Source organism: Rhodocyclus tenuis, from assembly GCF_014197755.1.
GTDB lineage: Bacteria > Pseudomonadota > Gammaproteobacteria > Burkholderiales > Rhodocyclaceae > Rhodocyclus > Rhodocyclus tenuis.
On record NZ_JACIGE010000001.1, the window covers coordinates 230,687 to 345,122 of the forward strand.

The following is a 114,436-nucleotide window of genomic DNA, read 5'->3' on the forward strand; positions in this document are numbered from 1 at the left end:
AACGAGCTCTTCGGCGAGCAGCGCGTGCGTCTCGATCGCCGTCTGCAGCTGCAGTTTTTCCGACTCCTCGATCAGCGGGCACACCCAGTAGGCCTGCCGGCCAAGCGCGACGGCGTCGCGCAGGCGAGCGATCACTTCGTCGCGACGCGAGTCGGAGACGAGCTTGGTGCGCACCGGCGTGCGCCCTGGCGGCAGTTCGTCGAGCGTCGATACGTCGAGGTCGGCGTAGTAGCTCATCGCCAGCGTGCGCGGGATCGGCGTCGCCGACATCATCAGCTGGTGCGGCGAATCGCCCTTGCGCCGCAGTTCGAGGCGCTGCGCGACGCCGAAGCGGTGCTGCTCGTCGACGATGGCCAGCCCGAGGCGGGCGAAGTCGACATCCTGCTGGATCAGCGCGTGCGTGCCGACGACCAGTTGCGCACCAGCGGCAGCCTGCGCCTGCGCCGCGCGCTTCTGCGACTTCTTCTGGCTGCCCGACAGCCAGGCAACGGAGACGCCGAGCGGTTCGAGCCACGCCGACAGCTTCAGATAATGCTGCTCGGCGAGGATTTCGGTCGGCGCCATGAACGCCGCCTGATAACCGGCTTCGATCGCCTGACACGCGGCGAGCGCGGCGACGATCGTCTTGCCGCTGCCGACATCGCCCTGCAGCAGGCGCTGCATCGGATAGGGCCGCGCCAGATCGGCGGCGATCTCCGCACCGACACGGCGTTGCGCGCCGGTGAGCGGAAACGGCAAAGCTGCCAGCAGTGCACGCGCGAGTTCGCCGGGCGCCGCCAGCAGCGGCGCACCGATGCGCCGGCGGGCGAGGCTGGCGCGCTTCAAGGACAGCTGCTGCGCCAGCAGCTCGTCGAACTTGATTCGTCGCCAGGCCGGATGCGTGCGCGCCTGCAGCGACTCTTCCGGCGCGTCGGGCGGCGGCGCGTGCAGGTAAGTGACGGCGCGGGCGAAATCCCACAGCGTTGGCGCGGGCGGCACCAATCTGGCGGTGAATTCGGCAGCTGATTTGGCCTCTGCTGCGGCTACCGACGCGGCCGCTATCTCTGAACCGCCGCCGAACAGCTCGGCCGGCGAACAGGTGTCGTTCAGCGGCACGCTCGCCAGCGCCCGCGCGATCAGCCGGCGCAAGCTCGCCTGGCCGACTCCCGCCGTCGTCGGGTAGACCGGCGTCAGCGCCGACGACAGCGGCGCATCGGCGTCGACCGGGCGCAGCCGTGGATGCACCATCTCGGCGCCGAGAAAGCCGGAACGCACTTCGCCGAAAACGCGCAGGCGGCGGCCGTCGTCGCGCACGCCTTCGAGACTGCGCGTCTGGCTGCCGTAGAAATTGAGGAAGCGCAGCCACAGCTCGCCGCTGGCGTCGCGCGCGCGTACCAGCAGCTGCCGGCGCGGCCGGAACTGCACGGCAACGTCGAGCACCTCGACTTCGAGCTGAACGCTGACGCCCGGCTGCGCCGCGGCGACCGTCGTCAGCTGCGTTTCGTCCTCGTAGCGCAGCGGCAGGTGCAGGACGAGGTCTTCGTTGCGGCGCAGGCCGAGGCGTTCGAGCCGCGAACGCAGGGCTGCCGGTGCGGCAATGGCTTCGCCGCCGGCGGCAGGATCAGTCGCCAAGCACCAGCACGCCGTCGGCCTCGACACGCGCACCGCGCGGCAGCGCGGCAACGCCGATTGCCGCCCGTGCCGGGAAGGGCGCGGCGAAATAGCGCGTCATCGCCTCATTGACCTTGCCGAAATCGTCGAGGTCGACGAGAAAGACGTTGAGCTTGACGATGTCGGCGAGCGAACCGCCAGCGGCTTCGGCCACTGCCTTGAGGTTGGCGAAAACGCGGTCGATCTGCGCATCGATGCCTTCGACCAGCGCCATCGTCTGCGGGTCGAGGCCGATCTGCCCGGACAGATAGACGGTATCGCCGACACGCACCGCCTGCGAATAGGTGCCGATCGCCGCCGGCGCGTCGGGAGTGGAAATGATCGTTTTGCTCATTGCGTTGTCCTTGAATGACGGAAAGGGGCGGACGCGCTGGCCGTAATGCACGCAGCCGCATCCGCAACAAGGTGATATTACCGCTGGAAGCAGGTCGCCGGAATTTCTCGCGGAAGCCCCCCGCCCGGCGCAGTGTCCGTCAGCGGACAGGGCACCCGCCCACCAGCGCGATCAAGGAAAGCCATGGACGAGCAACGCATCCGGCAACTCGAACAACTGCTCGGCGGCGCGCGCGACGGCGCGCTGTTGCGCTATTCGCTCGGCGCGGCGCTGCTCGCCGCGGGTGACGCGGTAGCAGCAGTGCGACGCCTGCGCGAAGCCATTGAGCGCGACGAAACACATTCGGCCAGCTGGAAACTGCTCGGCCGGGCACTGGCGGAAACAGGGCAGAGCGAAGCGGCGCTCAACGCGTTCAGGCGCGGTGTTGATGCGGCCGCAGCGCGCGGCGATGTGCAAGCGGTAAAGGAGATGCGCGTGTTCGCACGCCGGCTGGAGAAAACACTGGCAGCGGCCGCCAGCGCGGCGCAGTAGGCAGAATCGGGGGATCAGCTCCGCCCCGAAGCGCCCCACCTTGCGGCGATTCTCTGGCGAGGATTCACCGAGCGGCGCGCAACGCTGGCGCGATACCGGGCGCGCCAGGCGAGCGAGCACTTACAAGGTCCCTCCTACTGGCGCGCGCTGCGCTTGGGCGGCAAGAGCACCGAGTCGACACCGAGCGACTGCATCTTTTCGCGCGCCGCCACCGCTTCGGCGCGATTGCGGAAGGGACCGGCCTGAACGCGCGTTTCGATCGTCGACGGGATGCCGTTGAGCGTCAGCAAGGCGTGTAGTTCTTCGGCGCGACGCGTATCGGCGAAAACGCCGGCCTGCAGCGCATAGCCGTTAAGCAGACGCGGCACCAGCGGCGCCGGCAGGCTGGGCGGCGCGGCATCGGCGCTGCTGGCTGCCGGCGGGCGCGTAGCGGCGTTGTTTGCGCCTGCCGCCGCTGCCGGAACGGCAGTGGCTGGGGAACTGGCCGCAGCTTTGCCGGCCGGCGCCGGAGCACTGCGCGCCGGCGTGCCGCTGCGCGCGGCGGCCGGTAGCGAGGGCTGTGCGGCAACTTGCGGCCGTTGCGGCGCTTCCGCCGCCGCTGCGGCAGCAGTCGCCGGCGTCACCGGCGCGGCGCTGCCTTCGGGTTCGGCAGGTTTTTCCGGCGTTGTTACGCTGGCAGCGGGCTCGCTGCTGGCCGGGGCAGTCGTTACCGGCTGCGACACTTCCTGCTTCGCAGTCGGTACCGGCGCCGTGTAGGTCGGTGCCGCATCGTCCTCGTCGTCGGGCGCGTTGAGGCGGTCAAAGAGGGCCAGTGCGCCCAGCAGCAGCGCGATCATCAGCCCCGCCACGCCCATCCGCCAGACGAGCTTGCGCCTGATGTCGGGCGCCTCGGGCTTCGCCCCGGCGGCTCCAGTCTTCTCAGCCATGCCTTCCCTCCCTCATTGCTGCCCCCCAAGGCGATCGTTTCTTGCCTGAATCAATGGACGCTTTCGTCGTTGCCCTTGCGCGTCAAGGCGACGACCAGTTCGGCTTCGGCGCGGGCAATCCCGCAACGCTCCGAAATCGCCGAGGCGTCGGCACCCTGCAGCGCCATCTGCATGGCTTCGCCGTAAAGCGGCGAAACGTGCTGCGCGGAGTTGACCTCGTCCACTTCACGGCGCAATTCCTCGCGCAAGGCGGCTAGCTCGCCGCGCACTTCGCTGCGCAGGCTCTTCAAGCTCGTGTCGAGCGTCGCCACACGCTCGCTCAGCGCCGCCGACAGCGCCCGCAGGTGCGCCAGCTCGCGTTCGTGCGCCTCGACATCGCGCTGGTCTGCCAACTGCTGTGGCGGCGGCTCGTTCCAGGCGAACGCGGGTGGCGCAGGCGCAGTGCTTGCCGGCTGATCGGCGGTAGCGCTTACGGCAGCGGCCGCAGCGTTCTCGGCAGCCCAGCCCGCCTTGGCGGCGCCACGCTTGCCGCCGTCTCCGGCATCGTCGACCGCCGCCACCGCACCATAGGCGGCGAGCGCAGCACCCGCCTGCGCCGCCGGCACGACAGACGCCGCCGTCGCCTGCAGGCGACGCATGCGCCAGAAGACGACGAGCACGTAGATCGCGAGCACGGCAACCAGGCCGAGCAGCGCATCGCGCCATGTCAGTGAGGCAAGGAAGTCAGGATCCATCGCAGGTCGGCAGTCAGTATTGCGCCGTATTATCCTTGATCCGTCGCCGAACGGGGATGCTTGACGATGCCGGACGGATGCGCCAGCGCCTTCGGATGCTCGCGGGCGCCTGGCTGCCTGCGCTTTGCTCAGGCGCCACGCCGGCAGCTGTGATACCGGCTGGCGCGCCGGTCAAGGCGAAGCTCAACTGCCCTCGCCGCCATCCTTGCGCTCGCGGGCGCCGATATAGACGGTCTTGTTGATTTCGGCATGTACCAGCCCCTTGGCGTCGCGGAATTCGACGCGGAAGTGACGATCGCAACGCCCGTCACGCCCAACCGCTTCGCGCACAGCAACGATGTCGTCCTCGCTGATGCGAAAGTCGGCGAACAGCTCACTGCGCCCCGGACGGCGATAGCGGATCGACGCCGCCTTGTCCCAGACGATGTAATCACGGCCGAGATTCATCGCCAGCAGCAGCGCGAAGATCGGATCGGTGGCCGAGTAGAGGCTGCCGCCAAAGGTGGTGCCGGCGCCGTTGCGCGTGCGCAGCGTCAAGGGCAGGCGGACGACGATATGGCGCAGGTCAGCCGAAACATGCAGCAACCGGCCACCGGTGGCGCGGTAAGCCGGAAACCAGTTGAGGCCGAGGCGGAATAGCGTGGGTCGCCAGGCGGCAGGGATGCGGTTCCAGAAACTGGGCAGCATGCGGCTCCTCGCGGCAGCCATGCTGGCCGCCGGGTGAATCGGAAAAACGGCGAGCGACGAAAAAACAGTGGCGACGCCCGCCTGCACGCCGCCACCGCCATTCTGCCTGAACGGACATCGCGCCGGAGCCCGTCACCCGGACGGGCCGGCGTGCGTCCTCAGTGAATCGCCTCGAAGATGCCGGCGGCGCCCATGCCGGTGCCGATGCACATCGTCACCATGCCGTAGCGCAGCTTTTCGCGCTGCAGCGCATGCACGACGGTCGCCGTGCGGATGGCGCCGGTGGCGCCGAGCGGGTGGCCGAGCGCGATGGCGCCGCCGAGCGGGTTCACCTTCGCCGGGTCGAGGCCGAGCGTGCGGATCACCGCCAGCGCCTGCGCGGCGAAGGCTTCGTTGAGCTCGATCCAGTCGACGTCGGCCAGGCTGATTCCCGCCTGCCTCAAGGCGCGCGGAATCGCTTCGATCGGGCCGATGCCCATGATTTCGGGCGGCACGCCGGCGACCGAATAGCCGGCAAAGCGCGCCAGCGGCTTCAGATTGAACTGCTTGAGGATCTTTTCGGAAACGACCAGCACGGCGCCCGATCCGTCGGACATCTGCGAGCTGTTGCCGGCGGTGACCGAACCGCGCGCCGAGAACACCGGCTTCAGCTTCGCCAGACGTTCGAGCGAACTGTCGGGACGCGGCCCCTCGTCGGTGTCGGCGACAAATTCGCTGACGCGCACCAGGCCGGTTTTCAGGTCAGGCAGATGGCTGACGACGGTGTAGGGCGAGATTTCGTCGCGGAACTTGCCGGCGGCGATGGCGGCAACGGCCTTCTGGTGCGAGGCGACGGCGAAGGCGTCCTGATCCTCGCGCGACACCTGCCAGCGCTGCGCGACCTTCTCGGCGGTGATGCCCATGCCGAAGGCGATGGCGGTGTTCTCGTCCTTCTCGAAGATGGCCGGATTGATGGCGATCTTGTTGCCCATCATCTGGCTCATCAGGCTCATCGTTTCGGTGCCGGCGGCGATGATCGCGTCGGCTTCGCCGAGGCGGATGCGCGCCGCGGCGTCGGCGACGGCCTGCACGCCCGACGAACAGAAGCGGTTGATGGTGATGCCGGGAACCGTATTCGGCAGCCCGGCAAGCAGCACGCCGATGCGCGCGACGTTCATTCCCTGCTCGGCTTCCGGCATGGCGCAGCCGACGATGACGTCGTCGAGCAAGGCCGGGTCGAAACCCGGCGCCTGCGCGATGACCGACTTCAGCGCGTGCGCCAGCATGTCGTCGGGGCGGACGTTGCCGAACATTCCCTTGCGCTTGCCGACCGGCAGACGCGTCGCGGCAACGATGTAGGCATCCTGAATCTGTTTGCTCATGGTGTCTTTTCTCCTTGGCTATCCGTTCGGGTCAGCCTTAGTTGCGCAGGGGCTTGCCGGTTTCCAGCATGTGCACGATGCGCTGCTGGGTCTTCTCGTTCTTCAGCAGCGCGACGAACTGCTGGCGCTCGACGGTAAGCAACCACTTCTCGTCAACCAGGCTGCCACCCTCGACGTCGCCGCCGCACAGCGCCGTTGCCGCCGCCTTGGCGACGACGTAGTCGTGCGCCGAAACCATGCCGCCTTCCTTCATGTTGGCGAGCATCATTTCGAGCGTGGCAATTCCCGGCCGGCCGGCGACGCGCACCTTGCGCGGCGACAATTTCGGCGCGTAACCGGCCTCGGCCAGCGTACGCGCTTCGCGCAGCGCGACGTAGAGCAGTTCGTCGGCGTTGAACAGCAGCGTGTCGGTGTCGAGAACGAAGCCGAGCTCACGCGCCTGCGCCCCGCTCTTCGACACCTTGGCCATGGCGATGGTCTGGAACACCGGCGCGATGAAGTCGAAGGGATCGGCGTTGGCCGTCTTCGGCGCCGCCGCTGCTGCGCGCAGCGCAAACTCCTTGCTGCCGCCACCGGCCGGAATCAGGCCGACGCCGGCCTCGACCAGACCGATGTACGACTCGAGCGCGACGACGCGGCGCGCGCAGTGCATCAGGAACTCACAACCACCGCCGAGCGCCATGCCCTGCACCGCGGCGACCACCGGCACCTTGGCGTACTTGAGCGACATCGACGCATCCTGGAAGGCGGCAACGTAAGTCTCGAGCAGATCGAACTGGCCGGCAGCGACGCTCTCGGCCACTTCCTTGAGGTTGGCGCCGACGGCAAAGGGCGCGTCGTGCCACAGCACCAGCCCCTTGAGGTTGGCTTCGGCGTAGCCGACCGCCTGCTGCAGGCCTTCGATGACGTCGCGGCCGAGCGCGTGCATCTTGCTGCGGAAGGAGACGATGCCGATGTCGGCGTCGACCGACGGCAGGCGCCACAGGCGCAGGCCGGCGTTCTCGAACAGGGTTTCGCCGGCGTGCGTGAACGGCAGCGCCGGTTCGCCAAAGACGCGCTCGGGGAAGAGCTGGCGCTGGTAAACCGGCAGCGTCGAGCGCGGACGCAGCGTGTTGGCCGAGGCGGAGTACGAACCCTCGGCGGCGTGAACGCCGGGTTTGTCACCATTCCGGCCGGCAACCCAGGCCGGCAGCGGCGCTGCCGTCAAGGCGCGACCAGCAGCGATGTCTTCGGCCACGGCATCGGCGATCGCCTGCCAGCCGGCCGCCTGCCAGGTTTCGAACGGACCCTGCGCCCAGCCGAAGCCCCAGCGCATGGCGAAGTCGACATCCCGTGCGTTGTCGGCGATGTCGGCGAGATGGAAGGCACAGTAGTGGAATACGTCGCGGAAGATCGCCCACAGGAACTGCGCCTGCGGATGTTCGCAGGCGCGCAGCGCGGCAAACTTCTCGGCCGGATTCCTGATCTTGAGGATGGCGAAGACTTCCGGCGCCACCGCCTTGTCGGCGGGCAGCGCGTCGCGGTAATCCTGCGCGGCGAGATCGAGCACCTTGATCGCGCGGCCGTCCTTGCGGAAGATGCCGCAGCGCGTCTTCTGGCCGAGCGCGCCCTTGCCGATCAGCGCCGTCAGCCACTTGGGCTGCGCGTAGTAGGCAGCCCACGGATCGTTCGGCAGCGTGTCCTGCATCGTCTTGATGACGTGCGCCATGGTGTCGAGACCGACCACGTCGGCAGTGCGGTAGGTGGCGCTCTTCGGCCGGCCGATCAGCGGGCCGGTCAGCGCGTCGACCTCGTCGAAGCCGAGGCCGAGACGCTGCGTGTGGTGCATCGCGGCGAGCATGGAGAAGACGCCGACGCGGTTGGCGACGAAGTTCGGCGTATCGAGCGCGCGCACCACGCCCTTGCCGAGACGCGACACCAGCCAGGACTCGAGGTCGTCGAGCAGCGTCGCTGCGGTTTCGCGCGTCGCGATCAGTTCGACCAGCCGCATGTAGCGCGGCGGATTGAAGAAGTGGATGCCGCAGAAGCGCGGGCGTAGCGACTCGGGCAGCGCCTCGGCCAGACGGTTGATCGACAGACCCGAGGTGTTCGAGGCGATGATCGCGTCAGGAGCGATATACGGCGCGATCTTGCGGTAGAGATCGTCCTTCCACTCCATTTTCTCGGCGATGGCCTCGATGATCAGGTCACAGCCACGCAGTTGTTCGAGGTGCTGGTCGTAGTTAGCGGCGTCGATGTAGAGCACGCGGTCGGCCGTGGCCAGCGGCGACGGCTCAAGCTTCTTCAGGCCGTCGATGGCCTTTTTGACGATTCCGTTCGGGTCGCCGTCCTTGGCGGCCAGGTCGAAAAGCACGACCGGCGTTTCGGCATTGGCCAGATGCGCCGCAATCTGCGCGCCCATGACACCGGCGCCCAGCACTGCGGCCTTGCGTACGATGAAATTGCTCAAGCTGTCCTCCTGATGGGTCGGATTGACGCCTTGCACTGCTTCCGCACGAACGCACACCGCCTCATCTGCCAGATCATGGGAGACCAAAGACGGGGAATGCGGACGCCTGGAGGAAAGGCAAGGTCGAAAACAGTTACGCCGGGAACGCCCCGGAGCGGAAATGCAGAAACACGGGGTAAAGCAATTTAAACGAACGTTTGAATTGTAGTACGAACCGAGCGCCGGTCAAGCGCCCGAACCGGACGCAAGACGAAAAAAAACGCCCCGGCAGAGCGGGGCGTTTCGTCCGGCGAAAAACCGGATCAGAAGGACAACGAGTACTGAATACCGACGAGGTCGGCGCTCGCCTCGTAAGTACCGGCGAGGAGGCCGCGCGCCGCAGTATCTTCGTCGTTGGCAACATTGGAATCCTTGACGAACAGGTGGCTGTAGCCAACGTCCAGAACCGAATCCTTGCTCAGCTTGTACTGCGCGCCGAGCGACAGCCAGGTGCGGTTGTTGTCCGGCAGCGAAGCGGTGCGGTACTTCGCACTATCTACCGGCGACTGGTCGTAGGCGACACCGAACTTCAGCTTCCACGCGTCGTTGTACTTGTAGTTGGCGCCAAGCGCGACACGCCACGTGTCACGGAACTTGGTGAGCATTTCGCTGGAACCGGTAGTACTTCCGGTAATCACCAACGACTGAATACTGCTCCAGCCGGTCCAAGATACGTCACCCAGCAACTCCCACCGATCGCTGAGTTGCTGTTGAGCACTCAGGATGAAGGTGTCTGGAAGTTCAACTGTCGCTTTGGCTGAACCATTCAAGGCCGCATTGAAAGGCGAGCCAAAAGTCTGATCGCCATCCGCTTTATGCTTGATCTTCGAGCGATAGGAAGCCCCGACGCGGGTGGACGGCGAAATTTGGAAAATCGCACCAGCATTCCAGCCCCAAGCATCCGAGTTCAACTCGTTAGAAACTCGCGCCGTAGTATACGGGGCGCCCCCTCCTGCACCCAGCCCCACTACAGCAGCCTTGTCGAAGGTGGCATCAATGCGCTGCCAGTTCACACCGAAGCCAAGCGACACGACTTCATTCGCTTTCCAGGCGATCGACGGATTGATGTTGTAGGTCTTGATATCAAACAGCGTCGAGTGGTAACGCCCCTTCCAGTCCTTGTCATAGTCGGTCTTCAGACCGAACGGTGCACCGAAGCCGATACCGGCGAACCAGCGGTCATTCAACTGCCACGACAGGTAGCCATTGGGCAGAAAGCCCCAGCCACCTGCGTCGCCGCCGTTGCCACCGGTCGCCGCACCGCCGCCCAGCGCGGTCGGATTCGTCGTGCCGGCATCCTTGAACTTGAAGCTCACGCCAATCGCCGAGACACCGGCCGAGAAGTTACGGCCAGGCAGGTAGGTCATGCCGGCCGGGTTGTAGTAAATCGTGCTGGCGTTTTCGGCGACGGCCGCCGAACCGGCATACGCATTGCCCATGCCGCTGGCGTTCTGCTCGATCAGCTGGAATCCCGCCGCCGAGGCGTAGCCCGAAAACAGGCCGAGCACCAGAGCGGGGATGAGTTTCATGCTTGTCCCGAATTTCATCGTTTTTCTCTCCTTAGAAGTGGTGGTCGTGGTGTTGTGCGTTCCCACGTGATTCAGGTGTAACAAAACTTCAACGGCGATTCTATCGGCTGACGCCGGCGAATCGCTTCTTATTATGGGTAATCGGGCAAGGCGCGCTTGGCGCCGTGTTGGTCCAGTGCAACATAGGTCAGCGTCGCTTCGGTCACTTTTACCGTTGTCGGGCTCGAGGGATGACGTTCGGCGTACACCTCGACGTTGACCGTGACCGAAGTACGGCCTCTGGCAACGACCTCAGCATAAAAGCTGACGACATCACCGACCGACACCGGCTGCTTGAAGAGGAAAGAATTCACCGCCACCGTCGCCACCCGCCCGCGCGCGCGCTGCATGGCGACGGTGGCGCCAGCGATGTCGACCTGTGCCATGATCCAGCCGCCGAAGACATCGCCGTGGTGATTGACGTCGGCTGGCAGCGGCATCACGCGCAAGGCCGGCTGACGGTCGGGAAGCGCGACGGGGATTTCAGGCATGCTGATCTTTCCGGTAGTTGAGCGGCCCACCGGTGAAGGGCGCGAAGCCGGTGCCGAAGATCACGCCGGCGTCGGCGAGATCGGCGTCGGCGACGATTCCCGCATCAACCAGTTGCTGCGTGCGCAGGAGAAGCGGCTCGACCAGACGCAGTGCCAGACCTTGCGGGACGGCACCCGGCGTTCCCTTGAACGCCTTGCCGTCGCGCCAGGTGTAGAAACCGCTGCCGCTCTTGCGTCCGAGACGGCCTGCGGCCACGCGCTCGGCCAGACAAGCCGGCGGCTCGCTCACGTCGGTAACGAGGCTGCGCCCGGCGGCGAGCGCGATGTCGAGGCCGACGGTGTCTGCCAGTTCGATCGGCCCCATCGGCATGCCGAAGGCGAGCATCGTTTCGTCGATGGTTTCCGGCGACAGCCCCTCGTCGACGCAGCGCATCGCTGCCTGCATATAGGGCGCGAGAACGGCGTTGACGAGAAAGCCCGGCGCGCTTTTCACCGGCAGCGGCAGGCGATCGATCTGGCGGACGAAGGCCGCGGCACGCGCCAGCATCGCCGGGTCGGCGCCCTCGGCGGCGACCACCTCGACCAGCGGCATCTTCGCCACCGGGTTGAAGAAGTGAATGCCGACCAGCCGTTCGGGACGCGCCAATACGTCGCGCAGATCTTCGAGACGCAGGCTGGAAGTGTTGGTGGCAAGCACCGCGTCGGGGCGCATCTGCGCATCGAGGCGGCGGAACAGCTCGCGCTTGACCTCGACATTCTCGACGATCGCCTCGATGACGATATCGGCGCGCGCGGCGCCGTGGCCGTCGACGTCCGGTATCAGCCGGTCGCGCGCAGCGCGCTGCAGCAGCGGGTCGCGCAGCCGGCGCCCGAACAGCGTGTTGGCGCGCTTGATCGCCGGCGCAATGCGTGCGATGTCCTGGTCGGCGAGCGTAACCGTCAGCCCGCGCAGCGCGCACCAGGCGGCGATATCGCCACCCATGACGCCGGCGCCGATCACGTGCACATGCTTCGCCACGGCGATGCCGTCGGCCTTGCCGAAGCTCTTCAGCCGCTCCTGCAGGTGATAGACGCGGACGAGGTTCCGCGCCGTCGGCGAACGCACGATGCCGTCGATCAGTTCCGGCGCGGCGAGCGCGTCGCCGTCGTGACGCGCCCACAGGTCGATGATCGCGTACGGCGCCGGGTAGTGCTCGGGGCGTGCGCGCGCAGCGACCTTCTTCTTCGCCTGCGCCGCGACGATGCCGCGCAACGGCCCGGAGAGCAGGCGCGTGACCAGCGGCAGCGGCTTGCGCGACTGGCCGGAGACGACCAGTTGGCGCGCGGCCTCGGCCATCACGCGCGGCGGCACGCAGGCGTCTGCCAGTCCGATCTTGTAGGCGCGACGCGCATCGACCGTCTTGCCGGCAAGCATCAGGTCGAGTGCCACCGGCCCGCCGACGCGCTGCGGCAGGCGGCGCATGCCGCCCCAGCCGGGGAAGATGCCGAGCATCACCTCGGGCAGGCCGAGGCGCGTGCCGGCTTCGTCGACCACCAGCAGGTAGCGGCAGGCGAGCGCCAGTTCGAGGCCACCACCAAGGCAATGGCCGCGCACCAGCGCCAGCGTCGGGTAGCGCACCGCCGCCAACCGGTTGAACAGCTGCCAGCCGCGCGCAACGAGCGCCTGCGCGTCCTCGGCGCTGGCCAGCACACCGAATTCGTCGATGTCGGCGCCGGCGATGAAGCCGGCGTCCTTGCCCGAGCAGATGATCAAGCCTTTGGGCGGCGACGCGTCGAACTGGTCGAGCAGCTGCGCCAGTTCGCCGAGCACGGCGGCCGACAGCGCGTTGGCCGAAGCACCGGCGCGGTCGAGCGTGGCGGTAGCCAGCCCGTCAGCGCTGCGTTCAAGGCGCCAATGCTGCAAGCTGGCATCGGCAGTTTCTGTCACGGCGCGAAGATCGCTGATCGTGTTCATGCGCAGCTCTCCACCAGCATCGCCCCTCCCTGCCCACCACCGATACAGATCGACGCGATGCCGCGACCGCCACCCGCGGCGCGCAGGGCGTGCGCCAGATGCAGGACGATGCGCGCGCCGGAAGCGCCAACCGGATGGCCGAGCGCGACGGCGCCGCCGTCAACGTTAAGACGTGACTCGTCGATGCAACCGAGCGCGCCTTCGGCAGCGAGCTGCTCGCGGCAGTAGTCGTCGGATTCCCAAGCTGCCAGACAGGCCAGCACCTGGGCGGCGAAGGCCTCGTTGATTTCCCAGCGGTCGATATCGGCAAGCGCCAGACCGTTGCGCTGCAGGATCGGCGTCACCGCGTGCACCGGACCAAGACCCATCTGCGCCGGATCGAGCCCCGCCCACTCGCTGTCGGTGATCTTCGCCAGCGGTTCGAGATTCCAGCGTGTCACCGCTTCGGCGGATGCGAGCAGCAGCCAAGCCGCGCCGTCGGTGATCTGCGAGCTGTTGCCGGCGGTGATACGACCGTACTTGCGATCAAAGAAAGGCTTCAGCGTGCCAAGCTTGTCGGCGTTGGAGTCGGCACGCACGCCGTCGTCGTCGGCATAGACGCGACCTTCGCTGTCGATCAGCGGCACGATCTCCTTGAAGCGGCCGGCCTGCTGCGCGGCGAGCGTGCGCTGGTGACTGCGCACCGAAAACTCGTCCATGGCCCGGCGCGACAGGTCGAACTTCCAGGCCAGGTTTTCGGCGGTCTGACCCATCATCAGGCCGACCACCGGGTCGGTCAGGCCCTTGAGGATGCCGATCACCGGCGCGAACAAGGCCTTCAGCGGCACGCGTGCGAACTGCTGGGCGCGCGCGCCGAGCGTCTTCGCCTGCGCCAGGCCACCGAACCAGCGCACCATCGACGGTGAGTAGAGCAAGGGCGCATGTGACAGGGCGTCGACGCCGCCGGCGAGCACCAGCTGCGAACGGCCGCTGCGGATGTTGGCGATGGCTGAATCGATCGCCTGCATGCCCGAGGCGCAGTTGCGCATCACCGTCCAGCCGGGAACGCGGTTGCCGCAGCCCATGCGCAAGGCGACGACGCGGCCGATATTGACCTCGTCGGGCGATGGGCTGGCGCAGCCGAGGATCACCTCGTCAAGATCGGTCGGCGCAAAAGGCTGGCGCAGCAGCAGGGCACGGCCGGCCTGCACGGCAAGATCGCTGGCGGCAAACGGCCCCGGCGCGTTGCGCGCCTTGAGGAAAGGCGTGCGCGCTCCATCGACGATGTAAATGGGTTCAAAAGCCACTGATCAGAATCCTTGGTTTATTCAGGCCGCTGCGCGCTGCAGTGGCGTGAGCGCGGATTCTGCCTGCTGCGCTTGACCGAAGTCCATCGGGAAGTCGTCGACGTGGACGACAACATCGCGCAGCGCGTCTCGCCGGCGCAGGACGGCGTGTTCGGCGGCGGTGACCAGCCCGGCGGCGAAGGCGGCTTCGGCGAGGTCGCGCACGTTGGCGTCGGGATTGTCGCGCAGCGCGCCGCCCTTCATCGCCGTGCGGATTTTGGCGTCGATCGGCTCGGCATCGATGGTCGCGCTCAGCGCCGCTTCCAGCGTGCCGACCGGTTCGTGCTCGTTCTGCGGCAGGTGCACCAGCGCGGTGAGGCGGTCGCGCGTTGCCGACGGCTCGATCATCGCCTTGGCGATGTCGCGGCCAAGACGGTCCGCCGGCGCCGTGCAGGCAGCGCCGAAGGGGAAGAGCACGCGACGCAGCAGTTTGCGCATCGCCGCACCGGGGAAGTTGGCGATGACGCCATCGAAGGCTTGCTGCGCCTTGAACAGCGAGTCCTGCACCGCCCAGTGCATGAACGGCGCGTCGGCCGCCTGCCGGCCCTCGTCCTCGTAGCGCTTGAGTGCGGCCGAGGCGAGGTAGAGCATGGCGAGGATGTCACCCAAGCGGGCCGACAGTTTCTCGCGCCGCTTCAAGGCACCACCGAGCGTCAGCATCGAGACGTCGGCGAGGAAGGCAAAAGCCGCCGAGAAGCGCGTCATCTGCTGGTAATAGCGGCGCGTTTCGGGAGCGACATTCGACGGTGCCGCAAAGACGCTGGCGCCGGTCAGGCCGCCGACGAAGGCGCGAGCGCCGTTGCCGATGACGAACTTCACATGCGCGAACAGTGCCTGATCGAAATCGACGAAACCTTGCGCGACATTCGGATTCTTTGCCGCGTGCATTTCGCGCAGCACGAAAGGATGGCAGCGGATCGCGCCCTGGCCGAAGAGGATGAGGCTGCGCGTCAGGATGTTGGCGCCTTCGACGGTGATGCCGATCGGGATCTGCTGGTAAGCGCGGCCGAGGAAGTTGGACGGGCCGAGGCAGATGCCCTTGCCACCGATGACGTCCATGCCGTCATTGACGATCTGGCGCGCGCGTTCGGTGACGTGGTACTTGGCAATCGCCGAAACGACCGAAGGCTTTTCGCCGAGGTCGATGGCACCGGCGGTCATGCGCCGGACGGCGTCGTTGAGCCAGGTGTTGCCGCCGATGCGGCCGAGCGCTTCCTCGACACCCTCGAAGCGGCCGATGGCCATCTTGAACTGGCTGCGCACGCGGGCGTAAGCACCGACGGTGCGCGCCGTCACCTGCGACATGCCGGTGTTCGACGACGGCAGCGAAATCGAGCGGCCGGCAGCCAGACACTCCATCAGCATGCGCCAGCCATGGCCGGCCATGGCCTGACCGCCGATGATGAAGTCGAGCGGCATGAAGACATCCTTGCCGCGCGTCGGGCCGTTCATGAACATCGCGTTGAGCGGGAACAGGCGGCGGCGCGTCTCGACGCCGGGTGTGTCCCAAGGCACCAGCGCGCAGGTGATGCCGATGTGCTTCTTGTCGCCGAGCAGGCCGTCCGGATCATAGAGGTGGAAAGCCAGTCCGAGGATGGTGCAGATCGGGCCGAGCGTGATGTAGCGCTTGTCCCAGGTGACGCGCATGCCGACGACTTCCTTGCCCTGCCACATGCCCTTGCAGACGATGCCGACGTCGGGAATCGACGCGGCGTCGGAGCCGGCCCACGGACTGGTCAGCGCGAAGGCCGGGATTTCAAGGCCCTTGGCCAGACGCGGCAGGTAGTGGTTCTTCTGTTCCTCGGTGCCGTAGTGCAGCAGCAATTCGGCAGGGCCGAGCGAGTTCGGCACCATCACCGACACCGCCAGCGCCGAGCTGCGTGTCGACAACCGCGTCACCACCTGCGAGTGGGCGAAGGCCGAAAACTCGAGGCCGCCGTAGCGCTTGGGAATGATCATGCCGAGGAAGCCCTTGTCCTTGATGTACTGCCAGGCTTCCGCAGACATGTCGTAGTCCTCGTGCGAGACCTTCCAGTCGTCGACGAGGCGGCAGGCTTCGTTGCACTCTTGATCGAGGAAGGACTGCTCCTCGGGCGTGAGCTTCGGTGCCGGATAGGCGTGCAGCTTCGCCCAGTCGGGATTGCCGCGGAACAGTTCGCCTTCCCACCAGACGGTACCGGCTTCGAGCGCGTCGCGCTCGGTCTCGGACATGCTCGGCAGCACCTTGCGATAGACACGGAAGATGCGGCCGGTAATCAGCGCCCGGCGTATTGCGGGAACACCGAGAACGAGGCCCAGCGCACAGGCAAGGACGAGGATGAGCGAAAGGATGACGGTCACGGGAATATCTCCGGTGGAGGGGTTCAGGCAGTCAGCACGGTGCGCGCGGGCGCGTCACCGGCAGCTTCGTCGCGCTGCGCGACAGCGTCGACAAATTGGGGAAGCGGCGCGCGCAAGCCGCCAAGCAGGAAAGGCATGACGCGCGCGGCCAAGCGGCGCGCCGCTTCGGCGTTCGTTGCACTGGCTTCATTCGGCTCGCAGCCGGCAACGATCTGCAGCATGTCGGTTCCGGCGAGCGCGTAGGACATCGAGCCGAGCATGAAGTGAAAGCGCCAGATGATTTCCTCCTTCGGCACGTCGGGCAGCGAGCGGAACAGCGCCCGCTTGTAGCGCGCGATGACCTCGGCGTACTCGCCGGCAAAGAAGGTGCGAATGAAATCGGCCGGATCGGTCAGCGTACGGCCGAGCAGGCGCAGGAAAACCATGCCGCCAAGCGCCGGATCCTCGCCCATACGCAGCAAGGTGCCGAAGAAGGCTTCGAGCACCTGCGAGGGTTTCAGCGCGGCGGCGCCCGCCTGCGCTTCGAGTTCGTCGAGGATCACCAGTCGCTCGCTGTTCAGCCAGGCGAGACGGCGGCGAAAGACCTCGCGCAGCAGCGCTTCCTTGGAACCGAAGTGGTAATTGATCGCGGCGAGATTGACCTCGGCTTCGCCGGTGATCATGCGCATCGAAGTCGCTTCGTAGCCGGCGGCCATGAACAGGCGCTCGGCAACGTCGAGGATGCGCTCACGCGTATCGAGGTTGTTTCTGGTATCGGTCATGGCATTCACAGCTCGGCTATTACCTTCCTGCTGCCTCGGTGGAAGCAGAAACCGGGGCAGGCAGGCGGCAAGAAGGCGGATTTACGATCAGGACATCGGCGTCATTACGTCGACGGACAGCGCTCTGATTCAAACGTTCGTTTTAATCCTAAGGATTCAAGACGTTTTCAGCAAGAAGTATTTTCATGTGTCTGCACGACGCGCCTTGAAAGCGCGTTCGTGATCAGTGCCGGCGACGAATTGCCTTGCCGGGAAAAGCACGATTTGAGCTTTCCTGCCTTCGCGCCGCATACTGCGCAGCACTTCGGCACATTTGCCGACGAAGAAAATCCTACGGACCCGCTTTGCCGATGCGTCACTCGTCTTCGCCCCGCCCCGCCAGCGACAAACCGCCGGAAGCCGCCAACCTCTGGCGCACGCTGCACAGCCTCGGCCCATATCTATGGTCCTACAAGGGACGCGTGCTGCTGGCACTGGCCTGCCTGGTCGGCGCCAAGCTGGCCAATGTCGCGGTGCCGCTGGTCTTCAAGGAGATGATCGACGGCCTGTCGCAGACGCAACTGACGCTGGCGCTGCCGGTGGCACTGCTGGCGCTCTACGGCACGCTACGCTTTTCGACCTCGCTGTTCACCGAGCTGCGCGAAATCCTGTTCGCGCGTGTCACGCAACGCGCCGTGCGCCGTATTGCGCTCGAGGTCTTCGGCCACCTGCACGCGCTGTCGCTGCGCTTCCATCTCGAACGACAGACCGGCGGCGTCTCGCGCGACATCGAGCGCGGCACGCGCGCCATCGCCAGCCTGATCAGCTACACGCTGTATTCGATCCTGCCGACGCTGGTCGAGATCGGGCTGGTGCTCGGCATCCTCTACGTCAAGTACGACGTCGGTTTCGTGCTGATCACCCTGCTCTCGCTCGGCGCTTACATCGTATTCACCGTGAACGTCAGCAACTGGCGCATGGACATCCGCCGCCGAGTGAACGACACCGACTCGGAAGCGAACACGCGCGCCGTCGACAGCCTGCTCAATTACGAGACGGTGAAGTACTTCAACAATGAGGACTTCGAAGCGCGCCGCTACGACGCGCAACTATCGCGCTGGGAGGACGCGGCGACGAAGAGCCAGGTGTCGCTGTCCTACCTCAACCTCGGCCAGCAGCTGATCATCGCCGGCGGCGTCACTGCGATCATGTGGCGCGCGGCAGCGGGCGTCGCCGACGGGCACATGTCGATCGGCGATCTGGTGCTGGTTAACGCCTTCCTCATCCAGCTGTACATGCCGCTGAACTTCCTCGGCGTCGTCTATCGCGAGATCCGCCAGGCGCTTGCCGACATCGAACGCATGTTCAAGCTGCTCGCCGTGCATCGCGAAATTGCCGACGCGGCCGACGCCGTCGAGTTGCCGGCGGGACCGGTCGAACTGCGTTTCGACGCGGTCGATTTCGCCTACGAACCGCGGCGGCAGATCCTGCAGGACGTCAGCTTTGTCGTTCCGGCCGGAAAGACGGTCGCCGTCGTCGGTCACTCGGGCGCCGGAAAATCGACGCTGGCGCGCTTGCTGTTCCGCTTCTACGACGTCAGCGGCGGCGGCGTGACGATGAACGGCTTCGACCTGCGCCAGCTGCGGCAAGCCAGCCTGCGCGCCGCGGTCGGCATCGTGCCGCAGGACACGGTACTGTTCAACGACACCATCTTCTACAACATCCAGTACGGTCGCCCCGACGCCACACGCGAGGAAGTGCTCGCTGCCGCCGAGGCGGCGCAGCTGTCGCGCTTCATCGCAGGACTGCCTGACGGTTTCGAGACGCGAGTCGGCGAACGTGGGTTGAAGCTCTCCGGCGGCGAGAAACAGCGCGTGGCAATCGCGCGCGCCCTGCTCAAGAATCCGGCGGTACTGATTTTCGACGAAGCCACCTCGGCGCTCGACTCACAGACCGAAAAGGCGATCCAGCAGAGTCTCGAGGACGCGGCGCGCGGACGCACGACGCTGATCATCGCGCACCGTCTGTCGACGGTGATGAACGCCGACGAGATCCTGGTCATGGACGGCGGCCGCATCATCGAAAGAGGCACGCACGCGGCGCTGCTTGCCGCCGATGGTCGTTACGCACATATGTGGGCACTGCAGCAGGAAGAAGCGGCCAGCACCGCCTCTGCGGACAGCCCGGCAAAAGACAGCCCGTTTCCGGGAAAAGCCTGAGCGCCGGGATGTCGGCCAGCGCCCACATGCAATAATCGAGGCATCGAACGCTGCACGCCAAGTGCGCGCCGCAATGGAAACCCGCCTTCGCTGCAAGGAATGTCCGTGCATCTCATCCTTGTCGACAGCTCCCCTGCGCAACGGGCGTTCATCGCCTCGGCCCTCGCTGATCGCGCGGCCCGGCTCAGCACCCTCGGCTGTGCCGACGCGGCAGCCGGGCTGGTGACGACGAGTGCGGGAAACAACGGCCAAGGCAGCGCTGACGGCATCACGGTCCTGCTCGTCAACTGCGCACAGGAGGAAGCGAGCGGTCTGGCGCTGTTGCGCCGGATCCGGGCGAACGCGCAGTTCGCGACAATGCCGGCAATCCTGCTCACGCCAGCCGTCAGCGATGGCGCGCTGGAGTATCTGATCCCCGCAGCGCTTGAGCTTGGCGCACGCTACGCGCTACCTGATGACGGAGACGCCGAGGCCCTGCGCTTTGTCATCGACGCCCTGCGGGATGACGCCGCACGCAACGCAACAAGAGCAGACGAAACGGCTGGCGGGCGGCGCCAATTACGTGCCGCGAGTTTTGCGGTCCGCAGCTTGGACGACGCGAAGTGTCTTGCTCCCGTGCTCGCCGCGGCAACGTCACGCCACAGCGCCGCAGTTCTTGGCATCTCGGAATTGCTGATCAACAGCATCGAGCACGGAAACCTCGGCATTTCGTACGCGCGGAAGAAGGAGCTCATGCTGCAGGGACGCTGGCGGGAGGAGATTGAACGACGTTCTGCCCTCCCCGAAAATGGCCACAAACGCGTTCGAATCCGCCTGCGCCGCACCGCCGACGGGGCCTATATTCAGATCAGTGATGAAGGACCCGGCTTCGATTGGCGGCAGTATCTTGAATTTGACACAAGACGCGCCAACGACCCGAATGGCCGCGGCATTGCGGTTGCCCGGATGACCAGCTTTGACTCGCTGGATTACCTCGGCGGCGGCAACGTGGTCGTCGCCAGGATCAAGGCGCCGATCTGCAGCAAGGACACAAAATCATGATTACCGGCGAACTCGGCCTGCTCGGCGCGCCCATCAGCTTGCGCATACTGATCATCGCCCCTGCAGGCGACGCGACCGCGATGCTCAAGGACTCCTTCTGCCGTCTCGGCCACTCGGCGGTCTGCGCAGCCACCGCCGACGAAGGGCTGCAGTGCTTTGTCCGCATGCGCCCGGATGTTGTCCTGGTCGACCTTGATCTGGCGCAAATGGGCGCTCTGGCGCTGGTGGGGCAGTTGCGCGCAGGGATTAGCGAAGAGTGGACACGCATCGTGCTGCTCGGCACGACGGATCGCGAGGATGATATCCGCGCCGGTCTGGCCGCAGGCGGCGACGATTTTTTCAGCAAGCCGATCAGCCTTGCCTTGCTTGAAGCGCGCTGTCACTGGCTGCAGCGATCACTGGCGGCACAGCGGCAGGCGATCCTTTCGCTGAAGCGTATCAACGCCATCTCCGACAACGTGCTGGACGCCATCGTCACCATCGACAGCAGAGAGACGATCGTCGCCTGCAACGCTGCCTGCGAAAGGATTTTCGGCTGGAAGCGCAGCGAGATGCTTGGCCAGAATGTGCGCTTGCTGATGCCGGCGCCGTTCAGCCGTGAGCACGCTGATCACGTCGCCACCTACATCCACGGCGGAGCGCCGCACATCATCGGCATCGGTCGCGAGACGCTTGCTCAACGCCGCGACGGCAGCGTCTTTCCCATCGACATCGGCGTCAGCGAAGTACGTATGGACGACGGGCGGCTGTTCGTCGGCATCATCCGCGACATCAGCGCACGCAAGGAGAGCGAACGCCGATTGCGGGAAAGCACCGAGCTGTTGCAGCGCTACCACGATGAAGCCGAGGCCGAAGCCTTGCTCGCGCGCAGGCTGATCGAAAGGCACTTGCAGCGTCCGGGCCTGAACGACCCGCAACTCAGTTACTGGTTTATCCCCGCCAACAATTTCAGCGGTGATGTCCTTGCCGCGACACGTTCTGCCTGTGGACGACGTTACGCCATGCTCGCCGATGCCACAGGCCATGGACTGACGGCGGCGATCAGCGCACTGCCAGTGCTCGCGATCTTTTACGGCATGGCAAAAAACGACGCGCTGCTGACTGACATCGTCGTCGAGATCAATTCGCAGCTCCGGCAATCGATGCCGGTCGGACGCTTCGTCGCCGCAGCACTCGTCTGCATCGACGAGTCGCAGCACGCTGGCGAAATATGGGTGGGCGGCGTACCCGACGCGCTGTTGCTCGATCACACGGGCAGCGTTGTCGTGCGTTTTCCTTCGCAAAGTCTGGCGCTCGGCGTCGTAGACAGCGACCGCTCGATGCGCGCGATGAGGTCCTTCGCCTGGACCGAGGGTTCACAGATGCTCTTCTATTCCGACGGCCTGCTTGAGGCCAGCAATGCCACGGGCGAAGCTTTCGGCTGGGAACGGCTGCTGGCGACGCTCAGCGAAGCCGAAGCGGCAACACGCGCGGAGGCCTTGCGTACGGCCTTCACCCGCCATCTCGGCGCGGCCATCGCGCATGACGATGTCTCGGCCTTGCTACTGCATGCGGCGCCGCCCGCCTGATGCTGCCGCCATCGCGGCGACAAGCGCTTCGCCGCTGACGTTGCTTCGTACCTGTCCACACTCCATAATCGACGCTTGCCGGCTCGGTGGCGTCCTTCGCGCCGCGCTGCAGACGCGTCCGATTTTTCCACTCCAACATCCCCGAACGAGGTAAAGATGAAGATCCTGACCACGGTAGCCGCTTCACTAGTCGCCGCTTCACTATTTTCGCCTGCTGCTTTTGCCGACGAGCTGACGGGGACGTTGAAGAAAATCAAGGACACGGGTTCGATCACGCTCGGCCATCGCGAGTCGTCGATTCCCTTCTCGTATTACGATGACCAGCAGCAGGTGATCGGCTATTCGCAGGAGCTGATGCTCAAGGTAGTCGACGCGGTCAAAGCCGATCTCAAGCTGGCCAGGCTTGACACCAAACTGATGCCGGTGACGTCGGCGAATCGCATCTCGCTGGTGCAGAACGGCACCATCGATCTGGAATGTGGCTCGACGACCAACAACCTTGAACGGCAGAAGCAGGTCGCCTTCTCCAACACCATCTTCGTCATCGGCACGCGCCTGATGACGCGCAAGGATTCGGGCATCAAGGACTTCCCCGATCTTGCCGGCAAGAACGTCGTTACCACCGCCGGTACGACTTCGGAACGTCTGCTGCGCAAGATGAACGAGGAGAAGAAGCTGGGCATGAACATCATCAGCGCCAAGGACCACGGCGAGTCCTTCCTGACGCTGGAAACCGGCCGTGCCGTCGCTTTCATGATGGACGACGCGCTGCTCTACGGCGAGATGGCCAAGGCCAAGCGCGCCAGCGACTGGGCGGTGGTCGGTACGCCGCAATCTTTCGAAGCCTACGGTTGCATGCTGCGCAAGGACGATCCGGCGTTCAAGAAACTGGTCGACGGAGCGCTGGCGAAGGCCATGACTTCGGGCGAAGCCGAGAAGGTCTACAACAAGTGGTTCCAGCAGCCGATCCCGCCGAAAGGCCTGAACCTCGGCTTCCCGCTTTCCGACGCCATGAAGGCGATTTACAAGGCGCCGAGCGACAAGGCTTTCGACTGAACCTGAGCACCCTCTGACAGGGGGCGAGAGTCTCGGCTTTCGCCCCTTTTTGATTCCTCGTAACCGGCATCGCAACATGGCTTACAACTGGAACTGGTCGATCTTTCTCAGCGACACGCCCGCCGGCGATGCGACCTATCTGGGCTGGCTGTTCACCGGCTTGCAGTGGACCGTGACACTGTCGCTGTCGGCCTGGCTGATCGCCCTCTCGGTCGGTTCGCTGTTCGGCGTGCTGCGCACCGTACCCAACCGCGGTCTGGCCTTGCTGGGAACGACTTATGTCGAGATCTTCCGCAATGTTCCGCTGCTGGTGCAGTTGTTCATCTGGTACTTCGTGCTGCCCGAACTGCTGCCGCGAGAACTCGGCGATGCGTTCAAGCAGCTGAATCCGCTGCTGCAGCAGTTTCTCGCGGCGATGGTCTGCCTTGGCCTGTTCACCGGCGCACGCGTCAGCGAACAGGTGCGCTCGGGGATAAACTCCTTGCCGCGCGGCCAGAAGAATGCGGCGCTGGCGCTCGGACTGACGCTGCCGCAGGCCTATCGCTACGTGATGCTGCCGATGGCCTTCCGCATCATCATCCCGCCGCTGACTTCCGAGTTTCTCAATATTTTCAAGAATTCCGCCGTAGCGACGACGATCGGCCTGATCGAGCTTTCAAGACAGGCGCAGCAGCTGGTCGACTACACCGCCCAGCCCTACGAGGCCTTCATCGCGGTGACGGTGATGTATCTGCTGATCAACGTCACGGTGATGTTCCTGATGCGTCGCGTCGAAGTGAATGCGCGCGTACCGGGATACATCGGGGGTAGCCGATGAGCGAGCTTTACGAGTTCGACTGGAGTTCAATTCCGGGGGCGCTGCCGCTGCTCGGCAAGGGCCTGCTGATCACTTTCGAGGTAACGCTGACGGCGATTGTCGTCGGCATTGTCTGGGGAACGCTGCTTGCCATCGCGCGCATCTCAGCGTCGAAGCCGCTGGGCTTCGCAGCCGCCACCTACGTCAATCTGTTCCGCTCGGTGCCGCTGGTGATGGTCATCCTGTGGTTCTATCTGATCGTGCCACAGGTGCTGAAGTCCATTTTCGGCGAAGGCATTGCCGACATCCGGCTAGCGTCGGCGCTATGCGCCTTCGCGCTGTTCGAGGCCGCCTACTACTCCGAGATCATCCGTGCCGGCATCCAGTCGGTGCCGCGCGGGCAGGTTTCGGCGGCCTATGCGCTCGGCCTGACGCACGCGCAGACAATGCGCCTGGTGATCCTGCCGCAAGCCTTCCGCAACATGCTGCCCTTGCTGCTGACGCAGGCGATCATCCTCTTCCAGGACACCTCGCTGGTCTATGTGATCGGCCTCTCCGACTTCTTCGGCACCGCGTACAAGGTTGGCGACCGTGACGGACGACTGGTCGAGTTGCTGCTGTTCGCCGGTCTCATTTATTTCATCTTCTGTTTTAGCGCTTCGCAGATCGTCAGGCGTCTGCAGCGGAGGTATGCACAGTGATCTCGATCCGTCAGGTTTCCAAGTGGTATGGCAGTTTTCAGGTGCTCACCGAGTGCACCACCGAAATCCAGAAAGGCGAAGTCATCGTCGTCTGTGGCCCCTCGGGTTCGGGGAAGTCGACACTGATCAAGTGCGTCAATGGTCTGGAGCCCTTCCAGGCCGGCGAGATCATGCTCGACGGGACCTCGGTCGGCGATGCCAAGACCAATCTCTCTAAACTGCGCGCCCGCGTCGGCATGGTTTTCCAGCACTTCGAATTGTTCCCGCACATGCGCATCATCGACAACCTGACGCTGGCGCAGATCCGGGTGCTCGGGCGGGCCAGCGAAGAGGCGAGAGACAAGGGCCTCAAGCTGCTCGAGCGTGTTGGCCTGAAGGCGCATGCGGAGAAGTTCCCGGGCGAACTTTCGGGCGGCCAGCAGCAGCGCGTTGCCATCGCGCGCGCGCTGTGCATGGATCCGATTGCGATGCTGTTTGATGAGCCGACGTCGGCGCTCGACCCCGAGATGATCAACGAGGTACTTGATGTCATGGTGGAACTGGCGAGCGAAGGCATGACCATGATGTGCGTCACCCACGAGATGGGCTTCGCGCGCAAGGTCGCCCACCGCGTCATCTTCATGGATCAGGGGCGCATCGTTGAAGATGCCGCGAAGGACGACTTCTTTGGCAAGCCGCGCTCGGAACGTGCGCAACTGTTCCTGTCAAAGATCCTGCAGCACTGAGCTGTGCACTCGCCACGCGCATGCCGCCGAGCGTGCTGCGGAGGCTAGCGACGAAAAAAAAGCCAGGCACGCAGCCTGGCTTTTTTCTTGAAACGTACAGCCGCGTTCAGGCAGCTTCGGCTTCTTCAACCTCTTCCGGCTGATCGAGCAGTTGCACGTAGGCCATCGGTGCGTTGTCGCCCAGACGGAAGCCCGCCTTGAGGATGCGCAGATAGCCGCCGTTGCGCGTCGCATAGCGCGGGCCGAGAACGTCGAACAGCTTGACGACGATTTCGCGGTCGCGCAGACGGTCGAACGCCAGACGGCGATTGGCCAGACTCGGCTTCTTGCCCAGCGTGATCAGCGGCTCCACGACACGACGCAATTCCTTCGCCTTCGGCAGCGTGGTCTTGATCGTTTCGTGGCGCAGCAGGGAGACCGACATATTGCGCAGCATCGCCAAGCGGTGCGCGCTGGTGCGGTTGAGTTTACGGAGACCCAGACGGTGACGCATTTGTTCTTCCTCTCTTGTACTAGCCGGCGTGCGGCATTACTTCTCGAGGCCAGCCGGAGGCCAATTCTCCAGCTTCATCCCCAAGGTGAGGCCGCGCGCGGCCAGGACTTCCTTGATTTCGTTGAGCGACTTGCGACCGAGGTTCGGCGTCTTCAGCAACTCGTTTTCGGTACGCTGGATCAGATCACCGATGTAGTAGATGTTCTCGGCCTTGAGGCAGTTGGCCGAGCGCACCGTCAGCTCGAGATCGTCAACCGGGCGCAACAGCACCGGATCAACCTGCACCGCCTTCTGGTACTCGACCGGCGCCGAGGTTCCTTCCAGCGCGGCGAACACTTCCAGCTGACCCATCAGGATGCGGGCACCGGTGCGGATCGCTTCTTCCGGCTCGATGACACCGTTCGTCTCGATATCCATCACCAACTTGTCGAGGTCGGTGCGCTGTTCGACACGCGCGCTTTCCACCGCGTAGCTGACACGGCGAACCGGGCTGAACGACGCGTCGAGGACCAGCTTGCCAATCGCCTTGCCGTCTTCGCCGAGGTTGCGCACGTTGCCGGGGACGTAGCCACGACCCTTTTCAACCTTGACCTCAAGCGCCAGCTTCCCGCCGGCGGAGAGGTGCGCGATCACGTGTTCCGGGTTGATGATCTCGACATCGTGCGAAGTCTCGATATCGCCAGCACGAACGACGCCTTCGCCTTCCTTCTTCAGCTGCAGGACGACGTCTTCACGATTGTGAAGCTTGAAGACGATGCCCTTCAGGTTGAGCAGGATGTCGACAACGTCTTCCTGCACGCCGTCGATCGTCGAGTACTCGTGCAGAACGCCTTCGATCGACACTTCAGTCGGCGCGTAACCCGGCATCGAGGAGAGCAGGATGCGGCGCAGCGCATTGCCCAGTGTGTGACCGTAGCCGCGTTCGAACGGCTCCATCACCACGCGGGCCTGCACCGGCGACACGCTCTGCACATCGATGATGCGCGGTTTCAATAGTCCACTGCTTTGCATGTGTTGTCCTTTGCCTGATTCGGTCAAGCCAGGCCGCAATTACTTCGAATACAGTTCGATCACGAGGCTTTCGTTGATCGTGGGCGGCAATTCGGCGCGTTGCGGACGGGCCTTGTAGGTAGCCTTGCCGGCTTTCACATCGACTTCGACCCACTCCGGGAAGCCACGCGATTCGGCAGCAGCGAGTGCAGCCTTGACACGCAGTTGCCCCTTGGCCTTCTCGGACAGCTCGACGACATCGCCCGGGCTGACCTGGAACGACGGAATATTGACGCGACGGCCGTTGACCAGCACGCCATTGTGACGCACCAGCTGACGCGACTCGGCGCGCGAAGCGGCGAAGCCCATGCGATGGACCACCGTATCGAGACGCGACTCGAGCAGTTGCAGCAGGATTTCACCGGTCACGCCACGACGCCGGTCGGCTTCGTGGTAAACCTTGCGGAACTGCCCTTCGAGAACGCCGTAGATACGACGGATCTTCTGCTTTTCGCGCAGATGCACACCGTAGTCGGACAGACGCTGGCCGGACTTCTGGCCGTGCTGACCCGGCGCGTAGGAGCGACGTTCAATCGCGCACTTGTCGGTGAAGCACTTTTCGCCCTTCAGGAACAGCTTTTCGCCTTCGCGGCGGCACTGACGGCATTTCGGATCGAGATTGCGAGCCACAGTTCTTTCTCCTTAAATGCGGCGCTTCTTGGGCGGCCGGCATCCGTTGTGCGGAATCGGCGTCACGTCGGTGATCGCCGTGATCTTCATGCCGAGAGCGTTCAGTGCGCGCACTGACGACTCACGGCCCGGGCCCGGGCCCTTGATCCGCACTTCGAGGTTCTTCACACCACACTCCTGAGCGGCCTTGCCGGCAGCTTCAGCAGCAACCTGCGCGGCAAAGGGCGTGCTCTTGCGCGAACCCTTGAAGCCGGCGCCACCCGAAGTCGCCCATGAAAGCGCGTTGCCCTGGCGGTCGGTGATGGTGATGATCGTGTTGTTGAACGACGCATGAATGTGGGCAATGCCCTCAGCGATGTTCTTTTTGACTTTCTTGCGGACTTTCGTCGCGGTCTTGGCCATGGTTCGTTCCTCTTACTTCTTGCCGGCGATCGGCTTGCGCGGACCCTTGCGGGTACGGGCGTTGGTACGCGTACGCTGGCCGCGCACTGGCAGACCCTTGCGGTGACGCAGACCACGGTAGCAACCAAGGTCCATCAGACGCTTGATGCTCATCGTCACTTCACGACGCAGGTCGCCCTCGACGGTGAACTTGCCGACGTGGTCGCGCAAGCGCTCCATTTCGGCGTCCGTCAGGTCCTTCATCTTTGTTGAACGGATAACCCCAGCCGCGTCACAGATTTTCTGTGCGCGCGTACGACCGATCCCGTAGATCGCGGTCAGCGCGATTTCGGCGTGCTGGTGGTTGGGAATGTTTACCCCTGCAATGCGGGCCATCGACTCACCCCAAATTAGCCAAACTTACGATTATATGTTTAACCGCTACCGGCTCGACGAATCGAGCCGGAACGATCAGCCTTGGCGCTGCTTGTGACGCGGATCCGAACAGATCACACGCACAACGCCGTGGCGCCTAATGATTTTGCAATTGCGGCAGATCCGCTTTACAGATGCCAGCACTTTCATGTTCAGCTCCTGGTTGCTCGGCGTCGGGCGCAGCCAGCCGTCCGCCGAAATACTTCAACTGCGTAGAGATTCGTTATTTTGCGCGGAAAACAATCCGCGCACGGGAAAGATCGTAAGGCGTCAGTTGCACCGTGACCTTGTCACCGGGGAGGATGCGGATATAGTGCATGCGCATCTTGCCGGAGATGAAGCCGAGTACTACGTGGCCATTTTCCAGCTTGACCCGGAAGGTCGCGTTGGGCAGGTTCTCGATGACCTCGCCCTGCATTTCGATAAGATCTTCCTTGGCCATGCTATTTCGCTGTAAAGCCGGAGCCCTTGAAATTTGCCTTTTTCAGCAGACCCTCATACTGATGCGACATCACGTATGCTTGGACCTGCGACATGAAATCCATTGTTACGACAACGATGATCAGCAGCGAGGTACCGCCAAAATAGAACGGCACGTTCCACTTGAGAATCAGAAACTCGGGCAGCAGGCAGACGACGGTGATGTACGCCGCGCCGACCAGCGTCAGCCGCATCAGTATCTTGTCGATGTAGCGCGCGGTCTGCTCACCCGGGCGAATTCCAGGAACGAATGCGCCGCTCTTCTTCAGGTTCTCTGCCGTCTCCTTGGCGTTGAACACCAGCGCCGTGTAGAAGAAACAGAAAAAGATGATGGCCGTGGCGTACAGCATGACGTAGATCGGTTGCCCCGGGGACAGCGACCCCGCGACGTCCTTCAACCAGTGCATCGACTCGCTCGAACCGAACCAGCCGGCGATCGTCGCCGGAAAGAGGATGATCGACGAGGCAAAGATCGGCGGAATCACGCCAGCCATGTTCAGTTTCAGCGGCAGGTGCGAGCTTTGCCCACCGTAAATCTTGTTACCCACCTGACGCTTCGCGTAGTTGACCAGAATCTTGCGCTGGCCACGCTCGACGAAGACCACGAACGCCGTCACCACGCCGACCAGCAGGGTTACCACGATCGCCGTCAGCGGGTGCATTGCGCCGGTGCGAACCAGCTCAAGCAGGCCACCGATCGCGTTCGGCAAGCCGGCGGCAATACCCGCAAAAATGATGATCGAGATGCCGTTACCCAGGCCGCGCTCAGTAATCTGCTCGCCCAGCCACATCAGAAACATGGTCCCGGTGAGCAGCGTCGTCACCGCGGTCAGGCGGAACATGTAGCCAGGATCAATCACCAGGCCGGGCTGCGACTCCAGTGCAACGGCGATACCGATCGCCTGGAACAGCGCCAGAAATACCGTACCGTAACGCGTGTACTGAGTGATCTTGCGCCGCCCGCTTTCGCCCTCTTTCTTCAGCGTTTCGAGCGCCGGCACGGCAACGGTCATCAGTTGCATGATGATCGATGCCGAAATGTACGGCATGATGCCCAGGGCGAAAATCGTAAAGCGCGACAAGGCACCACCCGAGAACATGTTGAACATGCCCAGGATGCCGCCCTGTTGACGGCTGAACAGCTCGCCGAGGACGTTGGCGTCGATCCCCGGAACGGGGATATGCGCGCCAATGCGATAGACGATCAGCGCGCCAAGGAGGAACCACAGCCGGCGCTTGAGATCGCCGAACTTGCCCCCCTTGCCGATTGCGCCGGGATTAGTTGCCAAGAGCCGTCACCCTGTCCGCAACTTACTCGGAAACCGAGCCGCCGGCAGCCTCGATGGCTGCACGCGCACCACGCGTCGCGCCAACGCCCTTGAGCGTGACCTTGCGCGTGATCTCGCCGGAGAGAACGACCTTCGCCGACAGCGCGTGCTGCGCCACCAGATTGGCCTGCTTCAGCGTCAGCAAATCGATCTCGTCAATCGGCAGCAGATTGATTTCCGACAGACGCACTTCGACGTTGCGCGCGTTGGTCAGCGAGACAAAGCCACGCTTCGGCAAACGACGCTGCAGCGGCATCTGACCGCCTTCGAAACCGACCTTGTGGAAACCGCCGGCACGCGACTTCTGCCCCTTGTGACCGCGGCCACAGGTCTTGCCCAGGCCGGAGCCGATGCCGCGACCGACGCGGCGGCGGGCCTTCTTTGAACCTTCGCCAGGCTGAATGGTGTTCAGTTTCACGTTAACCCTCGCACTTCAGCAGGTACGAAACCTTGTTGATCATGCCGCGGACAGCCGGCGTGTCCTGCAACTCGGAAGAGCTGTTCAGACGACGCAGACCGAGGCCGCGAACGGTCGCACGGTGCGACTGCTTGGTTCCGATCAGACTCTTGACGAGCGTGACCTTGATTTTCTTTTCGGACATGATTTACCCCGCGATTTCCGCGACCGTCTTGCCGCGCTTGGCAGCAATTTCCGCCGGCGTGCTCATGGCTTGCAGGCCATTGAGCGTTGCACGAACGATGTTGTACGGGTTGGTCGACCCATGCGCCTTGGCCACGACGTTGGTCATGCCCATGACGTCAAAGACCGCACGCATGGCGCCGCCAGCAATGACGCCGGTACCGTCCGGCGCCGGCTGGATCATCACCGTCGAAGCGCCGTGGCGGCCGATCACCGTATGATGCAGCGTTCCGTGCTTGAGGCTGACCTTGACCATCTTGCGGCGCGCTTCTTCCATCGCCTTTTGCACGGCGACCGGCACTTCACGCGACTTGCCCTTGCCCATGCCGACGCCACCATCGCCGTCGCCAACGACGGTCAGCGCTGCGAACCCGAGGATACGACCACCCTTGACAACCTTCGTCACGCGGTTGATCGATACCATCTTCTCGCGCATGCCGTCATCGCGCTCTTCGGACTGCTGGGGTTTCCTGCCTTGCGGTTTAGCCATTGTTTACTCCAATCCTTGTCCGGGGCCGATCAGAACTTCAGGCCGGCTTCACGCGCGGCTTCCGCCAGCGCCTTGACTCGCCCGTGGTACTGGAATCCGCTGCGATCGAACGCGACTTGTGCAATTCCTGCCTTCAGCGCGCGCTCGGCGACGAGCTTGCCGATCAGCGCAGCTGCGGCGACGTTACCGCCGTTAGCGAGATCCTTGCGGACTTCGGGCTCGAGCGACGAGGCGGCGACCAAGGTCGTCGCACCACACGCCGAGATGACTTGCGCGTAGATGTGGCTATTGGTGCGATGCACCGACAAGCGCACGGTCTTGAGTTCGGCGATCTTGGCCCGGGTTTTACGGGCTCTGCGCAGCCTTGCCTGGTTCTTGTTAATCATTTGGCCACCCTTACTTCTTCTTCGTTTCCTTGAGGACGATGACTTCGTCGGAATAACGAACGCCCTTACCCTTGTACGGCTCCGGCTTGCGATAAGCGCGAATCTCTGCGGCAACCTGACCGACGAGCTGCTTGTCGACGCCCTTGATCAGAATTTCCGTTTGCGTCGGCGTCTCGACCTTGATGCCAGCCGGCATCTTGTGCGCGACCGGATGCGAGAAACCGAGCGTCAGATTCAGCGTATCGCCCTGCGCCTGCGCCCGATAACCGACACCTACCAGGTTCAGCTTGCGCTGAAAACCGGTACTGACACCGTTAACCATGTTGGCGACGATGGCGCGAACAGTGCCCGACAACGCGTTGGCGTTGGCAGCACCATCAACCGGATGGCAGAGCAGACGATCACCGTCCTGCTCGACGCGAACCGCCGAATTGGCAGCAAACGACAGCGAGCCGAGCGGCCCGGTTACGGCAATCGCTTCCGGCGAAATTGCAACCTTGACGCCTTGCGGCAGCGCGATGGGATTCTTAGCTACACGGGACATGGTTACCTCTTACGCCACGATGCAGAGCACTTCGCCGCCAACGTGGCTGGCGCGGGCTTTGCGGTCGGTCATCACGCCCTGCGGCGTCGACACAATGGCGACTCCGAGACCGTTCATCACACGCGGAATATCTCCAGCACCCCGGTAGATGCGCAGGCCCGGCTTCGAGACGCGCTCAATGCGCTCGATGACCGGACGGCCGGCGTAGTACTTGAGGCCAATTTCCAGCTGCGGCTTGCCGTCGTTTTCGCGCACGGCGAAATCGTCGACGTAGCCCTCGTCCTTCAACACCTTTGCAATCGCAACCTTCAGCTTCGATGAAGGCATCGCGACGGAGGCTTTTTCGGCCATCTGCGCGTTGCGGATGCGGGTCAGCATGTCGCTGATCGGATCGCTCATACTCATGTCGTTATCTCCTGCTTACCAGCTGGCCTTGGTCACGCCGGGCACTTCGCCACGCATGATGATTTCGCGCAGCTTGTTGCGACCCAGACCGAACTTGCGATAGACACCGCGCGGACGACCCGTCATCTGACAACGATTGCGCAGACGAACAGGGCTCGAATCACGCGGCAACGCCTGCAGTTCGAGACGAGCGGCAAAGCGCTCTTCCTCGGAACGACTCTGGTCGTTGATTTGCGCGGTCAGCTCTGCACGCTTCTTGGCATACTTTTCGACCATCTTGCGACGCTTCGCGTCGCGGTTGATCAGTGCAAGTTTCGCCATGTTCGCCTCAATTCTTGAACGGAAATTTGAATGCGCCGAGAAGAGCCTTCGCTTCTTCGTCGGTCTTCGCAGTCGTCGTGACACTGATATTCATGCCACGCAACGCGTCGATCTTGTCGTACTCGATTTCCGGGAAAATGATCTGTTCCTTGACGCCCATGTTGTAGTTGCCACGGCCGTCGAACCCCTTGCCCGAGATACCGCGGAAGTCGCGCACACGCGGCAGGGCGATAGTCACCAGGCGATCAAGGAATTCGTACATGCGCGGACCGCGCAACGTGACCATGCAACCGATCGGGTAACCGTCACGAATCTTGAAGCCGGCAATCGACTTGCGCGACTTGGTCACGACGGGCTTCTGGCCGGCAATCTTGGCCATGTCACCAACGGCGTGCTCAAGCACCTTCTTGTCGGCAACCGCTTCACCGACACCCATGTTCAGGGTGATCTTGGTGATGCGCGGCACTTCCATGTTCGACTTGTAGCCAAACTGCTTGGTCAGCTCGGGAGCGACCGTGGTTTTGTAGTAATCCTGCAAACGCGCCATGATCGCTTAAGCCCCCACCACTTCGCCGGTCGACTTGAAGAAACGCACTTTCGCGCCGTCTTCAAGCTGCTTGATGCCGACGCGATCGGCCTTGCCGGTCGCCGGGTTATACAGTGCGACGTTGGAAATATGGATCGGCATGTCCTTGTCGGCAAAACCGCCGACGACACCCTTCACCGGATTCGGCTTGACATGCTTCTTGGCGCGATTGACGCCTTCGACAACAACGCGATCTTCAAGCGCGCAGGACAGCACGGTACCGCGCTTGCCCTTGTCTTTGCCGGCAATGACGATGATCTCGTCACCCTTGCGAATCTTGTTCATGGCGGCTCCTTACAGAACTTCGGGCGCCAGCGACACGATCTTCATGAAGCGCTCGGTACGCAGTTCGCGCGTCACCGGGCCAAAGATACGCGTGCCGATAGGCTCCATCTTGTTATTGAGGAGCACCGCCGCATTGTTGTCGAACTTGACCAGGGAACCATCCGAGCGACGCACGCCCTTGGCCGTACGTACGACCACTGCGCTGTAGACATCGCCTTTTTTGACACGGGCGCGCGGCGCCGCATCCCTGATGCTAACCTTGATGACGTCGCCAATGCTGGCATAACGCCGCTTGGAGCCACCGAGCACCTTGATACACATGACTGAGCGCGCGCCGGTGTTATCGGCCACGTCCAGTACTGTCTGCATCTGAATCATTTTTTAACTCCAACTTATCCCGCCGATTCGCGGTCAGTCTTGGAACCCGTGCGGGAGAACCGCTCGGCCAGAAGGGCCGAGCGACAAAGAGGCGAGATTATACCCGCCCCGGGAGGAATTGCAAAGGGCTAAATTGCGGCCGCTTTTTCCAGCAGGCGCGTGACTGCCCACGCCTTGGTCTTCGAGATCGGGCGGGTTTCTTCGATCTGTACCAGATCGCCAGCCTTGGCCTCGTTGTTTTCGTTGTGCGCGTGATACTTGCGCGTACGAACGATGATCTTGTCGTACATCGGGTGCTTGACGCGGCGTTCAATGAGCACCGTCACCGTCTTGTCCATTTTGTCGCTAACCACGCGACCGATCAGCGTCCGCTTGATGGGAGTCGATTCGCTCATTGCTGCACCGCCTTTTCACGGAGAAGAGTGCGCACACGCGCGATATCGCGGCGCACTTTGAGAAGCTGGCTGGTATTGGAAATCTGCTGCGTCGCAACCTGGACGCGCAGACCGAACTGCGCCTTCAGCAGATCAAGCAATTCCTTGTTCAGCTCGTCCACGCTCTTCGTTCTGAGTTCACTGGCTTTCATGTTCATCCCACCATTCGCGTGACGAAAGTCGTCGCCAGCGGCAGTTTCGCCGCGGCCAGCGCGAACGCTTCACGCGCCAGCGCCTCATCGACACCATCCATCTCGTACAGCACCTTGCCCGGCTGAATCTCGGCCACGTAATACTCCGGATTCCCCTTGCCGTTACCCATCCGCACTTCGGCAGGCTTCTTGGAAATCGGCTTGTCCGGGAAAATGCGGATCCAGATACGGCCACCGCGCTTGATGTGGCGCGTCATCGCGCGACGCGCAGCTTCGATCTGGCGCGCCGTCAGACGGCCGCGTGCGGTTGCCTTGAGGCCAAATTCGCCGAAGCTGACCTTGGCACCACGTGTCGCCAAGCCGGTGTTGCGGCCCTTCTGCTCCTTGCGATACTTCCTTCTAGCTGGCTGCAGCATCTTTGCTTCCTGCCTTTCTTACACGTTTTGCCGGCGCCTTGGCATCGCCTTCGGCGCTCTCGGTCTTGACCGGTTCGGGAGCCGCATCACTACGGGCCTTCACCACGCGGCCACGCGGGCGGTCGGCGGCTTCGCCGTCACGTCCGGCGGGACGCACACCACGGCGTGCCTTGCGCGCTGCTTCATCGGCTTCAGCCGCAACAGCCGGCGCGTCGGCACGGTTGAGCAGCTCGCCCTTGAACACCCACACCTTGATGCCGATGATGCCGTAGGTCGTTTCAGCTTCCGAGGTTGCGTAGTCGATGTCGGCACGCAGCGTGTGCAGCGGCACACGGCCTTCGCGATACCACTCGCGACGGGCGATTTCAGCGCCGTTCAGACGGCCCGAGCTCATCACCTTGATGCCTTGAGCACCGAGACGCATCGCGTTCTGCATTGCACGCTTCATGGCACGACGGAACATGATCCGCTTCTCGAGCTGTTGCGCGATCGAATCGGCAATCAGCTGCGAGTCGAGTTCCGGCTTGCGGATCTCCTCGATCGAAACATGAACGGGTACGCCGAGAATGCGTTGCAGGTCGACGCGAAGCTGATCAATGTCTTCGCCCTTCTTGCCGATGACGACGCCGGGGCGTGCCGAGAACACCGTCACACGCGCATTCTTCGCCGGGCGCTCGATGAGGACGCGACCGACGGAGGCATGCTTGAGCTTCTTCTTCAGGTATTCGCGGACCTTGATGTCTTCGTTGAGCATGCCCGCGAAGTTCTTGCTATTCGCGTACCAGCGCGACGACCAGTCACGGCTGACAGCCAGGCGAAAGCCGGTCGGATGAATCTTCTGTCCCATTTCTTGTCCTCAGTTCCCGACGGTCAGGTAAATATGGCAGGTCGGCTTGACGATACGGTTGCCACGACCCTTCGCACGGGCGGAGAAGCGCTTGAGCACTGCACCCTTTTCGACGTAGATCGTCTTGACCTTGAGCTCATCGATGTCGGCGCCGTCGTTGTGTTCGGCATTGGCAATCGCCGACTCCAGCACTTTCTTGATGATCCCGGCGCCCTTCTTCGGGCTGAAGGCCAGAAGATTCAGCGCCTTGTCGACCGCCAGACCACGGATCTGGTCAGCAACGAGACGACCCTTCTGGTCCGACAGGCGGACACCGCGCAGCACTGCACGAGTTTCGATAGTCATGCTCTTACCTCTTTGCCTTCTTGCCGGCGGTGTGTCCCTTGAAGGTGCGCGTCAGGGAAAACTCGCCAAGCTTGTGGCCAACCATGTTCTCGGTGACGTACACCGGAATGTGTTGCTTGCCATTGTGTACCGCGATGGTCAGGCCGACAAAATCCGGCAGCACCGTCGAACGACGCGACCAGGTCTTGATCGGACGCTTGTCCTTCGTCACGCGAACAGCGTCGACTTTCTTTATCAGGTGGGCGTCGACAAACGGGCCCTTTTTAACGGAACGTGCCATGGTTCTCTATCCCTTAGCGTTTGTGACGGCGCTGCACGATCATCGAAGTCGTGCGCTTGTTGCGGCGAGTACGATAGCCCTTGGTCTTGGTGCCCCACGGGCTGACCGGGTGCATACCAGCCGCGGTACGGCCTTCGCCACCACCGTGCGGGTGATCAACCGGGTTCATGGCAACGCCACGCACCGTCGGGCGGATACCGCGCCAACGGTTGGCGCCGGCCTTGCCGATCGAACGCAGGCTGTGTTCCTCGTTACCGACTTCGCCGATCGTCGCGCGGCACTCGACGTGCACACGGCGAATTTCGCCCGAGCGCAGACGCAGCTGGGCATAAACGCCTTCACGCGCGAGCAATTGCACCGAGGCACCTGCCGACCGCGCCAACTGCGCGCCCTTGCCCGGCACCATTTCGATGCAGTGAATCGTCGTACCGACCGGAATGTTACGGATCGGCAGCGTATTACCCGCCTTGATCGGCGCCTCGGAACCGCTGACGATCTGCTGACCGACAACCATGCCCTTGGCTGCGATGATGTAGCGACGCTCACCATCGGCATAGAGAACCAGCGCGATATTGGCGCTACGGTTCGGATCGTACTCAAGACGCTCGACCGTCGCGACGATGCCATCCTTGTTGCGGCGGAAATCGACTACGCGATAGTGCTGCTTGTGGCCACCACCCTGGTGACGCGTCGTGATACGACCATTGTTGTTGCGGCCGGCCTTCTTCGACTGCGGCTCGACCAGAGCGGCGAAGGGCTTGCCCTTGTGCAGGTCGGGATTAACGACCTTGACGACGGCACGACGGCCCGGCGACGTGGGTTTGACTTTGACGAGAGCCATTTACGCTGCCCCCCCTTCGACGAAGTTGATTTCCTGGCCCGGCTTGAGGCAGACGAAAGCCTTCTTCCAGCCCTTGCGGCGGCCGTTGAAACGACCGAAGCGCTTCTGCTTGCCCTTGACGTTGGCGATCTGCACCGACTCGACCTGCACCTTGAAGAGCAGCTCGACAGCGGCCTTGACTTCCGGCTTGGTCGCATCGGTTGCGACGCGGAAGATCACCTGCTCGTTCTTCTCGGCGACCCAAGTGGCCTTCTCCGAGATCTGGGGAGCGAGCAACACCTGCAAAAGACGTTCTTGGTTCATCCCAGGATCTCCTCAAACTTGGCGACGGCGCTCTTCGTGATCAGCACCTTCGGGAAACGGATGAGCGAGACCGGGTCGGTTTCGTTGACTTCGAGAACCAGCACGTTGGGCAGGTTGCGCGAAGCCAGGAAAACGTTCTCGTCGAGCGAATCGGTAATAACCAGCACCGACTCGTAGCCCATACCCTTGATCTTCTGCGCAAAGAGCTTGGTCTTCGGCGCTTCGATGTCGAGCGACTCGACCACTGCCAGCCGATCTTCGCGCGCCAGCTGCGAAAAGATCGACGCCATACCGGCGCGATACATCTTCTTGTTCAGCTTTTGCGAGAAATTCTCGTCGGGAGAATTCGGGAAAGTGCGACCGCCCCCGCGCCACAGCGGCGAGGACGACATACCGGCACGCGCACGACCGGTGCCCTTCTGATTCCACGGCTTGTGCGTCGTGTGGCTGACCTGTTCGCGATCCTTCTGCGCACGGTTGCCGCTACGGGCATTGGCCTGATAGGCAACGACGACCTGATGGATCAGCGCCTCGTTGTAGTCGCGACCGAACAGCACGTCGGACGCCGCCAGACGGCTCGACTCCTGCCCTTGTTCGTTGATGACCTTGAGTTCCATTATGCCCCCGCCTTGACTGCAGGACGCACGATCACATCCGACCCCTTGGAGCCGGGCACGGCGCCCTTGACCAACAACAGCTGACGCTCAACGTCGACACGAACGACTTCGAGGTTCTGCTGAGTACGACGCACGTCGCCGAGATGGCCAGCCATGCGCTTACCCGGGAAAACGCGACCCGGATCCTGCGCCATGCCGATGGAACCCGGCGCATTGTGCGATACCGAGTTACCGTGCGAAGCACGTTGCGAGCTGAAGTGGTGACGCTTGATACCGCCAGCGAAACCCTTACCGATGCTCTGACCGGAAACGTCAACCTTCTGCCCGACGGCAAAGATGGTGACGCTGATCTGGTCGCCCGGCTTGAGCGCGGACAACTCTTCGGCAGAAACGGGGAATTCGCGCAGCACGTGACCGGCCTCAACACCCGCCTTGGCGAGGTGACCCGCGAGCGACTTGTTGACGCGGGAAGCGCGGCGTTGCCCGAAGGCAACCTGGACGGCGGCGTAGCCGTCGTTATCAGGCGTTTTGATCTGGGCGACGCGGTTGTTCGACACGTCGAGCACGGTTACCGGGACGGTGGCGCCGTCGTCGGTAAAGATGCGCGTCATGCCGACCTTGCGCCCAACAAGGCCTAGACTCATTTTATTCTCCTCTTGCCGGCTGCGATTGGCCGGCGAGCGATGCAAGTCAAAATGGGCGGCGTCAACGACGTCGCCCGGCGAAAGCGCGGAATTATAGCCGCGAAACCTGCTTACTGCAACTTGATCTCGACGTCCACGCCAGCGGGGAGGTCAAGCTTCATCAGCGCATCAACCGTCTTTTCCGTCGGGTCGATGATGTCCATCAAGCGCAGATGGGTACGGATCTCGAACTGGTCGCGCGACGTCTTGTTGACGTGCGGCGAACGCAGAACGTCGAAGCGCTCGATGCGCGTCGGCAGCGGCACCGGACCACGGACGACAGCGCCGGTGCGCTTGGCGGTTTCGACGATTTCCTGAGCCGACTGGTCGATCAGGCGATAGTCGAAGGCCTTGAGGCGGATGCGGATTTTCTGGCTTTGCATGTCTTTTCCAAAGAGCGGGAGAGCGCCGCCATCTGACAGCGCTCTCGTGAGAAAGAATTACTCGATAATTTTCGCGACGACGCCGGCGCCGACGGTGCGACCGCCTTCGCGGATGGCGAAGCGCAGACCTTCTTCCATGGCGATCGGGGCGATCAGCTTGACGACGATCGACACGTTGTCGCCCGGCATGACCATTTCAACGCCTTCCGGCAGCGCGATGGCGCCGGTAACGTCGGTCGTGCGGAAGTAGAACTGCGGACGGTAGTTGTTGAAGAACGGCGTGTGGCGACCGCCTTCGTCCTTCGACAGCACGTACACTTCACCCGTGAAGTGGGTGTGCGGCTTGATCGAGCCCGGCTTGCACAGCACCTGGCCGCGCTCGACGTCTTCACGCTTGGTGCCACGCAGCAGCACGCCGACGTTGTCGCCGGCCTGACCTTGGTCGAGCAGCTTGCGGAACATTTCGACGCCCGTGCAGGTGGTCTTGACGGTGGCCTTGATGCCGACGATTTCGATTTCTTCGCCGACCTTGACGATGCCGCGTTCGACACGGCCGGTGACGACGGTGCCGCGGCCGGAGATCGAGAAGACGTCTTCGATCGGCAGCAGGAAGGGCTTGTCGATGGCGCGTTCCGGGGTCGGAATGTAGCTGTCGAGGGCATCAGCCAGGCGGAAGATGGCGGCTTCGCCGATTTCGCTCTGGTCGCCTTCGAGGGCCTTCAGCGCGGAGCCGTGGATGATCGGCACGTCGTCGCCCGGGAAGTCGTACTTGGACAGCAGTTCGCGCACTTCCATTTCGACCAGCTCGAGCAGTTCGGCGTCGTCCACCATGTCGCACTTGTTCAGGAAGACGATGATGTACGGCACACCGACCTGACGGGCGAGCAGGATGTGTTCGCGCGTTTGCGGCATCGGGCCGTCAGCGGCGGAACAGACGAGGATGGCGCCGTCCATCTGGGCGGCACCGGTAATCATGTTCTTGACGTAGTCGGCGTGGCCCGGGCAGTCAACGTGCGCGTAGTGACGCGTCGCGGTTTCGTATTCGACGTGCGCGGTGTTGATGGTGATGCCGCGCGCCTTTTCTTCCGGCGCCGCGTCGATCTGGTCGTACGCCTTCGCTTCACCACCGAACTTCTTCGACAGGATCGTCGTGATCGCCGCCGTCAGCGTCGTCTTGCCATGGTCAACGTGACCGATCGTCCCCACGTTCACGTGCGGCTTCGTACGTTCGAATTTTCCCTTAGCCATTTGGATTCCCTTGAATACTAATGATCACTTCTTGTTGATGATAGCTTCAGCGACGTTCTTCGGCGCTTCCGAGTAATGCTTGAATTCCATCGAGTACGTGGCGCGGCCTTGCGTCAGCGAGCGCAGTTGCGTCGAGTAACCGAACATTTCGGCCAGCGGCACTTCGGCGCGCACGGCCTTCATCCCACCCGGGATGTCGTCCATACCCTGCACCATGCCGCGACGGCTGGACAGATCGCCCATGACGTTGCCCATGTAGTCTTCCGGCGTCTCGACTTCGACTGCCATCATCGGCTCGAGCAGCGTCGGCGAAGCCTTGCGCATACCTTCCTTGAAGGCCATCGAAGCAGCCATGCGGAACGCGTTTTCGTTCGAGTCAACGTCGTGGTACGAACCGTCGAACAGCGTGAACTTCACGTCCACCACCGGGAAGCCGGCGAGAACACCACTGGTCACCGCATCGCGCAGACCCTTGTCGACCGCGGGGATGTATTCACGCGGAACGACACCGCCCTTGATCGCATCGACGAACTCATAGCCCTTGCCGGCTTCATTCGGTTCGATCTTGAGCCAGACGTGACCGAACTGGCCGCGACCACCCGACTGCTTGACGAACTTGCCTTCCTGTTCGACCGACTTCTTGATGCACTCGCGGTAGGCAACCTGCGGCGCACCGACGTTCGCTTCGACGCCGAACTCGCGCTTCATGCGATCGACGATGATCTCCAGGTGCAGTTCGCCCATGCCCGAAATGATGGTCTGGCCGGATTCTTCGTCGGTGCGCACGCGGAAGGACGGATCCTCCTGCGCCAGACGATTCAGCGCGATGCCCATCTTTTCCTGGTCCTGCTTGGTCTTCGGCTCGACGGCAACGTGAATCACCGGCTCCGGGAAAACCATGCGTTCAAGGATGATCGGCGCTTCCGGATCGGCCAGCGTTTCACCTGTGGTCACATCCTTCAGGCCAACACACGCGGCGATGTCGCCGGCGAGCACTTCCTTGATTTCGACGCGATCGTTGGCGTGCATCTGCAACAGACGGCCGATACGCTCCTTGCGCCCCTTGATCGCGTTGTAGATCGTGTCGCCCGACTTCAGCGTACCCGAGTAGACGCGAATGAAGGTCAGCTGACCGACGTAGGGGTCGGTCATCAGCTTGAATGCCAGCGCGGCAAACTTCGCGTCGTCGTTCGCTTCACGCGTGTCGTGATCGCCGTTTTCCTTTTCGCCACTGACCGGCGGAATATCGACCGGCGACGGCAGCAACTGGATGACGGCGTCGAGCATGCGCTGCACGCCCTTGTTCTTGAACGCGCTGCCGCACAGCATCGGCTGGATTTCACAGGCGAGCGTGCGCGCACGCAGACCCTTGATGATATCCTCTTCCGACAGTTCGCCGTTTTCGAGGTAGGCATTCATCAGATCTTCGGACGCTTCGGCAGCCGCTTCGACCATCTGCTCGCGCCATTCCTGGGCAAGCTCAGCCAGATCAGCCGGAACGTCGCGGTAGTCGAACTTCATACCCTGCGACGCCTCGTCCCAGATGATCGCTTTCATCTTGAGCAGGTCAACAACGCCGACAAAGCCTTCCTCGGCACCGATCGGGATGACGATCGGCACAGGATTGGCCTTCAGGCGCGTCTTCATCTGCTCGACGACCTTGAAGAAGTTGGCACCCTGACGGTCCATCTTGTTCACGAAGGCCAGACGCGGCACCTTGTACTTGGTCGCCTGACGCCAGACGGTCTCGGACTGCGGCTGCACGCCGCCGACCGCACAGTAAACCATGCAGGCGCCGTCGAGCACGCGCATCGAGCGCTCGACTTCAATCGTGAAGTCGACGTGTCCCGGGGTGTCGATGATGTTGAAGCGGTGCTCGGGGAAGGACAGGTCCATGCCCTTCCAGAAGCAGGTCGTCGCCGCCGAGGTAATGGTGATGCCGCGCTCCTGCTCCTGCTCCATCCAGTCCATCGTTGCAGCGCCGTCATGCACTTCGCCAATCTTGTGATTGACGCCGGTGTAGAACAGGATGCGCTCGGTCGTGGTGGTCTTGCCGGCATCGATGTGCGCGCTGATACCGATATTACGGTAGCGCTCAATAGGGGTTTTGCGTGCCACGTTGTCAGCCTTCGCTATAAAGAACGTTCGTCAAACGAGCATCAGAAACGGTAATGCGCGAACGCCTTGTTCGCCTCAGCCATGCGGTGAACTTCGTCGCGCTTCTTGACTGCGCCGCCGCGGTTTTCCGCAGCTTCGAGCATTTCGGCAGCCAGACGCTGCCCCATCGACTTTTCGGAACGCTTGCGCGCAGCTTCGCGCAACCAGCGCATGGCCAGCGCCATACGGCGGCTGGGACGGACTTCCACCGGCACCTGATAGTTGGCGCCGCCAACACGACGGCTCTTTACTTCGACCAGCGGCTTGACGTTGCCGACCGCGGAGCCGAAAACCTCGAGCGGATCCTTGCCGCCCTTGGCAGCGATGATGTCGAAAGCACCATAGACGATGCGCTCGGCAACCGACTTCTTGCCGCTCATCATGATGGTGTTAACAAACTTGGAGACGTCGACACTGCCGAACTTGGGATCGGGGAGAATATCGCGCTTGGGTACTTCACGACGACGGGGCATGACAAACCTCTCTTAAAGATTCAGTTGAGGAGCAACGGAACGCACCCCTCCCGGCCGCCCAGACGAGCGGCCACTTACTAAAGCAGCGATCAGGCTGCTTTCGGACGCTTGGCGCCGTACTTGGAACGCGACTGCTTACGATCCTTGACGCCTTGCGTATCGAGCGAACCGCGCACGGTGTGGTAACGCACACCCGGCAAATCCTTGACACGACCGCCGCGGATCAGCACAACCGAGTGCTCCTGCAGGTTGTGGCCCTCACCGCCGATATACGAAATCACCTCGAAGCCGTTGGTCAGACGAACCTTGCACACCTTACGCAGTGCGGAGTTCGGCTTCTTCGGCGTCGTCGTGTAGACGCGCGTGCAAACGCCACGCTTCTGCGGGCAGTTTTCCAGCGCAGGCACCTTGCTCTTGCTGCGCACAAGCGTACGCGGCTTGCGTACGAGCTGGTTAATGGTCGGCATAATCTCTTCCAAAATCACGTTCGCGGCAACGACCGTCACCGCGAAAACGCTGCAAAAAACCAAGGCGGACCAAAGGCCGCCTTGGCGATTATCCAGTCACGGGCGGAGCGAATGGACGCACCCGCCAATAAAGACCGGCGATTCTATGGCTTATCAAGCCCAGAGTCAACCAAGCTGCGGATCCGCCGAAGCTTCCGGCGCTACCGTCGGCTCGCCGAAAACGGCTTCGATCTCGCCGGCGAAGCCAGCGGCACCGGCGATGTCCTCGCCTGCCGCACGCCGCTTGCGCGCCGTGTGGTAAGCGAGACCGGTACCGGCCGGAATCAGACGGCCGACGATGACGTTTTCCTTGAGGCCGCGCAGTTCGTCACGCTTGCCCATGATCGCCGCTTCGGTCAGCACGCGTGTCGTTTCCTGGAACGACGCCGCCGAGATGAACGAATCGGTCGACAAGGACGCCTTGGTGATGCCCAGCAGCACGTGCTCGTAGGTCGCGGGCAGCTTGCCTTGGGCGATCATGCGATCGTTCTCGTCGAGCAGATCAGCGCGCTCGACCTGTTCGCTCTTGATGAAGCGCGTGTCACCCGGTTCAACGACGGCGACGCGACGCAGCATCTGACGGACGATCACTTCGATGTGCTTGTCGTTGATCTTCACGCCCTGCAGACGATAGACGTCCTGCACTTCGTCGGTGATATACACCGCCAGTGCCTCGACGCCCTGCAGACGCAGGATGTCATGCGGATCCGGCTCGCCATCGACGATCAGTTCGCCCTTGTTGACCACCTGACCGTCGTGCACCAGAACATGCTTGTCCTTCGGAATCAGGTACTCGTGGGCAACGCCTTCGAGGTCGGTGATGACCAGACGCTGTTTGCCCTTGGTGTCCTTGCCGAAGGAAACGGCGCCGGTCTGGTCGGCAAGCATGCCGGCATCCTTCGGCGTACGTGCCTCGAACAGCTCGGCAACACGCGGCAGACCGCCGGTAATGTCGCGCGTCTTCGCCGATTCCTGCGGCAGGCGAGCAAGAACGTCACCGACGGCGATGGTCTGCCCGTCGAGTACGTTGATGATCGCGCCCACCTGGAAGGTAATCGTCACCGGATGCTCCGACCCATGCACCTTCACTTCGTCGCCGTTGGCTTCGAACAGCCGGATCTGCGGACGCAGGCCCTTGGTCTGCGCCTTACCGCCGCGCTTCGGATCGATGACGACCAGCGTCGACAAACCGGTCACTTCGTCGATCTGCTTGGCAACGGTGACGCCTTCTTCGACGTTCTCGAAGCGGACGGTACCGGCGTATTCGCCGATCATCGGACGCGTGTGCGGATCCCAGGTCGCCAGCTTGGTGCCGGCCTTGATCGCCTGACCGTCGGCAACCTGCAGCGTCGCACCGTACGGCGTCTTGTGCCGTTCGCGCTCGCGCCCGTTGTCGTCGGTGATCAGCACCTCGCCCGAGCGGGTAATGACGATCTTTTCGCCCTTCGGGTTGGTGACATAGCGCATCGCGCTGGTGAAGCGCACGATACCGGCGATCTTCGTCTCGACATGGCTGGCCACCGCCGCGCGCGACGCCGCACCACCGACGTGGAAAGTACGCATCGTCAGCTGCGTGCCCGGTTCGCCGATCGACTGCGCGGCGATGACGCCGACCGCTTCACCGACATTCACCATCGAACCGCGGCCAAGATCGCGGCCGTAGCACTTGGCGCAGAGGCCGTAACGCGTGTCGCAGGAGAGCGGCGTACGCACCTTGACTTCGTCGATACCGAGACGGTCGATCAGATCGCACAGATCTTCGTCGATCAGCGTACCGGCCTCGATCACCGTCTCATCCGTTTCCGGATTGACGACATCGGTGACGGCAACACGGCCGAGGATGCGCTCGCGCAGCGCCTCGATCACTTCGCCGCCTTCGACCAGCGCCTTCATGGTGACGCCGTTTTCGGTGCCGCAATCCTCCTCGATGACGACCAGATCCTGCGTCACGTCGACCAGACGCCGCGTCAGATAACCCGAGTTGGCGGTCTTCAGCGCCGTATCAGCGAGACCCTTACGCGCGCCGTGCGTCGAGATGAAGTACTGAAGAACGTTCAGGCCTTCGCGGAAGTTGGTGGTGATCGGCGTCTCGATGATCGAGCCGTCCGGCTTCGCCATCAGGCCGCGCATACCGGCCAGCTGTCGGATCTGCGCTGCGGAACCGCGCGCGCCCGAGTCGGCCATCATGTAGATCGAGTTGAACGACTCCTGCTTGACTTCCTTGCCGTGGCGGTCGATCACCTGTTCCTGACCGAGCTGCTCCATCATCACCTTGGCGACCTGGTCACCGGTGCGGCCCCAGATATCGACGACCTTGTTGTAGCGTTCGCCGAAGGTCACCAGACCGTTGGTGTACTGGCTCTCTATTTCCTTCACCTCGGCTTCGGCGGCGGCGATGATCTCGTGCTTCTGCGGCGGCACCCGCATGTCGTCGGAGCAGAAGGAGATACCGGCACGCGTCGCCAGACGGTAGCCGTTCTGCATCAGCTGGTCGGCGAAGACGACCGTTTCCTTCAAACCGCAGCGGCGGAAGGCGATGTTGATCAGCTTCGAGATTTCCTTCTTCTTCAGCGGCTTGTCGAGCACGCTGAAGGGCAGGCCCTTGGGCAGAATCTCGGACAGCAGCGCACGACCGGCGGTGGTGTTGTAACGCGTGATCTTCTCGCGCCAGCCGTTCTCGCCGTCGCGCTCGTATTCACGGATGCGGCACGAGATCTTGGCGTGGATGTCGAGTTCGCCGGCGTTCATGGCGCGCTGAACCTCGGCCAGGTCACGCAGCGACATGCCCTCGCCCTTGGCGTTGATGCGTTCGCGCGTCGCGTAGTAGAGACCGAGAACGATATCCTGCGACGGCACGATGATCGGCTCGCCGTTGGCCGGCGAGAGGACGTTGTTCGACGCCAGCATCAGCGTGCGCGCTTCCATCTGCGCTTCGAGCGACAGCGGCACGTGCACGGCCATCTGGTCACCGTCGAAGTCGGCGTTGAACGCGGCGCAGACGAGCGGGTGCAGCTGGATGGCCTTGCCTTCGATCAGCGTCGGTTCGAACGCCTGGATACCGAGGCGGTGCAGCGTCGGTGCGCGGTTGAGCATGATCGGGTGTTCGCGGATCACCTCTTCGAGGATGTCCCACACCACCGGCTCTTCCATTTCGACCATCTTCTTCGCCTGCTTGATGGTCGTCGCCAGCCCCATGATTTCGAGGCGGTTGAAGATGAAGGGCTTGAACAGTTCGAGCGCCATCAGCTTGGGCAGGCCGCACTGGTGCAGCTTGAGCTGCGGACCGACGACGATGACCGAACGGCCCGAGTAGTCGACGCGCTTGCCGAGCAGGTTCTGCCGGAAACGGCCGCCCTTGCCCTTGATCATGTCGGCGAGCGACTTCAGCGGACGCTTGTTGGCACCGGTCATCGCCTTGCCGCGACGGCCGTTGTCGAGCAGCGAGTCGACGGCTTCCTGCAGCATGCGCTTTTCGTTGCGCACGATGATGTCCGGAGCCTTCAGTTCGAGCAGGCGCTTCAGACGGTTGTTACGGTTGATGACGCGACGGTAAAGGTCGTTCAGGTCGGACGTGGCGAAGCGGCCGCCGTCGAGCGGCACCAGCGGACGCAGGTCCGGCGGCAGCACCGGCAGCACTTCGAGCACCATCCAGTCGGGCTTGATGCCCGACTTCTGGAAGCCTTCGAGGATCTTCAGGCGCTTGGCCAGCTTCTTGTTCTTGGTTTCCGAGGTGGTCGTCTCGAGCTCGCTGCGCAGACGGTCGACTTCGCTGTCGAGATCGAGCGCGCGCAGCAGCTCGCGGATACCTTCGGCGCCCATGGCGGCGCGGAAGTCATCGCCGTATTCCTCGACCTTGGCGACGTAATCGTCCTCGGTGAGCAGTTGCGCGCGCGTCAGCGGCGTCATACCCGGGTCGTAGACGACAAAGGCTTCGAAGTAGAGCACGCGCTCGATGTCACGCAGGGTCATGTCGAGCACCATGCCGAGGCGGCTCGGCAGGCTCTTCAGGAACCAGATATGGGCGACCGGCGAGGCCAGCTCGATGTGGCCCATGCGCTCGCGGCGAACCTTGGCCAGCGTGACTTCGACGCCGCACTTTTCGCAGATGACGCCGCGGTGCTTCAGGCGCTTGTACTTGCCACACAGGCACTCGTAATCCTTGATCGGGCCAAAGATCTTGGCGCAGAACAAGCCGTCACGCTCGGGCTTGAACGTGCGGTAGTTGATGGTTTCCGGCTTCTTGACTTCGCCGTAGGACCACGAACGAATCTTTTCGGGCGACGCGAGGCTGATGGTGATCGCGTCGAATTCTTCTTCTTGCGTTACCTGCTTGAACAGATCAAGTAGTGCTTTCATCTTTCACTCCGTCCGGGGTGAGAATTCCGAATGTCGGAACGGCGCCACTCCGATACTGCGCCGTTCCCGGTGCCGCCGCGTTGCCGCGGCGGCAGGCCTTGCTCGCTATCAGAAACGTTCGAGATCGATGTCGATCGCCAGCGAGCGAATTTCCTTGACCAGCACGTTGAACGACTCCGGCATGCCGGCATCGATCTTGTGGTCGCCCTTGACGATGTTTTCATAGACCTTGGTACGCCCGTTCACGTCATCCGACTTCACGGTCAGCATTTCCTGCAGCACGTACGAGGCGCCGTAAGCTTCCAGCGCCCACACTTCCATTTCACCGAAGCGCTGGCCACCGAACTGCGCCTTGCCGCCGAGCGGTTGTTGCGTGACCAAACTGTACGGACCGGTCGAACGCGCGTGCATCTTGTCGTCGACGAGGTGGTGCAGCTTCAGCATGTGCATGTAGCCGACGGTGACATCGCGCTCGAAGCGATCGCCGGTGCGACCGTCGAACAGCGTCATCTGACCGGACTCGGGCATTTCGGCAAGGCGCAGCATGGCCTTGATCTCTGCTTCCTTGGCGCCGTCGAAAACCGGCGTCGCGAAGGGCACGCCGTTCTGCAGGTTGGTCGCCAGTTCGATGATTTCCGCATCAGTCAACTGATCGAGGTCTTCGGTCTTGCCGTGCTCGTTGTACACCTTGTCGAGGAAGGCGCGCAGATCGGCAATGGCGGCCTGACTGCGCAGCATAGTGGCGATCTTGTTACCGATGCCCTTTGCTGCCAGCCCGAGGTGGACCTCGAGAATCTGACCGACGTTCATCCGCGACGGCACGCCGAGCGGGTTAAGAACGATGTCGACCGGACGACCGTCGGCGGTGCAGGGCATGTCCTCGACCGGAACGATGCGCGAAACGACACCCTTGTTACCGTGGCGGCCGGCCATCTTGTCGCCTGACTGCAGGCGGCGCTTGACGGCGACATAGACCTTGACCATCTTCTGCACGCCCGGCGGCAGTTCGTCGCCTTGCGTCAGCTTCTTGCGCTTCTCTTCGAAGGCGATGTCGAAGTTCTTGCGCGTCTGCTCGAGACCTTCGCGCAGCGATTCGAGCTGGTGCGCGACTTCGTCGTCGGCCATGCGGATATCGAACCAGTGATGCGGATCGATCGCGTCGAGGTATTCCTTGCTGACCGGCGTCCCCTTGGCGAGCTTCTTCGGACCGCCATTGGCAGCCTTGCCGACAATCAGACGCTCGACACGGGCGAAGGCGTCGCGTTCGACGATGCGCATCTGGTAGGCGAGGTCGAGCTTGTAGCCACGCAGGTGATCGTCGATGATCGATTGCGCGCGCTTGTCGCGCTCGATGCCTTCACGCGTGAACACCTGCACGTCGATGACCGTGCCGGCGATGCCCGAGGGCACGCGCAGCGAGGTGTCCTTAACGTCGGACGCCTTCTCGCCGAAGATCGCGCGCAGCAGCTTTTCTTCCGGCGTCAGCTGGGTTTCGCCCTTCGGCGTCACCTTGCCGACGAGCACGTCACCGGCCTCGACTTCGGCACCGATGTACACGATGCCCGATTCGTCGAGGCGGCCGAGCTGGCCTTCGCCGAGAGAGGCGATATCGCGCGTGATTTCTTCCGGCCCGAGCTTGGTGTCGCGGGCGACGACCGTGAGTTCCTCGATGTGGATCGAGGTGTAGCGGTCTTCGGCGACGACGCGTTCGGAGATCAGGATCGAATCTTCGAAGTTGTAGCCGTTCCACGGCATGAACGCGACCAGCATGTTCTGGCCGAGCGCGAGTTCGCCCTTGTCGGTCGAGGCACCGTCGGCAACGACATCGCCCTTGGCGATGATGTCGCCAACGCGCACCAGCGGGCGCTGGTTGATGTTGGTGTTCTGGTTCGAACGCGTGTACTTGACGAGGTTGTAGATGTCGTCACCGACTTCGCCGGGAATCGTTTCGTCGTCATTGACGCGAACGACGACACGCGAGGCATCGACGTAGTCGACCTTGCCGCCGCGTAGCGCCTGCACTGCCGTGCCCGAGTCGACCGCCACCGTGCGTTCGATGCCGGTGCCGACCAACGGCTTTTCCGGACGCAGACAAGGAACCGCCTGCCGTTGCATGTTGGCGCCCATCAATGCGCGGTTCGCATCGTCGTGCTCAAGGAAGGGAATCAGCGAGGCGGCGACCGAGACGATCTGACCCGGAGCGACGTCCATGTACTGCACGCGGGCCGGCTCGGCCAGGATGGTTTCACCCTTTTCGCGGCAGGTCACCAGTTCGTCGACCAGGCAGCCGTTTTCGAGCGAGGCGTTGGCCTGCGCGATCACGTAGCCGCCTTCTTCGATCGCCGACAGGTACTCGATCTGGTCGGTGACCTTGCTGTCGACAACCTTGCGGTACGGCGTCTCGAGGAAGCCGTAGGAGTTGGTGCGTGCGTACAGCGCCAGCGAGTTGATCAGACCGATGTTCGGACCTTCCGGTGTTTCGATCGGGCAGACGCGACCGTAGTGCGTCGGGTGCACGTCGCGCACTTCAAAGCCGGCGCGCTCGCGCGTCAGACCGCCCGGGCCAAGGGCCGAGACACGACGCTTGTGCGTGATCTCGGACAGCGGGTTGGTCTGGTCCATGAACTGCGACAGCTGGCTGGAACCGAAGAACTCCTTGATCGCGGCGCTGATCGGCTTGGCGTTGATCAGGTCGTGCGGCATCAGGTTGTCGGACTCGGCCTGGCTCAAACGCTCCTTGACCGCGCGCTCGACGCGCACCAGACCGGCGCGGAACTGGTTCTCGGCGAGTTCGCCGACCGAACGCACACGGCGGTTACCGAGGTGGTCGATATCGTCGATTTCGCCGCGGCCGTTGCGCAGTTCGACGAGGATCTTGATCACTTCGACGATGTCACGCGGCGACAGCGTCAGCTGTTCGCGCGCTTCGACCGAAACAGCAAGCGCCTTCAGGCGTGCGGCCAGCGCGCTGGCCTCCGCTTCGGTCAGGTTCTCGGCGACGGCACGCGGGCCGTAGGAGAGTTCGGACAGCGTCTGCTCGGCGATGGCCGGATTGGCGCCAGTCACTTCGGTAATCGCCTGAATGATCGCTTCGCGCTTGTTCGGCGCGTGCTTGACCATCACCTTGTGCTCGACGACGTCCTTGCGGCCGACGCGGCGGTTGAACTTCATGCGGCCGACGCCGGAGAGGTCGTAGCGCTCGTCCGAATAGAACAGACCGTTGAACAGGATCTCGACGGCTTCTTCCGTCGGCGGCTCGCCCGGACGCATCATGCGATAGATGGCGACACGCGCCGCCTGACGCGTGGCGGTGTCGTCAGCGCGCAAGGTCTGCGAGATGAAGGCGCCACGATCGAGATCGTTGATGTACAGCGTCGGCAAGGTCGTCACGCCGCCCTGGCGCAGGCGCTCAAGCAGCGGCTCGGTGATTTCGTCATTGGCGTTGGCGAGGATTTCGCCGGTTTCGCCGTCGATAACGTTCTGCGCGACGACACGCCCGAGGACGAAATCGTCGGGAACGGCAATGCGCTTGACGCCGGCTTCGGCGAGTTCGCGGATGTGCTTGGCGGTGATGCGCTTGTCTTTGGCGACGATGACGCGACCGGTGCTATCAACGAAATCGAAGCGCGCCACTTCACCGCGCAGGCGCTCGGGAACGAGTTCGAACTCGGCGGCGGTCTTGCTCAGCGTGAAGGTGTCGAATTCGAAGAACTCGCGCAGGATCTGCTCGGACGAGAGACCGATGGCGCGCAGCAGCGTCGTCACCGGCATCTTGCGCCGACGGTCGACGCGGAAAAACAGCGTGTCCTTCGGATCGAATTCGAAGTCGAGCCAGGAACCACGGTAAGGAATGACGCGCGCCGAGAAGAGCAGCTTGCCCGAGCTGTGCGTCTTGCCGCGATCGTGTTCGAAGAAGACGCCCGGCGAACGGTGCAGCTGCGAGACGATGACGCGTTCGGTGCCGTTGATGACGAAGGAGCCGGTGGTCGTCATCAAGGGAATTTCACCCATGTAGACTTCCTGCTCCTTCACTTCCTTGATCGTGTCCGGCACTTCGCGATCGAGGATGACGAGGCGCACCTTGGCGCGCAGCGCCGAGGCGAAGGTGAGGCCGCGCTGCTGGCACTCGCTGACGTCGAAGGCGGGATCGGCCAGCGTGTAGCTGACGAATTCGAGACGCGCATTGCCGCTGTGGCTGGCGATCGGGAAGATCGAGCTGAAGGCGGCCTGCAAGCCCTGGACCCGGCGCTGCGCGGGGGCAACTCCGGATTGCAGGAAAGCGGAGAAGGAGTCGAGTTGCGTCGCCAGCAGGAAGGGCACGTCGAGCACGCGGGCGCGCTTGGCGAAGCTCTTGCGGATGCGTTTTTTCTCGGTGTAGGAGTAGGTCATGGTCGCTCCGAGCTTGAAAAGCAAAAATCCTGAATTGCACACCGTCGCAGGATGTCGATCCTGCACCGGTCCGCAGCGGACAAACGAGAGGGCTCTGGAAGGAAAAACTGCCCGCCTGCAAAGCCTCGGCTCAAGGCCGGAAAGCGTCAGACGGCGCCGTCATCCATTGGCGCTCGCGTTTGTCTGCTACCTGTGCGTCGACAGCTTCGCGACGCGCTAATTGCTGCAACGAACGTGTTTCAACAAAGCGCAAGCGGGCCGGCGACCAAAAGCCGCCGGCCCGCCATGCGGAGGTGCAATTACTTGACCTCGACCTTCGCGCCAGCGGCTTCGAGCAGCTTCTTCAGTGCTTCGGCGTCGGCCTTGGAAATGGCTTCCTTGACGGGCTTCGGCGCGCCGTCGACCAGATCCTTGGCTTCCTTCAGACCAAGGCCGGTGGCTGCACGAACGACCTTGATGACTTCAACCTTCTTCTCGCCGACGCCAGCGAGGATGACGGTGAATTCGGTCTGTTCTTCGACCGGAGCGGCGGCAGCGGCGCCCGGAGCGGCAACGGCCAGCGAGGCGGCAGAAACGCCAAACTTCTCTTCGAACGCCTTGACCAGATCGTTCAGTTCGAGGACCGTCAGATTGCCGACGGCGTCAAGGATGTCTTCTTTGCTGATAGCCATAATCGATTAACTCCTGATAACTTGAATCTTGAAAAAAGTCTGAATGCGAAACGTATTCGCCAAACGCTCAGGCTCAGGCCTCTGCCGAAGCTGCCTCTGCCGGTGCTGCTTCGGCAGGAGCTTCTGCGGCCGGCGCCGTGCGCTGCTCGGCGAGAGCAGCCAGCGCGCGGGCAAAGCTCGATACCGGCGCCTGCATGACGCCGATAAGACGTGCCAGCAGCTCTTCGCGGCTCGGGATCGAAGCAAGCGCCTGAACGCCGGCCTTGTCGAGCACGTTACCGCTGTAGCAACCCGCCTTCAGCACCAGTTTGTCGTTGGTTTTCGCGAAATCGCTGAGCACCTTCGCTGCCGCGACCGGATCTTCGGAAATGCTGTAGATCAGGGCGCCAGACATATGCTCGGCCAAGGCGGCGAACTGGGTGTCCGCCACTGCGCGCCGAACGAGGGTGTTCTTCAGTACGCGCAAATAAACGCCCGACTTGCGTGCCTGGGCGCGCAAACGGGTCAGATCGCCGACGGCGAGCCCGCTATACACGGCCAGAACGATCGTCTGGGCGCTGGCCACCTTCACCGATACTTCGGCTACGACGGCCTTCTTTTCATCTAGGTTAAGACCCACGGGCCTGTCCTCCTATCAAGTCCACACACGACGCATCCGGCTGGATACGCCGCACCCACGGCGACCTGGATCAGGAGCGCCACCGCCGCCCTTGCGGGCGTCAGCGAAAAATCCTGTTCGGGGTACACCGTCTGCGCAGGTCGCTTGCGCGCTTAAGCTTCTGGAGGGCGAACTGCAAAACCCTCCTGAAACGCCTGCGGTCTTTGACGATCCGCCGTTTCTGCCAACGAGCAGAAGCGACGGCCCAAAGTACTTTGGCACGGCAGCTTGCGCCACCGTGCCCACATTACTGTTACGCCTGCAAGCTGGCGATGTCGACCCGGACGCCCGGACCCATCGTGCTCGACACGGCGATCTTCTTCAGATACTGGCCCTTGGCAGTGGCCGGCTTGGCCTTGCTCAGTGCATCGACCAGCGCCTTCAGGTTTTCCTGCAGCTTGTCGACCTCAAACGATGCACGACCAATGGTGCAATGAATGATGCCGCCCTTGTCGGTGCGGTACTGCACCTGACCAGCCTTGGCGTTGCGCACGGCGGTAACGACATCCATCGTCACGGTGCCGACCTTCGGGTTCGGCATCAGGCCGCGTGGGCCGAGGATTTGGCCGAGCTGACCGACGACGCGCATCGCGTCCGGCGTGGCGATGACCACGTCGAAATTGAGGTTGCCTTCCTTGACCTGGGCGGCGAGATCGTCAAAACCGACGATGTCGGCGCCGGCGCCGCGTGCCGCTTCAGCCTTGTCGCCCTGGGCGAACACAGCGACGCGAACCGACTTGCCGGTACCGGCCGGCAGCACGACCGAGCCGCGAACGAGCTGGTCCGACTTGCGTGCGTCGATACCGAGATTGACGGCGACGTCGATCGACTCGTCGAACTTGGCGGTTGCCGCTTCCTTGGCCAGCGTCAGCGCTTCGGCGATGGCGTAGTTGCGGTTACGGTCGATCTTGCCCTTGAGGGCTTGTTGACGCTTGCTCAAAGCGGCCATTTCACAGCCCCTCCACGGTAATGCCCATCGAACGGGCGCTGCCGGCGATCGTGCGCACGGCCGCGTCCAGATCGGCGGCGGTCAGATCGGGCATCTTGCTCTTGGCAATGTCTTCGCACTGCGCGCGCGTCAGCTTGCCGACCTTGTCGGTATGCGGTTTTGCGCTACCCTTTTGCACGCCCGCGGCCTTCTTGATCAGCACCGTGGCGGGCGGCGTCTTCATGATGAAGGTGAAGCTCTTGTCCGCGAAAGCGGTGATCACCACCGGGATCGGCAGACCGGGTTCAAGGCCTTGCGTCTGGGCATTGAACGCCTTGCAGAATTCCATGATGTTCAGACCGCGCTGACCGAGCGCGGGGCCGATCGGGGGCGACGGATTCGCCTTGCCGGCGGGCACTTGCAGCTTGATAAAGCCGACGATTTTCTTTGCCACGTTAAAAGCTCCTGTAAATGGGTGCGAACGCGCCGTTACCGACGCTCCCCCAACAACGATTGCGGCCCACGGACCGCATTGCGATGCTGCCGACGCAACTGACGCCGGCAGCAACCTGGCCGAAAAATCAGGACTTCTCGACCTGGCTGAACTCCAGCTCGACCGGCGTCGCCCGACCGAAAATGGTCACGGAGACACGCAGGCGATTCTTTTCGTAATTGACGTCCTCGACCGAGCCATGGAAATCCGTGAACGGACCTTCCTTGACGCGAACGACCTCGCCCGGCTCGAACAGAACCTTGGGGCGCGGTTTTTCGACGCCTTCCTGCATTTGCTGCATGATCTTCGCCACTTCCTTTTCGGAAATCGGCGTCGGCTTGTTGGCAGCACCACCAACAAAACCGGTGACTTTCGGCGTGCTCTTGACCAGGTGCCAGGAGTCGTCGTTCATTTCCATTTCGACGAGCACATAACCGGGAAAGAACTTCCGCTCGGTAATGCTCTTCTGGCCGCCCTTCAACTCGACGACTTCCTCAACCGGCACCAGAATGCGGCCGAACTTGTCCTGCATCCCCTGACGGGCGACGCGGTCGATCAGCGCACGCTGCACGCTCTTTTCAAAACCGGAATAGGCGTGTACCACATACCAGCGCATGCTCATGATTTTTTCCATCCAAGAACCACGTCGTACAACAGCCACTCGAGACTCTTGTCGGCGAGCCAGAGGAAAAGCGCCATAACCACGACGAATGCGAAGACCATGCCGGTCGTCTGCAGCGTTTCCTTGCGTGACGGCCAGACGACCTTGCGTGCCTCGTTGACCGCTTCCTTCGAAAAATCGAAAAACTGACGTCCGGGCTCGGTCGCCCGAGCGGTCGCCGCCGCCGCTGCCAGACCGGCCAGCACTGCGAGCACACGAACGATCAGCGCCTGCTCGCCGAGCAGGTAAAAGCCGGCTACGCCAGCAGCAAGCAGGGCTAGCGCCAGCGCGAACTTGAGTTTGTCGGCCATTTCTTCAGCTTTGGTGATGTATGGCAGGGGCAGAGGGAATCGAACCCCCAACCTTCGGTTTTGGAGACCGACGCTCTGCCAGTTGAGCTATACCCCTGCGGCAGAGACTACCAGAGCGGCCTTGCACCGACCACCCTGGCGTCATAAAGCTGCTTTACTCGATGATCTTCGCGACGACGCCGGCGCCGACGGTGCGGCCGCCTTCGCGGATGGCGAAGCGCAGACCTTCTTCCATGGCGATCGGGGCGATCAGCTTGACGACGATCGACACGTTGTCGCCCGGCATGACCATTTCAACGCCTTCCGGCAGCGCGATGGCGCCGGTAACGTCGGTCGTGCGGAAGTAGAACTGCGGACGGTAGTTGTTGAAGAACGGCGTGTGGCGACCGCCTTCGTCCTTCGACAGCACGTACACTTCACCCGTGAAGTGGGTGTGCGGCTTGATCGAGCCCGGCTTGCACAGCACCTGGCCGCGCTCGACGTCTTCACGCTTGGTGCCACGCAGCAGCACGCCGACGTTGTCGCCGGCCTGACCTTGGTCGAGCAGCTTGCGGAACATTTCGACGCCCGTGCAGGTGGTCTTGACGGTGGCCTTGATGCCGACGATTTCGATTTCTTCGCCGACCTTGACGATGCCGCGTTCGACACGGCCGGTGACGACGGTGCCGCGGCCGGAGATCGAGAAGACGTCTTCGATCGGCAGCAGGAAGGGCTTGTCGATGGCGCGTTCCGGGGTCGGAATGTAGCTGTCGAGGGCATCAGCCAGGCGGAAGATGGCGGCTTCGCCGATTTCGCTCTGGTCGCCTTCGAGGGCCTTCAGCGCGGAGCCGTGGATGATCGGCACGTCGTCGCCCGGGAAGTCGTACTTGGACAGCAGTTCGCGCACTTCCATTTCGACCAGCTCGAGCAGTTCGGCGTCGTCCACCATGTCGCACTTGTTCAGGAAGACGATGATGTACGGCACACCGACCTGACGGGCGAGCAGGATGTGTTCGCGCGTTTGCGGCATCGGGCCGTCAGCGGCGGAACAGACGAGGATGGCGCCGTCCATCTGGGCGGCACCGGTAATCATGTTCTTGACGTAGTCGGCGTGGCCCGGGCAGTCAACGTGCGCGTAGTGACGCGTCGCGGTTTCGTATTCGACGTGCGCGGTGTTGATGGTGATGCCGCGCGCCTTTTCTTCCGGCGCCGCGTCGATCTGGTCGTACGCCTTCGCTTCACCACCGAACTTCTTCGACAGGATCGTCGTGATCGCCGCCGTCAGCGTCGTCTTGCCATGGTCAACGTGACCGATCGTCCCCACGTTCACGTGCGGCTTCGTACGTTCGAATTTTCCCTTAGCCATTTCGCTACCTCAAAACGTTAGAAGTAAAAAATCTTCGGCGCCAGAGCCGTGGTGCCCATGGGCAGGATTGAACTGCCGGCCTCTCCCTTACCAAGGGAGTGCTCTGCCACTGAGCTACATGGGCGCTCTTGCCTTGTTGTCGCCTGAAGCAATTTTCAGCCGCAGCGTGGAGCGGGTGAAGGGAATCGAACCCTCGTCTTAAGCTTGGAAGGCTTCAGCTCTACCATTGAGCTACACCCGCTAAACCGCAACCCGCGACACGATCGACCGCCGCTGAACGCAGCGGCTTTGTTTGGTGGAGGGAGAAGGATTCGAACCTTCGAAGGCAGAGCCGTCAGATTTACAGTCTGATCCCTTTGACCGCTCGGGAATCCCTCCAGCCCGGAACAAAAAATTCTGACGCCCCAGCGAAGGATTGTCAAACTGTTTTTTCCAGCCGGCGCGCAGTATAGCAGAAAGCCTTCCGGATACCAGTACCCGCTCAAGAAAATCTTTGCCGCGCAGCGTAGAATCGTTGCCCCGACTGATCGCGGAGATCGAGAATGCAAACATCCACTGCCACACCCGATGAAGGCGGCGATATCAAATCATGCGTACGGCAGGCGTTAAGTGCCGGTCCTGTGCCTGAAACGGCGCTGGCGGCCATTTTTCTCGCGGCGCGCACGCATGCGCGCTGGACAGCGCGGCCGGTTGCCGACGAAATCCTTCAGTTCGCCTATGAACTTGCGCGCATGGCGCCAACGGCGGCCAATTGTCAGCCTCTGCGCATCGTCTTCGTGCGCTCGGCCGAGGCCAAAGCGCGACTGTTGCCGGCGCTGGCGCCGGGCAACGTCGACAAGACGCTGAGTGCACCGGTGACGGCGATCCTCGCTTGGGACACGCGTTTCTACGAACTGTTGCCGAAGCTGTTCCCGCACACCGATGCGCGCGCCTGGTATGCCGGCGACGACAAAGCGGCACTCGCCCACGAAACCGCGTTCCGCAGCGCCAGCCTGCAGGCAGCGTACTTCATTCTCGCGGCGCGCGCGCTCGGCCTCGACTGTGGCCCGATGTCGGGATTCGACAACGCCACCGTCGACCGCGAGTTCTTTGCCGACGGGCGCTTCCGCTCCAACTTTCTGTGCAACCTCGGTTACGGCGACGCTTCGGCGCTGCACCCGCGCAGTCCGCGCCTCGACTTCGCCGAGGCGTGCGCGATCCTATGAGCCTAGCCCAGCCCCGCAAGCCACTGCCGGAAGCGCTGATCACCGCCCTGCAGGAATGCTTCGGCAAGCGCTTCTCGCGCGGCGAGTCGGTCCTTGCCCAGCACGGCCGTGACGAGTCGGTGCACGCGCCGATGCTGCCGGACGCCGTTGTTTTCGCCGAATCGACCGAAGAAGTCGCCGAGCTGATGCGCCTGTCGTACGCACACGCGGTACCGGTGATCGCCTACGGCGTCGGCAGCTCGGTCGAAGGCCACGTGCTCGCCATCCACGGTGGCATCTGCGTCGACCTCTCTGGCATGAAGCGGATCGTCGCCGTCCATAACGACGATCTTGATGCTGTCGTCGAAGCCGGCGTTACGCGCCTGCAACTCAATGCCGCGTTGCGTGACAGCGGGCTGTTCTTCCCGATCGACCCGGGCGCCGACGCGACGCTCGGCGGCATGGCGGCGACGCGCGCTTCGGGGACCAACGCCGTCCGTTACGGAACGATGCGCGAGAACGTTCTCGGCCTGACCGTGGTCCTGGCCGACGGCAGCATCGTCAGGACCGGCGGACGCGCGCGCAAGTCGTCGGCCGGTTACGACCTGACCCGCCTGTTCGTCGGATCGGAAGGAACGCTCGGCATCATCACCGAACTGACGCTGCGCCTGCAGCCGATCCCCGAAGCGATGTCGGCCGCCGTATGCGCTTTCCCCGACGTCGACGCCGCGGTACGCACGGTCATCCAGACGATCCAGTTCGGCATCCCGGTGGCGCGCATCGAACTGCTTGATGCGCTCACCCTCGCCGCCGTCAACCGCCACAGCAAGACGACGCTCGCTGAAGCGCCGACGCTGTTTTTCGAGTTTCACGGCAGCGCCGCGGCGGTCGAGGAGCAGGCGCAACTGGTGCAGGACATTGCCCGCGAACTCGGCGGCGAGGACTTCGCCTGGGCGACGCGCAACGAGGAACGCAGTCGCTTGTGGAAAGCGCGCCACGACGCCTATTTCGCCTGCCTGCAGCTGAAACCGGGCGCGCGCGCCTTCCCGACCGACGTCTGCGTACCGATTTCGCGGCTCGCCGAAGCCATCGCCTCGACCAACGAGGACATCGCCCGCGTCAGCATTCCAATCGCACTATTCGGCCATGTCGGCGACGGCAATTTCCATCTGGTCGTTCTCGTCGACCCCGCCAACCCGACCGAAATGGCCGAAGCCAAATGGATCAACGAACGCGTCGTCGAGCGGGCGCTGGCGATGGAAGGCACCTGCACCGGCGAGCACGGCGTCGGCATCGGCAAGGCGCGCTTTCTGGTGCGTGAGCACGGTGCGGCGGCGATACGCCTGATGCACGCGCTGAAGGACGCGCTCGATCCGCAGCACTGCCTCAATCCGGGCAAGATCCTGCCACCGATCGAGGACTGCACCGATTCCTGACGCCGCTCCCCGCGCGGCGGCGGACGTCCGCGCAGCCCGATCGGCGCCGGGGAGATGCGCAATACGGACGGCATGGCGCACCAGTTACAATGCGGCGCTCGCCAACGGAGTCGACCTTGCCACCTGAAACACCCTCGCTCGAAATATCCCGTCCTGCCCGCCAGCTTGCCCTGCAGGCGGCTGCCTGCCTGCTCGTACTGTCGCTCGCCTGGCCTTGGTTCGGCACGCGCGGGGAGCCCTTGCCGTGGCCGGAAACCGCCTTCGCCATCAGCGGCGTCGCTCTGCTGTTCGCCTCGCTGAGCCGGCAGACCTGGTGGTGGCGCCTGATCCATGCGGTTTTTGCGCCGCTGGCTTGGGCGGTCGCGCAACTGGCGATCGATCCGGGGTGGTTCCTCGCATTCTTCTTCGTCCTGCTGGTGCTCTATCGCGGTGCGCTCACCGGGCAGGCGCCGCTGTTCCTGTCGAACGCGACCACCGCCAGCGCACTCGAACAACTCACCGCCGACCGGCCCGGCATGCGCCTGCTTGATCTCGGCGCCGGCGTCGGCAGCGTGCTGTTGCCGCTGGCGCGCGCGCGCCCTGATGCACACCTCTGCGGCGTCGAAAATTCGCCACTGGTCTGGGCAATCGGACGCCTGCGCACTGCCGCCGTCGACAACTGCGACTGGCGGTGGGGCGATCTGCACAAGGCCGATCTGGGAGGCTACGACGTCGTCTACGCCTTCCTCTCGCCGGTACCCATGGCCGACCTGTGGCAAAAGGTGTGCGCCGAAATGAAGCCGGGCAGCCTGTTCATCAGCAACAGCTTTGCCGTTCCCGGCGTCGAGGCCAGCGCAGTGGTCGAGGTCGACGACAGCCGCAGCACCTGCCTTTATTGTTACCGACGCTAGGCTGGCGTCGCACAGCTTGCCGAACGCCAGCAATGCGGTAACACTGAGCATTTACGCAACAACTATTCGCATGTCCTTGCCGATGCTGCCGACACCGTGAAAAACTGGGGGATTCGCACCCGCGTCCTGCTTCTCGCGCTGCTGCCGGCGGTATCCATCGCCATCATGCTGGCGGGCTATCTCGGCTACCGCACGAGCAGCGAGTTCGAGCGCGACCTGCGCGATTACGGCATCGGCCTGTCGCGCCAACTCGCGGCAGTCGCCGAATTCAGCACTTACTCGCGTGATCGCGACGCCTTGCGCAACATTGCGCTGACGGCACTGGACGAACCGAATGTCGTCGCCACCGCAATCTTCGACGGCGAGGGGACGGCCATCGCCAGCGGCGGCTCGGCGCCCGCCAGGCTGCAGCCGATTCCACTCGACAACCAGCCACTGATCCTGATCGACACCGCCCGACGGATCGTCTTCGCCGCCCCGATTTTCGCGCCGCGCTACGACGTTGACGACCCGCTTGTCGCCGAAACAGCGGGCATCACCGCCAAGCGTGCACCACAGGGAACGATCGGCTGGATCACGCTTGAGATTTCGCGCGACGCCGCCGAGCAACGCAAGCGGGAAGCGCTCTTCTTCACGCTGCTGTCGTCGTTGCTCGTGCTCGCCTTCGGCGGCGGACTGGCGCTCGTCCTCAGCCGGCAGGTGACGCAACCGATCCTGCGACTGGAACAGGCCGTCGCGCGCATCCAGCGCGGCGAACTCGAGGCGCGCGTTCCCGCGACCAGCGGCGGCGACCTGCAGCGCCTTGAAGAAGGTATGAACGCCATGGCAGAAGCGCTGAGCGAAGGTCGCTCGCTGCTGCAGGCGCGCATCCGCGAAGCGACGCGTGAACTGCAGGCAAAGAAAGACGAGGCCGAACGCGCCAGCGTCGCCAAGTCGCGTTTCCTTGCCGCCGCCAGCCACGACCTGCGCCAACCGCTGCATGCGCTGTCACTCTTTTCAGCCGACCTGCAACGCGCCGCGGAAATGCAGGATCAGCAACGCCTGCGCCAGCTCTCCGAGCGTGTCGCCGAGTCGGTCGAAGCGATGAGCGGTCTGCTCGACGCGCTGCTCGACATCTCCCGTCTCGACATCGGCGGCGTCGCCGTGCAGCCGGAGAACATCGCCCTGAACGAGCTCCTGACGCGGCTCGAAGCGCGTTTCGCGCGCAGCGCGAGCGATGCCGGCCTGCGCCTGCGTTTCCGGCCAAGCGGCGCGCAACTGTTCTGCGACCCGGTCCTGCTTGAACGGCTGCTCACCAACCTCATCGCCAACGCCATCCGCTACACGCGGCGCGGTGGCATTCTCGTTGCTGCACGCAAGCGCGGCAGGAATCTGCGCATCGAGGTGCGCGACAGCGGTATCGGCATTGCACGCGAGCATCAGCAAGCGGTTTTCGAGGAGTTCTTCCAGGTCGGCAACAACGCGCGTGTCCGCGGAGAAGGTCTTGGCCTCGGGCTGGCCATCGTCAGCCGCCTGGCGCGACTGCTCGACACACGCATCGAGTTGCGCTCCCAATCGGGTCAGGGATCGGTCTTCGCGGTGACGCTGCCGCTGTCAGCGGCAGGCAACACCCCAGGCAGCACAGAAGCAAGCGCGGCGCGCACGCCGGCGGAAAAGTCGCCGCTGCTGCGTCTGCTGCTGCTGCAGCCCGAATCACCCGAGTTGCAGAATATTGCCGTGCTGGCCGAGAGCTGGGGCTACACCTGCAAGGATCTCAGCACCACTGAAGTCGGTGTGGAAACCCCTGCCGACGGTCAGACGGTCATCGTCGCGCAAGCCGGGAAGCTGGCGGAGCTGACAGCGATGGGAGTGACACTGCCGCTGATCGTCCTTGGCGGCGACGGCAGATTGCCGGCCGGCGCCCACCGGCTGCCACTGCCCCTGCGCCCGGCCAAGCTGCGCGCACTGCTGGCACAACTGCTGAGCAGCGCGGACCGCGACAAGGGCGCCGCCGAGCCCACCCGGCCGGGGCGGGTGCAGCCGCTGGAATAAGGGTGAAGCGCCGGCCGAAGCAGCCGAACGCCGCGAATGTGTCGACGCGTTCCGGCAGACTCAGCGCTGCAGCCGGATGCCGAAGCGATTGACGGCGACCAGCGCCTGCGTCCGGCTGGAAACACCGAGCGCCTTGAAGATCGCGGTGATGTGAATCTTCACCGTGCCTTCGGTCAGGCCGAGCCGGGTACCGATGTCGCGATTCGATTTGCCACGCACCATCAGCGAGAGCACGTCGACCTGACGCTCGGTCAGACCGAACTCGGAGGGGTCGGCGCTACCGCCGATCGACTGCACCGGCAGATCGGTGCCAAGCTTCAGCGGCATCGACTTGTCCGGCGTGAAAATGCCGCCGTCGAGCACCTCGCGCAACGCCGCCAGCAAGCGCTCGCCGGAGTAGGCCTTCGGCACGAAGCCGGACGCGCCCCCCTTCAGCGCCCGACCGACCGTAAGCGCGTCGTCGTAGGCGGAAACGATGACGACGGGAATGGTCGGATAGCGGCCGCGGATGATGCCGAGACAAGTCAGCCCGTCGACGCCCGGCAATCCGAGATCGAGCAGGATCATGTCCAGATCGCCATGTTGCTCGAGTTGCTTGCCGGCGCAGTCACAGTCTGCCGCCTCCAGCACAAGAACTTCCTGATCCAGTTGGCGCAGAGTGCGAACCAGTCCTTCGCGCACCAGCGCGTGATCTTCGACGACGAGTATTTTGAGCATGATTACCGAATTGAGTAACGCCAGACCGGTAGCACTTTAGCATTTCGCGCAGCAGCGCGCCGGGCTGCCTGCGATATTTGCTAAGATGCAGCGAACCACGGCCGAGGAGGCAGCATGTCAGCAGACCCGAGCAAGGATCCGATCGACTTCGTCCGTAACTTCTGGGGAGCGATGGGCTTCTCGCTGCCGGGCATGGTGACGCCCACTTTTGACGTCGACGAACTCGGCAAGCGGATCAACGACCTGAAAGCGGTCGAGGGCTGGCTGAAAATGAATCTGTCGATGCTGCAGATGACGATCCAGAGCCTCGAGATGCAATGTGTGACGCTCAATGCGGTGCGTACGATGAGCGCCATGGCGTCGGGCGAGACCGCCGACAAATCGCCGGCCGGTGGCGAAGGCTCGGGTAGCGAAGCCTTCGCGCAAGCTGCCCTGTGGCCGTGGCATCTGATGCAGCAGATGCAGGAAAACCTCAACGCGCAAAGCGAAGCCGGCGCAGAAAAAGACGCCGGTGCAGCGGGCGAGAACAGCGCCGAGAACGCCAAGCCGCGCGGCTGATGCGGCGCTTGGCGCATGCTGCCGCGCCCGGCGCCCGATCAGCCCGCCAGCCACCCCGCCCAGAACGGCAAGGTCAGCATCGATGCCAGCGTTGACGCCGAGATCAGCCAGGCGACGCTGACGCCGTCGCCGCCCATGCGCATCGCCAGGATGTACGCCGACGATGCTGTCGGCAGGGCGGCGAAGAGCACCACCGTCTCGAAGTAGATTCCCTGCAGGCCGAAAGCGCGCGCAACGAGCACGGCAATCAGCGGCAGCGCCAGCAATTTGACCAGCAAAAGGTAGAACGACGCGACGCGCACGCCTGGCTGGCCGCGCCAGCGCAGTGCGGCGCCGACGGCAAGCAGGCCGAGCGCGATCGCTGCATCGGACAGGCGACCTAGGAAGGCCGCCAGCGGCTGCGGCGGCACGAAACCCGCGAGATTGAGCACGAGTCCAGCTGCGGTCGCCCAGATCAGCGGATTGCGCGCGACTTCGCGCCACAGGCTGGCCTCGCCGTGGCGCGCCAGCATGAATACCGCCGCCAGATTGACGAAGGGCACGGTGACGCCGACGACCAACCCCATCGTCGCGATTCCCGACGAGCCGTAAAGCATGCCGGCGATGGCAAGTCCGATATACGAATTGAAACGGAACCCACACTGGAAGATCGAGGCAAAGACCATCGGCGGCAGCTTGAACAGCAGGCGCATGGCCAGCGCCAGCAGCATGCCGGCGCCGAGCGTGGCCATCGCCGTCAGGAGCAGCGGCGCGGCGACGGCGAGATCCAGCCGCGTGCGCATGATGGCGTTGACCAGCAGCGCCGGGAAAAGCACGAAGTAGACGAGCTTCTCCAGCCCGCTCCAGAAGTGGTCGCCCAGATGCATGCCGCGGCGGATCAGCGCGCCGAGCAGGATCAGGGCGAAGTCGGGAAGCAGCAGCAGCGCTGTCGACATCAGGCGCTTTCGCTGAAGTTTGCGCGCAGCATGTTCATTCCTCGCAGCGTTCGAGCCAGCTGGCGTCCATGTCGATCAGGACGCCGGCGCGCAATGACTGTTCGAGGAACTGGCCGCGGAACAGCCAGCCGTTGTCGCCATGCGCGTGCGTCCACGGCGTCTCCCAGGCGTCGGCGCGCAAGGTGACGCGCCACACCTCGACATCGCGCACGGCTGCGGGGCTGCTGACGCAGGGCAGCGCTGCCGCCAGCCGCGACCAGTCGGCCGGGGTGTAGGACTGTCGCGGCTTGTCAAAGCGCGGGCAAACAGCAGCGCGACGTTGTTCGCGGCGCACCTCGGTGAGCGTTCCGCGCAGCCACCAGGTCGCCGTTTTCAGGACTTGCCCGACGCCGCCCTCACGGAAGATCGCACAATCGCCGACCTGCGGAGCGCGTGCTGCCGGCGGGAGCTGAGTGGCCTGCGCAGTGGCCCACGGAGAAATAGCGGCCAGCGACACGCTGAGGCTGCAAACGCTGGCGGCGCGCAAGAAGCGCGCGGACTGACAAATCGGCATGGCAGGACAATCGGGGGCGACAGAACCCCGATTTTACGGCGGCAACGCGCTCGCGCCGAGCCCGCTGGCAGTGGCTCAGTCGTAGCGGCGCCGGTCCTCGATTACCTTGCCGTCGTTGGGCAGCGAACCCGGCGCGCAGAAAGTGGCTTCGCCGCGCAGCTTGCTTACCTCGCGCATGCTGACGACGAGGGCCGCACCGAGTTCCGGCGAGGCATGCGCCTGATCGACCTCGCAGTTGAGCGTCATGCGATCGGCACCGCTGTCGTTATCGACCACCAGGCGCGCGCGCACGATCTGCGGATGGCGGCGCAGGGTTTCCGCCACCTGTGCCGGATGCACGAACATGCCCTTGACCTTGGTCGTCTGGTCGGCACGCCCGAGCCAGCCGCGAATGCGCACGTTGGTGCGCCCACAGGGGCTCTCCCCGGGCAGCACTGCCGACAGGTCGCCGGTGGCAAAGCGGATCAGCGGATAGTCGGGGTTGAAGCTGGTGACGACGACTTCGCCGACTTCGCCCTCGGCGACCGGATCGCCGGTACCGGGACGAACGATTTCGAGCAGTACGCCTTCGTCGAGCACCAGCCCCTCTTCGGCTTCGCTTTCGTAGGCAATCATGCCGAGGTCTGCCGTGGCATAGGCCTGGCGCACGACGATACCGCGCGCCTGCAGCGACTGGCGCAGCGAGGCCGGCAAGGCTTCGCCCGACACCAGCGCCTTTTTCAGCGAAGAGACGTCGCTGCCGAGTTCGTCGGCCTTGTCGAGGATGATGCGCAGGAACGACGGCGTGCCGACATAGGCCGCCGGGCGCAGGTCGGCGATGGTCTGCACCTGCTGCTCGGTCTGACCGATGCCGGCGGGAAAGACCGGGCAGCCGAGGCGCTGCGCGCCGCCTTCGAGCATCGAACCGGCCGGCGTGAAGTGATACGAGAAAGTGTTGTGCACCAGATCGCCGGCGGCAAAGCCGGCGGCGTGCAAGGCCCGCGCGAAGCGCCACCAGTCGTCGCCGCGCCCTTCCGGATCGTAGATCGGGCCCGGCGACGCGAAGACCCGCGCCAGACCGGCCACGGGCGTGGCATTGAGCCCACCGAAAGGCGGCTGCGTGCGCTGCTGCTCGATCAGGTCGCTCTTGCGCGTCACCGGCAGTTCGGCCAGCGCCGCACGCGAGTTCACCGCCGCGGCATCAACGCCGGCGAGGCGCTGGCTGAAATAGCCGGAGCGCGCCTGCGCATGCGCCACCTGCCCCGGCAAAGCGGCGAGTAGCGCCGCTTCGCGTTCGGCGGGGGCACGGGTTTCAAGGGAATCGTAATGGCTCATGGCGGCTCGCAGGCAGTCGATGGCAGGCGCGGTTCAGGACAACCAGCGCTTGCGCCGGCGATAGTGTTTGACATCGCGGAAACTCTTGCGCCCGGCGCTGGAAAGCCCCAGGTAAAACTCCTTGACGTCCTCGTTCGACGCCAGATCGCTGGCCTCGCCTTCCATGACCACACGGCCGTTCTCGAGGATGTAGCCAAAGTCGGCATAGCGCAGCGCGACCATGGTGTTCTGCTCGGCGAGCAGGAAGCTCACCTGCTCGCTGCGGTTGAGGTCGCGCACGATCTCGAAGATTTCTTCGACGATCTGCGGCGCCAGCCCCATCGACGGTTCGTCGAGCAGGATCATCTCGGGCTTGGCCATCAGCGCCCGGCCGATCGCGCACATCTGCTGCTCGCCGCCCGAGGTGTAGCCGGCCTGCGTCATCCGCCGCTGTTTGAGGCGCGGGAAAAAGTGGTAGACACGTTCGAGGCTGTCGCGGATTTCGCCACGCGCACTGCCGCGCGTATAGGCGCCGGTAAGCAGGTTTTCCTCGAGCGTCAGGTGCGCAAAGCAGTGGCGACCTTCCATCACCTGGATGACGCCACGCTTGACCAGTTCGTTCGGTGTCAGCTGGTCGACCCGATTGCCCTTGAACTCGACGGCGCCCTTGGTGACGTCGCCGCGTTCGGCGTGCAACAGATTGGAAATGGCCTTCAGCGTCGTCGACTTGCCGGCACCGTTGGCGCCGAGCAGCGCAACCACGCGCCCCTTGGGCACTTCGAGCGAGACGCCCTTGAGCACGAGGATGACGTGATCGTAGATCACCTCGATGTTGTTGACCGATAGATAGCGCTCGGGCGCAGCCGGCGCCGGCGTCGATGTCGTCATGGAATGACCGTCACGAAAATTTTGGAGAGATGGGCAAGCAGGCAGGAGGCATCCGGCCGGCAGACCGGTGGGCAGGGAGCAGCGCGCCCCCTGCGCTGCACCGGCCGCGGGCTAGCGCGGCCGGTGCGCGACGCCGTCAGCCGCTCAGCCTTCCTTGCTGCAATCGCGCGGCGTGATGCCCTTTTCCTTGGCGTACTTCGCCGCCGACTCCTCGATCATGCCGCGCACCATTTCGCGGTCAGGCTCGATCCAGTCGGAAACGATCTTCCACTGCTTGCCGTCCCACTGCTGGTATTTGACGAGGCCGGAGCCTTCGTGATCGGCGCAGGTGATCTTCAGGTTGGGCATGAAGCCTTCGGCGCCGAGTTCCTTCAGGCGCTTGGCATCGATGTCGATATGCTCGAAGCCCCAGCGCATTTCCTCGCCGGACAGCGGCCGCTTGCCGTACTTGCCCTGCGCCGTGCGGATCGCCTCGACGGTAATGATGCCGTGCACCACGCCGCGGTTGTAATAGACCGAGCCGATGCGCGACTTGTCTTCCATGTTGCCCTTGTTCTGCTTGTAGACCTTGTCCTGGATCGCCTTGATCACCGGATAGTTCGGGCCGGCAACGTTGAAGCCGGCGGCGGTGAAGCCCTTCGAGGCATCGCCGGCCGGGATCGCGTCTTCTTCGGCGCCCGACCACCAGACGCCGACCATCTTCTCGCGCGGATAGCCGGTCTTGGCGGCGGCCTTCAGCGCCGTCGGGTTCATCACGCCCCAGCCCCAGAGGATCACCCAGTCAGGCTTTTCCTGACGGATCTTCAGCCATTGCGACTGCTGCTCGTTACCCGGATGCGCCACCGGCAGCGGCACGAAGCTGAAGCCATGCTTCTGCGACTGCTTTTCGAGCACGCTGAGACCTTCCTTGCCGAAAGCCGAGTCGTGATAGAGGTAGACGATCTTCTTGCCTTTCAGCTTGTCGATGCCGCCTTCCTTCGAGCCGATGTATTTCACCATCGTCGTCGCCTGGCTCCAGTAGGTGGTGATCATCGGGAAGACCCACGGGAAGACACGGCCGTCGGCGGCGTCGGTGCGGCCGTAGCCGATCGTCACCATCGGAATCTTGTCGGCGACGACCTTGTCGAGCACCGAGTAGGTGATGCCGGTCGACACCGGCTGGAACACCGAATTGCCGGTCGAGCCCTTCTTCTTCAGCCGCTCGTAGCACTCGACGCCGCGCGCGTTGTTGTATTCGGTCTCACACTCTTCCCAGGTCAGCTTGACGCCGCCAACGCCGCCATCGCGCTCGTTGATCATCGCCATGTAGTCGATCCAGCCGCCAAAGACGCCGGAACCGCCGGCAGCGTAGGCGCCGACGCGGTAGCTCGGCAGGCCGATGAACTGCTCCTTCGCCTGCGCGAAGGCATCGGCGACGGCAGTTGCCAGCAGGCCGCCGACGATGACGGAACCGACCAGGGTCTTGCTCAGGGTTTTCGTTTTCATCCGTGTCTCCTCCAAGAGGTTTTTATGTCAGTGCGGGAAAGGCCAGAGGCGCAACTTCTCCTTGCCGATCTGCCACAGTCTTGCCAGACCGTGCGGTTCCACGATCAGGAAGAAGATGATCAGACCGCCGAAGACGATCAACTGCAGATTGGAACTGACGCTGGGCGGCAGCACACCGGCCAGCCATTGCTGCACGATCACGTCGAGCGCGATCGGTAACAAGACGATGAAGGCGGCACCGAGAAAGGCGCCCGAAATCGAGCCGACGCCGCCGATGATGATCATGAACAGGATCTTGAACGACAGGTCGAGACTGAAGCCCTCGGGTTCCACCGTGCCGATGTAGGCGAAAGCGTAAAGCGCGCCTGCCACACCACAGTAGAAAGAGCTGACGGCAAAGGCAAGCAGCTTGGTATGCATGATGCGGATGCCGATCACTTCGGCGGCGACGTCCATGTCGCGCACCGCCATCCACGCCCGCCCGACCGAACTCCTGACCATGTTCTTGGCCAGCAACGCGAGCACGACGACGATCGCCAGCACCAGCAGATACTTGGCTTCCGGCGTGACGAAGCGGTAGCCGAGTATCTCCATGTCCTGCGCGGTAATGACACCCGACGACGAATAGTTGGAGAACCAGCCGACCTTGGTCAGCAGCCAGACGATGAAGAACTGCGCCGCCAATGTCGCCACCGCCAGATAGAAACCCTTGATGCGCAGGCTTGGCAGGCCGAAGGCGATGCCCACTGCCGCCGCCGCCAGCCCGCCACCGATGAAGGCGAGCAGGATCGGCATGCCGTCGACGCGCAGCATGAAGTTGTAGCTGGCGAAGGCACCGACCGCCATGAACGCCGCCGAACCGAGCGACAGCTGGCCGGCATAGCCGGTGAGGATGTTCAGGCCGAGCGCGGCCAGCGAAAAAATCAGGAAGGGGATCAGGATCGCCTTCAGCCAGTACTCAGAGAAGAGCATCGGCACGGCAAAGAAGGCGATGGCGAGAATGATCAGGATGCCGATGCGGTCCTGGCGGATCGGAAAGATCTGCTGGTCGGCGGCATAACTGGTCTTGAACTGGCCGGCTTCACGGTAGAGCATCGGTTTCCCTTGCGCGAAAGAGGAGCAAAGTGGGTGCGATCAGCGTTGGTCAGACACGGTCGATGTGCTTCTCGCCGAACAACCCTTCCGGGCGGACGAGCAGGAAAGCCAGCGCCATGACGTAGGGGAACCACGAGTCGATGCCGCCGCCGACGTATTCGCCGAGATAGACCTCGGCGAGCTTTTCGGTCGAGCCGATGATCAGGCCGCCGACGATGGCGCCGGGAATCGAGGTGAAGCCGCCGAGGATCAGCACAGGCAAGGCCTTCAGCGCGGTGAAGGTGAGCGAGAAGGAAACGCCGTTGCGCGCGCCCCAGATCAGACCGGCGACGAGCGCGACGAAACCGGCGACGGCCCAGACGATGCGCCAGATCGTCTGCAGCGGAATGCCGATCGACAGCGCCGCCTGGTGGTCATCGGCGACCGCGCGCAGGGCGCGGCCGATGCGCGTGTACTGGAAGAACAGCGCCAGCAGCGTCACCAGCAGCGCGGCGACGCCGGCGCCGAAGAGGTCGAAGGTCGACACGCCGATGCCGGTCGAATCCATCAGCCACTGCACCGGAACGTCCTCGATGCCGAGTTCGAGGCCGCGCACGTTGGCGCCCCAGACGCCCTGCGCCAGGCCCTCGATGACGTAGGTGAGGCCGATCGTTGCCATGAACAGCGTGATCGGCGGCTGGTTCACCAGCGGCCGCAGGACGACGCGCTCGGTGACGATGCCGAGAACGACCATCACCGCGAACGCCGCCAGCAGCGCCGCCGGGAAGGGCAGCCCCATCTCCTGAAAGCCGACAAAGGTCAGCGCGGCGGCAAAGACCATCGCCCCCTGCGCAAAGTTGAACACGCCCGAGGCCTTGTAGATCAGCACAAAACCCAGTGCGACGAAGGAGTACATCACTCCCGAGAGCAGACCGCCGAGCAGGACTTCGATGAAGAATTGCATGTCGTCTCCGTTTCGCTCAGTGCGCCACGCCCAGATAGGCGGAGATCACTTCGGGGTTGTTGCGCACCTCGTCGGGCGTGCCGTCGCCGATCTTCTTGCCGTAATCAAGGACGACGACGCGGTCCGAGATGTCCATGACGACGCCCATGTCGTGTTCGATGAGCACGATGGTCGTGCCGAACTGGTCGTTCACGTCGAGGATGAAGCGGCACATGTCCTGTTTTTCCTCGACGTTCATGCCGGCCATCGGCTCGTCGAGCAGCAGCATCGTCGGCTCGGCGGCGAGCGCGCGCGCCAGTTCGACCCGCTTCTGCAGACCGTAGGGCAGGCGACCGACCGGCGTCTTGCGGATGTGCTGGATTTCGAGGAAGTCGATCACTTCCTCGACCTTGTGCCGGTGCTCCAGCTCTTCGCGGCGCGCACGCCCGAAGTGGATCGCCTGCTCGAGGAAGCTGGCGTGCATCTTGGTGATGCGCCCGGTCATGATGTTGTCGAGCACGCTCATTCCCTTGAACAGCGCGATGTTCTGGAAGGTGCGCGCAATACCCTGCTTCGCCGCCTTGTGCGGCTCCATCTTGCGCCGCTCCTCGCCGTGAAAGACGATGCGCCCTTCCTGCGGGTGATAGACGCCGTTGATGACGTTGAGCATCGAACTCTTGCCGGCGCCGTTCGGACCGATGATCGCGCGCACCTCGTGCTCGCGAACGTTGAACGAGATGTCGGTGAGCGCCTTCACGCCGCCGAAGCGCAGCGAGATGTTCTGCAGGTCGAGGATGACGTCGCCGATCTTTCTTCCACTCATGGGGCTTTCCTGTGGGCGTTGGGACGGACGGGCGCGCTCAGGCGGCCTGACGGACGAGACTTACGACGGGCAGGGTCTTCGCGTCGAGAATCTGCAGATCGGCGGCAACGCGGCCGGTGCGGCCGTCCTCGAAACGCACCTGCGTCTCGATGAACTGCGAGCTGCGGCCCGTGTAAAGGGCTTCGATCAGCACGGCGTACTTTTCGGCGATGAAGCCGCGCCGCACCTTGCGCGTGCGCGTCAGCTCGTCGTCGTCGGGATCAAGCTCCTTGTGCAGGACGAGGAAGCGATGCACCTGCGAATCGGCGAGCATGCCCTCGCTGAGCAGCTGCGCATTCACCTCTTCGACACATTGCCGGATCAGCTGGCAGACGTCGTCCTTGGCTGCCAGATCGGCGTAGCCCGAGTAAGCGATGCCGCGCCGCTCGGCCCAGTTGCCGACCGCGCCGATGTCGATATTGATGAAGGCGCAGACCATCTCGCGCTGATGGCCGAAAGCCACGGCTTCCTTGATGTAGGGGAAGAACTTGAGCTTGTTCTCGATGTAGTTGGGCGCGAACATCGCCCCGTTGGCGAGCTTGCCGACGTCCTTGGCGCGATCGATGATCTTCAGGTGGCCTTCCTCGTCGAAGAAACCGGCGTCGCCGGTCATGAAGTAGCCGTCGGCGTTGATCGCCTCGGCCGTGGCGTCGGGGCGCTTGTAGTACTCCTTGAGCAGCATCGGCCCCTTGACGAGGATTTCGCCGTTGTCGGCGATCTTCACCTCGACGCCGGGCGCCGCCTTGCCGACCGAGTCGAACTTGATTTCGCCATCGGGCTGCAGGCAGACGTAGGCGCAGGTCTCGGTCTGCCCGTAGAGCTGCTTCAGGTTGATGCCGATCGAGCGGTAGAAGCGGAAGAGATCGGGACCGATCGCCGCACCGGCGGTATAGGCAACTCGGATGCGGCTCATGCCGAGAACGTTCTTCAGCGGCCCATAAACGAAGAAATTGCCGAGCGCATAGCGCAGGCGATCACCGCCGGCAACCGGCTTGCCGTCGAGGATTTCGGCGCCGCAACGGCGCGCCACGTCCATGAAGTAATGAAACAGGCGCCGCTTGGGCGCACTCGCATCCTCCATGCGGATCATCACCTGCGTCAGCAGGTTCTCGAAAACGCGCGGCGGCGCGAAGTAGTAGGTCGGACCGATCTCGCGCAGATCGGTCATCACCGTTTCGCCCGACTCGGGACAGTTGATGGCGAAGCCAACCAGCATCGCCTGCGCCAGCGAAAACAGGTGGTCGCCGACCCAGGCCATCGGCAGGTAGGAGAGGATTTCCTCGGCGTCGCTCAGCCGGTCGAACTCGACGCCGCCCTGCGCCGCGCTGATGAACGCCCGGTGCGTCAGGCAGACGCCTTTCGGCTTGCCGGTCGTTCCCGAGGTATAGAGCATGACGCCGACGTCGTCGGCGCTGCCGAGCGCGATTTCTTCCGGCAGAAAGTCGGGGTGGTCCTTCTGCCGCACGCGGCCGACACCGATCAGCTCCTCGATGTCGTGCAGGAATGGCTGCGTGTAGTGACGCATACCGCGCGGGTTGTCGTAGGCGATGTGCTCGAGCAGCGGCAGCTGGTCCTTGATCTCGAGCAGCTTGTCGACCTGTTCCTGATCCTCGACCAGCGCAAAACGCACGCCGGCGTCCTGCAGCACGAACTTCATTTCCTCGGCGACCGCATCCTGATAGAGCGGAACGGGGATGCCGCCGATGCACTGCACGGCGACCATCGCCATGTAGAGGTTCGGCCGGTTGTCACCGACGATGGCGAGGTTGTCGCCACGGCGAAAGCCGAGCTCGGCCAGCCCGCAGGCGAGCGCGCCGGCACGCTCGGCGACTTCGCTCCAGCTCCACGTCTGCCAGATGCCGAGATCCTTCTCGCGCATCGCGGTCTTGCCGCCACGCACGCGAGCGTGGTGGCAGAGCAGGCGCGGGAACGTATCCAGCGCCTGCGAAGCGGCCGTTTCCGGCATTTTGTCTCCTCCGGTCCTTGTCTGTTTTCGCCCGGCATGGAGCCGGGCGCCGAAGTTTTTTTGCCGACTTTCTGTCGGCTTTTTATGGTTTCGATTCTAGCCGTATTCCGGCCTGTTGCGGTGCTGCTGAATTCCTCCGGCATCCTCGTGTCAGCTGCCGCGCGGGCAGTCTGCTGACGGCCTGCTGCAAGGATGATGGCAGGATCAGTCTAAGACGTCAGCGGCGGTACAATTGTCACGCAACCGACATTTGACGGGGTTTTCGGAAAAATGCGTTCGCTTGATGAGATGCTCGGCAGCCTGCCCTGGGCGCACGATCTGCCGGCGGCAGAACTGGAGAGAATCAAGTCCGGAATTGTCGTCCGCAGCATCGCCGCCGGAGCTTATGTGTGCAGGCGCGGCGAAACGGTCGAACACTGGATGGGCGTCGTTGAGGGGCTGGTCAAGATTACCTGCGACGGCATCTGCGGCAAGACCACCACCTTCACCGGCGTCGCCAGCGGCGGCTGGTTCGGCGAGGGGTCGCTGCTCAAGAACGAGCCGCGCCGCTACGACGTCATTGCCTTGCGCGAGTCGCGCATCGCCTTCATGAACCGGGCGGTCTTCCAGTCGCTGCTCGACCACAGCATCGCCTTCAACCGCTTCCTCATCGTCCAGCTCAACGAGCGCCTCGGCCAGTTCATCGGGCTGATGGAACACGAGCGCCTGCTCGACATCGAGGCGCGACTGGCGCGCGGACTGGCGTCGTTGTTCAACCCGGTGCTCTATCCGGGCGTTGGTGCCCGCCTGCAGATCTCGCAGGAAGAACTCGGTTTCCTCGCCGGAATTTCGCGGCAACGGGTCAATCGGGCGCTGCGCACGCTCGCCGAGGCCGGCCTGCTGCGTGCCGATTACGGCAGCGTCACCGTGCTCGATCTGGCCGGGCTGCGCAGCTACGGCAGCTGAGTACGCAGAGGCTCGCCACCCCCGGAAAACATTATTTAACCTTTCTGAACCTTTTGTCACAACGTCCGGTCTGTCCGTCTTTGGCAAACCCGCGCGAAAGCCGGGGACGCAAAGCCACCGGGCTACTGACAGGTTCACATCGTCAAAGCTAGCGGGGTTGCCGGGCCGCTCATCGGCCGAGCAAGCGTCTCCAGACTTGCGTCGCGACACTCTGGAGACAGACGATGATCAAAGCTTCCCCGCTTGGCCCCTATTCCGCGCGCCACCGTTCCGCTTTCGCCGGCATGCTGGCGCTCGCTTCGTGGACCGTCGGCAGCGAGGCGCAGGCGCAGACCTACGCGCCGTGGCTGCGCCAGATCGGCATCACCAACAGCATCGAGTCGGCCGCCGCCTGGGGCAAGGGACAGCTGCTCGGCGTCGTCGACACCGGCATCAACGCGACGCATCCGCAGTTCGCCAGCGGGCAGGTGTCGCGGGCGCTGAGTTCCTGCGCCGCCGTTTCCTTCCGCTGCAGCAACGGCTTTGCCGATGACAATGGCCACGGCACCGCCGTCGCCAGCATCGCCGCCGGCAACCGTGTTTCGCAGTTCGGCACGATCAGCGCTGGCGGCTACACGACGGTCGCCGGCAACTTCATCGGCGTCGCGCCGGCGGCCAACATAGTCGCCGAGAAGGTCCTCAACGCCGCTGGATCGGGCTATTCGACCGACGTCGCCAGCGGCGTGCGCAAGGCCGCCGATGCCGGCGCCGGCGTCATCAACGTCTCGATCACCTACGGCAACGACGCTGCGACGGTTGCCGCGATCAACTATGCGACGTCAAAAGGCGCTTTCATTGTCTGGGCCGGCGGCAACAGCGCACAGAACCTGCTCAACAATGCCTCGACCTCGGGTCTGACGGCGACGGCGATCCAGCGGATCGTCTTTGCCGGCTCGGTCAATAGCGCCAACGGCGCCTCGAGCTTCACCAACAAGCCGGGCAGCGGCAATCTGGTCAATACCAGCGGTGCGGCCACCAGCTACGCCAAACGCTGGGTGATGGCGCCGGGCGAAGCGATCCTCGCGCCGTATACCGTTGCCGGCAACAACGCCTACATGCTGTGGTCGGGCACCTCGATGGCGGCGCCGATCGTCAGTGGTTCGCTGATGCTGCTGCAGAATGCCTGGCCGATCCTGAAGACCAACGGCACGACCGCCAACCTGCTGCTGGCGACCGCGACCGACCTCGGCAGCAAGGGCGTCGACGCCACCTACGGCAACGGCCTCGTCAACCTCTCGGCGGCGTTCAATCCCTACGGTGCCCTGACCGTCACCAAGGCCAACGGGCAGACGGTGGCCGTCAATTCGATCACGGGCGCCCTGCTGTCCAGCGGCGCCCTCGGCAGCCTGAGCGCGATCCAGTCGAAACTGGCGAACTACACGGCCTTCGACGGCTACGCGCGCAACTTCTCGGTCAATCTGTCCGGGCTGATCAAGTCGCCTTCGTCAGTAGCGACACGCAACGCGCTGCCGACCAATGCCTACAGTGCACCGAAGGTGATGAAGTACGCCGGCGGCGAACTCGCGTTTTCACTGCAGTCGAGCGGCGACGCCATGTCGCATCTGGGCGAGTTCGGCTATATCGCCGACTTCGATACTGCGCCGACGGTCGGCTGGTCGCTGTTCACCGACAAGGCCGGCAGCGTCACCGGCTTCGGCTACGGCGGCTCGTCCTCGTACCCGTTCGCCAAGGCACTGTTCAACGACGACCTGATCGCCCGCCAGATGAGCGACTTCGACGCGGCGAGTACCGCAAATCTCGCCCAGCGCGGCTACCAGTTCAGTTACGGCGCCAGACTTGCACCCGAACTGCGCGTCGCCGCGTCGTATTCGGCGACGCCGCGCGACACGCTGATGCAGACGGCGACGGCGCAGAGTTCGCAGGTGAAGATCGGCGCCTCCTACCAGTTCAATACGCGCGTCAGCGGCGGCCTCACCTACGGCAATCTCGACGAACAGAGCTCGCTGCTCGGTGCCGCCTACGAGAGCAACAGCATTCTCGCGCTCGGCAGGAACTCGACGCAGGTACTCGGCGTGTCGCTGGCCTGGCGGCTCGATCAGCAGAGCAGCGTCCTCGTCAATGGCGAGTTCGGCTACACCCGTGGCAGTCAGGGCGGCGCCAACAGCCTGTTCGCGGCAACGTCGGCGCTGCAGTCGCAGGCCTTTGCCGTGACCTACCTGCGCGAGAACCTATTGACGAAAAATGACCAGTTGCTCGCGTCGGTCAAGCAGCCGCTGCGTGTTGCCGCCGGCAGCGCCGCGATCGTCACCGCCTCGGTCGACGAACAGGGCTACGCGGTGTACGACCGCAGCTGGAACAGCCTCGTCCCGGACGGTCGCGAGATCGACCTGACGCTGAACTACCGCATGCCGCTCGGCAAGAGCAACACTCTGGCGCTGCAGGCGATGTACCAGAAGGACGCAGCGAACATCGCAGGCAACAATGCCAGCCAGTTCGGGGTGCTGTGGAACGGGCGCTTCTGAGCTGCGGAATGAGAGAGGAAAGCGACGCGGCGAATCCTGAATTTCAGACAGAGGATTAGCAGCGCCCGGTGGGCTCATCATCCTCATCGATTGCCAGCCAGGCAGCGTCGGGCCAGCTCGCCACCCAGGCGGGAATTGCTTCCGCCGGCATTGGCCGCGCGATGCCGTAACCCTGTACCAGATGACAGCCCAGGCGCAGCAGCCGCCGCGCCTGGGCGATCGTTTCGACGCCTTCGGCAACCAGCCGCCGCTGGAAAGCTGCGGCCAGTCCGATCACCCCGGAGACGATCGCCAGATCGCTCGGATCGTCGAGCATGCGGCTGACGAAGGACTGATCGATCTTCAGCGTGTCGGCCGAAAGGCGGCGCAGGTAGGCGAGCGACGAGTAACCGGTGCCGAAATCGTCAAGCGCAAAACCGACCCCCAGTTCGCGGCAGGCGACGATGATCTGCTCAACCTTGGCAGCATCTTCAATGTGCGAACTCTCGAGCACTTCGATTTCCAGACGGCTCGTCGTCGGCCCCGAACAGGCAAGTAGCAGCTGCCGCAAGCCACTCAAGAAATCGGGGGCCAACAAATGCTGCGCCGTGATATTGACGCTGAGCGACAGATCCAGTCCCTGTTCGTGCCAGCGCTGCATCTGCTCGAGCGCCTCGCCGATCACCCAGTTGCCGAGCGCAATCATTACCCTGTCGTCCTCGATCGCCGGCAGGAAGGCCCCCGGCAGAAGCAAGCCGCGCTCCGGATGACGCCAGCGGATCAAGGCCTCCGCACCAACGACACGTTTCAGTTTCAGGTCAACCTTCGGCTGGTAATGCAGAACGAACTCGCGACGCGCGAGGGCCGCGTAGACGCTGTCGACACTCTCCCGCTTGGCGCGAACACGCCGGTCACTTTCCGGATCAAACACCACACTATCTCCGGAACCGCGATGCTTGGCCTGGATCATCGCCTGCAAGGCGTGCCGCAGCAGCGTTTCGGGATCGGCGTTGTCCTGCGGATAGATCGTCACCCCGATGCTGACCGAAACGGTTACGCTGGCACTGTCCGAAATGAAGGGCTCAGCGAGCCGCTGCTGCAAATCCTGCAGGATCAGCAACACTTCTTCCTCACTCTTGATGCCGAGAACAAGCAGCGCGAACTCGTCGCTGCCGACGCGGATCAAGGTATCACCACCACGCAAACTGCTGCGCAGACACTCAGCGGTATTGATCAGCAGGTGATCACAAACGGTCTGCCCGTGCGTGGCATTCAGTGCGGCAAAAGAATCGAGATCGAGATAACAGACCGCCATCGAGCTCGCCGACAGCTGGCATTGAAACAGCCCCTGGCGTGCCCGCTCGGCAAACAGACTGCGATTGGGCAGCCCGGTCAGTGGATCATAGTTAGCCGACAGTTCGAGCTGCTGACGGTGCTGTGTTGCCATCAGGCGCAGATACTCTTCGGCCTGCCGACGCTCGCTGCTGTCCTGCAGGATCAGTATCTGCGCGGCACGCCCGTTGAAATCGTAGTTGCGCACACGCGCGTCGGCCTCAAGCACGTAAGCGTCGCGGTGCGCGAGACGCAGGCGCAGCGGCGGTGTCAGGCGGCCTGGATCGGCAGCCAGCCCTTGCGCCACAGAACGCAAAGCAGCGCCCTGCTCTCCCGCTTCGGCAAATGGCAGCGGCTGCGCAAGCCACTTTGTTTCCGGATAGCCGAACAGATCGACACACGCTGCATTCACCGCCAGTACCTGCCAGGAAAGCGGGTCGTAGACGATCAGCGCCAGCGGGCTGTCGGTGAAAAGCACGCGGTTGCGCGACTCGCTGACTGCCAGTTCAGCCCGGCATAGCGCCAGCACTTTTGCCAGGGAATGCGGATCTGCATCGGCAAGGTGGCTCTGCCGGTTGTGCAATTTTTCCATCTCTTTCCCTCATGCCCCCCTGAGGATCGAAGCCGCCAGCGCCGACAGCGGCAATGACCGATCGACGGCACCGAGCTTGACCGCTTCTCTGGGCATCCCGTAAACAACGCAGCTTTCCTCGTCCTGCGCCAGCGTGAAGGCGCCGGCATCGTGCATCTCCTTGAGGCCGCGCGCGCCATCGTCGCCCATTCCGGTCATGATCACGCCCATCGCGTTCTTGCCCGCATATTTGGCGACCGAACGGAAGAGCACGTCAACCGACGGGCAATGGCGATTGACCGGCGGTCCTTCCCTTACCTCGACGATGTACTGGGCACCGCTACGCGCGAGCTGCATCTGCTTGCCGCCCGGAGCGATCAGCGCAACGCCGGGCAACACACGCTGCCCGTTCTTTGCTTCCTCGACGCGAACCTCGCACACCGTATTCAGGCGAGCGGCAAAGGATGCCGTGAACATCGCCGGCATGTGCTGGACGATCACCATTCCTGGCGAAACGCGCGGCAGCGCACCGAGCAGCACCTCGAGCGCGACCGTACCGCCGGTCGAGGTGCCGATGGCAACGATGCGCTCGGTGGTCTGCGCCATTGCCAGCCGCGGCTGCGTGCGTTCGGTCGCCTGACTGCGCAATTGCGCACTGCGCTTGACCGCGCCCATGTTGGCGCGCGCCGCCGATTTCACCGCGGCGACCAGGTTGTCGCTCGAATCCTTGAGGAAACCCTCGACGCCGAGGCCCGGCTTGGCAACGATGGCGACGGCGCCGGCGGCCAGCGCCTGCAAGGTCGTTTCCGCACCGGCGGTGGTCAGCGACGAGCAGACGATTACCGGCGTCGGCCGCTCGGCCATCAGCTGGCGCAGGAAGGTAATGCCGTCCATGCGCGGCATCTCGATGTCGAGCGTGACGACATCGGGCCAGTCGCGACGCATTTTCTCGATCGCGAAAATCGGGTCGTGCGCGGTGCCGATCACCCGGATGCCGGGATCCTGATCGAGGATGGCGCTCATCACCTTGCGTACGACCGGTGAATCGTCGACCACCATGACCTTGATTTCGCTGCTCATCCGGGATGACTCATCGCAATGTTCGCCACGCAGCGAAACAATCGGCCAGGGCTGTTGCGCAATCGGGCCTGTATCGCGCGGCCACCGATGCCATCGCGATTACTCAAGCAGGTCTCCCGACTTGATCACCGCCATTTCCTCGATCGACAGGACGCGACCGATGTCGAGAATGATGACGAAATTGCCGTCGACGCGAGCCATGCCGGCGATGAAATCGGTCTGCACGCGGGTACCGAAGGCCGGTGCCGGCTCAATATCCGACGCCGCAATTTCCATCACCGCGTTAACCCCGTCGACCATCAGGCCGAGGATGTGCGTCGCACCTTCATGTTCGACTTCGACGATGACAAAACAGGTGCGCTGGCCAACCGCGACCGACTGCCGGCCGAAGCGCACGGCGAGGTCGATCACCGGCACCACCGACCCGCGCAGATTGATGACCCCTCGTACCGAAGCGGGCATCATCGGCACCGAGGTGAGCGGCGTATAGGCGATGATCTCGCGCACGCGAAGAATACCCACGGCATAAACTTCGCCGGCCAGGCGAAAAGCGAGGTACGGCTGCTCCACCACCGGCGTGGCCGTTACAACCTGACCCGCGTTGTCCGGATCCGCGGCTTTCGCGACGTCTCCGGGAACTGTCAGCGTTTCATTGCCCATGACATGCCCCTCAGAAACTTTCGAAATCCTTCAGCTGGACGTCCTCTTTACCCGCGCGCTTCGCCGGTTCGGATTTTGCTGCTCTGGGAGTGCCGACCACACGCGCCGCCGCGCCATTGGCGATCTTGAATTGCGCCATGATCGCAAGGAGGTTCTCGGCCTGCGCGTTCATTTCCTCGGCGGTCGCGGACAGCTCCTCCGATGTCGCGGCGTTCTGCTGCGTGGCGGTGTTCAGTTGCGTCATCGCGTCGCTGATCTGATGCACGCCGGTCGACTGCTCTTCCGACGCCGCGGTGATTTCGCCGACCAGATCGGCCGTCTTGCGTATCGCCGGAACGATGGTTTCCAGCAGGGCACCGGCACTCTCGGCCGTTTCGACGCTGCTGCTCGCCAGCTGGCCGATTTCCTGCGCCGCGATCTGACTGCGCTCGGCCAGTTTCTTGACCTCGGCGGCAACGACGGCGAAGCCCTTGCCGTGCTCGCCGGCACGCGCCGCCTCGATCGCCGCATTGAGCGCGAGCAGGTCGGTGCGGTAAGCGATGTCGTCGATGATCGAAATCTTGCTGGCAATCGCCTTCATCGCCGCCACTGTCGAACGCACCGCCTCGCCACCCGACAGGGCGTCGGTCGAAGTCTTGCGCCCGATGGCGTCGGTCGTCTTGGCGTTGTCGGTGTTCTGCGCGATCGACGCCGACATCTGCTCGATTGCCGCCGTCGTTTCTTCGAGGCTCGATGCCTGTTCCGAAGCCGCCTGCGACAGCCCCTGCGAAGTCGCGGAAACCTGGGTCGACGCGCTGTTCAGCTCGTCGGCCGACAGACGGACCTGGGTAATCGTCGCCGACAGCTTCTCGACCATGTTCTTCATCGCCGACAGCAACTGGCCGGTTTCGTCCTTCGACTGCGCCTCGATCTTCGCGGTCAGGTCACCTTCGGCGAGCCGGTTCGCGACGTCAACCGCCTGCCGGATCGGTGCCGTGATGCTGCGCGTCACCCACCAAGCGAACAGGATCGCGATCAGCACCGAGGCAATCGACAGGGCAAGCACCAGCGTCCGTGCGGTCTGCGCTGCTTCGGCAGCGTCCTTCGCTGCCTGCTGGTTGAGTTCCTTCTGAAGAAGGCTGAACTTCTTCAGTGCGCCGACAAATTCGTTGGCGGCGACGCCGAAGTCGCCGAGCAGGAAGTCCGACGCCTTTTTCGAGTCGTAGGTGGGCGAATTGCTGTCGGCGATTGGCAGCAACTTGTCGAGCGCGACGTAGTACTGGTTCGCGGCATTCTCCATCGCCGTGAAGGCCTCCCTCGCTGCGTCGCTGTCGAGTTGCTGCTTGAGGCTCTTGAACAACTCGTCGTTGCGCTTGCGCATCTCGGTAATTGCTTCTGCCTGCGCCTTGTTGTAGGGCAAGCTCTCCGAAATTAGCAGATTGCGGACGGTGCGCGCGATCATCAGCGTGTTTTCGGTCAGCTCGGTGCTCGCCTCGATCCGGGGAATCCGGTTATCGACGATCACCGATGTCGCCTGATTCAGTTCGGCAATGCGCAACAGCGAAGTCACCGAAATGCTCACCAGAAGAACAAGCACCAGGCCGAAGCCGAGTCCCAGACGCGTACCTATTTTGATGTTCTTGAACATTTTCGACTCCGTTGTTTAACTTGCAATCGATTCAACAGCTTCACTTGCTGACAATGCCGCCTTGCGTGCCGGCCGCTTTCCTGCCGCAGCGGCGCAGTGCCTGACCAGCGACGGCACGTCGAGAATCATGCCGACCTCGCCGCTGCCGATGATGGTCGAGCCCGATACCGCCGGCACCTCGGAAAACAGCGGGCCGAGCGGTTTGATCACGGTCTGGCATTTGCCATAGATGCGATCGACGACCAGACCGGCGCGACGCGCGCCGAAACGGACGACGACAACACGCGGCCGCGGATGGCCGTTGCCACGCTCACCGAAGATCTCGCGCAGACGAATGAAAGGCAGGGCCTCGTTACGTTGGTCGAAGTAGTCGCGGTCGCCGACATCGGCGGGTAATTCGATGCACTCGACGACCATGTCGAGCGGAATCACGAAGTGCGAGTCGCCGACGCCAACGTGGAATCCGTCGATGATCGCCAGCGTCAGCGGCAGGCACAAGCGCATCGTCGTTCCCTGCAACGGCACCGACTCGATATCCAGCGTGCCGCGCAAGGCCTCGATATTGGCGCGGACGACGTCCATGCCGACGCCGCGGCCGGACAGGTTGGTGACTTTCTCGGCGGTCGAGAAACCCGGCGCCAGAATCAGGCGATAGACATCCTCATCGGACAGATTGTCGTCGGCCGACGCCAGCCCCGATTCGATCGCCTTTTTCAGGATGCGCTCGCGGTTGAGGCCACCACCGTCGTCCTTGACCTCGATGCTGATCGCTCCCGATTCGTGATAGGCGTTGAGCTCGAGCGTACCGCGCGCCGGCTTGCCGCGTGCCCGGCGGACTTCAGCCGGCTCGATGCCGTGGTCCATCGAGTTGCGCACCAGATGCATCAAGGGGTCGGCGATCTTCTCGACCATCGACTTGTCGAGCTCGGCGTCGGCGCCGTGGATACGCAACTCGATGTCCTTGCCGAGCTCTTTCGAGACGTCGCGGACAACGCGCGGAAAACGCGAGAAGACTTCGCCGATCGCCACCATGCGCAAGCGCAAGGCCATGTCACGGATGTCCTCGACCAATGAAATCAGCACGTCAGCCGATTCCAGGATATCCGGCCGCTGCAGGCCGCTGATCCGCGAGTGGGTGCCGACACTGGCGATGACCAGTTCGCCGACACGATCGATCATCGCGTCGAGCCGCTCGGCCGGCACCTTGACCATCTTCGACTCGGCACCACGCTTGTCCTCGACGCGTTTCTGCTTTTCGGCAGCGGCAGCGACCACCGGCGGCAGCACGGCACCTTGTTCGATCAGGATGTCGCCGATGCGCTCGGGCTCTGCCTGCCGCTTCTGCTGTTCGAGCGCGTGTTCCAGCTCTTTAGCCGTGATCGAACCGCAGGCAACCAGGATTTCGCCGATGCGTGCCACCTCGGCCTGCTGCGATTCGATCAGCGTGACGAACTCGGCGATCTTGCTCTGCGGCGGCAGGATGACGATGTTCGAACCTTCCTCGATGAAGTCGAAAACGCCCTCGATCTCTTCCTTGCTCGCCGAGCTGCGCAGCGCAACTTCAAAGCCGAGGTAACAGAGCTCGGGATCGGCGTCGTCAAACTCGGGCAGGGCATCGACAATGGTTTCGACATGCGCCAGCTCGCCGTACTGGCTCAGATAGTTGATGAACGCCAGCGGATCCATTCCGTCCTGCAAGATCTTGCGATCGAAGCGCAGCGACAGATGCCAGTGCTCGGCAGCTCCGGGCTCGGACTTGCCAGCTGCTGCACTCGCCGACGCCGATGCTGCCGGAACGGCTTCGCCTCCTAGCCAGACTTGCAGGCGGACGATCAACTCGTCGCTACGCGTGGTCTCCGGTTCGCCGCCGTTGGCAAAAACCGAGATCAGACCGGAAATATGGTCCTGGCACTCGAGCAGCAGACTGATCAGCTCACTGTCGAAACTCAGATGGCCCTTGCGCAACTGATCAAGGACGTTCTCGACGACATGCGTGAAGCGCACCACCTCATCCAGACCGAACAGCCCGCCCGATCCCTTGATCGTATGCGCGCAACGGAACAGCGCGTTCAGATCGTCTTCGCTGCACGCCTCGTCTTCGGCACGCAGCAGTATTTCTTCCATCTGTCCGAGAAACTCGGTCGCCTCCTCCATGAAGGTACCGAGCGCCTGCGCCAGTGCATTGGATTCAATGCTCATCGCACACTCCTCTCAGGATTCGGCTGCAACGGCAGCAAGCGGCGCATCGAGCGCGCTGCCCAGATTGGCAATTCCGAGCAGCCGCAACACCGCCGGCGAATGTCCGCTCAGACGCACCTCGGTGCGCGGATTGCGTTTGGCGAGCAAGAGCAGCTGCAAGCCGGCAGTGTCCATGTCGCTGATTTCAGACAGGTCCACCTCAAGCTCGCTCACGCCTTCCATGGCCTCGGCCAGGGTCGCCCTGATCTCTGCCGCGGTGTAAATCGTCAGTTCGCCGCTGAGGCTGAGGCGAGCCGTGTCTGCTACTGGCTGGTCGCTCATCGCGGCATCACATCAGCAGTTTCGTCACCGCTCCCAGCAGTTGCTGGGGCTGGAAAGGCTTGACCACCCAGGCCTTGGCTCCCGCGTCCTGACCGGCCTTCTTTTTCTCGTCGGAGCCTTCGGTGGTCAGCATGATGACCGGAACAAAACGGTAGGCCGGATTCTTCTTCAGTTCGCGGACAAAAGTGATGCCGTCCATGTTGGGCATGTTCACGTCGCTGATCACGAGATGCACCCGCTGCCCGGAGAGTTTTTCCAGCGCGTCCTTGCCGTCGCAGGCTTCAAGCACCTCGTAGCCCGCCTGTTTGAGGGTTATCTTGACGACCTGCCGCATCGAGGAAGAGTCGTCAACGATCAATATGGTCTTGCCCATCACTGCTCCTGGCGAGTCTGTTAAAAGAAGGTAATTTCACTGTCTGCGACTTTCGCTTTCGCGGCAGTCGCATGCGAATCGCGCTGTTCAAGGGTGGTGTAGGTTCTCTCGAGATCCGCCACCCAGGCCTTTGCATCAAAGAGCTCGGGAGCCTCGCCACGCTCGATGCGCCTGTTCTGTTCGCGCACTGCCGACAGGAATCGGTCGACGTCCTTGAAGACTGCCGCCAATATCTGGCTGATCCGGTCATGCGACTGCAGGTTCACGATCACCTCTTCGACCATCCCGCGCACGCTCTCGCTGCCGGTCTCCATCTGTCGGGAGTTCGCGGCGAGCCCCTCGACGACTTCGCGGAAGCGGTCGAGCACCACGCGGATCGTCGTGTCGGCATTGCTCGTCAGGGACTCGTTGGCTGCCGCCATATGACTGGCAGTCAGCAGTGCCGCATTGGTGGCGACGTTGACCGCGTCGACCTTCACCTGGATCTGCTTGCCCAGCGCCCCGGATTCATCGGAGAGTTTGCGCACCTCATCGGCGACGACGGCAAAGCCGCGCCCGGCCTCGCCGGCTCTGGCCGCCTCGATCGCCGCGTTGAGGGCGAGGAGGTTGGTCTGATTGGCAATGCCGGCCACCGCCGTGGCCATCCGCTTGAGCTCATCGGTCACCGCGGCCAGACTTTCGAACTCGCGCAGCATCGGTTTCTGATCGTCGAACGCATGCTTGAGCCGTTCAAGCATGCTGCCCAGCTCGCTGCGCGACTGCTCGATGACGACGACGACGCCGCCGCCACTTCCGCCATCGCGGCTGTCGAGCATTTCGCCGAGTTTGCCGAGGATGGCGGTGAATTCGGTCGACAAATGGGCGCCCGCGTCCTCGGACTGCTGCCGGGCGAGATCGACGTGGCGCGACCAGCGCGCCATCGACGCGTCAGCAACTTCGTGCAGGCTGCGGGTATAGGGCTCAAGCCCCGTTCCGCCCGCGTGCGTCGCGTGCATCTCGGTCTGCCGGAATTCCGCGGCTGGCGCCGGACGGGAAAACCTGCGCGACTCCCAGAACGACAGCCCCACGGCCAACAAGAGCAAGCCCCCGCCAATCGCCAGATCAGGCAGAAGAAAGCCACCTCGCCAGAAAATCACGATGGCGCCAACGACTGAAACGAGAATTGGCCCGACAACGAATCGGGAGACGGCGGAAGAAGAGTTCTGCGTATTCATTTATTGGCTTGGACCAGTTTGGCGGCTCGCCGATCAGCTTGGGGAGGAAGCCCCCGGTTGGCGGAGAAGCGCGCGGGAAGAACGAGGCGCAAGAGCACAGCGCGGCAATAATGAAAGCATACCGACGCAAAAATTAACCAGACGCCATTGGCACCCGCGATATTCGTACCGGCGGACGATGGCGAAAGCGGGTTGCCGGACCGACAGGCGGATCTTTCTCGGCGTCGAGGCGAGGCCATCTGATGCGGACATCGCCTCTCGGCGAATGCCGGCACGAAGGCCAGCAAAAGCATCCCGCCGACGACCGGGCATGTCGCCAGGTGAGCTTATGGTTCGGGGGACTCCGCCAAATTCGCAATGCTCAGACATTCCTGCCAATCGCTTACAGATCAAGGACAATTCATTGTCACGCATTCATCGACGCAATGACAGACAGAAAGATTCAAGCCGAGGTCGGCAGAAGCCGATTGCTCTTTGGTGCCAGACGAAACTTCCAAAGCACGCATCGCTACGCGAGACAAAGTCTTTCGATCGATGCAGTTGCGCAACAGACTCATGCAATTCGCCATTTTTTACATCAAGTCTTCATATCCTCTGCGTATTTTTGCGTACGCATTTGGCAAACAACATTAACAAACTAGTGCGGTTGGTCGCACGGTGCCAGCCCCAGCTGAACAGCATCACCCATGCCGTATCAATGCTTGCGCCAAGGACAAGTATTGATGGTGCAAGTTCCGTATGATTGCGTCACGGACACGACGATCATCAAGCTGCATCGGAGACGGCACGAACTCGGGCAAACGACCGTAAATGGCGGGCTGCGCACATTTGCGGCAAGGCAAGAGCCCCTGTCCGGGTGGTGAAATCCGGTCAGGGCCGGCAAGCAGCCGGCCGCGATCTGTTTATTGCAACGCACTGCGCAGGGAACACAATGACGAGTATCGCCTACGGTTTCTGGGACGGTCAGACCGCTGACCTGCGCACCGGGAACACCTCGCTGCCGGCCGGCTGGCCCGAACTTGAGGGTTTCGACTTCTTCAACCAGGGCAACCCGATCCGCGCCTTCATCGGCGATCGCGGCTTTCTGGTGTTCGATGACTCGGTCTGCCTGATCGATGCCTTCCGCCGTCAGATGGAGATGGCGGCGCAGCAATCCTGCGGCAAGTGCACGCCCTGCCGGATCGGCGCGCCGCTGATCCGCGACGCGCTGGCGAGCTATGCCCAGGACCGGCCGGGTCCGCTCGATCTCGACGGGATCATCGAACTCGCCCGCCAGATGACCGACTCGTCGCTGTGCGGGCTCGGTCGCACCGCGCCGGTGGCGCTGCTCGGCGCGCTCACGCATTTCCGCGCCGACGTCGAGGCCGAGATCGCGCAGGCGCAACCGCTGCCCGCGCAGCACGGCATGGAGTACATGACGGCGCCGTGCATCGAGGCGTGTCCGTCGAAGATCAACGTGCCGCGCTACATCGACTACATCCGCGACGGCAAACCCTCCTACTCGCTCGGCGTCATCCTGCAGAAATACCCGATGGCGGCGACCTGCGGCCGCGTCTGCGTGCGTTTCTGCGAGATGGCCTGCCGGCGGGCGCTGGTCGACGAAGCGGTCGGCATCAAGACGCTCAAGCGCTATGTCGCCGACCATCAGCAGGGACCGAACGCGCTGCGTTTCACGCGCGACCTGATCAGCCGCCCGCTGCCGCCCGACATGCGCGTAGCGGTGGTCGGCGCCGGGCCGGCGGGCGTTTCCTGCGCCTATCACCTGCTGCTGCACGGCTATCACGTCGACATCCTCGAAGCGCTCGACGAAGCCGGCGGCATGGCGGCGATCGGCATCCCGAGCTACCGCCTGCCGAAGGACGTGCTGCATTCCGAGACCGACATCATCAACAGCCTCGGCGGGCGCTTCCTGTTCGGACAGGCGATGGGCCGCGACTTCGGCATCGACGAGCTGTTCGCGCGCGGCTACCGCGCCGTCTTCCTCGGCCTCGGCTGCCAGGAGGGAACGCGCATGGGCGTCGCCGGCGAAGATCAGGCGACCTCGGGCTACGAGACCGGCATCAGCTTCCTGCTGCAGGTACACGACCACATCGCCGGCACGCGCAAGACCGAACTCAGTGGTGACGTGGTCGTGGTCGGCGGCGGCAACGTCGCCATGGACTGCGCGCGCTCGGCGCTGCGCATGGGCGCCGAGCGCGTGCATCTGGTGTACCGGCGCACACGCGCCGACATGCCGGCCGACCCGAGCGAGATCGCCGCGGCCGAGGAGGAAGGCGTCATCTTCCATCCCTTGCTCAATCCGACGCGCGTGCTGCTCGCCGACGGCCGGGTGACCGGCGTCGAACTGGTGGCGATGCGCCAGACCGAAGTCGATGCCAAGGGCCGGCGTGGCGTCGAGCCGGTTCCGGGCAGCGAACAGCTGATGAACTGTGACACGCTGATCGCGGCGATCGGCCAGACCGTCCAGAGCGGTGCCATGCGCCCCGAGGACGGCGTCAAGCTGACGCGCTGGGGCTGGGTCGAGATCAATCCCTTCGACCTCGCCACCTCGCGCCCCGGCGTCTTCGCCGGCGGCGACTGCGCCTTCGGGCCATCGACGCTGATCCACGCCATGGCCAACGGCCTGCAGGCGGCGCGCAGCATCAACGACTGGCTGCAGCTGGGCCACACCAGCTTCTTCCCGCGCACGCACATGCGCGCGCTGCTGCACAGCCGCAAGCTGCTCGCCGCCGACTTTGCGGAAGTACCGGTCAAGCGTGAGTACCGCGTGCACCACCCAGAACTCGACCCCGAGGTAAGACGCACCATGTTCGAGGAGGTCGAAGCGACGATCAGCGACGAAGAAGCGTATCGCGAAGCCAAGCGCTGTCTGCGCTGCTACCGCATCTACTCGGTCGTCACCGAACGGCCCATCCCGGAAGGAGCGGAGCTGTCATGACCCCGCCAAGCAATACCGATCCGCTGATCCTGATCTCGATCGACGGCCAGACGCTTGAGGCGCTGCCCGAGGAGAGCATCCTCGCCTGCGCCCGCCGTCACGGCATCTACATCCCGAGCCTGTGCGAACTCAACGACATCGATCACGCACCCGGTACCTGCCGCGTGTGCATGGTCGAGGTGGCCAGCCAGGATCAGGCCTCCGCGCCACTGCTCGCCGCTGCCTGCGTCACGCCGGCGCGGCCGGGAATGGCAGTGAACACCCACTCACGCCGCGCGCGTGAAGCACAGCGGCTGCAGGTCGAGCTGATGCTCGCCGACCACAACCAGGATTGCGCCACCTGCGTGCGTCACGGCAACTGCGAATTGCAGGACGTGGCGCAGTTCGTCGGGCTGCACAGCAACCGCTTCTTCGACCGTTCGCGCGCCATGGGACGCACAGTCGACCGCTCGTCGCCAGCGATGGTCCGCGACATGAGCAAATGCGTGCGCTGCCAGCGCTGCATCGCCATCTGCCGGCAGGGGCAAACGGTCGACGCGCTGGTGGTCACCGGCACCGGCCTCGACACGGCCGTCGGCCTGCATCACGGTCTGTCGCAGGCCGAATCGACCTGCGTCACCTGCGGTCAGTGCGTTCTCGTCTGCCCGACCGGCGCGCTCGGCGAACGCGACGAAACCGACCGCGTGCTCGACTACCTGTTCGACCCCGAGATCGTCACCGTCTTCCAGTTCGCGCCGGCGGTTCGCGTCGGCTTCGGCGAGGAGTTCGGCTTTCCCGTCGGCACCAACGTCGAAGGGCAGATCATCGCCGCGTTGCGCCAGCTCGGCGCCGACATCGTTCTCGACACCAATTTCGCCGCCGACGTGGTGATCATGGAGGAAAGCGCTGAGCTGCTGCGCCGCCTCGGCGAGCGCCGGCGGCCGACCTTCACCTCGTGCTGCCCGGCGTGGATCAACTTCGCCGAGCGCCACTACCCGGACCTGCTGCCGCTGCTCTCCTCGACCAAGTCGCCGCAACAGTGTCTCGGCGTGATCGCCAAGACCTATCTGCCCGAGCGCATGGGCATCGATCCGGCGCGCATCCGCGTCATCTCGATCATGCCCTGCGTCGCCAAGAAGGACGAGCGCACGCGGCCGCAGCTGCAGCTGGCCAACGGCATGCGCGAGGTCGATCTGGTGCTGACGACGCGCGAGTTCGCGCGCCTGCTCAAGCGCCGCGGGCTCGACCTGCGCAACCTGACGCCGTCGACCTTCGACAACCCCTACATGAGCGCCTACTCGGGCGCCGGCGCCATCTTCGGCACCACCGGTGGCGTCATGGAGGCCGCGGTGCGCACCATGTACCGCATCGTCAACGGGCGCGAACTCGAGCACACCGAGGTGACGCCGCTGCGTGGCTTCGAGGGGCTGCGTACCGCCGCGGTCGAGGTCGGCGGCTCGGTCGGCACGGTAAAGGTGGCGATGGCGCACGGTCTGGGGCCGACGCGCGAGCTGTGCGAGCGCATCCGTGCCGGAACGGCCGACTTCGATTTCATCGAGATCATGGCCTGCCCGGGCGGCTGCGTGGACGGCGGCGGCAACCTGCGCTCGAAGAAGGCGTACCGGCGCAACGCGCTCAAGCGCCGCGACACGCTGTTCGCCATCGACCGCGCCAACGGCGTGCGTCAGTCGCACAACAACCCTCAGGTGCAGGCGCTGTACCGCGACTTTCTCGAACAGCCGTTCTCCGAACGCGCGCACCAGTTGCTGCACACCTGGTACAGCGACCGCAGCATCGCCATGACGCAGACGGTCAAGGACGTCTGGGACGAGATCACCATGAGCACGACGATCTACTGAGCGGCAGCGCAAAAAAAGCGGCGAGGTACTTGGCCTCGCCGTCGTTTTTTTCTCCTCACCCTGCGGGTTCTGACTGCGCCCGGCCCCTGAGCGGGGCCAGCCGCCTACATGCTGCGCCGGTACTGTCCGCCGACTTCATAGAGCGTCGAGGTGATCTGCCCAAGCGAGCAGACGCGCACGGCATCGACCAGCACGGCAAAGACGTTGCCGTCCTCGATCACCGTCTGCTTGAGCTTCTCCAGCATGGCCGGTGCCTGCGCCGCGTTGCGCTGCTGGAATTCGCGCAGGCGCCTGATCTGCGACTGCTTTTCCTCGTCGGTCGAGCGTGCCAGCTCGATTTCGGTCTGCGCCGAGCCCTTCGGGTTGAGGAAGGTGTTGACGCCGATGATCGGGTACGAGCCGTCGTGCTTGCGGTGCTCGTAATAGATCGACTCTTCCTGGATCTTGCCGCGCTGGTAGCCGGTTTCCATGGCGCCGAGAACGCCGCCGCGCGCGGCGATCGCTTCGAATTCCTGCAGCACGGCTTCCTCGACCAGATCGGTGAGCTCGTCGATGACGAAAGCGCCCTGGTTCGGGTTTTCATTCTTGGCGACGCCCCACTCGCGGTTGATGATCAACTGGATCGCCATTGCGCGGCGCACCGATTCCTCGGTCGGCGTGGTGATCGCTTCGTCGTAGGCGTTGGTGTGCAGGCTGTTGCAGTTGTCGTAGATGGCGATCAGCGCCTGCAGCGTGGTGCGGATGTCGTTGAAGTCCATCTCCTGCGCGTGCAAGGATCTGCCCGAGGTCTGGATGTGGTACTTGAGCTTCTGGCTGCGCTCGTTGGCGCCGTACTTGTTCTTCATCGCCACCGCCCAGATGCGGCGGGCGACGCGGCCGATCACCGAGTATTCCGGGTCCATGCCGTTGGAAAAGAAGAACGACAGGTTGGGCGCGAAGTCGTCGATGTGCATGCCGCGCGCGAGGTAGCTCTCGACGTAGGTGAAGCCGTTCGACAAGGTGAAGGCAAGCTGGCTGATCGGGTTGGCGCCGGCTTCGGCGATGTGATAACCGGAGATCGACACCGAGTAGAAGTTCTGCACCTGATGGTGCACGAAGAACTCCTGGATATCGCCCATCATCTTCAGCGCGAACTCGGTCGAGAAGATGCAGGTGTTCTGCCCCTGATCCTCTTTCAGGATGTCGGCCTGCACGGTGCCGCGCACGTTCGACAGCGTCCACTCGCGGATCTTCCCGGCCTCGTCCTCGGTCGGCTGGCGGCCGTTGTCGCGCTCGAACCTGGCGATCTGCTGGTCGATCGCGGTGTTGAAGAAACAGGCGAGGATGATCGGCGCCGGGCCGTTGATCGTCATCGACACCGAGGTCGTCGGCGCCAGCAGGTCGAAGCCGTCGTAGAGCACCTTGAGATCGTCGAGCGTCGCGATCGACACGCCCGAATTGCCGATCTTGCCGTAGATGTCGGGGCGCTCGTCGGGGTCGCAGCCGTATAGCGTCACCGAATCGAAGGCCGTCGACAGGCGGTGCGCCGGCATGCCTTCGGACACCTTCTTGAAGCGGCGGTTGGTGCGGAAGGCGTCGCCCTCGCCGGCGAACATGCGCGTCGGGTCCTCGCCCTCGCGCTTGAAGGCGAAGACGCCGGCGGTGAAGGGGAAAGAGCCGGGAACGTTCTCGCGCATCAGGAAGCGCAGCGTTTCGCCGTCGTCGCCGAACTTCGGTAGGATCACCTTGCGGATCTTTGTTCCCGACAGCGATTCCGACACCAGCCGCGTGCGGATTTCCTTGTCACGGATCTTCACCACGTACTCGTCGCCGCTGTAGGCCTTGACCGTATCCGGCCACATCTCGAGCAGCTTCTTCGCCTTCGGGTCGAGCTGGCTGTCCTTGAAGGCGATCAGTTCGGCGAAATCGCCGGCCGGCTTGTCGCAGGCGGCGAAGATTTCCGCCGACAGACGCAGCGCCTGCCGTTCGCGCGCGATCTTCACCTGCGCTTCGGTGTGCGCGTGATAGCCGCGCACCGCGTCGGCGATTTCGGCGAGATAGCGCACCCGCTGCGCCGGCACGATGGCGCGCTGGCTTGAGGACTGTTTGACCGTCACCCGCGGCAGCTTGCCGGGCTGCAGTTGCAGACCGCGCGCGCTCAAGGCCGGCACCAGCGCCTGATAGAGCGCGGTGACGCCGTCGTCGTTGAAGCGCGCCGCCTGCGTGCCGAACACCGGCATCTCGTCAGTCGACGTCGAAAACAGCTCGCGGTTGCGCTGGTACTGCTTCCTGACGTCGCGTAGCGCGTCCTCGGCGCCCTTGCGGTCGAACTTGTTGATGGCGACGAAATCGGCAAAGTCGAGCATGTCGATCTTTTCCAGCTGCGACGCGGCGCCGAACTCGGGCGTCATCACGTACAGCGACAGATCGACGAAGGGTACGATGGCCGCGTTGCCCTGACCGATTCCCGAGGTTTCGACGATCACCAGATCGAAACCGGCGAGCTTGCAGGCGGCAATCACCTCGGGCAGCGCTGCCGAAATCTCGCTGCCGGTGTCGCGCGTCGCCAGCGAACGCATGGTGATGTGCGGATGCTCGATCGCGTTCATGCGGATGCGGTCGCCGAGCAGCGCGCCACCAGTGCGCTTGCGCGAGGGATCGATCGAGACGATGGCGATCTTCACCGAGTCGTTCTGGTCGAGACGGAAGCGGCGCACGATCTCGTCGGTGAGCGAGGACTTGCCGGCGCCGCCGGTGCCGGTGATGCCGAGCACCGGCACCGCCACCGCCTTGGCGGCGGCGAGCAGGCTGGCACGCAGGTCGGCAGCGTAGGCGCCGTTCTCCAGCGCGGTGATGATGCGCGCCAGCGCCCGCCGATCGCCGGCGGCGAGCGCTTCCAGCACCGCTTCGGCGCTCGCCGGTGCGGCCGCCGTCAAGTCACTGTCGGCTTGCTGCACGAGGTCGTTGATCATCCCCTGCAGGCCCATGCGTTGCCCGTCTTCGGGCGAATACAGGCGGGCGACGCCGTAAGCGTGCAGCTCGGCGATTTCGTGCGGCACGATGACGCCACCGCCGCCGCCGAACACCTTGATGTTCTCGCCGCCGTTGGCGCGCAAGAGATCAAGCATGTACCTGAAGAACTCGACGTGCCCGCCCTGATACGAGGTGATCGCAATGCCCTGCACGTCCTCCTGCAGCGCGGCGTTCACGATCTCCTGCACCGAGCGGTTGTGGCCGAGGTGGATCACCTCGCAGCCGGTCGACTGCAGGATGCGGCGCATGATGTTGATCGACGCGTCGTGGCCGTCGAAGAGCGAAGCCGCAGTGACGAAGCGCACCTTGTTCTGCGCCTTGTACGGGGCAAGCTTCGGGGCGATGGAAAGATCGGTCATGGTCTTGCTCCGGATAGCGTTGTCAGCGGCAGCGTCGCGTGCTGGCTGGCGGCGGGGGCGCCCCGTTTTCCAGCACGCTTGCCAAGGTGCTTGCCAACTCGATGACCAACTCAGTTGCCAAAACTGGCTGGCATTTCGGCGGCGACGACTTCGCCGCGTACGGTCTCGACGCCGTCGGCGAAGACGCTCGCCTCGACGATCACCTTGCGTCCGCGCAGTTCCTTCACGCGGCCGCGGATTTCCAGCTCGCCGCCGAGTGGCGTCGGCTTGAGAAAGCTCACCGACAGCGAAGCGGTGACGAAGCGCAGCACCGGCGCCGAACCGATCTCGCGCCCCTCGGCGCGATAGCGCGCCGCCGCTGCCGTCGCCGTGCCGTGACAGTCGATCAGCGAGGCGAGCAGGCCGCCATAGACGAAGCCGGGAATCGCCGTGTGATACGCCTCGGGCGTGAAACGCGTGACGGTCTCCTCGCCCTCCTGGAAAGTCCTGATCCGGTGACCGTGCGCGTTCTGGCTGCCACAGCCGTAGCAGTGCGCAACATTGTCAGGGTAGCTGTCCTGGATAGCCTGCATCGCGCCGGTCCTCTTGCCATGGAAGTGGGGGAGGCCCATGTTAGGGAGCCGGCGCGCGCATGACCATTGCCTGCCACGACGCAAATCATGTAATTATTGCCAACATGAAAAATCAAACGGAACAAGGTGGCGTCAATCGACGTGACAAACACTGACACGCCCAGAACCGCTCGCTCCGGGAGTGCGGTCAGCAAGGCTGCGTCACTCGCCGCCAGCGCGCAGCGCCCGCCCGGCGACACTGGCGGCCAACGCGCCAGCGTCGCCGCCGGCTTCGTTCGCGGCATGCTCGCCGGCGTCAGCGCGCGCGCTGGCGATGCCGGCGAACTGCTGCTGCGCGCCGGCATCGACGCCGCGCTGCTCGCCGACGCCGACCCGGCGCAGACGCCGCCGCGCGTCCCGGTCGACCGCTACGCGGCGCTCTACAACCTGATCAACGCCGAACTCGACGACGAAGGCTTCGGCCTGTTCTCGACGCCGCTGCGCGTCGGCAGTTTCGAACTGCTGTGCCGCGGCGTTCTCGGCGCGCCGACGCTGGCCGAAGTGCTCGACCGCCTGGCGCGCTACCTGCGCGTGCTGCTGCCCGATGTGGCGATGTCGCTTGAAGTCGTCGGCGACGAGGCGCGGCTGAGCCTGCGCGAATGCCGGCCGCTCGGCGCCGGCCGCGTCTTCGCCTTCGAGTGGCTGCTGCGCCTGCTGCACGGTCTGGCGTGCTGGCTGGTGGCGCGCAGCGTGCCGCTCGATACGGTCAGCTTTCCCTACCCGGTGCCGGCGCATGTCGCCGATTACGCGCTGATCTATACCGCGCGTTCGCGCTTTGTCGAAGATGGCGTGCCGGGCGACGTGCTCGTCGCCTGCTTCGCCGCCAATCTGCTCGAACTGCCGGTGCGCCGCGACGAGGCGGCGCTGGCGGCCTTCCTCGTCGGCGCCCCCGGTCGCCTGACCACGCTCTACCGCCGCGACCGCGAAATGGTGCAGCGCGTACGCGACCGCCTGCGCGCGGCGCTGCCGAAATCGCTGACGCTGGCGCAGGTGGCGCAGAGCCTGCACCTGTCACCGCGCACGCTGCACCGGCGGCTGGAGGACGAAGGTTCGAGCTTTCAGGCGATCAAGGACGCGCTGCGCCGCGATCAGGCGATCAGCCGGCTGGCGAAGACGCGCGACCCGCTGGCGCAGGTGGCGGCCGATCTCGGCTACGCCGATGCCTCGGCCTTCTACCGCGCCTTCGTCGGCTGGACCGGCGAGGCGCCGACGCACTACCGCAAGCGCCTGCGCGGCAATTCGCCGGCGCGCTGAGGCCGCCGCCCGCTCCGTCGCTGCAGACTCTGCCGCCGCTGGACTCGGCGCCGGCGGGTCAGCCGCCTATTTCTGCGGCAGCGACGCCTTCACCGCCGCCCAGTCGATCGCCAGCGGCGCCTGCCCGGTCGGCGCCGTGGCAAGCAGCTGGCGCAGGCTTGCCAGCCGTTCTTCGGTCGGCGGATGCGTCGACAGGAAAGCCGGCGGCGCGACGCGCACCGGTTTTTTCTCCGCCGCCTTCTCTGCGTCCTTCGCCGCCGCCTTGTCTGTCTTTTCCGAGGCCGGATCGCCAGCGTTGCCCTTTTCCTTGCCGACGTCGGGCAGAACGCCGCCCTCGCTACGCGCCAGCGTCTCGAACATGCCGACCATGCCGCGCGGGTCGATGCCGGCAGCGAGCAGCCGGCGCAGGCCCTCGCGGTCGGCCTCGTTTTCGGCGTCGCGCGAGTACTTCAGCTCGCCGAGCCTGGCGATGCCGTCGCTGACCGTGCCACCGGCCAGATCGCCCAGCGCCAGCGAAACCAGCGCGCGCAGGCCGAGGCTCTTGGCCATCGCCTGCAGACTGTGGCGCAGCTCGGCATGGGCGACCTCGTGCGCCAGCACGCCGGCGAGTTCCTCGGGCGTCTTTGCCGCGCGGATCAGGCCGCTGAAGACGACAACGACGCCGCCCGGCGCGGCGAAGGCATTCAGTTCGTCGCGTTCGGCGACGAACCAGCGGTAATGATGCGGCGAGCCGGCGGTGAGCTTCTCGCCGATGCTGCGCACCGCGTCGACCGCCGGACCGCGATCGCGCAGCGTCATCTGCGCGCGCGTCTGCGCCAGCGTCATGTCGCCGAGCACCGCCTCCTGCTCGGGCGACACATGGCCGACCACCCAGCGCGCCAGCGGATCGGCGTTGAAGGCGAAGATCGCCAGCAGCAGGAAGGGCAGCAGCACGACGGCGCCGATGACACCCCAGCCGAGCCGGAAACGGCGGTCAGTGCGCGCCTGCGCCGCCAGCGCGCCGCGCAGCTTCGCCGCATGCGCGGCCGGCGCGTTCTGCCCACAGATTGCCCGCGCCTCGGGACTTTCAACGAAAAACGCGTACTCGCCGGCCGCCGCATCGTCGTACCACGAGAGGCGCACACGCTCGGCGTTGAAGCCCGACGCCTCGACCTTGACCGCAGCAGCGAGCAACTCGCGGCCGTTGGCGACGACGCGCAGGCCGCCATCGGCGCGCCAGCAGGCCTCGGCGGCGACGCCGGTGCCGGCCAGCGCCGGGCCGAACAGGCGACCGGCGAAGGACTTGTCGCCGGCCACTGCCGGCAGCGCGCGCTCAGCCACCACGCTCAATCGTCGTCGCCGCCGAGAATGCTGCCGAGAACGCCGGCGCCGAGCAGCGAGCCCTGATCGGCCGAACGGCCGCCGGCCGCCGGTGCCGACATGACGATGCGGTTGGCCAGCCGCGACAGCGGCAGCGACTGCAGCCAGACCTTGCCCGGACCGGTCAGCGTGGCGAAGAACAGGCCTTCGCCGCCGAAGATCGCCGACTTGATCTTGCCGACGTACTGAATGTCGAAATCGACCGTCGGCTGGAAAGCGACGACGCAGCCGGTATCGACGCGGATGCGTTCGCCCGGCGCCAGCGTCTTCGCCTTGAGCGTGCCGCCGGCGTGCACGAAAGCCATGCCGTCGCCTTCGAGCTTCTGCATGACGAAGCCTTCGCCGCCGAAGAAACCGACGCCGAGCTTCTTCTGAAAGGCGATGCCGAGCGAAACGCCGCGCGCCGCACAGAGGAAGGCGTCCTTCTGGCAGATCAGCGTGCCGCCGAGTTCGGCCAGATTGATGGCGATGATCTTGCCCGGATACGGCGCGGCAAAAGCGACGCGGCGCTTGGCCGTACCTTCGTTGTGGAAGATCGTCGTGAACAGGCCTTCGCCGGTGACCAGACGCTTGCCGGCGCCGAGCAGCTTGCCGAACAGCCCGCCCGACTGCTGCGAACCGTCACCGAAGACGGTATCCATCTGGATGCCGTCCTGCATGTACATCATCGCGCCGGCTTCACCGACGGCCGCCTCGCCGGGGTCGAGCTCGACCTCGACGTACTGCATTTCGGAACCGAAAACTTCGTAATCAACAACGTCCATCGCCATGCTCTGATCTCCGCGCGAATGAGTGAACCGGGAAAGAGGGAAAACGGCGCAACCCGCGCCCGGTAGCCTGCCCGGCCACCGCCGGCGCACATTCTACCGAGGAGGCAACATTAGCGGGAAACACCCATCGGCGGCAGGCACAGCCACCGATGGGTGCCGGATCAGGCGGCGATGGCCGGCAGGTGCAGGGTCACGCGCAAGCCGCCGCTGGTGATATTGGCGGCAGCGATCTCGCCATGGTGCGTGGCGACGACGCGGCTGGCGATCGACAGGCCGAGGCCGTGACCATCGGGCGAAGGCGCCGCGCGCGCCGCCGCGCCGCGATGGAAGGGCGCAAAGATCAGCGGCAGGTCGGCCTCGGCGACGCCCGGCCCCTCGTCGCTGACGACGATGGCGTGCTGGCCGCCGGGCGCGGCCGCCAGCAGTTCGACGCGGACCCGCCCGCCCGGCGGCGAGTGCAGCACGGCGTTGCGCACGACGTTTTCGACGGCGCGGCGCAAAAGCTCGGCGTCGCCCGAGACCGTCGCCGCATCGGGAGCGACCAGTTCGACGCGGCACTGATGTGCCTCGCCCTCGAGCCGCGCATCGTCGACCACCGCCGCCAGCAGTTCGCCGAGCGCCACCGGCGCCTCGACGGCACCGGCCATGCCGGCCTCCAGCCGCGACAGGGTGAGCAGCTCGTTGACCAGCCGGTCCATGCGCACCGCTTCGCGCTCGACACGCACCAGCGAGTCGGGAATGCGCTCGGGGCGCTGCCGGGCCAGCCCGATTGCCGCCTGCAGCCGCGCCAGTGGCGAACGCATTTCGTGCGAGACGTCGTGCAACAGCCGCCGCTGGCCGTCGACCAGCGTCTGCAGGCGACCGGCCATGCGGTCGAAATCTCGGCCAAGGTCGGCCAGTTCGTCGCGCCGCCGGCCCATCGCCGACGCGACGCGCCGGTCGAGCCGGCCTTCGGCGACCGCTTCAAAGGCCGAACGCAGGTTGCCGATCGGCCGCGACACGTAAGCAGCGAGCAGCGCCGCAAAAACCAGGCTGACCAGCGCGCCGGCGACCAGCGGCCGCAAGGGCATCATCGGCAGCCCGCCGGGCGGTCCGCCCGGTGGTCCACCCGGAGCGCCAACGGGCGGCGTTCCCGGGTCGCCGGCAGACAAGCCAGCCGGCGCTGGCGCAGCGCCAGCGATGAAGTCTGGCGGTCCGCCGTTCCACGGCGCTGGCGGCTGTCCGGGGCGGCCCGCCCCGCCCTCGCGCGGGGCGACGAACAGCAGGTAATTCCTGCCGTCGGGCGCCCGCACCTGCGCCACGGCACGCGTCGCCGCGCCGGCGGCGAGTTCGCGCGCACGCGCCAGCGCTACCGCCGGCACCTCCTTGCCGAACAGCTCGTGGTCGCTCGCATCCACCACCAGCAGGCGACGCGGCGGCCCCGGATGCTTCTCGTCGAGATATTCGCGCAGCGCGTCGACACCGGCGTGACGCAACAGCGCCGCCGCCGCGTCGATGCGCTCGACCGCCGGCGGACTGCTGTCGGGTTCGTTGCTGACGCGCAGGCTGTCCGGGTACTGCAGCCACAGGCTGATGGCGATGCCGGCGCCGGTGGTGAGCTGGGCCAGCCAGAAAAAGAAGAAGAACTTCCAGAACAGGCGGCCCATGCGCTACTCCGGAATGTACTGGTAGCCTTTGCGCAAGACGCTCTGGATGCGCGAACGCCCGTCGGGCAGCGGGCCGAGCTTGCGCCGGATGCTCGAGAGGTGCACGTCGATGCTGCGGTCGTAGGGCGCGTGCGGCCGACCGAGTCCGTAGAGCGAAAGTTCGGACTTGCCCACCGGCCGGCCGGCGTGCGTCACCAGCAGTTCGAGCAGACTGAATTCGGCCGAGGTCAGGGTCAGCGGCGCATCGCTCATCAGCGCGCGCCGGCCCTGCGGGTAGAGTGTCAGCGGGCCGGCGACGATGGCCTGCGGCGTTGCCGGCGCATCGCCCGGCAGAGGCTGCTGACCGTTGGCCGACGCCGCATCGCGCTCGCCGAAGCGGCGCAGGATGGCGCGCAGACGCGCCACCAGTTCGCGCGGCGTACACGGTTTGGCGACGTAGTCGTCGGCGCCGAGTTCGAGACCGACGATACGGTCGGCGTCGTCGCCACGCGCGGTCAGCATCAGCACCGGCAAAGCGCTTTGCGCGCGAATGCGGCGCAACACCTCGATGCCGTCGATCCCCGGCAACATCACGTCGAGCGCGGCGATCGCATAGTCGCCGGAGAGCGCCGCCGTCACACCGCGTTCGCCATCGGCAGCGATGCCGACGCTGAAGCCCTCGCCCTCGAGGTAATCGCGCAACATGCCGGCAAGTTCCGCGTCGTCTTCAATGAGGAGAACGGTGTTTTTCATGGTGCGACAATCAAGGTCAGCCAGGGCCGTATCTTAGGGCAAGGCGGACAGCCGACGGCGGCGGCGGCTGTCCCCTTTACCTCCCTTTACACGGCGGCAGGCGCGGGCACTGCGCCGGTCGGCAATACTTGCCGAGCCGGCGGCTACGCTCGCTCGCCAGGCCGCCGCCAGCGCGCCGCGCAGTCCTTAGCGCACTTGCCGGAACGCCCTTAAACCGCTGATTAACAAATCGTTTCAGGCAGCGCGGCAGCAGCCGTACCGGCCCGCAACAAAGCTGGCGCGGCTTGCCGCCCGGCAAGCGCAGCGGCAAGTCACTGGCGCAGCGCCAGCGTCCGGCAGGCGCGCCGGACACCAGGGCGCCACCGCGCTGCCGAAAGCCCGCGCCGGCTTAACGGACATTTACCCGGCTTTACCGGAATAACCATGAATTTCAATGACTTCTGGCCGATGCTTTGCTCAGGAACAGGGCGGATCAAGCATGTCGTCAGCGCTGCTGGCGCATGCCGCTGGTCGTTCCGCGGTGCCGGCGGCGGCTTTTGCCGACCGCCAGCCGTTCATTACCCGAAAGGAGTCAATCATGAGCATCAGCATCGGCAGCAGCCTATCGACCTACAGCGCCATCAGTTCGCTGCGTCAGCAACGTCCCGACGCCGCCACCGTCGCCGAGGACATCTTTTCCAAACTCGACACCAGCGGGCAGGGCTATCTCGAACTCAGCGATTTCGAGACAGCCTTCGCCAGCCTCGACAGCAGTTCATCGAGCAGCACCACCACCAGCGCGGAAGACGTCTTCGCGCAGATCGACGCCGACCGTGACGGCAAGGTCACGCAGGACGAACTGACGAGCAAGCTGCAGGAACTGGCCGACACGCTCGACAGCCAGTTTGACCAGAGCCGCGTCGCCGGCGGCATGCCGCCACCGCCGCCGCAGAATGGTGGCGACAATGGCGAGGATCAGGGCCTGAGCGAAGACGAAATGACGGCAATGGCCAGCGATGTCGCCGCAAGCGACAGCAATCTCGCCTCGCTGCTAAACACCGTCGTCGGCAACTTCGACGCCGCCGACACCGACGGCGACGGCCGCGTCACCTTCAAGGAATCGCAGGCCTACGCCGAACAGAGCGCAGCGAACGGCACGAGCAGTACGACCAGCGACAGCAGCACGAGCAGCAGCACGGCCACGGCTGCCGCAACGACGGCGGACTCCGGCAGCAGCGGCGAAGTACTGCGCCGGATCCTTGATCTGGTTCGTGCCTACGGCCTCGGCGACGAAGGCAGCAGCAGCAACAGCTCGGCAATCTCCGTCTCGGTCTGAAGCCGGCTGCCGGCGTGCCGGTGCAACACAGACGCCATCGGTGGCAGCAGCACCGCTGGCGTCTGCCGGCGTGGCGCCACGCCCGGTGGCGCGATAATTCAGTCCGCGCTGCGGCAGAACTCCTGCCACTGCGTTCGCGTCAGCGCCGTCATTGTCGCCGCCGCGTCGAGCACCTCCTGCTGCCAGGCGTCGGCGCGCGCAAAGTCGCTGAGCTCGTCGGCGCAGGCCGCGCCGCTGCGCCCGGCCGCACGCAGCTGGTCCCAGGCGAGGATACGACCGAGCGTGACCACTACCTCGCGCAGGCGCTCGATCTTGCGCCCCCAGTCGCCGATGGCGACGCGATCCTCGGCCGGCTGCAGCATGCGCAGGACGCACGGCACGTCACCTACCCGCACGGCGTACAGGAAGGCGTGATCGACCGCCTGCATGCGTTTTTCCGCGGCGACGGCGCGTTCGGCCTCGTCGCTCGGCGGCGGCGGCTGAATGCCCAGCCGCTGCAGTGGCGACAGCAGTGCCGAAGGCCGCGCCTCCTTCAGATCGAACAGGTAGTTGCCGTCGGGCGAGCCCTTGCCCTCGACCAGGATGACGTAGCGCACGACGCCGAGGCTGCCGGTGCCGGCGATGCGCCGCGCCACGTCGAGCACCTTGAAGAAGCCGGGATCGGCCTGCGTCGCGGCAAATTCCGCCATGAACGCCGCCACCGCCTGGCGGTCGGCCGCCGCCGCCGGCAGCGCCTTGACGCCATCGACCTTCAGCTGCCGCCGGCCGCCCTTGTACACCGTGCGCCGGTCAAGAAGCTCGGCGCGATTGCGCTCATGCAGCGCGACGAGCAGTTCGCGCACCAGACCGTCGGCGGTATCGCGCTCGACCCACAGCGGCTTGCCGCGCAGCAGCGCGGCGCGATAGGCCGACAGGCAATCGTGGCTGACCGCCAGCGCTTCCGCCGGCGAAGCATTGAGCACGTCGGCGCCGCAGCGGATGCTGGTGAGCAGGCGGACGATGTCCCAGGTGCACGGGGCCAGCGCCGCCTCGTCGTAGTCGTTGATGTCGAAATAGACGAGCCCGTTGTCGGCCCGGTAGCTGCCGAAGTTTTCGAAGTGCAGATCGCCGCAGCACCACGCCAGCGGCGCTCCGCTGAGCGCCGGCGAGTCGGGTAGCGCGTCGTAGAAAAGGTGGCAGGCGCCGCGCAGGAAGACGAAGGGACTTTCCTTCATCCTGGCGAGCTTCAGCGCCAGCCGTTCGGGGTCGCGACCGGCGTTGAAACGGCGGATGCTGTCGACGACCGATGCGCTGCTCTGGCTGCTCATGCTGTTTCCTTCGCTGCGTCAGGTGATCCTGGCAGCAGTCTGGCAGCATTACCAGCACGCGGGAACACGGCCTGCCGCTTTCGCCGCGATCAGGTGCTGCGACCATCGCCAGCACCGGGTGCCTTTGCTATCCTGCATTCCCCGCCCGGATGGAGTTGCCCGACCATGAAGACCCTGTTGGCTGTTTGCCTGATCGTCACCAGCACTGCCCTCTACGCTGCCGACAAGGCGCCCAGCACCTCTCCGACGGCAATGGCGGTGGTCAAGGGCGAGGTTCTCGAAGTGCGCGAAGTCGAGAGCTACACCTACCTGCGTCTGAAGACCGCCGATGGCGAGACCTGGGCGGCGGTCGGCAAGGCCCCGGTCAAGAAAGGCGACAAGGTCAGCATTGAAGACGTGATGGTGATGAGCAACTTCGAAAGCCGCTCGCTGAAGAAGACCTTCCCGACCATCCTCTTCGGCAACCTCGCCGGCCCGAACGGCTCGCCGGTGGTCAACCCGGCCGCCGGCAAGAGTGCCGCCGCCCCGTCGGCGCTGCCGCCCGGCCTCGGCAAGACGATCGACACCAGCAACATCAAGGTCGACAAGGCGAGTGGCGCCAACGCGCGCACCGTCGCCGAAGTCTTCGGCAAGCGCGCTGAACTCAAGGACAAGACCGTCGCCGTGCGCGGCAAGGTAGTCAAGTTCTCGCCCGACATCATGGGCAAGAACTGGCTGCACCTGCGCGACGGCAGCGGTTCCGACGCCAGCAAGAACAACGACCTGCTGGTGACGAGCAGCGCGTCGGCAAAACTCGGCGACATCGTCACCGCACAGGGCGTCGTCCATCTCGACAAGGATTTCGGCGCCGGCTACGCCTATCCGGTGCTGATCGAGGACGCGAAGCTGCAGCCGTAGGCTGCCGACGGCTTGATCAGTCGCTGGCGGGCGTCGCGCCAGCGCCGGCGCTGGCGATCTCGCCGGCGCTTTCCTTGAGCGCCAGCCGGCGCAGGATCTTGCCGACCGTGCTCTTCGGCAGCGGCGTGTCACGAAAGCGCACGTGCCGCGGCACCTTGTAGCCGGTCAGCTGCTCGCGACAGAGCGCGATCAGTTCTTCTGCCGTCAGCGCCGGGTCGCGGCGCACGACGACGATCATCACCACCTCGCCAGCGCGCTCATCGGGCGCCGCGACGGCAGCGACCTCAAGTACGCCCGGGTGGCTCAGCACCACTTCCTCGACCTCGTTCGGGAAAACCTTGAAACCCGAAACGACGATCATGTCCTTCTTGCGGTCGGTCAGCTTGATGCGGCCGTCGGCGTCCATGAAGCCCATGTCGCCGGTGCGCAGCCAGCCGTCGGCGGCGAACACGTGTTCGCTTTCCGCGGGCTGCTGCCAGTAGCCCTGCATCACCTGCGGTCCGCGCACGTGGATTTCGCCGGTGCTGCCGAGCGGCAACTCGACGTCGTGCTCGTCGCAGATGCGGACCTCGGTCGAAGGAAACGGCAGGCCGACCGTTCCCGTGTAGCCGCGGTCGTCGAGCGTGTTGCCGGCGACCAGCGGCGAGCATTCGGTCAGGCCGTAACCCTCGATCAGCGGCGATCCCGTCGTCGCCTGCCATTGCTCGGAAACAGCGCGCTGCACCGGCATGCCGCCGCCGAAGGCCATCTTCAGCGCGCGCGTGTCGATCTTCGCAAAACCGGGATCGCGCAGCAGCGCGGCAAACAGCGTATTGACGCCGGTGATGGCGGTAAACGGCGTCTTGCCGAGTTCGGCGACCAGCGTCGGAATGTCGCGCGGGTTGGCGATCAGCACGTTGAGCGCCCCCCACCTGATGAAGGTGAGCAGGTTCGCCGTCAGCGCGAAGACGTGATAGAGCGGCAGCGGCGTGACGACGACTTCGACGCCTTCGCGGAACTCGCCGCCGATCCACGCCGAAATCTGCTGCAGGTTGGCGACCATGTTGCCGTGCGAGAGCATGGCACCTTTCGGCACACCAGTGGTGCCACCGGTGTATTGCAGGAAGGCGATGTCGTCGCGTGTCAGTGTTACGGGGTCCAGCGGCAGCGAAGCGCCATCGTCCAGCGCCGCATTCATCGTCAGCGCGCCGGCGATCTGCCAGCGCGGCACCATCTTCTTCACGTGGCGCAGCGCGAAATTGACGGCGAAGCGCTTCAGCGGCGGAAAGAAGTCGCCGAGCTGGCTGCTGATGACGGTACGTACCGGCGTGTGTGCGATCACCTGCTGCAGCGTATGCGCAAAGTTTTCGAGGACGACGATCGCCGTCGCGCCGGAATCGATCAGCTGGTGCTCGAGTTCGCGCGGCGTATAGAGCGGGTTGCAATTGACGACGATCAGCCCGGCGCGGAAGGCGCCGAACACCGCCACCGGATACTGCAACACATTCGGTAGCATGATCGCAATGCGCTCGCCCTTGTGCAGAGCGCAGCGCTGCTGCAGGAAAGCGGCGAAATCGCGGCTGCGCCGGTCGATCTCGGCGTAGCTGAGCGTCGTTCCCATGCTGCTGAACGCCGGCCGCGCTGCGTAGCGCCTACAGCTCTGCGTGAAAACCTCGTCGATCGAGGTGTACGCCGCGGTGTCGACTTCGGGCGCGATCCCCGCCGGGTAGTTCTTCAACCAGATCTTTTCCATTAGCGGATTCCTTGTGCCACCCGTTTCCCCGTACAAAACCGCGCCGACGCCGGGCCGCTGCGGCACGCGCAGTCGATACTGTGGGCACTTCGCCGCCGCCGGGCAAGCAAATCGACGGCATTTCCGCGCCAGCCATCAGCGACCAAGGACGCACCTTAGCGCCGCGAAAGCAGGCACATCGCCGGAGCATATCGTCGGCATCGTGTAAAGTACGCCGGAACGGGGACTTGCCCGCCCGCAAAAAACCTCAGGAGTTCCGCCATGCTCGATCTGACGATCAAGGCCCGCGTGCTGATTCTCGGCTTTGTTGCCATTGTCGGCGTCATCATCTGCAGCGCACTCGGCATTTTCCAGCTCTCGCGCGTCAACGCGCAGCTGGAAACCGACATGAACCAGGTCCGCCTCGAGACACGCACGCTGATCGACATCCAGACGGCGAGCGTGGACTTCAAGACGCAGGTGCAGGAATGGAAGAACATCCTGATCCGCGGCAACAAGGAGGAAGAGTTCACCAAGCATGAGAAAGCCTTCTTCGACAAGGAAGCCGCCGTTCAGGAACGGCTGAAGAAGGTCGTCGTCGTGCTGAAGCAGGAAGCCGATCCGGCCAAGGCCGAAGCCCTTGCCAACATCGAACAGCTGATCAAGGACCACGCCGAGCTTGGCGTCGGCTACAAGGCAGCGCTCGCCGGTTTCGACCGCGACGATCCGGAAACCGGCAAGAAGCTCGACGTCGCCGTCAAGGGCAAGGACCGCGCGACCACCGCCGGGCTCACCAAGATCGTCGCCGCGCTGGAAAAATCGCAGGTCGAATTCCTTGAACAACAGACCATCGACGCGCAGGAAAACTACGCTTCTGCGCGCAACGTGCTGATCGGCCTGATGGCGCTTGGTTTCGTCCTCGCCAGCACGCTGGCTTATTTCACCGTCCGCCAGGTCGCGCGCCAGATCGCGCTGTTGCAGAACACCACCGCCGACATCAAGCAGACGCTCGATCTGACGCGGCGTATCGGCATCCATGGCAAGAGCGAAATGGCGCTGGTCGCAGCCAGTGTCAATGCCCTGCTCGACGAGTTTCAGGCGGTCGTCAAACGCATGACCGAGGCCGGTGCGCATGCCTCAAGTGCCTCCGACCAGCTCTCGCACTCGATCGCCAACGCCGCCGACGCGCTCGCACAGCAGAACGAGGCCACCTCGTCGATGGCCGCTGCCGTCGAGCAGATGTCGGTCAGCGTCACCCACGTTTCCGAATCGTCGGCGTCGGCGCAGAGCATCGCGCAGGATTCGGCAAAGAACGCGACGACAGGTGGCGAAGTCATCGAAAAGACCGTGCAGGACATCGGGCGGATCGCCGAGCTGGTGCAGGGCGCTTCGCAGGCGGTCGAGGAACTCGGCAAGCGCACCGACCAGATCGGCAACATAGCCGCGGTGATCAAGGGCATCGCCGACCAGACCAACCTGCTGGCGCTCAACGCCGCCATCGAGGCGGCGCGTGCCGGCGAACAGGGACGCGGCTTTGCCGTCGTCGCCGACGAAGTCCGTCAGCTGGCCGAACGCACGACCTCGGCGACGGCCGAAATCGGTACGGTGATCAGCGCCATCCAGTCGCAGACGCGCAGTGCCGTCGACGACATGCACCGCGTCGTCGATCAGGTCGGCAGCAATGCCGAAGGCGCGCGCGCCGCCGGCGAATCGATCGTGCACATCCGCGAAGGCTCGCTGCGCGTCGTCGACGTCTCGTCCGACATCGCCACGGCGCTCAAGGAGCAGAGCGCCGCCAGCGAGCTGATCGCCAAGCAGGTGGAAAGGATCGCGTCGATGAGCGAGGAAAACAACGCCGCGATGGGTGAGTCACGCGGCGCGGCGGCGGAAATGAAGCGCCTGTCGACCGAACTGCACGAACTGGTCGGCCGCTTTCGCGCCTAGCGCGGCCGGGCGCTGCGCTAGCTGCGGCTCAGCGCACCGCTGATCAGGCGACGGATGCCGCCGGCCTCGAAAGGCTTGTCGCACATCGCCGAAACGCCGGCGCGTTCGACGGCGGCCAAGCGGCCGGCATTCTGTTCGCTGGTCACCATCAGGATCGGCACGGTGTTCTGCCAGCTTTGCGTGCGGATGTGCTCGGTCAGCTCGCGGCCGTCCATTTCCGGCATGTTGTAGTCGGTAATCACCAGATCGACGGTGTTTTCCTGCAGCAGCGCCACCGCCTGCCGGCCGTCTTCGGCCTCGATGATGCGCTCGATGCCAAGCTCGCTGAGCAAGCGGCGCATGTGCTTGCGCGACGCCAAGCTGTCGTCGACCATCAGCACGCGCAGTTCTTCCATTTCGGCCAGATCAAGGTCTTCCGGCGGATTGAGGTAGTCGGCCGCGGCGTAGAGCGCGAGCGACAGCTGCTGTTCGGTAAAGGGCTTGGGCACGATGATGCAGGCGCCCGACTGACAGATCGGATCGAGTACCTGCGGCCGCGTTTCCGAAGAAACGAGGATGAACGGCACCGACTCGAGCAGCGGGTCGCGGCGCATCGCCGTCACCAGATCGGTGCCGAGGATGTCCGGCAGATAGAGGCTGCTGATCACCACCCGGTCGGCATGCCCCTTGTGCAAGGACTCCAACGCTGCCTGCGCGTTGCCGACGACGCTGACCTGGCGCACGCCCTGATTCTCGAGCATGCGCGAAACAAGGTTGGCCTGCATTGACGAAGGTTCGACGAGCAGAACCGACAGATCGTCGAGGGAAGTGGTCAAAGCCATGTTTTCGCTCCGCAAATGGACACGTTTACAAGTGCATGCGCGTAACTATAGCAGCGCTCAGGCGCTATCCGGCGAGCATGGGCGCGCGGCTCAGGGCGCCGGCTCGGCGGCCGCGCTGACAGCGCCGCTGGCCAGCAGGGCGGCGATTTCGGCGGCGCTGAAACCGGCTGCGGCCAGACGCTCGCGCGTATGTTCGCCGACCAGCGGCGGCGGCGCCTGCACCGCGCCCGGCGTGCGCGAAAAGCGCGGCGCCGGTGCCGGCTGGGTGACGCCGGCGACCTCGACAAAGGCGCCACGCGCCTGATGCTGCGGATGTGCCGGCGCTTCGTGCAGGCCGAGCACCGGCCACACGCAGTCGTCGGTGTCTTTGAATACTTGCTGCCAATGGTCGCGCGACTCGCCGCGGAAAATCTGTTCCAGCCGCTCGCGCAGGCGCGGCCAGCGCGTGCTGTCGTACTGCCGCCCGGCGAAATCGGGGTCGCCGGCGAGGCCCAGACGTTCGAGAAAGGCCGCGTAGAACTGCGGTTCGAGCGGGCATACGCTCAGCCACTGGCCGTCGGCGCACTGATAGACATCGTAGAAGGGCGCGCTCGAATCGATCGCGCAGTGACCGTTCCATTCGCCCAGCGCCTGCAGGTTGAAGAGGCCGTGCGCCAGCAGCGCGGCGCCTTCGCACATGGCGGCGTCGATCACCTGCCCCTTGCCGCTGCGCTGCACGTCGAGCAGCGCGCAGGCGATTCCCCAGGCGAGCATCAGCCCGCCGCCGCCCATGTCGCCGACCAGCGTCGGCGGCGCCCAAGGTGCGCCACCGTGACGGCGGCCGGTATCGAGCACGCCCGAAAGCGCGGCGTAGTTGGCGTCGTGGCCGGCGCGCGGCGCCAGCGGACCGCTCTGCCCCCAGCCGGTCATGCGGCCGTAGATGAGGCGCGGGTTGTGCGCGAGGCAGACTTCCGGGCCGAAGCCCAGACGCTCCATCACGCCGGGGCGGAAACCCTCGATCAGCACGTCGGCGTCGGCGAGCAGGCGGAAGACCAGTGCTTTCGCGTTCGGGTGCTTGAGATCGATGCACACCGACTTCTTGCCGCGATTGGCCACCGCCTTGCGCCCGCCGCCAAACAACTGCGTCGCGAAAGTGCCGCCGCCGCGTTCGAGCAGCGTCACCTCGGCGCCCATGTCGGCGAGCAGCATGCCGCAGAACGGGCCGGGGCCGATGCCGGCGAACTCGACGACCTTGATGCCGGCGAGCGGGCCGCGCGCGCTCGGTTTGCCGGCGGCGGGAGTGGTGGTGTCAGGCATGCGTTTTCACCGATGGTTTGCTAAGTGTGAGCCCCGAAGTGGGCGACCAACTCGCCCGCCAGATACGGACACAGGCCGGGCGGCAGATCGTGCCCCATGCCGTCGACAGCGAGCAGACGCGCGCCCGGAATGCGTCGCTGCGTATCCTCGGCCGCGGGGAAGGGAATCAGCGGATCGGCCTTGCCATGCACCACCAGCGTCGGCACGCGGATGCCGGCGAGCAGCCCGGCGCGCTGCTTGTCGGCGGCGATGGCGATCACCTGACGCATGAAGCCTTCGGGCCGGTGCGCGCGGTCGAGTGCGGCGGCCATCTGCCGGCGGATCGTCGCCGGATCGGCCGGCCAGGCCGGGCTGCCGATCAGCAGCTGCATCGCGGTCATGTGGTCGAGCAGCGCCTCGCGCTCTTTCGGCGGGCGCTGGCGCAGGCGCTTGATCACCGCCAGCGACGGCCCCGGCAGGCCGGCGGCGCCGCTGCTGCCCATGATGCTGGCGAGGCTCAGCACGCGGCCGGGCGCGGCCAGCGCCAGCCGCTGACCAATCATGGCGCCCATGCTGATGCCGACGATGTGCGCCGACGCGATGGCCAGCGCGTCGAGAATGCCGACCACATCGTCGGCCATGTCCTGCAGCGTGTAGGGCGGCGTTGCCGGCAGGCCGAAATGGTTGCGCACCATGAACCAGATGAAGTTCGGATTGGCGACGCTGCCGAGGCTTTGCGTCAACCCGGTATCGCGGTTGTCGAAGCGGATCACCCGGTAGCCCGCCGCCAGCAGCGCGTCGATCAGCTTGGCGGGCCAGTAGGTGAGTTGGTGGCCGAGGCCGTTGATCAGCACCACGGCGGGAGCGGAGCGGTCGCCCGCGTCGACGACTTCAAAGGAAAACTGGTTGGCGGTGAGCTTCATTTCTGACGGCTGAAAGGTGGGCAAAACGGCGTGTTCATCGGTTCCGGAGCGATGCCGGAGGGTGCCGACAATCCTAGCATGGCCGGCCGGGCGCACTATGCAGACGGACTGCTACATTGAGCTGGCGCCGCCGTGTAATCCAGACCCCATGACGATTGCCCACTCCCAGCAGCAGATCGTCGATGGCTCGCCTTTGCCGGTTTTCAAGGTCGGGGAAAACTACCGGCAGGCGCTGATCGGCCGCGACGTTTTGAACTCCATCGAGATTTGCTCAAGCAGAAACGTCGCATTGGCTATGCAAACGAGGTTCCCCGAAAGAACTCGAAAAGCAGTTTTTCAACCGACGGAGAAGTGTCGACCAAGGCCGAGGCGATTCAACGGTTAACCAATCGAACGTCAGTAAACACCGAAGTGCTGCCTGTTAAAATACAGGCATGAGACCGGATTCCGGCCTTTGCTGACGGTCAATACTCTCCAAGACACCGCGTCTGTTTTTAGTAGAAAAGCTGTCCTCGGGCATGTTCACGGGGGCCGGGGTGATTCAGCTACGCGACGTGGCCTTGCGGTACGACAGAGATTACAATTACATGCAGTGGATGCCTGTATTGGGCCTTTCAGGCTAAGAGTCTACCGTATGGCAATTTCGGACAACGACTACAAACTTCTCTGGGGACGCGCTGCTGGGATTTGCTCCAACCCTGAGTGCCGTGACGACCTAACGGTTATCCTTGAAGGCGCGGCAGCCTACAACGTTGGGGAGATGGCTCATGTCATCGCTCGCAGGCCGGGAGGCCCCAGAGGCGTGCCGGATGGAGGCGCCGATTCATATGAGAATTTGGTGCTCCTTTGCCCTACGTGCCACAGGAAGGTCGATAAAGCACCGGAAGGCAATTACCCGGCAGAGTTGCTCTTTGCATGGAAGGCCGAACACGAAGCGGAGATTAGGCAACGTGGCTCTAACCAAAAATTCGACGCAAGCGCCACGCTGAAGCAGTTCGTGTCGAGGCTTCTAATTGAAAACCGAATGCTATGGGAGCGGTTAGGGCCTCGCTCGGAAGCAGCTCTAGCCGACCCCGGTTCGAATTTGCATCTAGTTTGGCAGCTTCGGAAACTTGACACGATAGTTCCGAACAACAGAAAGATCATCAATGCGATTGAAGCCAACAACGCACTACTGAACGGCTCTGAATTCGCCGCATTTCTTGCGTTTAAGACCCACGCCCAAGCGTTCGAAGCTCATCAATACCAAAGAGTCGATTGCTACCCACTTTTCCCGGCCGAGTTCGATAAAGAATTCGCTGTATGACGAATAATGGCTCCAATACTTGGGATGTTCGCTATTCCCACATCGCGTGGTTTGAGCGCCTTCTTACCTCCCACCCAAATGTGCAAGCAGTTTCGCGACATCACGACCTCGTTTTTGAGGTAGATCGGAAGCAGCAAAAGGACCACCTCACCATCTTTTGCTGCAACGAATACACGATGGGTCTCACTATGGTGCATCGTGCGCTACACGAACTCGGTCCTTTAAATCTCATCTATATCGGTGGCGGTTGGTGCGGCTACACGCGAGAAGCTAAGGAATTTTGCCTTGACTCAAGAATCGGCCTTTACGTCAACGATGAAATGTCTGGAGCGCTCTGGAAAACCGACTTCTGGAATTACCATCAAAAAGATAGAGACGGAAATCCGATTTACCGCACTAGAAGTAAGTGAAATTAAAGCGATCTATGGCTTTGGGTCATTCTTTAGGAGCCAACATTACAACGACATCGACATCCTTGTAGTTGCGTCACCATTGTGTGAGGACTGTCTAAGCACCTACTATGAATTTCGAAGCAAGATCGCAAGTCTCGGGTTGCAACTTGGCGTCGTGTTTGACATCACTTTTCTGACCGCACAAGAGTTTGATGAACGACCTCTTCTTGAGATGGACAAGTTAGTAGAGATCTTTCGACGGGCATTTTCTTAGCTCGCACCTCGGCAGTTCCTGCATCCGCAAAGACCGTTTCCGGATGACAGCCCGCACCTCAAAGTACTAAAGGTTGTGTTGGGGCTGGAGAGTCAGGTCGCAGCGTCGGCTTGACTAGAGCTCCAAGCGAGAAAACGGCGATGAGCTTAATTACTTGCCGTTAAACCGAGGCGTCCACCTACTCCACCGTCACCGACTTCGCCAGATTCCGCGGCTTGTCCACGTCGGTGCCGCGCACCAGCGCCACGTGATAGGAGAGCAGTTGCAGCGGCACGACGTGCAGCAGCGGTGAGAGCGAGCCGTAGTGCTCGGGCAGGCGCAGGATGTGCACGCCTTCCGATTCGCTGATTTCACTGTCGGCGTCGGCGAAGACGTAGAGTTCGCCGCCGCGCGCGCGCACTTCCTGCAGGTTCGACTTGAGCTTTTCCAGCAGCGTGTCGTTCGGCGCCACGGCGACCACCGGCATGTTGCGGTCGACCAGCGCCAGTGGGCCGTGCTTGAGTTCGCCGGCCGGGTAGCCTTCGGCGTGGATGTACGAGATTTCCTTGAG

108 protein-coding genes, 4 tRNA genes and 1 riboswitch (2 of these 113 cut by a window edge) are annotated in these 114,436 nt (G+C 64.0%); of the genes, 23 read left to right on the forward strand and 89 right to left on the reverse strand.

Annotated elements, in window-relative coordinates; translation table 11 throughout:
* Positions 1-1,611: the 5' portion of an ATP-dependent DNA helicase RecG gene (gene recG, locus GGD90_RS01065; protein ID WP_228273618.1), read on the reverse strand. 540 nt of this gene lie to the left of the window's left edge; 1,611 of the gene's 2,151 nt are visible here — the first part of the coding sequence; the start codon lies at positions 1,609-1,611; its stop codon lies off the left edge, out of view.
* A complete protein-coding gene (locus GGD90_RS01070) occupies positions 1,601-1,984 on the reverse strand; it encodes a Rid family detoxifying hydrolase (protein WP_153115131.1) in 384 nt (127 codons plus the stop codon). Before GGD90_RS01070 ends, recG begins: the two co-directional genes overlap by 11 nt.
* Before the next feature lie 183 nt (positions 1,985-2,167).
* On the opposite strand from GGD90_RS01070, the gene GGD90_RS01075 reads away from it, so the two are divergent.
* Positions 2,168-2,515, forward strand: coding sequence for a tetratricopeptide repeat protein (locus GGD90_RS01075; protein ID WP_153115130.1), 348 nt, complete (start codon positions 2,168-2,170; stop codon positions 2,513-2,515).
* 134 nt (positions 2,516-2,649) lie between these two features.
* On the opposite strand, the gene GGD90_RS01080 is transcribed toward GGD90_RS01075, so the two are convergent.
* The 11 genes from GGD90_RS01080 to GGD90_RS01130 form a co-directional block, all read right to left on the reverse strand.
* Positions 2,650-3,441 carry an SPOR domain-containing protein gene (locus tag GGD90_RS01080; RefSeq protein ID WP_153115129.1) on the reverse strand — a complete coding sequence of 264 codons (792 nt, stop codon included), beginning with the start codon at positions 3,439-3,441 and terminating at the stop codon, positions 2,650-2,652.
* A 50-nt stretch (positions 3,442-3,491) separates the two neighbouring features.
* Entirely contained in the window at positions 3,492-4,175 is a 684-nt protein-coding gene (locus tag GGD90_RS01085) for a DUF2802 domain-containing protein (protein ID WP_153115128.1), read from the reverse strand.
* Positions 4,176-4,358: 183 nt separating this feature from the next.
* The gene (locus GGD90_RS01090; RefSeq protein WP_153115127.1) at positions 4,359-4,862 is read right to left on the reverse strand and encodes a DUF4442 domain-containing protein; all 504 of its coding nucleotides are present in this window, start codon (positions 4,860-4,862) and stop codon (positions 4,359-4,361) included.
* A 158-nt stretch (positions 4,863-5,020) separates the two neighbouring features.
* A complete protein-coding gene (locus GGD90_RS01095; protein ID WP_153115126.1) occupies positions 5,021-6,223 on the reverse strand; it encodes an acetyl-CoA C-acyltransferase in 1,203 nt (400 codons plus the stop codon).
* A gap of 37 nt (positions 6,224-6,260) precedes the next feature.
* Positions 6,261-8,672 carry a 3-hydroxyacyl-CoA dehydrogenase/enoyl-CoA hydratase family protein gene (locus GGD90_RS01100; protein ID WP_153115125.1) on the reverse strand — a complete coding sequence of 804 codons (2,412 nt, stop codon included), beginning with the start codon at positions 8,670-8,672 and terminating at the stop codon, positions 6,261-6,263.
* A gap of 302 nt (positions 8,673-8,974) precedes the next feature.
* The gene (locus GGD90_RS01105) at positions 8,975-10,240 is read right to left on the reverse strand and encodes an OmpP1/FadL family transporter (RefSeq protein WP_228273617.1); all 1,266 of its coding nucleotides are present in this window, start codon (positions 10,238-10,240) and stop codon (positions 8,975-8,977) included.
* Positions 10,241-10,371: 131 nt separating this feature from the next.
* Positions 10,372-10,770 (reverse strand): acyl-CoA thioesterase, encoded by a 399-nt coding sequence (locus tag GGD90_RS01110; RefSeq protein WP_153115123.1) that lies wholly within the window; start codon positions 10,768-10,770, stop codon positions 10,372-10,374.
* Positions 10,763-12,724, reverse strand: coding sequence for a 3-hydroxyacyl-CoA dehydrogenase NAD-binding domain-containing protein (locus GGD90_RS01115; RefSeq protein WP_153115122.1), 1,962 nt, complete (start codon positions 12,722-12,724; stop codon positions 10,763-10,765). Before GGD90_RS01115 ends, GGD90_RS01110 begins: the two co-directional genes overlap by 8 nt.
* Entirely contained in the window at positions 12,721-14,010 is a 1,290-nt protein-coding gene (locus tag GGD90_RS01120; RefSeq protein ID WP_153115121.1) for an acetyl-CoA C-acetyltransferase, read from the reverse strand. Before GGD90_RS01120 ends, GGD90_RS01115 begins: the two co-directional genes overlap by 4 nt.
* 21 nt (positions 14,011-14,031) lie before the next feature.
* Entirely contained in the window at positions 14,032-16,380 is a 2,349-nt protein-coding gene (locus GGD90_RS01125; RefSeq protein WP_407690627.1) for an acyl-CoA dehydrogenase, read from the reverse strand.
* A gap of 32 nt (positions 16,381-16,412) precedes the next feature.
* Entirely contained in the window at positions 16,413-17,150 is a 738-nt protein-coding gene (locus GGD90_RS01130; protein ID WP_153115119.1) for a TetR/AcrR family transcriptional regulator, read from the reverse strand.
* Positions 17,151-17,500: 350 nt separating this feature from the next.
* On the opposite strand from GGD90_RS01130, the gene GGD90_RS01135 reads away from it, so the two are divergent.
* The 7 genes from GGD90_RS01135 (at position 17,501) to GGD90_RS01165 (ending at position 25,235) form a co-directional block, all read left to right on the forward strand.
* The gene (locus GGD90_RS01135; RefSeq protein WP_153115118.1) at positions 17,501-19,348 is read left to right on the forward strand and encodes an ABCB family ABC transporter ATP-binding protein/permease; all 1,848 of its coding nucleotides are present in this window, start codon (positions 17,501-17,503) and stop codon (positions 19,346-19,348) included.
* A gap of 105 nt (positions 19,349-19,453) precedes the next feature.
* Entirely contained in the window at positions 19,454-20,389 is a 936-nt protein-coding gene (locus tag GGD90_RS01140; protein WP_184414887.1) for an ATP-binding response regulator, read from the forward strand.
* Positions 20,386-21,957, forward strand: a complete 1,572-nt coding sequence (locus GGD90_RS01145) for a SpoIIE family protein phosphatase (RefSeq protein WP_153115116.1) — start codon at positions 20,386-20,388, stop codon at positions 21,955-21,957. The genes GGD90_RS01140 and GGD90_RS01145 overlap by 4 nt, the downstream gene beginning before the upstream one ends.
* 156 nt (positions 21,958-22,113) lie before the next feature.
* Positions 22,114-23,013 (forward strand): glutamate/aspartate ABC transporter substrate-binding protein, encoded by a 900-nt coding sequence (locus tag GGD90_RS01150; RefSeq protein WP_153115115.1) that lies wholly within the window; start codon positions 22,114-22,116, stop codon positions 23,011-23,013.
* A 76-nt stretch (positions 23,014-23,089) separates the two neighbouring features.
* Positions 23,090-23,830: an amino acid ABC transporter permease gene (locus tag GGD90_RS01155; protein ID WP_153115114.1), complete on the forward strand. Its 741-nt coding sequence runs from the start codon at positions 23,090-23,092 to the stop codon at positions 23,828-23,830.
* Positions 23,827-24,510, forward strand: coding sequence for a glutamate/aspartate ABC transporter permease GltK (gltK, locus tag GGD90_RS01160; RefSeq protein ID WP_153115113.1), 684 nt, complete (start codon positions 23,827-23,829; stop codon positions 24,508-24,510). Before GGD90_RS01155 ends, gltK begins: the two co-directional genes overlap by 4 nt.
* Entirely contained in the window at positions 24,507-25,235 is a 729-nt protein-coding gene (locus GGD90_RS01165; RefSeq protein ID WP_153115112.1) for an amino acid ABC transporter ATP-binding protein, read from the forward strand. The genes gltK and GGD90_RS01165 overlap by 4 nt, the downstream gene beginning before the upstream one ends.
* A gap of 106 nt (positions 25,236-25,341) precedes the next feature.
* Here GGD90_RS01165 and rplQ read toward each other — a convergent pair whose 3' ends face one another.
* The 46 genes from rplQ to GGD90_RS01395 form a co-directional block, all read right to left on the reverse strand.
* Positions 25,342-25,728: a 50S ribosomal protein L17 gene (rplQ, locus tag GGD90_RS01170; RefSeq protein ID WP_153115111.1), complete on the reverse strand. Its 387-nt coding sequence runs from the start codon at positions 25,726-25,728 to the stop codon at positions 25,342-25,344.
* Between the two features lie 36 nt (positions 25,729-25,764).
* The gene (locus GGD90_RS01175) at positions 25,765-26,739 is read right to left on the reverse strand and encodes a DNA-directed RNA polymerase subunit alpha (protein ID WP_153115110.1); all 975 of its coding nucleotides are present in this window, start codon (positions 26,737-26,739) and stop codon (positions 25,765-25,767) included.
* Positions 26,740-26,778: 39 nt separating this feature from the next.
* Positions 26,779-27,408 (reverse strand): 30S ribosomal protein S4, encoded by a 630-nt coding sequence (gene rpsD, locus GGD90_RS01180; RefSeq protein ID WP_153115109.1) that lies wholly within the window; start codon positions 27,406-27,408, stop codon positions 26,779-26,781.
* Between the two features lie 12 nt (positions 27,409-27,420).
* Entirely contained in the window at positions 27,421-27,810 is a 390-nt protein-coding gene (gene rpsK / locus GGD90_RS01185; RefSeq protein ID WP_153115108.1) for a 30S ribosomal protein S11, read from the reverse strand.
* 12 nt (positions 27,811-27,822) lie between these two features.
* Positions 27,823-28,185, reverse strand: coding sequence for a 30S ribosomal protein S13 (rpsM, locus tag GGD90_RS01190; RefSeq protein WP_153115107.1), 363 nt, complete (start codon positions 28,183-28,185; stop codon positions 27,823-27,825).
* Positions 28,186-28,260: 75 nt separating this feature from the next.
* Positions 28,261-28,374 (reverse strand): 50S ribosomal protein L36, encoded by a 114-nt coding sequence (rpmJ, locus tag GGD90_RS01195; protein ID WP_082397123.1) that lies wholly within the window; start codon positions 28,372-28,374, stop codon positions 28,261-28,263.
* Positions 28,375-28,447: 73 nt separating this feature from the next.
* Positions 28,448-28,666: a translation initiation factor IF-1 gene (gene infA, locus GGD90_RS01200; protein WP_015767904.1), complete on the reverse strand. Its 219-nt coding sequence runs from the start codon at positions 28,664-28,666 to the stop codon at positions 28,448-28,450.
* Position 28,667: 1 nt separating this feature from the next.
* A complete protein-coding gene (gene secY / locus GGD90_RS01205; RefSeq protein ID WP_153115106.1) occupies positions 28,668-29,993 on the reverse strand; it encodes a preprotein translocase subunit SecY in 1,326 nt (441 codons plus the stop codon).
* Positions 29,994-30,015: 22 nt separating this feature from the next.
* Entirely contained in the window at positions 30,016-30,450 is a 435-nt protein-coding gene (gene rplO, locus GGD90_RS01210; protein ID WP_153115105.1) for a 50S ribosomal protein L15, read from the reverse strand.
* A gap of 1 nt (position 30,451) precedes the next feature.
* Entirely contained in the window at positions 30,452-30,634 is a 183-nt protein-coding gene (gene rpmD / locus GGD90_RS01215; protein ID WP_153115104.1) for a 50S ribosomal protein L30, read from the reverse strand.
* 3 nt (positions 30,635-30,637) lie between these two features.
* Positions 30,638-31,162, reverse strand: a complete 525-nt coding sequence (rpsE, locus tag GGD90_RS01220) for a 30S ribosomal protein S5 (RefSeq protein WP_153115103.1) — start codon at positions 31,160-31,162, stop codon at positions 30,638-30,640.
* Between the two features lie 29 nt (positions 31,163-31,191).
* The gene (gene rplR, locus GGD90_RS01225) at positions 31,192-31,545 is read right to left on the reverse strand and encodes a 50S ribosomal protein L18 (RefSeq protein ID WP_153115173.1); all 354 of its coding nucleotides are present in this window, start codon (positions 31,543-31,545) and stop codon (positions 31,192-31,194) included.
* A 13-nt stretch (positions 31,546-31,558) separates the two neighbouring features.
* Positions 31,559-32,092, reverse strand: coding sequence for a 50S ribosomal protein L6 (gene rplF / locus GGD90_RS01230; RefSeq protein ID WP_153115102.1), 534 nt, complete (start codon positions 32,090-32,092; stop codon positions 31,559-31,561).
* 9 nt (positions 32,093-32,101) lie between these two features.
* Complete coding sequence (gene rpsH, locus GGD90_RS01235) at positions 32,102-32,497, reverse strand: 30S ribosomal protein S8 (protein ID WP_153115101.1); 396 nt, start codon at positions 32,495-32,497, stop codon at positions 32,102-32,104.
* A 15-nt stretch (positions 32,498-32,512) separates the two neighbouring features.
* Positions 32,513-32,818 (reverse strand): 30S ribosomal protein S14, encoded by a 306-nt coding sequence (gene rpsN / locus GGD90_RS01240; RefSeq protein WP_153115100.1) that lies wholly within the window; start codon positions 32,816-32,818, stop codon positions 32,513-32,515.
* Between the two features lie 7 nt (positions 32,819-32,825).
* Positions 32,826-33,365, reverse strand: coding sequence for a 50S ribosomal protein L5 (gene rplE, locus GGD90_RS01245; protein ID WP_153115099.1), 540 nt, complete (start codon positions 33,363-33,365; stop codon positions 32,826-32,828).
* Between the two features lie 6 nt (positions 33,366-33,371).
* Complete coding sequence (gene rplX / locus GGD90_RS01250) at positions 33,372-33,689, reverse strand: 50S ribosomal protein L24 (RefSeq protein WP_153115098.1); 318 nt, start codon at positions 33,687-33,689, stop codon at positions 33,372-33,374.
* A 9-nt stretch (positions 33,690-33,698) separates the two neighbouring features.
* The gene (rplN, locus tag GGD90_RS01255) at positions 33,699-34,067 is read right to left on the reverse strand and encodes a 50S ribosomal protein L14 (RefSeq protein WP_153115097.1); all 369 of its coding nucleotides are present in this window, start codon (positions 34,065-34,067) and stop codon (positions 33,699-33,701) included.
* Positions 34,068-34,195: 128 nt separating this feature from the next.
* On the reverse strand, positions 34,196-34,462 hold the full coding sequence (rpsQ, locus tag GGD90_RS01260) for a 30S ribosomal protein S17 (protein WP_153115096.1): 267 nt from the start codon (positions 34,460-34,462) through the stop codon (positions 34,196-34,198).
* The gene (gene rpmC / locus GGD90_RS01265; protein WP_153115095.1) at positions 34,459-34,653 is read right to left on the reverse strand and encodes a 50S ribosomal protein L29; all 195 of its coding nucleotides are present in this window, start codon (positions 34,651-34,653) and stop codon (positions 34,459-34,461) included. The genes rpsQ and rpmC overlap by 4 nt, the downstream gene beginning before the upstream one ends.
* A gap of 2 nt (positions 34,654-34,655) precedes the next feature.
* Complete coding sequence (rplP, locus tag GGD90_RS01270) at positions 34,656-35,069, reverse strand: 50S ribosomal protein L16 (protein WP_153115094.1); 414 nt, start codon at positions 35,067-35,069, stop codon at positions 34,656-34,658.
* Positions 35,053-35,916 carry a 30S ribosomal protein S3 gene (rpsC, locus tag GGD90_RS01275; protein ID WP_153115093.1) on the reverse strand — a complete coding sequence of 288 codons (864 nt, stop codon included), beginning with the start codon at positions 35,914-35,916 and terminating at the stop codon, positions 35,053-35,055. Before rpsC ends, rplP begins: the two co-directional genes overlap by 17 nt.
* 9 nt (positions 35,917-35,925) lie before the next feature.
* A complete protein-coding gene (gene rplV, locus GGD90_RS01280) occupies positions 35,926-36,255 on the reverse strand; it encodes a 50S ribosomal protein L22 (protein ID WP_153115172.1) in 330 nt (109 codons plus the stop codon).
* Between the two features lie 10 nt (positions 36,256-36,265).
* Positions 36,266-36,541: a 30S ribosomal protein S19 gene (gene rpsS / locus GGD90_RS01285; protein ID WP_153115092.1), complete on the reverse strand. Its 276-nt coding sequence runs from the start codon at positions 36,539-36,541 to the stop codon at positions 36,266-36,268.
* 13 nt (positions 36,542-36,554) lie between these two features.
* Positions 36,555-37,382, reverse strand: a complete 828-nt coding sequence (rplB, locus tag GGD90_RS01290; RefSeq protein WP_153115091.1) for a 50S ribosomal protein L2 — start codon at positions 37,380-37,382, stop codon at positions 36,555-36,557.
* The gene (rplW, locus tag GGD90_RS01295) at positions 37,383-37,685 is read right to left on the reverse strand and encodes a 50S ribosomal protein L23 (RefSeq protein ID WP_153115090.1); all 303 of its coding nucleotides are present in this window, start codon (positions 37,683-37,685) and stop codon (positions 37,383-37,385) included.
* Positions 37,682-38,302, reverse strand: coding sequence for a 50S ribosomal protein L4 (rplD, locus tag GGD90_RS01300; RefSeq protein ID WP_153115089.1), 621 nt, complete (start codon positions 38,300-38,302; stop codon positions 37,682-37,684). The genes rplW and rplD overlap by 4 nt, the downstream gene beginning before the upstream one ends.
* A complete protein-coding gene (gene rplC / locus GGD90_RS01305; RefSeq protein WP_153115088.1) occupies positions 38,302-38,946 on the reverse strand; it encodes a 50S ribosomal protein L3 in 645 nt (214 codons plus the stop codon). Before rplC ends, rplD begins: the two co-directional genes overlap by 1 nt.
* A 110-nt stretch (positions 38,947-39,056) precedes the next feature.
* Positions 39,057-39,368, reverse strand: coding sequence for a 30S ribosomal protein S10 (rpsJ, locus tag GGD90_RS01310; protein WP_153115087.1), 312 nt, complete (start codon positions 39,366-39,368; stop codon positions 39,057-39,059).
* Positions 39,369-39,425: 57 nt separating this feature from the next.
* Positions 39,426-40,616: an elongation factor Tu gene (tuf, locus tag GGD90_RS01315; protein ID WP_153115075.1), complete on the reverse strand. Its 1,191-nt coding sequence runs from the start codon at positions 40,614-40,616 to the stop codon at positions 39,426-39,428.
* A gap of 24 nt (positions 40,617-40,640) precedes the next feature.
* Positions 40,641-42,734 carry an elongation factor G gene (fusA, locus tag GGD90_RS01320; protein ID WP_153115086.1) on the reverse strand — a complete coding sequence of 698 codons (2,094 nt, stop codon included), beginning with the start codon at positions 42,732-42,734 and terminating at the stop codon, positions 40,641-40,643.
* A 41-nt stretch (positions 42,735-42,775) separates the two neighbouring features.
* Entirely contained in the window at positions 42,776-43,246 is a 471-nt protein-coding gene (rpsG, locus tag GGD90_RS01325) for a 30S ribosomal protein S7 (RefSeq protein ID WP_153115085.1), read from the reverse strand.
* An 89-nt stretch (positions 43,247-43,335) separates the two neighbouring features.
* Complete coding sequence (rpsL, locus tag GGD90_RS01330) at positions 43,336-43,713, reverse strand: 30S ribosomal protein S12 (RefSeq protein WP_153115084.1); 378 nt, start codon at positions 43,711-43,713, stop codon at positions 43,336-43,338.
* Positions 43,714-43,878: 165 nt separating this feature from the next.
* Positions 43,879-48,108 carry a DNA-directed RNA polymerase subunit beta' gene (rpoC, locus tag GGD90_RS01335; RefSeq protein ID WP_153115083.1) on the reverse strand — a complete coding sequence of 1,410 codons (4,230 nt, stop codon included), beginning with the start codon at positions 48,106-48,108 and terminating at the stop codon, positions 43,879-43,881.
* Positions 48,109-48,216: 108 nt separating this feature from the next.
* Complete coding sequence (gene rpoB / locus GGD90_RS01340; RefSeq protein ID WP_153115082.1) at positions 48,217-52,497, reverse strand: DNA-directed RNA polymerase subunit beta; 4,281 nt, start codon at positions 52,495-52,497, stop codon at positions 48,217-48,219.
* Between the two features lie 299 nt (positions 52,498-52,796).
* Positions 52,797-53,168, reverse strand: a complete 372-nt coding sequence (gene rplL, locus GGD90_RS01345) for a 50S ribosomal protein L7/L12 (protein ID WP_153115081.1) — start codon at positions 53,166-53,168, stop codon at positions 52,797-52,799.
* Between the two features lie 73 nt (positions 53,169-53,241).
* On the reverse strand, positions 53,242-53,787 hold the full coding sequence (gene rplJ, locus GGD90_RS01350) for a 50S ribosomal protein L10 (protein WP_153115080.1): 546 nt from the start codon (positions 53,785-53,787) through the stop codon (positions 53,242-53,244).
* A 292-nt stretch (positions 53,788-54,079) separates the two neighbouring features.
* The gene (rplA, locus tag GGD90_RS01355) at positions 54,080-54,775 is read right to left on the reverse strand and encodes a 50S ribosomal protein L1 (protein ID WP_153115079.1); all 696 of its coding nucleotides are present in this window, start codon (positions 54,773-54,775) and stop codon (positions 54,080-54,082) included.
* 1 nt (position 54,776) lies between these two features.
* Positions 54,777-55,208, reverse strand: coding sequence for a 50S ribosomal protein L11 (rplK, locus tag GGD90_RS01360; RefSeq protein ID WP_153115078.1), 432 nt, complete (start codon positions 55,206-55,208; stop codon positions 54,777-54,779).
* A gap of 127 nt (positions 55,209-55,335) precedes the next feature.
* A complete protein-coding gene (gene nusG, locus GGD90_RS01365) occupies positions 55,336-55,869 on the reverse strand; it encodes a transcription termination/antitermination protein NusG (protein WP_153115077.1) in 534 nt (177 codons plus the stop codon).
* Entirely contained in the window at positions 55,866-56,219 is a 354-nt protein-coding gene (gene secE, locus GGD90_RS01370; protein WP_153115076.1) for a preprotein translocase subunit SecE, read from the reverse strand. Before secE ends, nusG begins: the two co-directional genes overlap by 4 nt.
* A 21-nt stretch (positions 56,220-56,240) precedes the next feature.
* Positions 56,241-56,316: transfer RNA gene (locus GGD90_RS01375), tRNA-Trp, on the reverse strand.
* 57 nt (positions 56,317-56,373) lie between these two features.
* The gene (gene tuf / locus GGD90_RS01380; protein WP_153115075.1) at positions 56,374-57,564 is read right to left on the reverse strand and encodes an elongation factor Tu; all 1,191 of its coding nucleotides are present in this window, start codon (positions 57,562-57,564) and stop codon (positions 56,374-56,376) included.
* A 49-nt stretch (positions 57,565-57,613) separates the two neighbouring features.
* Positions 57,614-57,688, reverse strand: a tRNA-Thr gene (locus tag GGD90_RS01385).
* Between the two features lie 43 nt (positions 57,689-57,731).
* A tRNA-Gly gene (locus tag GGD90_RS01390) sits at positions 57,732-57,805 on the reverse strand.
* A gap of 52 nt (positions 57,806-57,857) precedes the next feature.
* A tRNA-Tyr gene (locus tag GGD90_RS01395) sits at positions 57,858-57,942 on the reverse strand.
* A 164-nt stretch (positions 57,943-58,106) separates the two neighbouring features.
* Between GGD90_RS01395 and GGD90_RS01400 the strand changes: the two genes are divergently transcribed.
* The 4 genes from GGD90_RS01400 (at position 58,107) to GGD90_RS01415 (ending at position 63,105) form a co-directional block, all read left to right on the forward strand.
* Positions 58,107-58,769 carry a malonic semialdehyde reductase gene (locus GGD90_RS01400; protein ID WP_153115074.1) on the forward strand — a complete coding sequence of 221 codons (663 nt, stop codon included), beginning with the start codon at positions 58,107-58,109 and terminating at the stop codon, positions 58,767-58,769.
* Positions 58,766-60,184 (forward strand): FAD-binding oxidoreductase, encoded by a 1,419-nt coding sequence (locus GGD90_RS01405; RefSeq protein WP_153115073.1) that lies wholly within the window; start codon positions 58,766-58,768, stop codon positions 60,182-60,184. Before GGD90_RS01400 ends, GGD90_RS01405 begins: the two co-directional genes overlap by 4 nt.
* Positions 60,185-60,300: 116 nt before the next feature.
* Positions 60,301-61,074: a class I SAM-dependent methyltransferase gene (locus tag GGD90_RS01410; RefSeq protein ID WP_153115072.1), complete on the forward strand. Its 774-nt coding sequence runs from the start codon at positions 60,301-60,303 to the stop codon at positions 61,072-61,074.
* Between the two features lie 96 nt (positions 61,075-61,170).
* On the forward strand, positions 61,171-63,105 hold the full coding sequence (locus GGD90_RS01415) for an ATP-binding response regulator (RefSeq protein WP_153115071.1): 1,935 nt from the start codon (positions 61,171-61,173) through the stop codon (positions 63,103-63,105).
* A 60-nt stretch (positions 63,106-63,165) separates the two neighbouring features.
* On the opposite strand, the gene GGD90_RS01420 is transcribed toward GGD90_RS01415, so the two are convergent.
* Complete coding sequence (locus tag GGD90_RS01420) at positions 63,166-63,822, reverse strand: response regulator (RefSeq protein WP_153115070.1); 657 nt, start codon at positions 63,820-63,822, stop codon at positions 63,166-63,168.
* Between the two features lie 114 nt (positions 63,823-63,936).
* On the opposite strand from GGD90_RS01420, the gene GGD90_RS01425 reads away from it, so the two are divergent.
* Positions 63,937-64,380 (forward strand): PhaM family polyhydroxyalkanoate granule multifunctional regulatory protein, encoded by a 444-nt coding sequence (locus tag GGD90_RS01425; RefSeq protein WP_153115069.1) that lies wholly within the window; start codon positions 63,937-63,939, stop codon positions 64,378-64,380.
* Positions 64,381-64,418: 38 nt separating this feature from the next.
* Here the strand turns inward: GGD90_RS01425 and GGD90_RS01430 are convergent, their stop codons facing one another.
* From GGD90_RS01430 to GGD90_RS01470, 9 genes are all read right to left on the reverse strand, one after another.
* Positions 64,419-65,315: an AEC family transporter gene (locus tag GGD90_RS01430; RefSeq protein ID WP_153115068.1), complete on the reverse strand. Its 897-nt coding sequence runs from the start codon at positions 65,313-65,315 to the stop codon at positions 64,419-64,421.
* A 34-nt stretch (positions 65,316-65,349) separates the two neighbouring features.
* Complete coding sequence (locus tag GGD90_RS01435; RefSeq protein WP_153115067.1) at positions 65,350-65,811, reverse strand: hypothetical protein; 462 nt, start codon at positions 65,809-65,811, stop codon at positions 65,350-65,352.
* A 132-nt stretch (positions 65,812-65,943) separates the two neighbouring features.
* Complete coding sequence (locus GGD90_RS01440; protein ID WP_153115066.1) at positions 65,944-67,182, reverse strand: phenylacetate--CoA ligase family protein; 1,239 nt, start codon at positions 67,180-67,182, stop codon at positions 65,944-65,946.
* A gap of 33 nt (positions 67,183-67,215) precedes the next feature.
* On the reverse strand, positions 67,216-68,049 hold the full coding sequence (locus GGD90_RS01445; protein WP_153115065.1) for an ABC transporter ATP-binding protein: 834 nt from the start codon (positions 68,047-68,049) through the stop codon (positions 67,216-67,218).
* 144 nt (positions 68,050-68,193) lie between these two features.
* Positions 68,194-69,534, reverse strand: a complete 1,341-nt coding sequence (locus tag GGD90_RS01450) for an ABC transporter substrate-binding protein (RefSeq protein WP_153115064.1) — start codon at positions 69,532-69,534, stop codon at positions 68,194-68,196.
* 27 nt (positions 69,535-69,561) lie between these two features.
* Positions 69,562-70,629 (reverse strand): branched-chain amino acid ABC transporter permease, encoded by a 1,068-nt coding sequence (locus tag GGD90_RS01455; RefSeq protein WP_153115063.1) that lies wholly within the window; start codon positions 70,627-70,629, stop codon positions 69,562-69,564.
* 49 nt (positions 70,630-70,678) lie between these two features.
* Complete coding sequence (locus GGD90_RS01460) at positions 70,679-71,572, reverse strand: branched-chain amino acid ABC transporter permease (RefSeq protein WP_153115062.1); 894 nt, start codon at positions 71,570-71,572, stop codon at positions 70,679-70,681.
* A 16-nt stretch (positions 71,573-71,588) separates the two neighbouring features.
* On the reverse strand, positions 71,589-72,374 hold the full coding sequence (locus GGD90_RS01465) for an ABC transporter ATP-binding protein (RefSeq protein WP_153115061.1): 786 nt from the start codon (positions 72,372-72,374) through the stop codon (positions 71,589-71,591).
* Between the two features lie 37 nt (positions 72,375-72,411).
* Positions 72,412-74,379 (reverse strand): AMP-dependent synthetase/ligase, encoded by a 1,968-nt coding sequence (locus GGD90_RS01470; RefSeq protein ID WP_153115060.1) that lies wholly within the window; start codon positions 74,377-74,379, stop codon positions 72,412-72,414.
* A 270-nt stretch (positions 74,380-74,649) separates the two neighbouring features.
* Here GGD90_RS01470 and GGD90_RS01475 point away from each other — a divergent pair, with 270 nt between their 5' ends.
* Together GGD90_RS01475 and GGD90_RS01480 are read left to right on the forward strand one after the other, a co-directional pair.
* Positions 74,650-75,324: a Crp/Fnr family transcriptional regulator gene (locus GGD90_RS01475; protein WP_153115059.1), complete on the forward strand. Its 675-nt coding sequence runs from the start codon at positions 74,650-74,652 to the stop codon at positions 75,322-75,324.
* 72 nt (positions 75,325-75,396) lie between these two features.
* Positions 75,397-75,489, forward strand: a riboswitch (cyclic di-GMP riboswitch).
* 59 nt (positions 75,490-75,548) lie between these two features.
* Positions 75,549-77,846, forward strand: coding sequence for a S8 family peptidase (locus tag GGD90_RS01480; protein WP_153115058.1), 2,298 nt, complete (start codon positions 75,549-75,551; stop codon positions 77,844-77,846).
* A gap of 55 nt (positions 77,847-77,901) precedes the next feature.
* Here the strand turns inward: GGD90_RS01480 and GGD90_RS01485 are convergent, their stop codons facing one another.
* The 8 genes from GGD90_RS01485 to GGD90_RS17945 all read right to left on the reverse strand — a co-directional run bounded on the left by GGD90_RS01485 (position 77,902) and on the right by GGD90_RS17945 (position 86,983).
* Positions 77,902-79,749, reverse strand: coding sequence for a putative bifunctional diguanylate cyclase/phosphodiesterase (locus GGD90_RS01485; RefSeq protein WP_153115057.1), 1,848 nt, complete (start codon positions 79,747-79,749; stop codon positions 77,902-77,904).
* Positions 79,750-79,758: 9 nt separating this feature from the next.
* Entirely contained in the window at positions 79,759-80,808 is a 1,050-nt protein-coding gene (locus GGD90_RS01490; RefSeq protein WP_153115056.1) for a protein-glutamate methylesterase/protein-glutamine glutaminase, read from the reverse strand.
* A 99-nt stretch (positions 80,809-80,907) separates the two neighbouring features.
* Complete coding sequence (locus GGD90_RS01495; protein WP_153115055.1) at positions 80,908-81,468, reverse strand: chemotaxis protein CheW; 561 nt, start codon at positions 81,466-81,468, stop codon at positions 80,908-80,910.
* A 10-nt stretch (positions 81,469-81,478) separates the two neighbouring features.
* Entirely contained in the window at positions 81,479-83,095 is a 1,617-nt protein-coding gene (locus GGD90_RS01500; RefSeq protein ID WP_153115054.1) for a methyl-accepting chemotaxis protein, read from the reverse strand.
* Positions 83,096-83,110: 15 nt separating this feature from the next.
* The gene (locus GGD90_RS01505; protein ID WP_153115053.1) at positions 83,111-85,294 is read right to left on the reverse strand and encodes a chemotaxis protein CheA; all 2,184 of its coding nucleotides are present in this window, start codon (positions 85,292-85,294) and stop codon (positions 83,111-83,113) included.
* Between the two features lie 12 nt (positions 85,295-85,306).
* The gene (locus GGD90_RS01510; RefSeq protein WP_153115052.1) at positions 85,307-85,615 is read right to left on the reverse strand and encodes an STAS domain-containing protein; all 309 of its coding nucleotides are present in this window, start codon (positions 85,613-85,615) and stop codon (positions 85,307-85,309) included.
* A 7-nt stretch (positions 85,616-85,622) separates the two neighbouring features.
* Positions 85,623-85,988, reverse strand: a complete 366-nt coding sequence (locus GGD90_RS01515) for a response regulator (RefSeq protein ID WP_153115051.1) — start codon at positions 85,986-85,988, stop codon at positions 85,623-85,625.
* Between the two features lie 20 nt (positions 85,989-86,008).
* Entirely contained in the window at positions 86,009-86,983 is a 975-nt protein-coding gene (locus GGD90_RS17945; RefSeq protein ID WP_184414890.1) for a methyl-accepting chemotaxis protein, read from the reverse strand.
* Between the two features lie 1,150 nt (positions 86,984-88,133).
* On the opposite strand from GGD90_RS17945, the gene GGD90_RS01525 reads away from it, so the two are divergent.
* Positions 88,134-90,140, forward strand: coding sequence for an FAD-dependent oxidoreductase (locus tag GGD90_RS01525; RefSeq protein ID WP_153115049.1), 2,007 nt, complete (start codon positions 88,134-88,136; stop codon positions 90,138-90,140).
* A complete protein-coding gene (locus GGD90_RS01530) occupies positions 90,137-91,978 on the forward strand; it encodes a [FeFe] hydrogenase, group A (RefSeq protein WP_153115048.1) in 1,842 nt (613 codons plus the stop codon). The genes GGD90_RS01525 and GGD90_RS01530 overlap by 4 nt, the downstream gene beginning before the upstream one ends.
* A 104-nt stretch (positions 91,979-92,082) precedes the next feature.
* On the opposite strand, the gene icmF is transcribed toward GGD90_RS01530, so the two are convergent.
* Together icmF and GGD90_RS01540 are read right to left on the reverse strand one after the other, a co-directional pair.
* Positions 92,083-95,349 (reverse strand): fused isobutyryl-CoA mutase/GTPase IcmF, encoded by a 3,267-nt coding sequence (gene icmF, locus GGD90_RS01535; protein WP_153115047.1) that lies wholly within the window; start codon positions 95,347-95,349, stop codon positions 92,083-92,085.
* 110 nt (positions 95,350-95,459) lie between these two features.
* A complete protein-coding gene (locus GGD90_RS01540) occupies positions 95,460-95,921 on the reverse strand; it encodes a PaaI family thioesterase (protein ID WP_153115046.1) in 462 nt (153 codons plus the stop codon).
* A 282-nt stretch (positions 95,922-96,203) separates the two neighbouring features.
* On the opposite strand from GGD90_RS01540, the gene GGD90_RS01545 reads away from it, so the two are divergent.
* Positions 96,204-97,214: an AraC family transcriptional regulator gene (locus GGD90_RS01545; RefSeq protein WP_153115171.1), complete on the forward strand. Its 1,011-nt coding sequence runs from the start codon at positions 96,204-96,206 to the stop codon at positions 97,212-97,214.
* Positions 97,215-97,280: 66 nt separating this feature from the next.
* On the opposite strand, the gene GGD90_RS18285 is transcribed toward GGD90_RS01545, so the two are convergent.
* The 4 genes from GGD90_RS18285 to GGD90_RS01565 form a co-directional block, all read right to left on the reverse strand.
* Positions 97,281-98,537, reverse strand: coding sequence for a M48 family metallopeptidase (locus tag GGD90_RS18285; RefSeq protein ID WP_153115045.1), 1,257 nt, complete (start codon positions 98,535-98,537; stop codon positions 97,281-97,283).
* A gap of 2 nt (positions 98,538-98,539) precedes the next feature.
* Entirely contained in the window at positions 98,540-99,343 is an 804-nt protein-coding gene (locus tag GGD90_RS01555; protein WP_153115044.1) for a TIGR00266 family protein, read from the reverse strand.
* 161 nt (positions 99,344-99,504) lie between these two features.
* Positions 99,505-100,989, reverse strand: a complete 1,485-nt coding sequence (locus tag GGD90_RS01560) for a sensor histidine kinase (RefSeq protein ID WP_153115043.1) — start codon at positions 100,987-100,989, stop codon at positions 99,505-99,507.
* Between the two features lie 3 nt (positions 100,990-100,992).
* Positions 100,993-101,721, reverse strand: a complete 729-nt coding sequence (locus GGD90_RS01565; protein WP_153115042.1) for a response regulator transcription factor — start codon at positions 101,719-101,721, stop codon at positions 100,993-100,995.
* A 577-nt stretch (positions 101,722-102,298) separates the two neighbouring features.
* Here GGD90_RS01565 and GGD90_RS01570 point away from each other — a divergent pair.
* Positions 102,299-103,036, forward strand: a complete 738-nt coding sequence (locus GGD90_RS01570; RefSeq protein ID WP_153115041.1) for an EF-hand domain-containing protein — start codon at positions 102,299-102,301, stop codon at positions 103,034-103,036.
* Positions 103,037-103,134: 98 nt separating this feature from the next.
* Here the strand turns inward: GGD90_RS01570 and GGD90_RS01575 are convergent, their stop codons facing one another.
* Complete coding sequence (locus tag GGD90_RS01575) at positions 103,135-104,343, reverse strand: DUF2252 domain-containing protein (RefSeq protein WP_153115040.1); 1,209 nt, start codon at positions 104,341-104,343, stop codon at positions 103,135-103,137.
* Between the two features lie 165 nt (positions 104,344-104,508).
* Here GGD90_RS01575 and GGD90_RS01580 point away from each other — a divergent pair, with 165 nt between their 5' ends.
* Positions 104,509-105,240 carry a nucleotide-binding protein gene (locus tag GGD90_RS01580; RefSeq protein WP_153115039.1) on the forward strand — a complete coding sequence of 244 codons (732 nt, stop codon included), beginning with the start codon at positions 104,509-104,511 and terminating at the stop codon, positions 105,238-105,240.
* A 16-nt stretch (positions 105,241-105,256) separates the two neighbouring features.
* Here GGD90_RS01580 and GGD90_RS01585 read toward each other — a convergent pair whose 3' ends face one another.
* Positions 105,257-106,972, reverse strand: coding sequence for an AMP-binding protein (locus GGD90_RS01585; RefSeq protein WP_153115038.1), 1,716 nt, complete (start codon positions 106,970-106,972; stop codon positions 105,257-105,259).
* 261 nt (positions 106,973-107,233) lie between these two features.
* Between GGD90_RS01585 and GGD90_RS01590 the strand changes: the two genes are divergently transcribed.
* Positions 107,234-108,895, forward strand: a complete 1,662-nt coding sequence (locus tag GGD90_RS01590; RefSeq protein ID WP_153115037.1) for a methyl-accepting chemotaxis protein — start codon at positions 107,234-107,236, stop codon at positions 108,893-108,895.
* Between the two features lie 17 nt (positions 108,896-108,912).
* Here the strand turns inward: GGD90_RS01590 and GGD90_RS01595 are convergent, their stop codons facing one another.
* From GGD90_RS01595 to GGD90_RS01605, 3 genes are all read right to left on the reverse strand, one after another.
* Positions 108,913-109,716 (reverse strand): response regulator, encoded by an 804-nt coding sequence (locus GGD90_RS01595; protein WP_153115036.1) that lies wholly within the window; start codon positions 109,714-109,716, stop codon positions 108,913-108,915.
* 90 nt (positions 109,717-109,806) lie between these two features.
* Positions 109,807-111,012, reverse strand: coding sequence for a CaiB/BaiF CoA transferase family protein (locus GGD90_RS01600; protein ID WP_153115035.1), 1,206 nt, complete (start codon positions 111,010-111,012; stop codon positions 109,807-109,809).
* 20 nt (positions 111,013-111,032) lie between these two features.
* Positions 111,033-111,914, reverse strand: coding sequence for an alpha/beta fold hydrolase (locus tag GGD90_RS01605; protein WP_153115034.1), 882 nt, complete (start codon positions 111,912-111,914; stop codon positions 111,033-111,035).
* Positions 111,915-112,548: 634 nt separating this feature from the next.
* Here GGD90_RS01605 and GGD90_RS01610 point away from each other — a divergent pair.
* Together GGD90_RS01610 and GGD90_RS01615 are read left to right on the forward strand one after the other, a co-directional pair.
* Complete coding sequence (locus GGD90_RS01610) at positions 112,549-113,220, forward strand: HNH endonuclease signature motif containing protein (protein ID WP_153115033.1); 672 nt, start codon at positions 112,549-112,551, stop codon at positions 113,218-113,220.
* Positions 113,221-113,505: 285 nt separating this feature from the next.
* Positions 113,506-113,886 carry a hypothetical protein gene (locus tag GGD90_RS01615; RefSeq protein ID WP_153115032.1) on the forward strand — a complete coding sequence of 127 codons (381 nt, stop codon included), beginning with the start codon at positions 113,506-113,508 and terminating at the stop codon, positions 113,884-113,886.
* 178 nt (positions 113,887-114,064) lie between these two features.
* Here GGD90_RS01615 and glmS read toward each other — a convergent pair whose 3' ends face one another.
* On the reverse strand, positions 114,065-114,436 hold the 3' end of the coding sequence (gene glmS, locus GGD90_RS01620) for a glutamine--fructose-6-phosphate transaminase (isomerizing) (RefSeq protein ID WP_153115031.1). The gene runs 1,476 nt beyond the window's last position; only the last 372 of its 1,848 coding nucleotides appear in the window; its start codon lies beyond the right edge, outside the window; the stop codon is at positions 114,065-114,067.

Excerpts from the sequence above, each read along its gene's own strand:
- secE (WP_153115076.1), bottom strand. The coding sequence starts at position 56,219 with ATGGCCGACAAACTCAAGTTCGCGCTGGCGCTAGCCCTGCTTGCTGCT.
- GGD90_RS01570 (WP_153115041.1), top strand. The coding sequence starts at position 102,299 with ATGAGCATCAGCATCGGCAGCAGCCTATCGACCTACAGCGCCATCAGT.
- GGD90_RS01590 (WP_153115037.1), top strand. The coding sequence starts at position 107,234 with ATGCTCGATCTGACGATCAAGGCCCGCGTGCTGATTCTCGGCTTTGTT.
- nusG (WP_153115077.1), bottom strand. The coding sequence starts at position 55,869 with ATGAGCATGCGCTGGTATGTGGTACACGCCTATTCCGGTTTTGAAAAG.
- GGD90_RS01485 (WP_153115057.1), bottom strand. The coding sequence starts at position 79,749 with ATGGAAAAATTGCACAACCGGCAGAGCCACCTTGCCGATGCAGATCCG.
- GGD90_RS01135 (WP_153115118.1), top strand. The coding sequence starts at position 17,501 with ATGCGTCACTCGTCTTCGCCCCGCCCCGCCAGCGACAAACCGCCGGAA.
- GGD90_RS17945 (WP_184414890.1), bottom strand. The coding sequence starts at position 86,983 with ATGCACGCGACGCACGCGGGCGGAACGGGGCTTGAGCCCTATACCCGC.
- GGD90_RS01540 (WP_153115046.1), bottom strand. The coding sequence starts at position 95,921 with ATGCAGGCTATCCAGGACAGCTACCCTGACAATGTTGCGCACTGCTAC.
- GGD90_RS01175 (WP_153115110.1), bottom strand. The coding sequence starts at position 26,739 with ATGCAAAGCAGTGGACTATTGAAACCGCGCATCATCGATGTGCAGAGC.
- GGD90_RS01575 (WP_153115040.1), bottom strand. The coding sequence starts at position 104,343 with ATGAGCAGCCAGAGCAGCGCATCGGTCGTCGACAGCATCCGCCGTTTC.
- GGD90_RS01095 (WP_153115126.1), bottom strand. The coding sequence starts at position 6,223 with ATGAGCAAACAGATTCAGGATGCCTACATCGTTGCCGCGACGCGTCTG.
- GGD90_RS01495 (WP_153115055.1), bottom strand. The coding sequence starts at position 81,468 with ATGGGCAATGAAACGCTGACAGTTCCCGGAGACGTCGCGAAAGCCGCG.
- GGD90_RS01565 (WP_153115042.1), bottom strand. The coding sequence starts at position 101,721 with ATGAAAAACACCGTTCTCCTCATTGAAGACGACGCGGAACTTGCCGGC.
- GGD90_RS01425 (WP_153115069.1), top strand. The coding sequence starts at position 63,937 with ATGTCAGCAGACCCGAGCAAGGATCCGATCGACTTCGTCCGTAACTTC.
- rpsC (WP_153115093.1), bottom strand. The coding sequence starts at position 35,916 with ATGGGACAGAAGATTCATCCGACCGGCTTTCGCCTGGCTGTCAGCCGT.
- GGD90_RS01080 (WP_153115129.1), bottom strand. The coding sequence starts at position 3,441 with ATGGCTGAGAAGACTGGAGCCGCCGGGGCGAAGCCCGAGGCGCCCGAC.
- GGD90_RS01400 (WP_153115074.1), top strand. The coding sequence starts at position 58,107 with ATGCAAACATCCACTGCCACACCCGATGAAGGCGGCGATATCAAATCA.
- GGD90_RS01585 (WP_153115038.1), bottom strand. The coding sequence starts at position 106,972 with ATGGAAAAGATCTGGTTGAAGAACTACCCGGCGGGGATCGCGCCCGAA.
- rplC (WP_153115088.1), bottom strand. The coding sequence starts at position 38,946 with ATGAGTCTAGGCCTTGTTGGGCGCAAGGTCGGCATGACGCGCATCTTT.
- GGD90_RS01460 (WP_153115062.1), bottom strand. The coding sequence starts at position 71,572 with ATGCAATTCTTCATCGAAGTCCTGCTCGGCGGTCTGCTCTCGGGAGTG.
- GGD90_RS01595 (WP_153115036.1), bottom strand. The coding sequence starts at position 109,716 with ATGGCTTTGACCACTTCCCTCGACGATCTGTCGGTTCTGCTCGTCGAA.
- rpoC (WP_153115083.1), bottom strand. The coding sequence starts at position 48,108 with ATGAAAGCACTACTTGATCTGTTCAAGCAGGTAACGCAAGAAGAAGAA.
- rplX (WP_153115098.1), bottom strand. The coding sequence starts at position 33,689 with ATGAACAAGATTCGCAAGGGTGACGAGATCATCGTCATTGCCGGCAAA.
- rplQ (WP_153115111.1), bottom strand. The coding sequence starts at position 25,728 with ATGCGTCACCGTCTGGGTCTCCGTAAACTCAACCGCACCAGCGCGCAC.
- rplB (WP_153115091.1), bottom strand. The coding sequence starts at position 37,382 with ATGGCTCTCGTCAAAGTCAAACCCACGTCGCCGGGCCGTCGTGCCGTC.
- icmF (WP_153115047.1), bottom strand. The coding sequence starts at position 95,349 with ATGACCGATCTTTCCATCGCCCCGAAGCTTGCCCCGTACAAGGCGCAG.
- GGD90_RS01145 (WP_153115116.1), top strand. The coding sequence starts at position 20,386 with ATGATTACCGGCGAACTCGGCCTGCTCGGCGCGCCCATCAGCTTGCGC.
- rplP (WP_153115094.1), bottom strand. The coding sequence starts at position 35,069 with ATGCTGCAGCCAGCTAGAAGGAAGTATCGCAAGGAGCAGAAGGGCCGC.
- GGD90_RS01110 (WP_153115123.1), bottom strand. The coding sequence starts at position 10,770 with ATGCCTGAAATCCCCGTCGCGCTTCCCGACCGTCAGCCGGCCTTGCGC.
- GGD90_RS01130 (WP_153115119.1), bottom strand. The coding sequence starts at position 17,150 with ATGACCGATACCAGAAACAACCTCGATACGCGTGAGCGCATCCTCGAC.
- GGD90_RS01075 (WP_153115130.1), top strand. The coding sequence starts at position 2,168 with ATGGACGAGCAACGCATCCGGCAACTCGAACAACTGCTCGGCGGCGCG.
- rpsQ (WP_153115096.1), bottom strand. The coding sequence starts at position 34,462 with ATGAGCGAATCGACTCCCATCAAGCGGACGCTGATCGGTCGCGTGGTT.
- GGD90_RS01090 (WP_153115127.1), bottom strand. The coding sequence starts at position 4,862 with ATGCTGCCCAGTTTCTGGAACCGCATCCCTGCCGCCTGGCGACCCACG.
- GGD90_RS01510 (WP_153115052.1), bottom strand. The coding sequence starts at position 85,615 with ATGAGCGACCAGCCAGTAGCAGACACGGCTCGCCTCAGCCTCAGCGGC.
- gltK (WP_153115113.1), top strand. The coding sequence starts at position 23,827 with ATGAGCGAGCTTTACGAGTTCGACTGGAGTTCAATTCCGGGGGCGCTG.
- GGD90_RS01600 (WP_153115035.1), bottom strand. The coding sequence starts at position 111,012 with ATGCCTGACACCACCACTCCCGCCGCCGGCAAACCGAGCGCGCGCGGC.
- GGD90_RS01500 (WP_153115054.1), bottom strand. The coding sequence starts at position 83,095 with ATGTTCAAGAACATCAAAATAGGTACGCGTCTGGGACTCGGCTTCGGC.
- GGD90_RS01610 (WP_153115033.1), top strand. The coding sequence starts at position 112,549 with ATGGCAATTTCGGACAACGACTACAAACTTCTCTGGGGACGCGCTGCT.
- rpsE (WP_153115103.1), bottom strand. The coding sequence starts at position 31,162 with ATGGCTAAACCGCAAGGCAGGAAACCCCAGCAGTCCGAAGAGCGCGAT.
- rplE (WP_153115099.1), bottom strand. The coding sequence starts at position 33,365 with ATGGCGCGTTTGCAGGATTACTACAAAACCACGGTCGCTCCCGAGCTG.
- GGD90_RS01505 (WP_153115053.1), bottom strand. The coding sequence starts at position 85,294 with ATGAGCATTGAATCCAATGCACTGGCGCAGGCGCTCGGTACCTTCATG.
- rplA (WP_153115079.1), bottom strand. The coding sequence starts at position 54,775 with ATGGCCGCTTTGAGCAAGCGTCAACAAGCCCTCAAGGGCAAGATCGAC.
- GGD90_RS01525 (WP_153115049.1), top strand. The coding sequence starts at position 88,134 with ATGACGAGTATCGCCTACGGTTTCTGGGACGGTCAGACCGCTGACCTG.
- GGD90_RS01440 (WP_153115066.1), bottom strand. The coding sequence starts at position 67,182 with ATGAGCCATTACGATTCCCTTGAAACCCGTGCCCCCGCCGAACGCGAA.
- GGD90_RS01470 (WP_153115060.1), bottom strand. The coding sequence starts at position 74,379 with ATGCCGGAAACGGCCGCTTCGCAGGCGCTGGATACGTTCCCGCGCCTG.
- rpsN (WP_153115100.1), bottom strand. The coding sequence starts at position 32,818 with ATGGCGAAACTTGCACTGATCAACCGCGACGCGAAGCGTCGCAAGATG.
- rplL (WP_153115081.1), bottom strand. The coding sequence starts at position 53,168 with ATGGCTATCAGCAAAGAAGACATCCTTGACGCCGTCGGCAATCTGACG.
- GGD90_RS01465 (WP_153115061.1), bottom strand. The coding sequence starts at position 72,374 with ATGAGTGGAAGAAAGATCGGCGACGTCATCCTCGACCTGCAGAACATC.
- rpsM (WP_153115107.1), bottom strand. The coding sequence starts at position 28,185 with ATGGCCCGCATTGCAGGGGTAAACATTCCCAACCACCAGCACGCCGAA.
- rplN (WP_153115097.1), bottom strand. The coding sequence starts at position 34,067 with ATGATTCAGATGCAGACAGTACTGGACGTGGCCGATAACACCGGCGCG.
- GGD90_RS01530 (WP_153115048.1), top strand. The coding sequence starts at position 90,137 with ATGACCCCGCCAAGCAATACCGATCCGCTGATCCTGATCTCGATCGAC.
- GGD90_RS01155 (WP_153115114.1), top strand. The coding sequence starts at position 23,090 with ATGGCTTACAACTGGAACTGGTCGATCTTTCTCAGCGACACGCCCGCC.
- GGD90_RS01420 (WP_153115070.1), bottom strand. The coding sequence starts at position 63,822 with ATGCTCAAAATACTCGTCGTCGAAGATCACGCGCTGGTGCGCGAAGGA.
- rpsS (WP_153115092.1), bottom strand. The coding sequence starts at position 36,541 with ATGGCACGTTCCGTTAAAAAGGGCCCGTTTGTCGACGCCCACCTGATA.
- GGD90_RS01605 (WP_153115034.1), bottom strand. The coding sequence starts at position 111,914 with ATGAAGCTCACCGCCAACCAGTTTTCCTTTGAAGTCGTCGACGCGGGC.
- GGD90_RS01430 (WP_153115068.1), bottom strand. The coding sequence starts at position 65,315 with ATGTCGACAGCGCTGCTGCTGCTTCCCGACTTCGCCCTGATCCTGCTC.
- rpsH (WP_153115101.1), bottom strand. The coding sequence starts at position 32,497 with ATGAGTATGAGCGATCCGATCAGCGACATGCTGACCCGCATCCGCAAC.
- rpmD (WP_153115104.1), bottom strand. The coding sequence starts at position 30,634 with ATGTCCGAAAAGAAAATCAAGGTCACGCTCGTCAAGAGTCTGATCGGA.
- rpoB (WP_153115082.1), bottom strand. The coding sequence starts at position 52,497 with ATGACCTACTCCTACACCGAGAAAAAACGCATCCGCAAGAGCTTCGCC.
- rpmJ (WP_082397123.1), bottom strand. The coding sequence starts at position 28,374 with ATGAAAGTGCTGGCATCTGTAAAGCGGATCTGCCGCAATTGCAAAATC.
- GGD90_RS01070 (WP_153115131.1), bottom strand. The coding sequence starts at position 1,984 with ATGAGCAAAACGATCATTTCCACTCCCGACGCGCCGGCGGCGATCGGC.
- GGD90_RS01580 (WP_153115039.1), top strand. The coding sequence starts at position 104,509 with ATGAAGACCCTGTTGGCTGTTTGCCTGATCGTCACCAGCACTGCCCTC.
- GGD90_RS01150 (WP_153115115.1), top strand. The coding sequence starts at position 22,114 with ATGAAGATCCTGACCACGGTAGCCGCTTCACTAGTCGCCGCTTCACTA.
- GGD90_RS01545 (WP_153115171.1), top strand. The coding sequence starts at position 96,204 with ATGCTCGCCGGCGTCAGCGCGCGCGCTGGCGATGCCGGCGAACTGCTG.
- GGD90_RS01405 (WP_153115073.1), top strand. The coding sequence starts at position 58,766 with ATGAGCCTAGCCCAGCCCCGCAAGCCACTGCCGGAAGCGCTGATCACC.
- rplW (WP_153115090.1), bottom strand. The coding sequence starts at position 37,685 with ATGAACCAAGAACGTCTTTTGCAGGTGTTGCTCGCTCCCCAGATCTCG.
- rpsG (WP_153115085.1), bottom strand. The coding sequence starts at position 43,246 with ATGCCCCGTCGTCGTGAAGTACCCAAGCGCGATATTCTCCCCGATCCC.
- rplF (WP_153115102.1), bottom strand. The coding sequence starts at position 32,092 with ATGTCCCGTGTAGCTAAGAATCCCATCGCGCTGCCGCAAGGCGTCAAG.
- rpsL (WP_153115084.1), bottom strand. The coding sequence starts at position 43,713 with ATGCCGACCATTAACCAGCTCGTACGCAAGCCGCGTACGCTTGTGCGC.
- GGD90_RS01450 (WP_153115064.1), bottom strand. The coding sequence starts at position 69,534 with ATGAAAACGAAAACCCTGAGCAAGACCCTGGTCGGTTCCGTCATCGTC.
- GGD90_RS01555 (WP_153115044.1), bottom strand. The coding sequence starts at position 99,343 with ATGGCGATGGACGTTGTTGATTACGAAGTTTTCGGTTCCGAAATGCAG.
- GGD90_RS01560 (WP_153115043.1), bottom strand. The coding sequence starts at position 100,989 with ATGGGCCGCCTGTTCTGGAAGTTCTTCTTCTTTTTCTGGCTGGCCCAG.
- GGD90_RS01445 (WP_153115065.1), bottom strand. The coding sequence starts at position 68,049 with ATGACGACATCGACGCCGGCGCCGGCTGCGCCCGAGCGCTATCTATCG.
- tuf (WP_153115075.1), bottom strand. The coding sequence starts at position 57,564 with ATGGCTAAGGGAAAATTCGAACGTACGAAGCCGCACGTGAACGTGGGG.
- GGD90_RS01085 (WP_153115128.1), bottom strand. The coding sequence starts at position 4,175 with ATGGATCCTGACTTCCTTGCCTCACTGACATGGCGCGATGCGCTGCTC.
- GGD90_RS01480 (WP_153115058.1), top strand. The coding sequence starts at position 75,549 with ATGATCAAAGCTTCCCCGCTTGGCCCCTATTCCGCGCGCCACCGTTCC.
- rpsJ (WP_153115087.1), bottom strand. The coding sequence starts at position 39,368 with ATGCAAAGCCAGAAAATCCGCATCCGCCTCAAGGCCTTCGACTATCGC.
- GGD90_RS01105 (WP_228273617.1), bottom strand. The coding sequence starts at position 10,240 with ATGAAACTCATCCCCGCTCTGGTGCTCGGCCTGTTTTCGGGCTACGCC.
- infA (WP_015767904.1), bottom strand. The coding sequence starts at position 28,666 with ATGGCCAAGGAAGATCTTATCGAAATGCAGGGCGAGGTCATCGAGAAC.
- GGD90_RS01115 (WP_153115122.1), bottom strand. The coding sequence starts at position 12,724 with ATGAACACGATCAGCGATCTTCGCGCCGTGACAGAAACTGCCGATGCC.
- GGD90_RS01515 (WP_153115051.1), bottom strand. The coding sequence starts at position 85,988 with ATGGGCAAGACCATATTGATCGTTGACGACTCTTCCTCGATGCGGCAG.
- GGD90_RS01475 (WP_153115059.1), top strand. The coding sequence starts at position 74,650 with ATGCGTTCGCTTGATGAGATGCTCGGCAGCCTGCCCTGGGCGCACGAT.
- GGD90_RS01490 (WP_153115056.1), bottom strand. The coding sequence starts at position 80,808 with ATGAGCAGCGAAATCAAGGTCATGGTGGTCGACGATTCACCGGTCGTA.
- tuf (WP_153115075.1), bottom strand. The coding sequence starts at position 40,616 with ATGGCTAAGGGAAAATTCGAACGTACGAAGCCGCACGTGAACGTGGGG.
- rpmC (WP_153115095.1), bottom strand. The coding sequence starts at position 34,653 with ATGAAAGCCAGTGAACTCAGAACGAAGAGCGTGGACGAGCTGAACAAG.
- GGD90_RS01455 (WP_153115063.1), bottom strand. The coding sequence starts at position 70,629 with ATGCTCTACCGTGAAGCCGGCCAGTTCAAGACCAGTTATGCCGCCGAC.
- rpsK (WP_153115108.1), bottom strand. The coding sequence starts at position 27,810 with ATGGCCAAGACCGCGACGAAAGTCCGCAAGAAAGTCAAAAAGAACATC.
- rplD (WP_153115089.1), bottom strand. The coding sequence starts at position 38,302 with ATGGAACTCAAGGTCATCAACGAACAAGGGCAGGAGTCGAGCCGTCTG.